This is a genomic window from Nostoc sp., assembly GCF_036919495.1.
GTDB lineage: Bacteria > Cyanobacteriota > Cyanobacteriia > Cyanobacteriales > Nostocaceae > Nostoc.
This window is the reverse complement of the sequence record NZ_JBALBZ010000206.1, coordinates 115,343-230,685: the sequence shown is the minus strand read 5'-3', so window position 1 is coordinate 230,685 and position 115,343 is coordinate 115,343. Positions and strand designations below refer to the sequence as shown.

At 42.1% G+C, this 115,343-nt stretch carries 98 protein-coding genes and 25 tRNA genes (1 of these 123 cut by a window edge); 44 read left to right on the top strand and 79 right to left on the bottom strand.

All coding sequences use genetic code 11. The features are described 5' to 3' along the window. Positions 1–134 precede the first annotated feature (134 nt). The 4 genes from V7K25_RS29500 to V7K25_RS29485 all read left to right on the top strand — a co-directional run bounded on the left by V7K25_RS29500 (position 135) and on the right by V7K25_RS29485 (position 9,606). The gene (locus V7K25_RS29500; RefSeq protein WP_335163118.1) at positions 135–4,907 is read left to right on the top strand and encodes a PfaB family protein; all 4,773 of its coding nucleotides are present in this window, start codon (positions 135–137) and stop codon (positions 4,905–4,907) included. Between the two features lie 135 nt (positions 4,908–5,042). Then, positions 5,043–6,719, top strand: coding sequence for a PfaD family polyunsaturated fatty acid/polyketide biosynthesis protein (locus V7K25_RS29495; protein ID WP_335163116.1), 1,677 nt, complete (start codon positions 5,043–5,045; stop codon positions 6,717–6,719). 2 nt (positions 6,720–6,721) lie between these two features. Further along, positions 6,722–8,236, top strand: a complete 1,515-nt coding sequence (locus V7K25_RS29490; protein WP_335163114.1) for a thioester reductase domain-containing protein — start codon at positions 6,722–6,724, stop codon at positions 8,234–8,236. Positions 8,237–8,802: 566 nt separating this feature from the next. Next, positions 8,803–9,606, top strand: a complete 804-nt coding sequence (locus tag V7K25_RS29485; protein ID WP_335163113.1) for an SDR family NAD(P)-dependent oxidoreductase — start codon at positions 8,803–8,805, stop codon at positions 9,604–9,606. 69 nt (positions 9,607–9,675) lie between these two features. On the opposite strand, the gene hetI is transcribed toward V7K25_RS29485, so the two are convergent. Beyond that, complete coding sequence (hetI, locus tag V7K25_RS29480) at positions 9,676–10,395, bottom strand: 4'-phosphopantetheinyl transferase HetI (protein ID WP_335163111.1); 720 nt, start codon at positions 10,393–10,395, stop codon at positions 9,676–9,678. 319 nt (positions 10,396–10,714) lie between these two features. Here hetI and V7K25_RS29475 point away from each other — a divergent pair, with 319 nt between their 5' ends. Continuing rightward, positions 10,715–10,984, top strand: coding sequence for a hypothetical protein (locus V7K25_RS29475; protein ID WP_335163109.1), 270 nt, complete (start codon positions 10,715–10,717; stop codon positions 10,982–10,984). Between the two features lie 43 nt (positions 10,985–11,027). Continuing rightward, entirely contained in the window at positions 11,028–11,195 is a 168-nt protein-coding gene (locus V7K25_RS29470; RefSeq protein ID WP_335163107.1) for a hypothetical protein, read from the top strand. 149 nt (positions 11,196–11,344) lie between these two features. On the opposite strand, the gene V7K25_RS29465 is transcribed toward V7K25_RS29470, so the two are convergent. Then, the gene (locus V7K25_RS29465) at positions 11,345–12,409 is read right to left on the bottom strand and encodes a YheT family hydrolase (protein ID WP_335163106.1); all 1,065 of its coding nucleotides are present in this window, start codon (positions 12,407–12,409) and stop codon (positions 11,345–11,347) included. 156 nt (positions 12,410–12,565) lie between these two features. Between V7K25_RS29465 and V7K25_RS29460 the strand changes: the two genes are divergently transcribed. Continuing rightward, complete coding sequence (locus V7K25_RS29460; protein WP_335163104.1) at positions 12,566–13,309, top strand: response regulator transcription factor; 744 nt, start codon at positions 12,566–12,568, stop codon at positions 13,307–13,309. 434 nt (positions 13,310–13,743) lie between these two features. On the opposite strand, the gene V7K25_RS29455 is transcribed toward V7K25_RS29460, so the two are convergent. Beyond that, entirely contained in the window at positions 13,744–14,535 is a 792-nt protein-coding gene (locus V7K25_RS29455; RefSeq protein ID WP_335163102.1) for an SAM hydrolase/SAM-dependent halogenase family protein, read from the bottom strand. Positions 14,536–14,979: 444 nt separating this feature from the next. On the opposite strand from V7K25_RS29455, the gene V7K25_RS29450 reads away from it, so the two are divergent. From V7K25_RS29450 to V7K25_RS29430, 5 genes are all read left to right on the top strand, one after another. Then, entirely contained in the window at positions 14,980–15,882 is a 903-nt protein-coding gene (locus V7K25_RS29450) for a hypothetical protein (protein ID WP_335163100.1), read from the top strand. A 14-nt stretch (positions 15,883–15,896) separates the two neighbouring features. After that, entirely contained in the window at positions 15,897–17,819 is a 1,923-nt protein-coding gene (locus tag V7K25_RS29445; RefSeq protein ID WP_335163098.1) for an Hsp70 family protein, read from the top strand. 631 nt (positions 17,820–18,450) lie between these two features. Next, positions 18,451–20,592, top strand: coding sequence for a calcium-binding protein (locus V7K25_RS29440; RefSeq protein ID WP_335163096.1), 2,142 nt, complete (start codon positions 18,451–18,453; stop codon positions 20,590–20,592). Positions 20,593–20,830: 238 nt separating this feature from the next. Beyond that, on the top strand, positions 20,831–21,655 hold the full coding sequence (locus V7K25_RS29435; RefSeq protein ID WP_335163094.1) for a zinc-dependent peptidase: 825 nt from the start codon (positions 20,831–20,833) through the stop codon (positions 21,653–21,655). A gap of 175 nt (positions 21,656–21,830) precedes the next feature. After that, positions 21,831–21,995, top strand: a complete 165-nt coding sequence (locus tag V7K25_RS29430) for a hypothetical protein (RefSeq protein ID WP_335163092.1) — start codon at positions 21,831–21,833, stop codon at positions 21,993–21,995. A 123-nt stretch (positions 21,996–22,118) separates the two neighbouring features. Here V7K25_RS29430 and V7K25_RS29425 read toward each other — a convergent pair whose 3' ends face one another. After that, positions 22,119–23,579, bottom strand: a complete 1,461-nt coding sequence (locus V7K25_RS29425) for an RNA-guided endonuclease InsQ/TnpB family protein (RefSeq protein WP_335163090.1) — start codon at positions 23,577–23,579, stop codon at positions 22,119–22,121. A gap of 67 nt (positions 23,580–23,646) precedes the next feature. Between V7K25_RS29425 and tnpA the strand changes: the two genes are divergently transcribed. Further along, positions 23,647–24,057: an IS200/IS605 family transposase gene (tnpA, locus tag V7K25_RS29420; RefSeq protein ID WP_335163088.1), complete on the top strand. Its 411-nt coding sequence runs from the start codon at positions 23,647–23,649 to the stop codon at positions 24,055–24,057. A 131-nt stretch (positions 24,058–24,188) separates the two neighbouring features. Here tnpA and V7K25_RS29415 read toward each other — a convergent pair whose 3' ends face one another. Both V7K25_RS29415 and V7K25_RS29410 read right to left on the bottom strand, forming a co-directional pair. After that, complete coding sequence (locus V7K25_RS29415) at positions 24,189–24,644, bottom strand: EVE domain-containing protein (protein WP_335163086.1); 456 nt, start codon at positions 24,642–24,644, stop codon at positions 24,189–24,191. 151 nt (positions 24,645–24,795) lie between these two features. Beyond that, positions 24,796–25,440, bottom strand: a complete 645-nt coding sequence (locus V7K25_RS29410) for a class I SAM-dependent methyltransferase (RefSeq protein ID WP_335163084.1) — start codon at positions 25,438–25,440, stop codon at positions 24,796–24,798. Positions 25,441–25,577: 137 nt separating this feature from the next. On the opposite strand from V7K25_RS29410, the gene V7K25_RS29405 reads away from it, so the two are divergent. Next, entirely contained in the window at positions 25,578–27,236 is a 1,659-nt protein-coding gene (locus tag V7K25_RS29405) for an ArnT family glycosyltransferase (RefSeq protein ID WP_335163082.1), read from the top strand. Between the two features lie 40 nt (positions 27,237–27,276). Here V7K25_RS29405 and V7K25_RS29400 read toward each other — a convergent pair whose 3' ends face one another. After that, positions 27,277–29,013, bottom strand: a complete 1,737-nt coding sequence (locus V7K25_RS29400) for a hypothetical protein (RefSeq protein ID WP_335163080.1) — start codon at positions 29,011–29,013, stop codon at positions 27,277–27,279. Between the two features lie 545 nt (positions 29,014–29,558). Between V7K25_RS29400 and V7K25_RS29395 the strand changes: the two genes are divergently transcribed. The 4 genes from V7K25_RS29395 (at position 29,559) to V7K25_RS29380 (ending at position 34,706) form a co-directional block, all read left to right on the top strand. After that, positions 29,559–30,026: a MarR family winged helix-turn-helix transcriptional regulator gene (locus V7K25_RS29395; protein WP_335163079.1), complete on the top strand. Its 468-nt coding sequence runs from the start codon at positions 29,559–29,561 to the stop codon at positions 30,024–30,026. A 162-nt stretch (positions 30,027–30,188) separates the two neighbouring features. Beyond that, the gene (locus V7K25_RS29390; protein WP_335163078.1) at positions 30,189–31,643 is read left to right on the top strand and encodes an HlyD family secretion protein; all 1,455 of its coding nucleotides are present in this window, start codon (positions 30,189–30,191) and stop codon (positions 31,641–31,643) included. Between the two features lie 130 nt (positions 31,644–31,773). Next, positions 31,774–33,024, top strand: coding sequence for an MFS transporter (locus V7K25_RS29385; protein WP_335163076.1), 1,251 nt, complete (start codon positions 31,774–31,776; stop codon positions 33,022–33,024). 101 nt (positions 33,025–33,125) lie between these two features. Further along, a complete protein-coding gene (locus V7K25_RS29380; protein WP_335163074.1) occupies positions 33,126–34,706 on the top strand; it encodes a DHA2 family efflux MFS transporter permease subunit in 1,581 nt (526 codons plus the stop codon). Positions 34,707–34,733: 27 nt separating this feature from the next. Here V7K25_RS29380 and mnmE read toward each other — a convergent pair whose 3' ends face one another. Further along, positions 34,734–36,128, bottom strand: a complete 1,395-nt coding sequence (gene mnmE / locus V7K25_RS29375; protein ID WP_335163072.1) for a tRNA uridine-5-carboxymethylaminomethyl(34) synthesis GTPase MnmE — start codon at positions 36,126–36,128, stop codon at positions 34,734–34,736. A 224-nt stretch (positions 36,129–36,352) separates the two neighbouring features. Between mnmE and V7K25_RS29370 the strand changes: the two genes are divergently transcribed. Beyond that, on the top strand, positions 36,353–36,553 hold the full coding sequence (locus tag V7K25_RS29370) for a hypothetical protein (RefSeq protein ID WP_335163070.1): 201 nt from the start codon (positions 36,353–36,355) through the stop codon (positions 36,551–36,553). Between the two features lie 123 nt (positions 36,554–36,676). On the opposite strand, the gene V7K25_RS29365 is transcribed toward V7K25_RS29370, so the two are convergent. The 11 genes from V7K25_RS29365 to V7K25_RS29310 form a co-directional block, all read right to left on the bottom strand. Further along, the gene (locus V7K25_RS29365) at positions 36,677–36,805 is read right to left on the bottom strand and encodes a hypothetical protein (protein WP_335163068.1); all 129 of its coding nucleotides are present in this window, start codon (positions 36,803–36,805) and stop codon (positions 36,677–36,679) included. A gap of 10 nt (positions 36,806–36,815) precedes the next feature. Beyond that, positions 36,816–37,076, bottom strand: a complete 261-nt coding sequence (locus V7K25_RS29360; RefSeq protein WP_335163066.1) for a hypothetical protein — start codon at positions 37,074–37,076, stop codon at positions 36,816–36,818. Positions 37,077–37,092: 16 nt separating this feature from the next. Beyond that, a complete protein-coding gene (locus tag V7K25_RS29355) occupies positions 37,093–37,278 on the bottom strand; it encodes a hypothetical protein (RefSeq protein WP_335163064.1) in 186 nt (61 codons plus the stop codon). Between the two features lie 180 nt (positions 37,279–37,458). Further along, the gene (locus tag V7K25_RS29350) at positions 37,459–39,084 is read right to left on the bottom strand and encodes a mucoidy inhibitor MuiA family protein (RefSeq protein ID WP_335163062.1); all 1,626 of its coding nucleotides are present in this window, start codon (positions 39,082–39,084) and stop codon (positions 37,459–37,461) included. 114 nt (positions 39,085–39,198) lie between these two features. Continuing rightward, positions 39,199–40,140 (bottom strand): LysR family transcriptional regulator, encoded by a 942-nt coding sequence (locus V7K25_RS29345; RefSeq protein WP_335163061.1) that lies wholly within the window; start codon positions 40,138–40,140, stop codon positions 39,199–39,201. 243 nt (positions 40,141–40,383) lie between these two features. After that, positions 40,384–41,172 (bottom strand): BMC domain-containing protein, encoded by a 789-nt coding sequence (locus tag V7K25_RS29340; protein ID WP_335163059.1) that lies wholly within the window; start codon positions 41,170–41,172, stop codon positions 40,384–40,386. Between the two features lie 57 nt (positions 41,173–41,229). Beyond that, entirely contained in the window at positions 41,230–42,009 is a 780-nt protein-coding gene (locus V7K25_RS29335; RefSeq protein WP_335163057.1) for a transferase, read from the bottom strand. A 142-nt stretch (positions 42,010–42,151) separates the two neighbouring features. After that, a complete protein-coding gene (locus V7K25_RS29325) occupies positions 42,152–44,176 on the bottom strand; it encodes a ribulose bisphosphate carboxylase small subunit (RefSeq protein WP_442948131.1) in 2,025 nt (674 codons plus the stop codon). Between the two features lie 98 nt (positions 44,177–44,274). After that, positions 44,275–44,577, bottom strand: a complete 303-nt coding sequence (locus V7K25_RS29320) for a EutN/CcmL family microcompartment protein (protein ID WP_100899927.1) — start codon at positions 44,575–44,577, stop codon at positions 44,275–44,277. A 6-nt stretch (positions 44,578–44,583) separates the two neighbouring features. Further along, complete coding sequence (locus V7K25_RS29315; RefSeq protein WP_039748664.1) at positions 44,584–44,928, bottom strand: carbon dioxide-concentrating mechanism protein CcmK; 345 nt, start codon at positions 44,926–44,928, stop codon at positions 44,584–44,586. A 95-nt stretch (positions 44,929–45,023) separates the two neighbouring features. Then, positions 45,024–45,332 carry a carbon dioxide-concentrating mechanism protein CcmK gene (locus tag V7K25_RS29310; RefSeq protein WP_190891121.1) on the bottom strand — a complete coding sequence of 103 codons (309 nt, stop codon included), beginning with the start codon at positions 45,330–45,332 and terminating at the stop codon, positions 45,024–45,026. A 628-nt stretch (positions 45,333–45,960) separates the two neighbouring features. Between V7K25_RS29310 and V7K25_RS29305 the strand changes: the two genes are divergently transcribed. The 3 genes from V7K25_RS29305 (at position 45,961) to V7K25_RS29295 (ending at position 50,748) form a co-directional block, all read left to right on the top strand. Then, complete coding sequence (locus tag V7K25_RS29305) at positions 45,961–47,817, top strand: NAD(P)H-quinone oxidoreductase subunit F (protein ID WP_335163055.1); 1,857 nt, start codon at positions 45,961–45,963, stop codon at positions 47,815–47,817. A gap of 113 nt (positions 47,818–47,930) precedes the next feature. Beyond that, positions 47,931–49,433: an NADH-quinone oxidoreductase subunit M gene (locus V7K25_RS29300; RefSeq protein ID WP_335163053.1), complete on the top strand. Its 1,503-nt coding sequence runs from the start codon at positions 47,931–47,933 to the stop codon at positions 49,431–49,433. 184 nt (positions 49,434–49,617) lie between these two features. Next, entirely contained in the window at positions 49,618–50,748 is a 1,131-nt protein-coding gene (locus V7K25_RS29295) for a CO2 hydration protein (protein WP_335163051.1), read from the top strand. A gap of 7 nt (positions 50,749–50,755) precedes the next feature. On the opposite strand, the gene V7K25_RS29290 is transcribed toward V7K25_RS29295, so the two are convergent. From V7K25_RS29290 to petH, 7 genes are all read right to left on the bottom strand, one after another. Next, positions 50,756–51,457: a Uma2 family endonuclease gene (locus tag V7K25_RS29290; protein WP_335163049.1), complete on the bottom strand. Its 702-nt coding sequence runs from the start codon at positions 51,455–51,457 to the stop codon at positions 50,756–50,758. Positions 51,458–51,537: 80 nt separating this feature from the next. After that, positions 51,538–52,476 carry a hypothetical protein gene (locus V7K25_RS29285; RefSeq protein ID WP_335163047.1) on the bottom strand — a complete coding sequence of 313 codons (939 nt, stop codon included), beginning with the start codon at positions 52,474–52,476 and terminating at the stop codon, positions 51,538–51,540. A 3-nt stretch (positions 52,477–52,479) separates the two neighbouring features. Then, on the bottom strand, positions 52,480–53,595 hold the full coding sequence (locus tag V7K25_RS29280) for a DUF3696 domain-containing protein (RefSeq protein WP_335163045.1): 1,116 nt from the start codon (positions 53,593–53,595) through the stop codon (positions 52,480–52,482). Beyond that, positions 53,592–54,710, bottom strand: coding sequence for a DUF262 domain-containing protein (locus V7K25_RS29275; RefSeq protein ID WP_335163043.1), 1,119 nt, complete (start codon positions 54,708–54,710; stop codon positions 53,592–53,594). Before V7K25_RS29275 ends, V7K25_RS29280 begins: the two co-directional genes overlap by 4 nt. A gap of 226 nt (positions 54,711–54,936) precedes the next feature. Beyond that, positions 54,937–55,680, bottom strand: coding sequence for a Uma2 family endonuclease (locus tag V7K25_RS29270; RefSeq protein WP_335163041.1), 744 nt, complete (start codon positions 55,678–55,680; stop codon positions 54,937–54,939). Positions 55,681–55,821: 141 nt separating this feature from the next. Continuing rightward, positions 55,822–57,108 (bottom strand): homoserine dehydrogenase, encoded by a 1,287-nt coding sequence (locus V7K25_RS29265; RefSeq protein ID WP_335163039.1) that lies wholly within the window; start codon positions 57,106–57,108, stop codon positions 55,822–55,824. 241 nt (positions 57,109–57,349) lie between these two features. Beyond that, positions 57,350–58,660, bottom strand: a complete 1,311-nt coding sequence (gene petH, locus V7K25_RS29260) for a ferredoxin--NADP reductase (RefSeq protein ID WP_335163037.1) — start codon at positions 58,658–58,660, stop codon at positions 57,350–57,352. Between the two features lie 1,200 nt (positions 58,661–59,860). Here petH and V7K25_RS29255 point away from each other — a divergent pair. The 3 genes from V7K25_RS29255 (at position 59,861) to V7K25_RS29245 (ending at position 64,292) form a co-directional block, all read left to right on the top strand. Next, the gene (locus V7K25_RS29255; RefSeq protein WP_229460473.1) at positions 59,861–60,865 is read left to right on the top strand and encodes a phosphoribulokinase; all 1,005 of its coding nucleotides are present in this window, start codon (positions 59,861–59,863) and stop codon (positions 60,863–60,865) included. A gap of 419 nt (positions 60,866–61,284) precedes the next feature. Next, on the top strand, positions 61,285–62,559 hold the full coding sequence (gene metK / locus V7K25_RS29250; protein WP_335163035.1) for a methionine adenosyltransferase: 1,275 nt from the start codon (positions 61,285–61,287) through the stop codon (positions 62,557–62,559). Between the two features lie 563 nt (positions 62,560–63,122). Further along, positions 63,123–64,292, top strand: a complete 1,170-nt coding sequence (locus tag V7K25_RS29245) for a homocysteine biosynthesis protein (protein ID WP_335163033.1) — start codon at positions 63,123–63,125, stop codon at positions 64,290–64,292. 61 nt (positions 64,293–64,353) lie between these two features. Here the strand turns inward: V7K25_RS29245 and V7K25_RS29240 are convergent, their stop codons facing one another. After that, a complete protein-coding gene (locus V7K25_RS29240; RefSeq protein WP_335163031.1) occupies positions 64,354–65,379 on the bottom strand; it encodes a hypothetical protein in 1,026 nt (341 codons plus the stop codon). Between the two features lie 378 nt (positions 65,380–65,757). Between V7K25_RS29240 and V7K25_RS29235 the strand changes: the two genes are divergently transcribed. Continuing rightward, positions 65,758–66,651: a tetratricopeptide repeat protein gene (locus V7K25_RS29235; RefSeq protein ID WP_335163029.1), complete on the top strand. Its 894-nt coding sequence runs from the start codon at positions 65,758–65,760 to the stop codon at positions 66,649–66,651. Between the two features lie 96 nt (positions 66,652–66,747). Here the strand turns inward: V7K25_RS29235 and V7K25_RS29230 are convergent, their stop codons facing one another. The 3 genes from V7K25_RS29230 to V7K25_RS29220 all read right to left on the bottom strand — a co-directional run bounded on the left by V7K25_RS29230 (position 66,748) and on the right by V7K25_RS29220 (position 69,381). Then, a complete protein-coding gene (locus V7K25_RS29230) occupies positions 66,748–67,368 on the bottom strand; it encodes a TMEM165/GDT1 family protein (protein ID WP_335163027.1) in 621 nt (206 codons plus the stop codon). 312 nt (positions 67,369–67,680) lie between these two features. Further along, positions 67,681–68,133 carry a DUF29 domain-containing protein gene (locus tag V7K25_RS29225; RefSeq protein ID WP_335163025.1) on the bottom strand — a complete coding sequence of 151 codons (453 nt, stop codon included), beginning with the start codon at positions 68,131–68,133 and terminating at the stop codon, positions 67,681–67,683. A 285-nt stretch (positions 68,134–68,418) separates the two neighbouring features. Continuing rightward, positions 68,419–69,381 (bottom strand): protochlorophyllide reductase, encoded by a 963-nt coding sequence (locus tag V7K25_RS29220; RefSeq protein WP_335163023.1) that lies wholly within the window; start codon positions 69,379–69,381, stop codon positions 68,419–68,421. Between the two features lie 199 nt (positions 69,382–69,580). On the opposite strand from V7K25_RS29220, the gene V7K25_RS29215 reads away from it, so the two are divergent. Next, the gene (locus V7K25_RS29215; protein WP_335163021.1) at positions 69,581–69,880 is read left to right on the top strand and encodes a type II toxin-antitoxin system HigB family toxin; all 300 of its coding nucleotides are present in this window, start codon (positions 69,581–69,583) and stop codon (positions 69,878–69,880) included. Continuing rightward, positions 69,864–70,262, top strand: coding sequence for a helix-turn-helix domain-containing protein (locus V7K25_RS29210; protein WP_335163019.1), 399 nt, complete (start codon positions 69,864–69,866; stop codon positions 70,260–70,262). The genes V7K25_RS29215 and V7K25_RS29210 overlap by 17 nt, the downstream gene beginning before the upstream one ends. Before the next feature lie 129 nt (positions 70,263–70,391). Here the strand turns inward: V7K25_RS29210 and V7K25_RS29205 are convergent, their stop codons facing one another. The 4 genes from V7K25_RS29205 to V7K25_RS29190 form a co-directional block, all read right to left on the bottom strand. Beyond that, positions 70,392–70,640 (bottom strand): hypothetical protein, encoded by a 249-nt coding sequence (locus V7K25_RS29205; protein WP_335163017.1) that lies wholly within the window; start codon positions 70,638–70,640, stop codon positions 70,392–70,394. Positions 70,641–70,734: 94 nt separating this feature from the next. After that, entirely contained in the window at positions 70,735–71,211 is a 477-nt protein-coding gene (locus V7K25_RS29200; protein WP_335163015.1) for a hypothetical protein, read from the bottom strand. Between the two features lie 412 nt (positions 71,212–71,623). Further along, complete coding sequence (locus V7K25_RS29195) at positions 71,624–73,351, bottom strand: succinate dehydrogenase/fumarate reductase flavoprotein subunit (RefSeq protein WP_335163013.1); 1,728 nt, start codon at positions 73,349–73,351, stop codon at positions 71,624–71,626. 242 nt (positions 73,352–73,593) lie between these two features. Further along, positions 73,594–73,911: a hypothetical protein gene (locus V7K25_RS29190; protein WP_109011795.1), complete on the bottom strand. Its 318-nt coding sequence runs from the start codon at positions 73,909–73,911 to the stop codon at positions 73,594–73,596. Between the two features lie 862 nt (positions 73,912–74,773). Between V7K25_RS29190 and V7K25_RS29185 the strand changes: the two genes are divergently transcribed. Then, positions 74,774–75,628 carry a hypothetical protein gene (locus tag V7K25_RS29185; protein ID WP_335163011.1) on the top strand — a complete coding sequence of 285 codons (855 nt, stop codon included), beginning with the start codon at positions 74,774–74,776 and terminating at the stop codon, positions 75,626–75,628. Between the two features lie 63 nt (positions 75,629–75,691). Here V7K25_RS29185 and V7K25_RS29180 read toward each other — a convergent pair whose 3' ends face one another. The 4 genes from V7K25_RS29180 to pds form a co-directional block, all read right to left on the bottom strand. Continuing rightward, entirely contained in the window at positions 75,692–77,011 is a 1,320-nt protein-coding gene (locus tag V7K25_RS29180; RefSeq protein WP_335163009.1) for an ABC transporter substrate-binding protein, read from the bottom strand. A 203-nt stretch (positions 77,012–77,214) separates the two neighbouring features. Further along, positions 77,215–77,306 (bottom strand) — tRNA-Ser (locus tag V7K25_RS29175). Between the two features lie 134 nt (positions 77,307–77,440). After that, entirely contained in the window at positions 77,441–78,373 is a 933-nt protein-coding gene (gene crtB, locus V7K25_RS29170) for a 15-cis-phytoene synthase CrtB (RefSeq protein WP_335163007.1), read from the bottom strand. Then, the gene (gene pds, locus V7K25_RS29165) at positions 78,357–79,796 is read right to left on the bottom strand and encodes a 15-cis-phytoene desaturase (RefSeq protein WP_335163006.1); all 1,440 of its coding nucleotides are present in this window, start codon (positions 79,794–79,796) and stop codon (positions 78,357–78,359) included. Before pds ends, crtB begins: the two co-directional genes overlap by 17 nt. Before the next feature lie 549 nt (positions 79,797–80,345). Between pds and V7K25_RS29160 the strand changes: the two genes are divergently transcribed. After that, positions 80,346–81,434: a glycoside hydrolase family 3 protein gene (locus V7K25_RS29160; RefSeq protein WP_335163004.1), complete on the top strand. Its 1,089-nt coding sequence runs from the start codon at positions 80,346–80,348 to the stop codon at positions 81,432–81,434. 340 nt (positions 81,435–81,774) lie between these two features. Here the strand turns inward: V7K25_RS29160 and V7K25_RS29155 are convergent. The 24 genes from V7K25_RS29155 to V7K25_RS29040 form a co-directional block, all read right to left on the bottom strand. After that, a tRNA-His gene (locus V7K25_RS29155) sits at positions 81,775–81,848 on the bottom strand. A 6-nt stretch (positions 81,849–81,854) separates the two neighbouring features. After that, positions 81,855–81,928: transfer RNA gene (locus tag V7K25_RS29150), tRNA-Ala, on the bottom strand. Positions 81,929–82,014: 86 nt separating this feature from the next. Then, positions 82,015–82,088, bottom strand: a tRNA-Arg gene (locus V7K25_RS29145). A 6-nt stretch (positions 82,089–82,094) separates the two neighbouring features. Next, positions 82,095–82,170, bottom strand: a tRNA-Ile gene (locus V7K25_RS29140). 5 nt (positions 82,171–82,175) lie between these two features. After that, positions 82,176–82,247, bottom strand: a tRNA-Gly gene (locus V7K25_RS29135). 4 nt (positions 82,248–82,251) lie between these two features. Further along, positions 82,252–82,324 (bottom strand) — tRNA-Thr (locus V7K25_RS29130). A gap of 97 nt (positions 82,325–82,421) precedes the next feature. Next, positions 82,422–82,494 (bottom strand) — tRNA-Leu (locus V7K25_RS29125). A gap of 4 nt (positions 82,495–82,498) precedes the next feature. Further along, positions 82,499–82,571: transfer RNA gene (locus V7K25_RS29120), tRNA-Pro, on the bottom strand. Positions 82,572–82,732: 161 nt separating this feature from the next. Beyond that, positions 82,733–82,810: transfer RNA gene (locus V7K25_RS29115), tRNA-Leu, on the bottom strand. A 6-nt stretch (positions 82,811–82,816) separates the two neighbouring features. Next, positions 82,817–82,893: transfer RNA gene (locus V7K25_RS29110), tRNA-Leu, on the bottom strand. Between the two features lie 6 nt (positions 82,894–82,899). Continuing rightward, positions 82,900–82,975, bottom strand: a tRNA-Gln gene (locus V7K25_RS29105). 3 nt (positions 82,976–82,978) lie between these two features. Continuing rightward, positions 82,979–83,051, bottom strand: a tRNA-Gln gene (locus tag V7K25_RS29100). Between the two features lie 5 nt (positions 83,052–83,056). Then, positions 83,057–83,131 (bottom strand) — tRNA-Asn (locus tag V7K25_RS29095). Positions 83,132–83,137: 6 nt separating this feature from the next. After that, a tRNA-Phe gene (locus V7K25_RS29090) sits at positions 83,138–83,212 on the bottom strand. A gap of 21 nt (positions 83,213–83,233) precedes the next feature. After that, positions 83,234–83,308, bottom strand: a tRNA-Arg gene (locus tag V7K25_RS29085). 4 nt (positions 83,309–83,312) lie between these two features. Further along, positions 83,313–83,400: transfer RNA gene (locus tag V7K25_RS29080), tRNA-Ser, on the bottom strand. Positions 83,401–83,404: 4 nt separating this feature from the next. Continuing rightward, a tRNA-Tyr gene (locus tag V7K25_RS29075) sits at positions 83,405–83,487 on the bottom strand. Between the two features lie 7 nt (positions 83,488–83,494). Beyond that, positions 83,495–83,565, bottom strand: a tRNA-Glu gene (locus V7K25_RS29070). Positions 83,566–83,635: 70 nt separating this feature from the next. Beyond that, a tRNA-Trp gene (locus tag V7K25_RS29065) sits at positions 83,636–83,707 on the bottom strand. Positions 83,708–83,710: 3 nt separating this feature from the next. Then, positions 83,711–83,786 (bottom strand) — tRNA-Met (locus tag V7K25_RS29060). 4 nt (positions 83,787–83,790) lie between these two features. Continuing rightward, positions 83,791–83,863, bottom strand: a tRNA-Cys gene (locus V7K25_RS29055). A gap of 3 nt (positions 83,864–83,866) precedes the next feature. After that, a tRNA-Glu gene (locus tag V7K25_RS29050) sits at positions 83,867–83,943 on the bottom strand. Between the two features lie 4 nt (positions 83,944–83,947). Further along, positions 83,948–84,040 (bottom strand) — tRNA-Asp (locus tag V7K25_RS29045). A 111-nt stretch (positions 84,041–84,151) separates the two neighbouring features. Next, a complete protein-coding gene (locus tag V7K25_RS29040; protein ID WP_335163002.1) occupies positions 84,152–84,346 on the bottom strand; it encodes a hypothetical protein in 195 nt (64 codons plus the stop codon). A 195-nt stretch (positions 84,347–84,541) separates the two neighbouring features. Here V7K25_RS29040 and V7K25_RS29035 point away from each other — a divergent pair, with 195 nt between their 5' ends. After that, positions 84,542–85,378: a polysaccharide deacetylase family protein gene (locus V7K25_RS29035; protein ID WP_442948130.1), complete on the top strand. Its 837-nt coding sequence runs from the start codon at positions 84,542–84,544 to the stop codon at positions 85,376–85,378. A 176-nt stretch (positions 85,379–85,554) separates the two neighbouring features. On the opposite strand, the gene V7K25_RS29030 is transcribed toward V7K25_RS29035, so the two are convergent. The 3 genes from V7K25_RS29030 to V7K25_RS29020 form a co-directional block, all read right to left on the bottom strand. Then, the gene (locus V7K25_RS29030; RefSeq protein ID WP_335163000.1) at positions 85,555–85,938 is read right to left on the bottom strand and encodes an alr0857 family protein; all 384 of its coding nucleotides are present in this window, start codon (positions 85,936–85,938) and stop codon (positions 85,555–85,557) included. Between the two features lie 16 nt (positions 85,939–85,954). Beyond that, a complete protein-coding gene (locus V7K25_RS29025; RefSeq protein ID WP_335163189.1) occupies positions 85,955–86,461 on the bottom strand; it encodes an HNH endonuclease in 507 nt (168 codons plus the stop codon). A 114-nt stretch (positions 86,462–86,575) separates the two neighbouring features. Further along, positions 86,576–86,815 (bottom strand): hypothetical protein, encoded by a 240-nt coding sequence (locus tag V7K25_RS29020; RefSeq protein WP_442948129.1) that lies wholly within the window; start codon positions 86,813–86,815, stop codon positions 86,576–86,578. An 83-nt stretch (positions 86,816–86,898) separates the two neighbouring features. Here V7K25_RS29020 and V7K25_RS29015 point away from each other — a divergent pair, with 83 nt between their 5' ends. The 3 genes from V7K25_RS29015 to V7K25_RS29005 all read left to right on the top strand — a co-directional run bounded on the left by V7K25_RS29015 (position 86,899) and on the right by V7K25_RS29005 (position 90,395). After that, a complete protein-coding gene (locus V7K25_RS29015) occupies positions 86,899–87,234 on the top strand; it encodes a hypothetical protein (RefSeq protein ID WP_335162996.1) in 336 nt (111 codons plus the stop codon). Positions 87,235–87,759: 525 nt separating this feature from the next. Beyond that, entirely contained in the window at positions 87,760–89,781 is a 2,022-nt protein-coding gene (locus tag V7K25_RS29010; RefSeq protein WP_335162995.1) for a sensor histidine kinase, read from the top strand. Positions 89,782–89,789: 8 nt separating this feature from the next. Beyond that, the gene (locus V7K25_RS29005) at positions 89,790–90,395 is read left to right on the top strand and encodes an SRPBCC family protein (protein ID WP_335162993.1); all 606 of its coding nucleotides are present in this window, start codon (positions 89,790–89,792) and stop codon (positions 90,393–90,395) included. 90 nt (positions 90,396–90,485) lie between these two features. Here V7K25_RS29005 and V7K25_RS29000 read toward each other — a convergent pair. Further along, a tRNA-Glu gene (locus V7K25_RS29000) sits at positions 90,486–90,558 on the bottom strand. Between the two features lie 23 nt (positions 90,559–90,581). Next, on the bottom strand, positions 90,582–90,791 hold the full coding sequence (locus V7K25_RS28995; protein ID WP_335162991.1) for a hypothetical protein: 210 nt from the start codon (positions 90,789–90,791) through the stop codon (positions 90,582–90,584). Between the two features lie 90 nt (positions 90,792–90,881). Between V7K25_RS28995 and V7K25_RS28990 the strand changes: the two genes are divergently transcribed. Then, positions 90,882–92,801: a cation:proton antiporter gene (locus V7K25_RS28990; protein ID WP_335162989.1), complete on the top strand. Its 1,920-nt coding sequence runs from the start codon at positions 90,882–90,884 to the stop codon at positions 92,799–92,801. A 171-nt stretch (positions 92,802–92,972) separates the two neighbouring features. Here the strand turns inward: V7K25_RS28990 and V7K25_RS28985 are convergent, their stop codons facing one another. Continuing rightward, a complete protein-coding gene (locus tag V7K25_RS28985) occupies positions 92,973–93,632 on the bottom strand; it encodes a cytochrome b N-terminal domain-containing protein (RefSeq protein ID WP_335162987.1) in 660 nt (219 codons plus the stop codon). Between the two features lie 520 nt (positions 93,633–94,152). Then, on the bottom strand, positions 94,153–94,848 hold the full coding sequence (locus V7K25_RS28980) for an esterase/lipase family protein (RefSeq protein WP_335163187.1): 696 nt from the start codon (positions 94,846–94,848) through the stop codon (positions 94,153–94,155). 636 nt (positions 94,849–95,484) lie between these two features. Between V7K25_RS28980 and V7K25_RS28975 the strand changes: the two genes are divergently transcribed. Next, a complete protein-coding gene (locus V7K25_RS28975; RefSeq protein WP_335162985.1) occupies positions 95,485–97,056 on the top strand; it encodes a hypothetical protein in 1,572 nt (523 codons plus the stop codon). A 254-nt stretch (positions 97,057–97,310) separates the two neighbouring features. Here V7K25_RS28975 and petJ read toward each other — a convergent pair whose 3' ends face one another. From petJ to V7K25_RS28955, 4 genes are all read right to left on the bottom strand, one after another. Continuing rightward, positions 97,311–97,655 carry a cytochrome c6 PetJ gene (gene petJ, locus V7K25_RS28970; protein WP_335162983.1) on the bottom strand — a complete coding sequence of 115 codons (345 nt, stop codon included), beginning with the start codon at positions 97,653–97,655 and terminating at the stop codon, positions 97,311–97,313. Positions 97,656–97,907: 252 nt separating this feature from the next. Further along, positions 97,908–98,327: a plastocyanin gene (gene petE, locus V7K25_RS28965; protein WP_335162981.1), complete on the bottom strand. Its 420-nt coding sequence runs from the start codon at positions 98,325–98,327 to the stop codon at positions 97,908–97,910. Between the two features lie 385 nt (positions 98,328–98,712). Beyond that, a complete protein-coding gene (gene psbV / locus V7K25_RS28960; protein ID WP_335162979.1) occupies positions 98,713–99,204 on the bottom strand; it encodes a photosystem II cytochrome c-550 in 492 nt (163 codons plus the stop codon). A 132-nt stretch (positions 99,205–99,336) separates the two neighbouring features. Beyond that, on the bottom strand, positions 99,337–99,555 hold the full coding sequence (locus V7K25_RS28955) for a hypothetical protein (RefSeq protein WP_100899960.1): 219 nt from the start codon (positions 99,553–99,555) through the stop codon (positions 99,337–99,339). A 591-nt stretch (positions 99,556–100,146) separates the two neighbouring features. Here V7K25_RS28955 and V7K25_RS28950 point away from each other — a divergent pair. After that, a complete protein-coding gene (locus V7K25_RS28950) occupies positions 100,147–101,577 on the top strand; it encodes an MFS transporter (RefSeq protein ID WP_335162976.1) in 1,431 nt (476 codons plus the stop codon). Between the two features lie 90 nt (positions 101,578–101,667). On the opposite strand, the gene accD is transcribed toward V7K25_RS28950, so the two are convergent. The 4 genes from accD to leuB all read right to left on the bottom strand — a co-directional run bounded on the left by accD (position 101,668) and on the right by leuB (position 105,967). Further along, positions 101,668–102,618 carry an acetyl-CoA carboxylase, carboxyltransferase subunit beta gene (gene accD, locus V7K25_RS28945; RefSeq protein ID WP_335162974.1) on the bottom strand — a complete coding sequence of 317 codons (951 nt, stop codon included), beginning with the start codon at positions 102,616–102,618 and terminating at the stop codon, positions 101,668–101,670. Positions 102,619–103,578: 960 nt separating this feature from the next. Continuing rightward, on the bottom strand, positions 103,579–104,427 hold the full coding sequence (locus V7K25_RS28940; RefSeq protein WP_335162972.1) for a prepilin peptidase: 849 nt from the start codon (positions 104,425–104,427) through the stop codon (positions 103,579–103,581). Between the two features lie 102 nt (positions 104,428–104,529). Beyond that, the gene (locus tag V7K25_RS28935) at positions 104,530–104,790 is read right to left on the bottom strand and encodes a hypothetical protein (RefSeq protein WP_229453967.1); all 261 of its coding nucleotides are present in this window, start codon (positions 104,788–104,790) and stop codon (positions 104,530–104,532) included. An 88-nt stretch (positions 104,791–104,878) separates the two neighbouring features. Further along, positions 104,879–105,967, bottom strand: coding sequence for a 3-isopropylmalate dehydrogenase (leuB, locus tag V7K25_RS28930; protein WP_335162968.1), 1,089 nt, complete (start codon positions 105,965–105,967; stop codon positions 104,879–104,881). 362 nt (positions 105,968–106,329) lie between these two features. Between leuB and V7K25_RS28925 the strand changes: the two genes are divergently transcribed. From V7K25_RS28925 to purT, 3 genes are all read left to right on the top strand, one after another. Continuing rightward, positions 106,330–107,184 (top strand): mechanosensitive ion channel family protein, encoded by an 855-nt coding sequence (locus V7K25_RS28925; protein WP_335162966.1) that lies wholly within the window; start codon positions 106,330–106,332, stop codon positions 107,182–107,184. Positions 107,185–107,475: 291 nt separating this feature from the next. Further along, positions 107,476–107,958: a pentapeptide repeat-containing protein gene (locus V7K25_RS28920; protein ID WP_335162964.1), complete on the top strand. Its 483-nt coding sequence runs from the start codon at positions 107,476–107,478 to the stop codon at positions 107,956–107,958. A gap of 64 nt (positions 107,959–108,022) precedes the next feature. Continuing rightward, a complete protein-coding gene (purT, locus tag V7K25_RS28915; RefSeq protein WP_335162962.1) occupies positions 108,023–109,186 on the top strand; it encodes a formate-dependent phosphoribosylglycinamide formyltransferase in 1,164 nt (387 codons plus the stop codon). A gap of 658 nt (positions 109,187–109,844) precedes the next feature. Here the strand turns inward: purT and crtH are convergent. Continuing rightward, a complete protein-coding gene (crtH, locus tag V7K25_RS28910; protein ID WP_335162960.1) occupies positions 109,845–111,338 on the bottom strand; it encodes a carotenoid isomerase in 1,494 nt (497 codons plus the stop codon). A 307-nt stretch (positions 111,339–111,645) separates the two neighbouring features. Here crtH and upp point away from each other — a divergent pair, with 307 nt between their 5' ends. The 3 genes from upp to V7K25_RS28895 all read left to right on the top strand — a co-directional run bounded on the left by upp (position 111,646) and on the right by V7K25_RS28895 (position 113,107). Then, positions 111,646–112,296: a uracil phosphoribosyltransferase gene (upp, locus tag V7K25_RS28905; protein WP_335163185.1), complete on the top strand. Its 651-nt coding sequence runs from the start codon at positions 111,646–111,648 to the stop codon at positions 112,294–112,296. 72 nt (positions 112,297–112,368) lie between these two features. Further along, complete coding sequence (locus tag V7K25_RS28900) at positions 112,369–112,722, top strand: hypothetical protein (RefSeq protein WP_335163182.1); 354 nt, start codon at positions 112,369–112,371, stop codon at positions 112,720–112,722. Positions 112,723–112,849: 127 nt separating this feature from the next. Then, a complete protein-coding gene (locus V7K25_RS28895; protein WP_100899972.1) occupies positions 112,850–113,107 on the top strand; it encodes a YggT family protein in 258 nt (85 codons plus the stop codon). A gap of 120 nt (positions 113,108–113,227) precedes the next feature. Here the strand turns inward: V7K25_RS28895 and V7K25_RS28890 are convergent, their stop codons facing one another. After that, positions 113,228–114,589: a cytochrome P450 gene (locus V7K25_RS28890; RefSeq protein WP_335163180.1), complete on the bottom strand. Its 1,362-nt coding sequence runs from the start codon at positions 114,587–114,589 to the stop codon at positions 113,228–113,230. Positions 114,590–114,785: 196 nt separating this feature from the next. On the opposite strand from V7K25_RS28890, the gene V7K25_RS28885 reads away from it, so the two are divergent. Further along, positions 114,786–115,343 carry the 5' portion of a ParA family protein gene (locus V7K25_RS28885; RefSeq protein WP_229467979.1) on the top strand. It continues 75 nt past the right edge of the window, so 558 of the gene's 633 nt are visible here — the first part of the coding sequence; it begins with the start codon at positions 114,786–114,788; its stop codon lies off the right edge, out of view.

Below are 115,343 nucleotides of genomic sequence, written 5' to 3'. Positions count from 1 at the left end.
CGTCTTGGCGGTTCGTTAATTTTCACAACTCACATAGGATTGCTATAACTTGCCACTTCAAAGTTTGGGGAACAGCGTAAATCCTGGCTTTTAATTATCTCTTGCTAAATACCCAAACTCGGAGCATATAAATCGTGGAAAAAATAGCCATCATCGCATTATCATGCCTATTCCCCGATGCAAAAAATCCTGAAGAATACTGGCAAAACATCGTTAATCAAAAAGATTCGACATCCTCTGCAACCGTCGAAGAAATCGGAGTAGATCCGACAATCTTTCACAATCCAGTTAAAGGTACACCAGACAAAACCTATTCTCTCAAAGGTGGATACATCCGCGACTTCCAGTTTAATCCATCTGAATACAATCTACCATCAGATTTTGTTGCTGGTTTAGATAACACTTTCAAATGGTCATTATATGCCGCTAAACAAGCAATAGTACAAAGTGGTTATTGGGGTAATAAAACTGTCTTGGCAAAATGCGGCGTAATTTTAGGTAATTTGTCATTCCCAACAAAATTATCTAATCAATTATTATCTCCAATTTACCAGAAAGCTATTACTCCTGCGGTTAGAGAACTTTTGCAATATGAAGACTTTGATTTAGCTGTCTCAAGTACAACTAAAGCATCTTTATATAATGCGATGATATCTGGTTTACCAGCATCTATCGTAGCTCAAGCTCTCTCTCTCTCCCAGATTAACTTATGTCTGGATGCTGCTTGTTCGTCGTCATTTTATGCGATTAAACTAGCGTCTCATTACTTATGGTCACACAAAGCTGATGTTATGTTAGCTGGAGCCATCAGTTGTGCAGATTCCCTATTCGTGCGAATGTTATTTTCTGGTGTTCAAGGGTATGCAGAAAACGGCATCAGCCGCCCCTTAGATAAGTCCTCTAGAGGGCTAATTCCCGCCGATGGTGTTGGGATGGTGATGCTGAAGAGATATTCTGATGCCGTTAGGGATGGCGACAATATTCTTGCTACCATCTGCGGTAATGGACTTTCAAATGACGGCAAAGGTAAGCACTTACTGAGTCCGAATCCTAAAGGACAAGTCCTAGCTTTTGAACGAGCCTATAACGAGGCAAAAGTTAGCCCCAAAACCATCGATTATCTAGAGTGTCATGCCACCGGCACATTACTAGGAGATACAACCGAATTCAATTCCATCGAAACATTCTTTGGTCAAAATCAAGCTGCACCTCTGGTGGGTTCTGCTAAGGCAAATACAGGTCACTTGCTAACTGCTGCCGGCATGGTTGGCTTGACTAAAGTGATTTTGAGTATGTCTCATGGTGTAATTCCAGCAACCATGAACGTTTCGGAACCTTTAACATCAGAAAATGGTACAATTTCCGCCGATAAAATTGTTAGAACAGCTACGGCATGGCCTAATAATAACGCATCAATTAAACGGGCAGCTATTAGCGCTTTTGGTTTTGGCGGCACTAATTCTCATCTGATTTTAGAACAAGGAAATACAACAGAATCAGTTGAATCAACTTTGCCTGTTCCACCTACCAAAGTCGCTATTGTCGGCATGGATGCCTTTTTTGGTAACTGCAATGGTTTAGATGCTTTTGAACGCAGTATTTATGATGGAACACAGCATTTTACTTCCCTACCGCCTCAAAGATGGCACGGTATAGAAAATCAAGAAAATGTCCTGAAAGAGTACGGTTTAACAGACGGGAAAGCACCATTAGGGGCATATATCAAGGATTTTGAAATCGATACTTTATCGTGCAAAATCCCACCGAATGAAATCGAGAAGTTAAACCCACAACAATTGTTGCTTCTGAAAGTTAGCGATCGCGCCGTAAAAGATGCGAAACTACAGGAGGGTGGCAATGTCGCAGTGATTGTCGCTGCCGAAACAGAATTTTCTGTGCATCAGCTACAGCAAAGATGGAATTTATCTTGGCAAGTTAAGGACGGTTTACTCAACCAAGGAATTTCTTTACCTGCTGAACAGCTTTCCCAACTGGAAACCATTGTTAAAGATAGCATTCATCAACCAGTAGAAATCGGCGAATATGTGAGCCACATCGCCAACATTATGGCGAGTCGGATTTCGGCTTTGTGGAATTTCACTGGCCCTGCATTCACTGTCAGCGCTGGCGAAAATTCTGCCCTCAAAGCGTTGGAAGTTGCCCAAATGCTACTCGCTACGGGAGAAGTAGACGCGGTGGTTGTGGGCGCAGTAGATTTAGCGGGTGGTGTGGAAAATGTCTTATTCCGCAGCCAATTTGCCCCAATTAATACGGGTGTAAATACCTTGGGTTACGACCAGCAAGCCAATGGTTGGACGGTTGGCGAAGGTGCGGGTGCAGTTGTTCTCAAGCGCTACGAAGCTGCTAAAGAAAATAATGAACGCATCTATGCAGTAATTGATGCTATGAGTTTCGCACAAGGTAATTCTACTTTGAGTGACGCTCTGGTAAAACCTGATGCCTCAGCTATCAGCAATGTCTGCAAACAAGCTTTCCAGATGGCGGAGATTCAACCCACAGAGGTTAACTATGTAGAAGTCTTTGGTAGTGGCGTTCCCCAGGAGGATGAAGCCGAAATCACAGGTTTACTGCAAGCTTATCCGAAAGTGGGCAATGGTTTGCATTGTGCGTTAGGTAGCGTTAAATCCAATATCGGCCACACCTATACAGCATCGGGAATTGCTAGCTTAATCAAAACCGCTCTCTGTCTTTATTACAGGTATATTCCCGCCACACCAAAATGGTCTGGTGTCAAAACACCGCAAGTATGGGAAGGTAGTCCTTTCTATGTGGCAATGGAATCAAGACCTTGGTTTGTCGATAAAGGCGGCACACGCAGAATAGCAGCAATTAATAGTATGGGTATAGATGGCAGTTACGCCCATTTAATCTTATCGGAAGAACCCAGCCAAGAGGAACGCGACAACAGATATTTGCAACAAATGCCTTTTCATCTGTTCCCTATCGCAGTTAGCGATCGCTCCACTATACCCGATATCCTAAACCATCTCCAAAAATCCATCGAAGCTAGTTCTTCTTTATCAGCTACCGCCAGCGAGACATTTGCTACCTTTGAGCAGCAATCTAATGCAAAATACGTCTTATCAATCGCAGGACGTAACATAAAAGAACTACTCAAAGAAATTGAATCTGCCCGCAAAGGTGTAAAAAATGCCTTTGAAAATGGCACAGATTGGCAAACACCAATAGGAAGTTATTTCACAGCGAAACCATTGGGCAAAACTGGAGCAGTTGCTTACGTTTACCCCGCAGCAGTCAATTCTTATATTGGCATTGGTCGCACCGTCTTCCGCTTATTTCCGAAAGTTTTTGAGGACTTAAAAAGTAACAATCTCTACAACCGGGCTGCTGATGTCGAAAAGTTAGTTTATCCCAGAAGCTTACCTAAATTGACAACTAGACAATTAGAAACTCTCGAAAAGCAATTGTTAGATGATTCGCTAGCAATGTTTGAAAGCGAAATCGCCTTTGCTAGATACATGACAGCAATTTTCCGAGATGATTTTAAAGTCAAGCCGCAATCTGTATTTGGGTATAGCTTGGGTGAAACTAGTATGATGGTTGCCCAAGGAGTTTGGAGTGATTTTGAGGGCGGAAGTAACACCTTAAACTCATCACCTCTATTTGGCGATAAGTTATCTGGGCCGAAAAATGCTGTGCGTGAATATTGGGGATTAACAGATTCACCAAACAACAATTTTTGGAATACCTATGTTCTCATGGCTACTCCATCGCAAGTTAGAGAATGCCTGAAACATGAGAATCACGTCTACTTAACTCAAATCAACACACCAGAAGAAGTATTAATTGCTGGTGAAGATGCAGCCTGTAAGCGAGTGATTCAAACTTTAGGTTGCAATTCCTTCCCCGCTCCCTTCGACCATGTGATACATTGTGAAGCGATGCGATCGCAGTTCGAGGAAATCAAGAAGGTAAACAGCTTACCATCACAAAACCTTCCTGGGATTGTGTTTTATTCTGCCGCCGACTATCAACCGATCGTACTTGAAAGTGATGCGTTCGCCGGAGGCGTTGGCGAAGCCATCGCGCATAACATTGCCAAAGGATTGTGCCAAGAGCTTGATTTTCCGCAATTGGTAAATCGTGTCTACGATGATGGTGTGAAAATATTTTTAGAAGCAGGCGCCGGTAGTGTTTGTTCGCGATGGATTGATAAAATTCTTGGCAGCAAAGAACATATCACAGTCTCTCTGAATCGTAGAGGGATGGATGACCATGCTTCGATGGTCAAAGCATTAGCAAAATTACTCAGTCATCAGGTGAACGTGGATTTATCACCGTTGTACAGCAAAGCCCAAGAAACCGCTAATTCAAGTAAAGCAACATTGAGAACAGTTACCTTGGGTGGGAAAGCGATCGCTGCTACAATTTTGAGCGAAGAAAATCGTAAACTTGTTGAAGATTTTGCTGGGGATCTTAGGAGCGATCGCTTCAAAATACAGCATCCAAACATACCTAATCTCCAACAATCTGAAATCACAGATTTTCTTAACACTTCCAACCACATAACTCAACAAGAAAGTCGTTTCCCTAACATCTTGCCTCAGGCAGAAGAAGTAAAACTGAAAAATATCATTGATAACGTTTTTGAACCGAGAGAACAATTACAATCTTCTGAGTCAAGCACAATTAAACAGCAAATTCCTCCTTCTTCGCCACCTGTCATAACTCGAAAAATTAGTAGCATCATCAGCATGTTCGATTTAAATAAGACACAGTATCAAAAGCTCAATGCTAATAATTCAAAGATAACTAAAGCACATACTGCTTTTTTACAAGCTAGACAAGATTACAGTCAGCAAATGAGCGAAATCATTCAATTGCAACTAGCTTGCGCCCAAAACTTGCTTAACGACGAATCTTGACATAAGTCTACATACTTCAACCGTCAATAACCTTGGGAAAGGGGAAAGGTGAACTGATAAAAGGAAAATATTTTTTCCTCATTCCCTATTCCCCACTCCCCTTATTTAATAATTGTAATCCGAGGGATAACTGCCGTGACAACCGTAGATACGGTACTAAGTAAACACGATAATGGCCTTAATTTCTCTTCCTGGTCTTATAACAAAAACCAGGTTTGGAAAGGTTCTTTAGAAACTGTATCTTTTGAGAAACAAACCATCAAAGATAAATTGATGGTGTTAAATAAACCCTGCTACATCGTGAAAGTTGCCGGAAAAATCGGTGTCACTAATGAGGGTTATTTATCCCCTGGTGATAATGGCACAACAGCACAAGTCGAACTACTGACATTTGCAGCACCAATCCGCATTCAACAATTTGGAGATCCAAATTTTCTCTCCTCTTATGGAGTGAAATATGCCTACGTTACTGGCGCAATGGCTGGCGGAATTGCTTCCGAAGAAATGGTCATTGCACTCGGAAAAGAGCAACTTTTGAGTTCCTTTGGTGCAGGTGGTTTAACTCCAGAACGTTTGGAAGCAGCCATAAATCGCATTCAACAAGCTTTACCTCAAGGGCCTTACGCATTTAATCTAATCCACAGCCCTAATGAACCTGCGATTGAACGCCGGGCTGTGGATTTATACCTCAAATATCAAGTCAGAACAGTAGAAGCTTCTGCATTTCTCGACTTGACCCCCAACATTGTTTATTATCGTGTTGCTGGATTGGGATTGAATAGCGCCAATCAAATTGAAATCAAAAATAAAATCATTGCCAAAATTTCTCGCCGAGAAGTTGCTACTAAATTTTTGCAACCAGCACCAGCCAGAATTATCAAAGAACTTCTTGAACAAGGATTAATTACTGAGTTACAAGCAACTCTTGCAGCCAAAGTTCCAATGGCTGATGATATTACCGTCGAGGCTGATTCTGGAGGACATACAGATAATCGTCCCCTGGTTTGTGTGTTACCTTCTATTATTGCCTTGCGGGATGAAATTCAAGCACAATATCATTACCAAACACTCATTAGAATCGGAGTAGCAGGGGGAATTGGGACACCACAATCAGCACTAGCAGCCTTTATGATGGGTGCTGCTTATATAATGACTGGTTCCATTAATCAATCATGTGTTGAATCTGGGGCTTGCGAACATACTAAAAAGTTACTAGCCCAAGCTGAAATGGCTGATATGATTATGGCCCCAGCAGCAGATATGTTTGAAATGGGAGTCAAACTGCAAGTTCTCAAACGGGGTACAATGTTCCCCATGCGAGCGCAGAAATTATTTGAACTCTATCGCGCTTATGATTCCATTGAAAGCATCCCCCTTGCAGAAAGAGAGAAATTAGAAAAACAAGTTTTTCGCAAAACTATTGCTGAAGTATGGGAAGGAACCGCGGCTTATCTGTCCCAAAAGAATCCTGAGAAGCTTGGGAAAGCAGTCAATAATCCTAAACTGAAAATGGCGTTGATTTTCCGCTGGTATCTAGGATTATCTTCTCGCTGGTCTAGTTCTGGTGAAAAAGGTAGAGAAGTCGATTATCAAATTTGGTGTGGCCCGGCAATGGGCGGTTTCAATGACTGGGTACGTGGTTCTTATCTATCTGAACCAAATAATCGTCGGGTAGTTGATGTAGCTAATCAAATTATGACTGGTGCAGCCTTTTTGTATCGCGTTCAAAATTTGAAAATTCAAGGGCTACAAGCTTCCAATTATTACAGTCAGTATCACCCTATTCGTTCTACATCATTGTTGGAGATTTAAAAATGACTATAAAACAGTCTTTCACCGCAGACGATATTCAAATATTTTTGGTATCTAACTTAGCTAAATTGCTAGGAGTCGCAACTGATGAAATAGATATCAAAGAACATTTAGAAAACTATGGGTTGGATTCAGCCCAAGCAATGATTCTAGTAAGTAACTTAGAAAAATTGCTAGGATTTCAACCATCTCCATTGCTATTGTGGCATTACCCAAATATTGAAGCTCTTTCACAGCGTTTAGCTGAAGAAGTGCAAGAAGGTTCACCAGTTCAAGATACAAAGCTAACAGCCTCTAATGCCAACGCTGCACCCTCTGTTCTAGATTTAGCTGCCGAGGCTGTTCTTGACCCTACCATCCATCCTGGCGCTGCATCTAATGTAGCTATAGGTGAACCCAAAAACATCTTTTTAACTGGAGGAACAGGCTTTTTAGGAGCTTTTATCATTCGGGAATTGCTACAAGAAACCAATGCGGATATCTATTGCTTAGTGCGTGCTGCTAATGCTGAAGAAGGTAAAAGCAAACTCCAAAAGAATCTGGAACAGTATGCAATTTGGCAGGAAGAATTTACCTTCAGAATTATTCCTATTGTCGGCGATTTATCTCAGCCTTTGTTAGGCATTGGTTCGGAACAGTTTCAAATCTTAGCTGCAAATATTGATACCATCTATCATAGTGCTGCTTTGTTGAATTATGTTTTCCCATACTCTGCACTGAAAGCAGCCAATGTTTTAGGAACACAAGAAGTTTTGAGATTGGCTTGTCAAGTTAAAGTCAAGCCTGTACATTACGTTTCTAGTGTTGCTGTTTTTGAATCCACTGCTTATGCTGGCAAGGTTGTCAAAGAGCAGGATGAATTCAATCATTGGGAAGGTATTTATCTTGGTTACTCACAAACTAAATGGGTAGCCGAAAAGTTAGTTAAAATTGCTCGTGACCGTGGTCTGCCTGTAACTATCCATAGACCACCACTGATTTCAGGTGATAGCAAAACAGGCATTTGTAACACACACGACTTTATCAATTTGATGACCAAGGGTTGTCTACAAATGGGATATTTTCCTGATGTAGATTATATGTTGGATATGTCACCTGTGGATTATGTAAGTAAAGCCATTGTTTATCTATCACGGCAAAAAGAATCTATAGGTAAGGCTTTCAATTTACAACATCCCCAACCCGCTGCTTTAAAAATGCTAGTTGAGTGGATACGCTCTTTTGGTTATTCCGTTGAGATGATTCCTTATGAAAAATGGCAATCAGAGTTAATCAATAATGTCACTTCTGCTGACAATCCTTTGTACACTCTGCGACCATTTTTACTGGAACGCTGGTCTGATGAACAACTGACTATTCCTGATTTGTATTTACAAGCTAGAAGACCCCATATTAGCTGCCAAGATACTCTCCATGCACTAGCAGGTAGCTCTATTGCTTGTCCGCCAATTGACTCTCAATTGTTTATGACTTACACCGCCTACTTGATTCAAACCGGTTTTTTAAATATCGCTTAGTAATTCGCAAATTGCGTAGGATGTGTTATGAGCGTAATGCACCGTCCCAGGTATTTTCGGAACGGTGCGTTACGAAAGCTGTAATACACCTTACAAAATAATTTTATTTAGTCCATGTTTTTTAAAACTCAGTACTACTGAATAGCCAATATTTCAGATGCCAGCAACAACTCATACACTAACAGCGGCAATAAAATTGCCCTGTTTTTTTATGCCCAATCATGTAAATTTTTAGGATTCACCCTTTGACAGAAGCAATTGAGGATAGAATGGTTAGTGTTGGGCATAAAAGTTTGATTTTTCCTGCTGGCTGCTGTGATTAATCAAAAGTCAGTGCTAGTAGTTTGAAATAACCGAACTTCTTTAATGCTCCACTTATTCGATGTACATGTCCTAAATTTACGTTTGGATTGCTACATCTATCCAACCCATCACCCAAGCATTTGAAAGGGTAATAACTCAAGACATTTCTTGTCGGTTGAGATATTACGTGTACTTAATTGTAGAACGAGAACCACTGTAAATACAACGCAGCTTCATCAAGTTGAATTCACCAATATTCTTACATGAACACAACACATCAAACTCAGAGCAAAAAAACTGCTCTTATTACTGGAGCAGCCGGTGGTATTGGCTACGAATTAGCATGTATTTTTGCTGCTCATGATTACAATCTGGTCTTAGTAGACAGAAACGGATTAAAGCTTGTAGAAATTGCAGCTAAATTCCAAGAAGAATTCGGAAATTTTGCCAAAACTATTGTTAAGGATTTATCTATATCAACAGCTCCTGAAGAAATTTTCACGGAGTTGCAACTCGCCGATATTAATGTTGATGTGCTAGTCAATAATGCTGGATTTGGTATCTATGGATTATTTCACCAAACAGACCTGGCTACTGAATTGGAAATGCTACAGGTAAATTTGGTGTGCCTTACCCATTTAACCAAGCTATTTGTGAAGCACATGGTAAAGCAAGGTGAAGGTAAAATATTAAATGTTGCCTCGGCTGCTGCTTTTCAACCAGGGCCTTTGATGGCGGTTTATTTTGCTACTAAAGCTTATATCTTATCTTTTTCTGAAGCGATCGCTAATGAATTAGAAGGTACAGGTGTCACTGTGACAGTTCTTTGCCCAGGCTCAACTGCATCTGCCTTTCATGAAAGAACCGGAATGGCTGACTCTAAGTTGCTTAAGGGTAAGAGGATGATGGATGCACAAACAGTAGCCGAAATTGGTTTTCGCGCCTTAATGAAGGGCAAAACTATTGCAATTCCTGGGTTTATGAATAAACTACTTGCAAAAAGCGTCAGATTTGTACCTAGAAATCTGGTAACAAAAATTGTGCGAAATATGCAGGAAGATAAGTAAGCAGATTGTCATTGGTCATTAGTCGGCAAAATCTCTCTTGTTTCAGCCAAGAGATGAGCTTAATCAACATCAATACTGCCAACACTTCAAATCCCAGCCTAAATTCGCTACTGCAACAGCAGCAACATAATTGTTAGCAGGTACTAGTTCAAAAAGACTCCAGTCTTCAGTTATCCGTAACTTGGCTGGTTCTGTGGGAGTCAGCGATACTTCAATTTGCTCTAACTGAGCTAGCCCGTCTCCAGTTGCTTTTAAATAAGCTTCCTTACAAGTCCAGTAACGGAAAAATACCTCTTGCTGTTGGTTTGCACATAGCGATCGCAACATCTCATATTCTCTCGGTAAAAAGAACCGTTTGGCAAGAGCTTCCAGATCAGACATCGGGCGAATATATTCTAGGTCTACACCAATTTCCTTAGTACAATTCACCGCACACAAACCCAACCCTTGGGAATGAGACAAGTTAAACGCCAGTCCACTATCGGCAAAGGTATCTGTTAATACTGGTTTACCACGGTGTTGATAATTAAACTGCACTTGTCGGGGCTGGATACCCAAATAGCGACCTAATATAGTTCGGAGAATACCACGACCAGCGATAAAACGCTGGCGATGTTCCTGAAAATAAAACCGTTCAGCACGAGCTATTTCGTCATTGGAAAGAGTCGCTGCTAAATTTTGCAGCTGTACTTCTGGTTGGTCAAGGTCTATACGCCAGACATGAATCTCATCCAGTTGCAAAGTTAAATCTGTCGGTGCAGTTAGCCAAATATCATTAGAAGCGGTCATTGAGTCAAAAAATCAAGGGAGTTGTACTCTAGTACTTTGTTTAATTACGACGATTATTATCGGTGGCTCTAGTTTGACGCTTTAGCGCTACTATACTATGCGCCAGACCAACGCGATCGCTTTTGCTGACTAATATCATGATTTATTGCTCTATATTTACGTGATTTCCGTGCCATTTTTCTTACTTTAGATGTACAGGCTTTAACTCAAGGCTAAACCCTCTGAAAGAGAATACGTTAAAACCCTTGACAGAGAATAAGAAATTTTCTTTTGGCTACAACATTAGCTATTACAGTATTACTCCAAGGAATTACGAGAAATGTCTGCAAGTGTTTTACCAGTACCTAACTTTTGTAAAGGTCAGATAGTAAGGTTTATGGGTGGGGAAGGAATCATCAAAAATTACCGATTTGAGTCACGTCGCTGGGAATATTTGGTGGAGATGCCTATGGGGCCAAAACCAGAAATGGGTCGAGTTGGTTATGAAACCATGATTTGGCTATCTGAAGTAGATATTTGTTCACTGGTAAATCATTTTTCTGGCAAAATGTTAAATCTGGAACAAAAACACCTTGCCAAAGCTTGTTAAAAACCTATTAGAGCTACTTTTTTCTAGAACATAGCGAGGATGAATGATTATTAATTTGGAATATTTTGCCTTCTTTGTGCTGCTACTGGCAGCGCTGTTATTATCAATTAAGGAAATGAGCATTGCTTTGGATGAAGTAGATGTTGAGCGCTTTACTCTTTGGACAGGTGTTGCTTCTGTCATTGCTGGTTTACCAATAATATTGTGGTAGCTTCTCAGTCAATGCCATCCTCTCTATTGCAATAGTTTATTTAGGGCAATAATTAGTAAAAACAAGCTAATATGTTCCATATTTTAGACTTTCAAACAATACGACTCCATCTGTGGAGTATCCTAGCTGCTAGAACATTTTCTCGCCTATTACCCTATTCGTTTTTCCTCCAACCATTGTAAAACCCGATTCCATGCCCACCAAGGATCAGAATCTTGTACTTGACGTTGACACTCTTTGCTGCTCAAATAACCAACATGGCCACCGTATTTAGTGAGTAATAAATCTATTACGGGATTGCGATCGCACGCTTCTTCCAATTCCGGTATGATAGCTGGGTCAAAAAGTGGATCATCAGCAGCATACAAAATCAAAGTCGGTTTTGAGATTTGCGGCAATATTTGTAAAGCACTACTAGCTTGGTAATATGCTTCCACAGAAAGAAAACCTAGCCGCTTAATTACCAGTTCATTGTCAAAAGCCCAAATACTGTTCGCCCGTTCAATCGCCGCCGGGTCAATACTTCCAGGATGGGCAGCATGTATCCGCCATGCTAGTTTTTTTAAATTCTGGGCAATTCCCGCTTCCAAATATCTGCCGAAGGGTTTTGTAACTAGGTAAGATAGCGATCGCTCCGAATCCAAACTCGGACATATTACCATACCACCGCCAATATCGCTATCTTCTAATCCTAAATCTTCATCCTCTCTAATCACCTCACCAGCAACCTTCACCGCCCATAACGCCAATTGCCCTCCTAAAGAATACCCTGTAAACCAAAATTTCCCAGGACATCCCATTGCCTTAGCAGCAGCAGCGATACGAACAAAATCTTCCCCCTCATACAAACCATCAGAAGTTAGAGTTGGCGACAAAACGGCCGTTTTGCCGTGGGCCCGCCAATCAAATAACACCACAGCGTAGCCTTGAGCGTAAGCTTTACGTCCTAGCACCCTCAAAAACCATTCCGTCTCTAACTCTCCAGTAATGCCATAAGTACCGATAATCGTGCTATGAGCATTTTCCGGGATGGCAACCAAGCCAAAAATTGGCACACCTTGGCCACCAATAAAGATTTTCTCGTGATAAGACGGTTCTGGGTCTTTAGTAGTACTTTGCCAGTAACGTTTTCCCCACAAAGCGGTGTATACAGTCATCATCACACCGTTTTGTAAAAACCAAGACGGATTGTAGGGGGGAGTATAACACATCATAGACTATAAGATTTCATGTAATTGAGTCTTGATTTCACAGTCATTTAATCTTAATATTTATGTAAGATTTAAAAACTTTTTTAGAATCGATTCAAAAATCTTTGTATCTATCAAAGGTTGTTAATTATCCTTAATAAGTAGTAATAATTTTAAAGAATGCCGAGGATTCTTGTCATAGACGATGACCCAGCGATTTCAGAACTAGTTGCCGTCAACTTGGAAATGGCTGGCTACGATGTTAGTCAAGCTGAAGACGGCATCAAAGGTCAAGCACTGGCTCTCCAGCTGCAACCAGACTTGATCATGCTCGATTTAATGTTGCCCAGGGTAGATGGGTTTACCGTTTGCCAACGCCTACGCCGCGACGATCGCACCTCTGAGATTCCCGTGTTAATGTTGACGGCTATGAGCCAGACTCAGAACAAGGTGGAAGGCTTCAATGCTGGCGCAGATGACTACCTCACCAAGCCTTTTGAAGTTGAAGAACTGCTGGCGCGGGTGCGGGCACTTTTGCGGCGGACTGACCGCATTCCCCAAGCCGCAAAGCACAGTGAAATTCTCAACTATGGCTCACTCACCCTAGTTCCCGAAAGATTTGAGGCAATATGGTTCAATGAGACGGTGAAATTGACTCACTTGGAATTTGAGCTACTTCACTGCTTGCTGCAACGCCACGGTCAAACAGTTTCTCCCAGCGAAATCCTTAGAGAAGTTTGGGGCTACGATCCTGATGATGACATAGAAACGATTCGAGTGCATATTCGCCACTTGAGAACCAAGCTAGAACCAGATCCCCGCCACCCCCGCTATATAAAAACAGTATATGGTGCTGGATACTGTCTTGAATTACCCGGTGTACCTCCAGCAAGTGAAGGCGCTTCGGTAACAGTAGTTGAATAAAATTACGGTAAATTCCCTTAACTTAGCCATCACTTAGGCAAGAACTCTCATAAACTCTTATTCCTTACCGCTTAGTTAAGGTTATTAGTGGTATTTACTGGTGTGTAGAGACGTTGCAATGCAATGTCTCTACAAGCGCATCGTTGAGAGTTTAAAATAAAGCATATTTTATCAATGAGTTAAAATACTCAAAATCATGTAATTAGAAATTACAAATTACAAATTACGAATTATTTTAATACCTTGCAATACACCTGACTTTTCACGCCATTTGGAAAAGCTCACGAAAACCTAACTCCTTAACCTCCTTCTCGACGCTGGAAGGGGGAAAATTTAAAATCTCTCTTGTAAAAGGAGAGAGATGAAGAAGAGAGGTTTTCCAGATACCGTGAAAAGTCAGGTTTATCTGTAGGCTATGAACGAGTGGATTTGATTTAGGCAATTTGAGTTACTTGCTGATTTACACGGGGACGGCCAAAGCGTTCCCAAGCACTCCCTCCTCGAAGAAATAGCTCTAAAAAGCGCAATGGTTCTCCTGAATCGCCTCTTGACCAACCGGAACTACCAGGAGCAAAGGCTAAAGTTCCTTCAGACACCTTGAAGCTGCCATCAGAATACACTGCATCACTCACCACATCTCCAATTCGGATCACGATCTTGCTTTGAGGCTCCAAATTCAGTGTATGCGCCCCAATAGTTGTTTTAATGTTGCCGTAGCCATCAATCCAGGCAATTCGATCTGGTGGAACATCTGGGATTTGCTCACTCTTAAGACTATCTCCCAGAAGGCTAAAATCTTCATTCATAATGGCAGCCGCAGCTGGAGGAAAGACATCCCGTGAGCGAAACTGCGAACCACCACGAGCAACGTTGACCACTCGCAATTCCTTTGTATAGTCTTTGATAAAGGAGAGTGTGTAGCCTGCATTCACACCTACTACTTTTACACCATTGGATAAAAGAGCATAAGTTAGCCCTTCACCTTCATTGTCTCGACGGGCTTCAGGATCATCCTGACGAGGCGCACAGTTATGATAAATTAGGCGATCGCTAGGGCCTGGGTTGAGTCCTAGTTGGGCAATCCAGAATCCCGTTGCCAAGGTACTGAATGCTGGAACCGAAAGCAAATGAATTTGGGCATGAGGAAAAGCCATCAGCAGCCGTTGTGTGACTTCTGTAAATGCCGGATCTCCTGTACCGTAGTCTGCAATGACGCAGATAAACATTCTGCTCCTCCTTCTAATGGGTGTAATTTGCAATCAATGGTTAGACAATGGTTGACCTTCAAAGGCTCCAGTCAAAAGAGGCAGGGGAGCAGGGGGCAGGGAGCAAGGGGGAGAGACTGGGAAGAAGCTTGTACTCCGCCCAAGTCAAGCGCCCTTCATGATGGGGCTTCTTACCCATGCTTCGCTCCGCTTCGCGCAAAGGGGAAGGGACTGTTCCCCTTGCCCCTCTGCTTCTTCAGTGAACATGCCTCATCAGCAGTCTACGTGCGATCTCAAGTATATGCAAGATTTCTAGATAACATTGAGCGCAATTTTCCAGCCAAAAAATACTGGAACTACACAACTTAGATTAATTACATCAGTCATGATGTGATTACAGGTTTAAATAAGCAGTTGTCTGCTCATTTCACTCCTATTAATAACGTTAAAGTCTTAGTCAACGCAATGAAAACAATTACTTTACTTTTTAGCGAAGAACGCAACCAACTTCAGACAGATATTGATAACACAACTAACATTGAGGAGATAGTTAAGTTGGTTCAGAATCGACTTGATAATCTCGAAAGAATTTACATTGAAAAGCTTAATTTGGCTCAAATTCGTCTAGCTTCCTTTTTCCTAGATACCCTGCGGCAGTCCATCGCTACTCTTGCTGCGGCTAACTATTCTCAAATTGCTCCAACAGAGCAAAAGCAATTTACTAACCCGACAAAGTTGTTTTCCAGCAGATTAATCCTAAAACTGCTAAAGGGGCTAATTTATATAGGCATCTTAGGTTCGTTGTTCTCTTTAACTAAAACTACCCCAGGTGCATGGATGGCTATTTTATTAACCTCTATACTTCTAGGGGTAGAAGTTGTGCTTCAACTTGAGTTAAAGAGCCAGCAAAATTCTATGTCTTCAGAGCTATTGGAATTACCTAAACCTATGCTCAGAGTTGATAGCAAAGTCTTTTTAGATCATCTTGGCGATGCTCTCAACACTATCGACCTAGCAGTAGCTAGAGTAGAAGAATGGAATAAACATGAAGGCGACTTAGCAATAGAAGAACTGCCAGAGTTATTAAATTTTCTGCAAAGGCTAATGGGCGCATCAAAACTTGATAAACCCCAAATGGCTTATGAACTTGCAAAACTTCTGCCACAGATTTTAATGTCTCAGGGAATTAATGCTCAAATTTACCGACCAAATGACCCTCACAGCGATCGCAATTATTTTGACTTTGAGCCAAGTATCGACCCCGATACCAAAGATCACGTAACTCTAACTCCGGCTTTATTAAAAGGCGATCGCTTGATTCGGCGCGGTAGGGTAATTGAACCAGCATATTCCTCTGCTAGAGAATAATAGACAATAAGGGTATGGAAATTTTAGAAACAATCGGTTTTGATTTGGGACACGGTGAAACGGCTGTAGCTAAAGCGATCGTGGAAAGCATCGACCCCCCCCAGATGCTGGAGATTAACAACAAGAAGAACCAAATTACAGCCCTTGGTTGGCATCCTAAACTCGGTTATCTTGTCGGCGAACAAGCATTAATTCAAGCTGGCGTTACCCAACTAACAATTTCTTTCAAGCAAAAACCCAACAACGATCCTAAATATCGGGAAACAATTAGCACTTTTGTAGCAACCTACTACCGACTTTTAAAAGAAAGCAAACAACTCGAAGGTGGCGAAGGTAGCTATTTTTACATAGGTTGCCCTTCAGGATGGTCAATTAGCGATCGCACCGAATACCAAAAGCTACTTCAAGAAGCTGGTATTCCCCAACTAAATGTTGTACCCGAATCGCGGGCTGCTTTCATGCAAGCCAAAGAAGCCGGGAAGTTGGAGTATGACAAACTTGTAGCATCGGTGTTAATTGTCGATATTGGTTCTTCAACCACAGATTTTACTCTGGTTAAAAGTTTAGAAGAAATCCCGATAGATTTCGGGAGTAATACTTTAGGTGCATCTCTAATTGACAAAGCTATTTTTGCCCGGACTCTCGCCAACCACGAACAAAAAGCATTACTCGAAAAAGTATTTAAGGAATATCCCCATCACCAAGCTCGTTGTGAACTTGCTTGTCGCAAAGCTAAAGAAGATTACTTTTCTAATGAACAGCTATACAGCGATCCTGAATCCTTTGCGCGTGGCTTCGAGTCGATTAACGAACAGATTTATTTCATTCCCCAAGTAAATAAATTGATGATGGAGGAAATTTTAAACCAGCCCTTACCTGAATTGGAGCAGCATAGTTGGGTGCGATCGTTTAGCGATTCTTTAACCGAGGCGAAAGAAAAGCTAGAAAAACTTGGAATCGTGCCGAAACTTCTGCTGATGACTGGCGGTGCATCTCGCATGAAGTTTACGCACTTGCTTTGTCAGGAAATGTTTCCCGAACCAGAAACGCTGCTTCGCCCCGATCCGGAACCGGAACGGTGTATTGCACTAGGATTAGCACGAGTAGGACGATGGGATCTGCGTGCTGCTGCTTTTAAGGAAGAAGTCAACAAACTATTTACCTCAAATAAGCTCAAAGGTTTGATTGAAAGGCATATCCCGGAGTTAATCGAATCACTAACTAAGCCTTTGACAGATGGCTTGATTGTCAACGCAGTTAAACCAGGTTTAAAAGATTGGCAAAAAAACAAAATACGGACTTTAGCAGATTTGGAAACAGCTTTGATCGGTCGGGCAGAACAGTGGCTCAAAAGCGATCGCGCTGTGCAGATAATTAATAATCAATGCGCTTCTTGGTTTAGCAATAAAATCCAACCAGATTTAGCCGCACAAACCGATCCAATCTGTCGAAAGTTTCAGATACCTAGAAGCAGCTTAAGGTTCCAGGATAGTATTGACCCAAATTTTGTTAACCCAGAGTTACGAATTGGAGATGCTATTCTGGCTGAGACAGTGGGCTTTATTGTCAATGTAGTAATTGGTGGAGGCACTGTAGCTAGTATCATCACTCTCATACTGACTGGACATTTAACCTGGCCTATTGCACTAGTATATGGGGCTTCGGTGATAGCGGCAGGAATGGAGCTAAATCGCAAGAGTGTTCAAGAAGTAATCAAGACAAATGTGGATGTACCTAGTTGGGTTCGTTCTAGTTTTTTGAGCGATAAAAAAATCGATGAGATGTGTGAGCAAATAAAGCCTGAGTTAGAGAAAGTTCTTCAAGAACAATTGACAGCAGATCAAGAGGCTTTTGATAAACTGATTAGCAAAGTTGAGCAAGGGCTGCAAAAAACCCTTTCTACCAAAGTTCAATCTTGCATAATTCTGATTCAATAACGGTGATATGTACCACCAAATCTATTTTTTATAAATTGTTATCGCATCGCCTAAGTGTAACCGTTCACGGGGGGTAGAATATTCGCCTAAAAGCTAAATCTCTTGCAGAGCAATAGTTTGGGCGATTTATGCTCGGAACTAATAGTACCTAAAATATCTAAAAAAAAATTTGCATACCAATGTAGGACTTTTAACTAATCAAAATTAACCGGAAAAAATGAAATCTAGCCTAGTTTTTGTATTGATTCCGTGTGATTTCATATCGGACATTTTTTTGACCCCCCGGTGAACGGTTACGCCTAAGTATTTTAAAATTGTGGTGAGAATCAGAGCGCTGGTAATGATAAATAAAGATAAATATAAATAGCTGTAACTGTAGAGTGTGTTACGGAAGCCGTAACAGACGATTTTGTTTTTTCGGTGCATTATTTACACTATATTGCAATAGGCTTGGTGTTAACGCCAAAAACCTTAAACTGTGTAGGTTGGTCTGAACCAAAAAATTTATAAATTTGGTTACAGGTGAATCAAAAACCGCAGCAGTGAAAACAACTTGAGCGGCGTTCTAAAATTATTTTTATGAATGTAATCTGGATGAGATAATTTTTATAATAAATCAAGGAAATGTAAAATGGCTCCTACAATTTTGACAGTCAATACCACAGCCGATCAAAATGATGGCAGTGCTGCTAATGGGTTATCTCTGCGGGATGCGATTTTAATTGCCAATGCAAACCCAAATACTGGCTATGAAATCCACTTAACAGGAGGAGCAACTTACAACCTAACATCGAATGGGATTAATGAAGATAATGCCCTCACCGGAGATTTAGATATTAAAAGTCGCAAGAATATAGTTTATATTGTGGCAGTTGGTGGACAAAAAGCAACTATTGATGCTTCCGGTTTAATAAATAGCGATCGCGTCTTTGATGTACTTACTGGAGGACAATTAAGCTTACAGAATGTAGTGGTTACAGGCGGCAATATCTCTACTCATGGTGGAGGTATTAGGCTTGATTCTAATAGCTTTCTCGATTTGTCTAATTCGACCGTTACAGGCAACCAATCGTCCAGTTATGACGGCGGAGGCGGCATCTACAACGATGGTACAGTCTACTTGCGAAATGGTTCTACTATCAGTAACAATCAAGCTAACGTCGACGGTGGCGGTATCCTTAACTCTGGGACTGTGGTTGCGATTGACTCCACAATAAGTAATAATAGCTCAGATGATGGAGGTGGAATCTACAACTTTGATACATTGACGCTGATAAACACTACAGTTAGTGATAATAATGCAGACAGCGCTGGCGGTGGTATCGAAAATAACGGCGGATCTAGTGCTTTAGTTAACACAACAATTAGTAGAAACAGTGCCGCAACAGCTGGCGGTGGTATAGATTCTGATGGTACGGGTGTGACAAATATACTTAACAGCACCATTACCAATAATACGGCGGGTACCAATAATACGGCGGTCAGTTTAGGAGGAGGTGGAATTTACGGCAGTGCCAATTTAAAGAACACAATTGTTGCCGGAAATTTTGGTAATTATGATAACCAGGGTACAGGCAAAGATATTCAAGGGACAGTTAACGGCAATAATTATAATCTAATTGGCTCTCTAGCTGGAGCCAGTGGCACTGTAGGCACTGGTACAGATATCGTCAACCCTTACCCCGGACTCAGCCCCCTACAAAATAACGGCGGAATCACCCTTACCCATGCCCTCCTGACTGGTAGCCCAGCCATTAACGCCGGCAACAACAACTTGATTCCTGCTGATACACAAGACATTGACGGTGATGGCAACACTTCAGAACCCATTCCCTACGACCAACGAGGCTTGGCGCGGCTTGTTGGCGCTAAAGTTGATATTGGCGCATTTGAAGTACAAGTAGCCACTGTCCCCATCACTAACAGCTTACAAGCTAGTACCACAACAACCTTAGCTAATGGTGTCGATAATTTAACTCTGATTGGAACCAGCAATATTAACGGCACTGGCAATAGTCGCAATAATATATTGACGGGTAATAGTGGCAATAATATTCTCACTGGTGGTCTGGGGAATGATACTTACGCATTCAATGCTTCTACCCCATTAGGTAGCGATCGCATTCAAGAAACTACCACAGGCGGCAATGATTCTTTAAATTTTAGTGATACTAGTACAGATATACGAGTGAATTTAGGCATCATTACCACCCAGACAGTCAATAGTAACTTGAAATTGACCCTATCAGCGAATAATGTAATTGAAAATGTGGTTGGTGGTAATGGTAGCGATCGCTTGATTGGCAATAGCCTCAATAATACCCTGAATGGGGGCGCTGGTAATGATGTGTTGACAGGTGGAAGTGGGGCTGATACTTTAATCGGTGGGTCTGGAAATGATATTCTTACAGGTGGAGCAGATAGCGATCGCTTTTTGTATAGTAGCGGACGAGCTTTTACTAGTAGCGATTTCGGTAGCGATATCCTGACTGATTTTACCTCTGGAAGCGATAAGTTGCTGTTGAGTAAAAAGACTTTTACTGCTTTGACTAGTATTGTGGGTAATGGGTTGAGTCAAGCTTCTAATTTTACGATTGTAGACGATGATGATTTAGCTGCAACCAGCAATGCTTTCCTGGTTTACAGTCGCAGTAGTGGCAGTCTCTACTATAACCAAAATGGCAATGCAGCAGGCTTAGGAACTGGAGCCGAATTTATCAATCTGCTTAATATTCCCACCTTGACAACGGCTGACTTCACAATTGTTGCCTGAGGTTCATTAAATGGTAAAACAACAGTTAAAACTCGTTATTTTATCAGTAGCCTTGAAGGAAATATCATTTTAAAATCTTGCTTAGTTTTTATTACGAAATAAGATGCGTTTGCCCTGGTTGGGTTGCGCTTTGCTTAACCCAATCGACAATTTTTCTTAACTTAAGCGGATTGCACTATATTGTAATTATTTGCGGCTGTTTGCCAATGACTTAAATATGTAAAATTATCAAAAATCAATGATTCAAACAATAGTTGTATTTATCATCATTGGGCTGATTATCACGGGAATTTTAATCAATCCCATTCTAGTAAAAAGGCGAAGAAACCACCTAAAGCACCGTCCTTTTCCCCCACTGTGGAATGCAATTATTGAAAATAATCTTCCCATTTATCTGTGTCTCTCTCCCAATGAAATCAGACGACTTCAGGGACATATTCAAGTATTTTTAGCAGAAAAGCAATTTATTGGCTGTAGAGGATTACAGGTAACGGAGGAAATGAAACTGACCCTTGCTGCGATCGCCTGTTTGCTCTTATTAAATGAACGTGGGCAATACTTCCCTAGACTTCGTTCAATTCTAGTCTATCCTAATGCTTATTTTGTTCAGGAAACGAATTCCGTCGGAAAATATGTTGTTGAGGAAAGGCGTGTGGCAAGACTGGGTGAATCTTGGACAAATGACCAATTAGTACTGTCTTGGGAACAGGTGAGACAAGACATTAATAACTGGGAAGACGGACGTAACGTTGTGCTTCACGAATTCGCCCATCAGTTGGATCAAGAAGATGGTAAAGCTGAAGGAGTTCCTATACTGCAAAGCAACTCAGACTATACTATATGGGCGAAGGTGATGACAGAAGAATATCAGCAACTTTGTAATGATGTTCTACAAGGCGTAAAGACGGTAATGGATAGCTATGGTGCAACGAATCCCGCAGAATTTTTTGCCGTAGCAACTGAGACATTCTTTGAGAAACCACACCAATTGCTGTCTAAGCATCCGGCAATTTATGAGCAACTGCAACGTTACTATCAATTAGATCCTGTGCAATGGTTTTAAACGCACCATTTACGGCCATAAGCTACCAGATATAACCTCAGCTTCCGATTGCATGAATCTGAATAGTAATAAAAACATAAATCCTTGAATTATACATAAAAAATAAGTTTAAAAACCTTGAATTACTAGATTTAATTTCAGAATATTGAAGGGGAAGTAAAATTGGTGTACAGCGATGCCTCGTACTCGAATTAAGATCATTCCTCACCTGGATTACGCAGAATTAACCCAACGCTACCGACGTTGTAGAGAAGTAAAAGAACGCACGCGATGGTTAGTGATTCGTCTGTTGAGCCGACCTGGAAAACCAATGAAAGTAGAGCAAGTAAATGACTGTTAAGGGAGAAGTCGGATTTTCTTGGCTGTGTTCTATATAACCGAATGTAACAATACTATCTATCGCAACTTAGTATTAGTCCTAGATTTTTAAGCACGCTTTGTGCTTACTACAAATTCATCAAAATTAATGGGACAGACCATTAGTACTCTGCCATTGACTTTGGAATGCACTAGTGACATCTCCTACACTGCAACCGAGACGGTTGCAGTGTAGGCTTCCAACAGCCCGATGAAGGGTATGAAGGATTTCCTTCGTGGTACTATCGTCCATAGTTCCAACTATGTCCAGATTCCCACTACGGCGTTTTATACTGGGGAAAATGCCCAACCCCAGTCTTTTCAAGTTGACTGCTGCGTTAATATCACGGTCAACCATCAAAGTATTTTGCTCATCCCAATATTCTCTGATACTGCAATCAGTAAAAATAATTTCATTGCGGTAACTGAGAATCATTGAACTATATTGTGGATTCTGCGAAATCGCTACAGCGCCAGCTTTTGCGGCTATGCACTCCAGAATTTCAAAGAATTGCCCAAAAGCACCATCAGCCCATGACTTATTCAGTCCTGACTTAGCGGATTGTTCATTGGGAAGATAGCTTCCATTCTCATCCTGTTTGGTTTTATTGCGTCGGGTTAATCCTTTGAGATTCAAATCCTCGTAGAAGAAAAACTTGTTTGCAGTTCTGACAAGCTTGTGGGCTGTTTTGTACTGGAAATCTTTACGACTTCTGGCAATTTTTTGATGCTGTTTAGCTTCACGTTTTGCCAACTTATGCCGAGATTTAAACCCGCGCTTGCGTCTATTTCGCTTAACAGAAAGACGATCTAGCTTGGCTTGATTCTTGCGTAATGGCTTTAAAGATGGGAGTTTTTCACCCTCTGAAGTCGCAAGATAGTCATCACCTTGCAATACAGCATCAATGCCCATTGAGTTGTCCCAACTGGGGATAAAATCGATGGTTTGACTTGGAATGGTTACATCTTCCAATACCATCTGGATGTACCAGCCATCAGCCTTTTTTGTAACGCTGACTTGCTGTATAGTAAATCCATCAGGTATAGGTCGGTGCATCCGAACCTTAAACATCCCTAGCTTGGGCAAACGAATATATAGCCAGTTTATACGTTTTAACTTTATCCATTCATTGTTAGCTGTTGCAAACGTCATGGTTTTGAAACTTGCCTCAGTTTTGAAGCGTGGTTTTCCAGAACGAAAACCCTTAGAATCCCCGATTACAAAACGCTCAAAAGCTTTATCAACTCGCTTACAAACATCTTGTAGAACGGTTGAGTCTACGCTTTTGAAGTCAAGTAACTCACCCGACCATTGCACAATGCTTAAGTCTTTTTTGATGATTGGTAACTGGAGCTTCTGTGTAAAATAGTTAGGTCGGTCTAGCAACTCAGGGAGCCTGGTTACAAAGATTGGACAGCTATTTACAGCATGGCGGTTGTTTTCCCACCAAGAAAAGCGTTCACCCAATTGGCGGTTATACCAGTACCGACAAACCCTCAACCATTCGTTAAGAATTAGTTTCTGATTTGATTCTGGCTCTAATCGGTACTGGTAGGTTGCTTTCATCCTATTAGTTGAATGGGTGTTATGATTTAAGGCTACACCAATCATACCATGATGTCCCTTATTTTTAATGAGAAACGATTTTGTATCCAAAGGTCGGTCAGTGAGTGATTTAAAAGCTCACTTAGTTCTGACAACCAAATATAGACGTAAAGCTTTTACCCTAGAAATGTTGAAACGACTGGAGGATATTTTGATTGACTTGCTTCAAAAGTGGGATTGCAAGTTAGTCGAATTCAACGGAGAAGAGGATCATGTACACCTGCTGTTTCAGTACCATCCAGATTTACAGCTTAGTAAACTTGTAAACAACATTAAATCTGTTACCTCGCGCAGATTACGCCAAGAATATGCCGAGCATCTAGAAAAGTTTTTCTGGAAAGATGCTTTTTGGAACGGATCTTATTTCGTAGCTAGCTGTGGTGGAGTGACAATTTCAAAGCTTAAAGAATATATTGAAAATCAAAACAGCCCAGAATGAATATCGGTCATGACTCGACATAGTAATTAATTGTTTCGGCTACGCCAAAAAGCCTTAATCACTATCTCTCCCCACTCCCGCGCATTCATCTCACACCCACTCTTAGGGGTATGAGGCTTCTGCTGATCTAGCTAAAAGGTTTTCATCGCCAGAATCTTCAAAGCTATTGCTTCAGGGACGGGCATCACTGATAACCGATTTCCTTGTTTCACCAACATTAACTCTTCGGCGCTAAACTCTTCTTTGAGTATTGATAGCAAGATAGGGTTAGAAAAAGCCTCAACAAATTCTACTACAACTGTTTGCCACCGAGGGGATTCGGAACTTGATTTCGGGTCGTAGTATTTACTTTCTGGCTCAAACTGGGTCGGGTCAGCAATATCTTTTTTCACTACACGCATTAACCCAGCAATATTAGGAGGATTAGCATTGGAGTGATAGAAAAAAGCTAAGTCTCCTTCATCCATTTGGCGCAAAAAGTTGCGAGCTTGATAATTGCGAACACCGTCCCAGATAGTCTCGTTCTGCTGTTGAAGGTCAGCAATACTATAGGCTTCTGGTTCTGATTTCATTAGCCAATAATTCATTTACACAAATTATCTATATACAAAAGCATTTTAATTTTGAGCAGGTGAATAAGTTTCTAGTAAGGACTAAAGTCCTTATTTTTTAAGTACTAAAGTCCTTACTATAAGCCTTCTTGCACTAGCTTAGACATTGTACTAGTAAATATTTGGCTTAACTACGATAAGCTATAACGGCATAAAACGGATCTCCTCCAGCTGCACCCAACCACTGTAATAAACTCGGTAATGTTGACTTATGAACTATAACTTCTGCGGTTGTAAATCCTGGAACTGAGGCGAAATACTCTTTGACTAATTCTACTCGCTGCGCTTCTGAAGCCTCCCGCCAAGCTTGAATCGCCTTTTCAAAAAACATCCGGTTAGAAAAGCTGATAATTGCAAGACCACCGGGTTTCAAGATGCGGTAAATTTCAGAAAATACTGCTTCTGGATATTGCACATACTGCACAGATACGCAATTGAGAACAGCATCAAAATCTTCATCTGATAAAGGTAGCTGCGGATTTTCGTTAAGATTTTGCACAAAGTAATGATTTAAGTGAGGATTTCGTGCTAATTCCTCAGCGTTGAGTCCGTGTCCTTCTACATGGGCAAACTGCATCTCTTCTGGTAGATGAGACACCCAACTGCTCATCATATCAAAAATGCGGGTGTTGGGTTTGAGGCGATCGCGATATAAATCCGTTAGCTGTTGAATAAATCCTTCATCGACATGGGTAACAAAGCGGGGATAGGCATAGAACAGCTTATCGTCTTTGTCGTCTAATTTCTGGCGTTGATTTGGTCTTAATTGCATAAATCTCTGTTTTGGAGTACTTTTTTCAAAAAATGCGGCAATTTCAGGTATTGTTCAAAAAACATTATGTAACATATTTTAATAACAGCAAGACACATAGACGAGTCTAAATAGCAGCATTCAATTTTATCAATTCAATGTTTTATAAATTACATATCTTGTGGCATATTTGGCGACAAACCCGCCTAGTGGGATTATTACCATATTTGAGCTTGTTACTTTGGATACTTCCCTTATTATTATTTACTTCTGGGCATAATAGCCTGATGGCACATGATGAAGCGCTTTACGCCTCGCGTGCGCGTCTGATGTTTGATTCTGGTAATTGGATAACTCCTTGGGAAAAAGCACATCATAAAACTCCTGGCCCTTATTGGATAATTGCCAGTTTCTACAAGTTGTTTGGGATGAGTGATACTAGTGCGCGTATTCCTAGTATGATTGCTAGCATTTTTAGCTTATGGCTAGTGTATGAAATCGGCAAAATTATGCTAGGCAAAAAATTAGGTTGGCTAGCTGCGGCAATTTTAAGTGTGGAATTTTTCTGGCTGCAATACTCTCGCTTAAGTACACCTGATGTACCGATGGTTTTATTAGTACTTTTAGCTATTTTATCTTTAATAAAAACAGAGTTATATCCTCAATATCGTTATTTTTGGAGTTTTATAGCTGGTTTAAGTTTAGGTTTAGGTTTCTTAGTCAGAAGCTTTATGATTTTTTTGCCAATCATCGCTTTATTCCCTTATTTAATTTGGGAACATCGCCGTCATCATCATCTTACTAACCCATTTTTGTATTTAGGCTTTTTTGTAGGTTTAATCCCTACCTGTGTTTGGCTGTGGTTAAGTTGGCTGCACTACGGAAATCAGAGTTTTGAAGAGTTGCTTAAGTTTGTTGTGCAGCTAGGTTCTGAAAATAATTATAGAAATGATCGGCTGTTTTATTTATGGAATATTCTTTTAAAAGCATTTCCTTGGTCTTTTTTCGGATTTTTAGGTTTATTTTTGACTGTACGTCGTCCTATTAATCGTTATCAGTTAATATTAGTTGGCTTTCCATTTATCTTATTTTGTGAACTTAGCCTTTTTAGTACTCGTCTTCCTCACTATAGTCTTTGCCTTTATCCGTTTATATCTTTGCTTGCATCTGCGGGTTTAAATTGGTTAGGTAGTATTTACGAAACAGGAATTACGCCGCAACTACCTCTTGAAAAACGTAAAATAAATATATTAAGCCTTTTTGCAAAAAAGAATCTTCCTCGAAATCTCAGTTATGGCTTTGGTGGGTTTGGTATTTTACTTGTAATAGTGAGTATTGGTGTTCTTAGTTGGGGTAGTTTTGACATCCGCAAGTATGCATCTATTGGCTTGGCTATGGGTTTAGGTTGGTTAATTTTACCTGTAGTCTGGATTAGTCGTTACCATTTTGGCAAGAAGTTTCTCACAGCGCGTTATTGGATTGCAGGCTGGTTAATTCCTTGTTGGTTAGCTTTGGCGGTGACAGGTAGCATAGGGCTTTTAAGTGATTATAACCCTGTTTTGAAATCTTTCTTACAACAAAGTGCGATCGCCGCAATTATCCAATATCATCCTACTTACTATGTGCAAATAGACGCTAAAACCAAAGTACTGCTTAATTTCTATCTTTCTATTCACCCTCAACAAGTAGCCTCTATTTCTCAAATACCAGCTTTGAGCTATGCTTGGATCTACACTGAGCAGTCCCCTAAATTATCTAGACCTCACCGCATTCTGGGTACAGTCAAAGAATACCAGTTAATTCAAATTCTTCCCTAAGACAGATGGGAAAACCTTTGATTATAATTAAGTATTATGTTCAAGTCTTCGTTACTACTTTGATACATTCTGCTTTGAGAAGGACTAAATTATCAGTCTCAAAAACAGCACAAGAGTTCATTAATGTCGCTAAAACAGGTAAAGCCTTCTGTAAATTTGCGTTCGCTTGTTGTGCTGCTGGCTGATATTGTTGTAACCAAGTGTTTTTAGTTATATATTCTGGACGGAATGCAGAACGTTCTAATAACCAAAAAGTTACATGGTATTTTTGGATAAAGTCTTTAACCTGATTAATATCTTCAGTATATTGAGCATTAATAAGGTCAATCATCCGCTTACGAAATTGAGCGTAATATTTTGTATGGAAAGGTAAAGCATATTCTTTACCCACTAAAATTGTTCTTTGAGCAAAGATAGGTATGTTATCTGCTTCTCCAGAAGTAGAGGCTATAACAATATTTTGCGGTTGCTTTTGCAAAAAATTATATAATGTTGTGACTTTACCCTCTACATAAACGGTTTTAGGAAAAACTTTTAAGCTGAAGCTGCTAGGGTACAAAATGAGTCCTACACCAAGGATTATAATAGTTCCCAAGATGAAAATTTGTTTCCCATTTTCTCTCGACCATCGAAATGTAGCATCTAAAATCAAGATCAGAGAAATCGCTGCTGCAATAGCAAGTACCATCCTAAAAGTATGATGGGTGTAACGGCTAGGCCAGTGCAGTTTAAAAGCTAAGGCATGGGCAGTAAAAAACATTATTAAACTAGCTATTACTGCTTGTAGTAATAGTTTTACTTCATCCTTTAATTCCTTGGTTAGGAGAAAGCGAGATTTAAATTTCAGGATTATTGGTAATAATAAACCTAATAGTAATTGAGGAGGTGCAATTAAAGCCATAAACCCGCTATCTCTACCAAAAAACCAATAATTAATAATATTATTGCTAAAATAGCTGACTCTTCCTCCAGGCCAGTAATCCGGCATGTTTCTGGCAACAGCAGCAGTAATTGGCGGGCCAAATTGTGATGATTGAATGACATAAGGTAAAATTACAATCGCAGTAATCATAATGGCTGCTGCAAATAAAATAAAATCTTTTCGGTTCTGAGAAATAGTTATCTGCCCATTCTGCCAGCGAAATAATCTCAGGGCTAAAATTAATAAATCCACAAAACCTATTAAAGGGTACATCAAACATTGGAGTGCAAGTACAATTAAGATACCTAACCCAGAAGCTCGTATTGAATAATATAGAAAAGCTAAAAATAGGGGATAAATAAAATCTCTAGGAGTAGCAGAAAATAAGTCATCATGCATACAAAGACTTTGATTTAAAAGTAAAGATGCGAGAAACCCCACCATTGGTACTGGTAATATCTGCATACAGACTGCAAAGCAATAGCTAGTAGTAACTAGTCCCAGTACTATTGGAAAAATTTTGCTAAAAAAAGTTAGATCGATTCCTAAAGCTGCAATTACTTTATAAAGAATCCCATATCCAATTGGTGTCACCGACTGAAAATAATCAGCGATTAAATCGCCAGGAAATAAATCTGGGTTAAAGTAACGATACATCCAAGAAATATATTCCCGTGCATCGTCGCTGACTATATATTTACTGCTGAAAGCTTTTTGCAGCCCCATAAGAATATAGCCAACAGCAAAAGTTAGACTTAGACTGTACCAAAAGATAATAGTCAATTTAGATTTATATTGTCTGCCTTTTTGAGTAATAGGCGTTGTGAAAACTTTTTGTAATTGTGGAATTAGCATTATGCACGTCCATGTCTAAATAAATTGCGTTAATTAGGAAAATCAAAAGCTTTTTTCCATTTTTATGATTCTAAAATATTCAAGTATTGTGGAATCATTTATAGAGTTAATAATTCTAGCAGCACTGTGTTTTCTACCCACAACAAAAAGTAATCAAAGCCGAACTGTCTGGGTTAAGTTAATGAGATGGGTAAGCTGTTGAGGCAGGGGGAGAGAAAGAAATAAGTGTATTCAGGAATATTCAGGTAATAAAAATTACGAAAACTTTCTATTTGCTCCCTCTGCTCAAGAAAGCTCATTTCATGATGATCTCACTTTTTCGCGTTGCTCCCCCCAACAAGTAGCCTCTATTTCCCAAATACCAGCTTTGAGCTATGCTTGAATATATACTGAGCAGTGCCCTAAATTATCTCGACACCGCATTCTCCGCACTGTCTAAGAGTATCAGTTGATTAAATTTATTCCCTAACACAGATGTCAAGCAACTATTGCTAAAAGAATAAATCTAGTTATAATAATAGTACGCATACTAAGTATTTTGCTTAATGGTTTCTACATCTAATCACTCCCCACCTTTAGATTCGTGGCAGCAAAATCTGGCACCATACAATTTGGGCTACAGAATCAAATTAGTATCACAACTGCTCGGGCGCAAGTTTACAGACAGACTAGAACCCTTTGGTCTTACGCCATTTCACTGGCTGGTGTTGTGCTGTTTATGGCAAGAGGATGGTTTACCTACTTCTAGTATTGGGGACAAACTCAAACAAGTAGGGGGGACTTTAACAGGCGTACTAGATCGGATGGAAGAACGCGGCTTGGTGCGCCGAGAACGCGACACCCACGATCGCCGCATCTGGCGAATCTGGCTAACGGATGCAGGTAAGGAACTAGAAACTGTTTTACCCCCAGTTGCCGCAGCCGTGCGTGATGAAGCGATGGATGGCATTTCCTTTGCTGACCGAGAACTATTTTCCCAAATCTTGAACCGGGTGATCGCTAACCTCTCCTAATGATGATCCCATAATCACCCGACCGGGGGAGGTGCTGTGAAGATTTGTTTTGAGATAATAATACGCATACTAAGGAAATAAGAATTTTTTTCAGGAAATACTACGCATTCTAAATAAAAGCCTATCAATCAAATTACTGCACGAAGAAACAAGTTAAGAATCATGAAAACTAATACTTTTAACGGACGCAACGGACACAAAACCCCAGTTATCGAAAAACAATTGATTCCTGATTCCGAGACTTTAGAAACTGTGACAGCAGAATCACCTGTCGTAACACCTGAGATAGAGAAAGAAAAAGAAGCTCCACCGAAGCGGAAAAGACCGAATAGTTTAATTTTGGCAGCATTAGGTGTGGGTGCGATCGCCGCAGGTGGTTTTGGTTATCACTATTGGCAGTACGCCTCCATCCACCAAGAAACGGATAACGCTACCGTTGTCGGAAACATTCACCAAGTTAGCAGCCGCATTCCAGGAACTGTAAGTGAAGTGCTGGTGAATGATAACCAACTGGTGCAACCAGGACAATTGTTGGTGAAGTTAGATCCACGGGACTATCAAAGTCAGGTACAACAAGCACAAGCCGCCCTAGAAAATGCTCGTGGACAGGCACAAGCTGCCCAAGCAAATATTGCCTTAACTTCACAAACCACTACGGGTAAGACAACTCAAGCGCAGGGTGATGTTAGCAGTGCGGTAGCAGCAATTTCTACAGCCCAAGCAGCAGTACAAGAAGCCCAAGCTGGGATTCCCGCCGCCCAAGCAGCAGTACAAGAAGCTCAAGCTGGGATTCCTGCGGCCCAAGCGCAGGTAGCGCAAACAAATGCGAATTTGGAAAAAGCCCAAGCAGATTACAATCGTTACAACCAATTGTATAAAACAGGTGCGATTCCTCGCCAGCAGCTAGATACAGCCAAGGCAGCTTATGATGTGGCTACCGCCCAGAAAAGCGCCGCGATTCAGGGAGTACAACAAGCCCAAGCCAAGTTAGCCTCTGCCAAAGTTGGTGTAGCTCAAGCCCAGTCTCAATTAGCACAGGCGCAAGAAAATGTTACCAATGCCCAAGCTAAATTGGCAGCATCTAAGGGAGGATTGCAACAAGCTACGGCAGGTGGACAAGATACCACAGTGAAACGTAGCCAATATGAAGCGGCAAAAGCGGCGATCGCACAATCGGAGGCATCGCTCAAAAACGCACAATTGCAACTATCTTATGTTAATATTACCGCTCCTAGTGCCGGACGAGTCGGTAGAAAAACTGTGGAAATTGGCAACCGAGTCCAAGCGGGAACACCATTAATGGCGATCGTGGATAACAACTATTGGGTAGTTGCGAACTTCAAAGAAACTCAATTAGAAAAAATGCGCCCAGGAGAACCAGTAGAAATTAAGCTCGATAGTTTCCCTCATCACACCTTTGTTGGTCGTCTTGACAGTATTTCGCCAGCTTCCGGCGCTCAGTTTGCTTTATTACCACCGGATAATGCTACAGGGAACTTTACCAAAGTTGTGCAGCGCATTCCAGTAAAAGTAGTTTTTGACCAAAAGAGCATTCAAGGATACGAATCGCGGATTACTCCGGGGATGTCTGCGGAAGTTGCTGTGGAAGTCAAGTAATAGCAAGTTGGCTGCAAACGGATGAAAAACCTCTTTCTGCTTACGACATTCTCATACATCTAAAGAGAGGGGTATAGAGATAGGGTGAGATGATATTTATGAAAGCAGATTGGTATAAAGCAAGCCTGACATGAAAAAACCGCTACTACCTGCTTTAAGGTCAAGAAACTACCAGTTGTTTTTTGCCGGACAAGGTATTTCCCTAATTGGGACGTGGATGACGCAACTTGCCACGATTTGGCTAGTTTATGACTTGACAAATTCCCCATTAATGCTAGGAGTTGTGGGATTTTCGAGCCAAATTCCTAGCTTTTTTTTAGCTCCCTTCGGCGGAGTATTTGTAGATCGCTTTTCTCGGTATCGTACCTTAATTAGTACGCAAGTCTTGGCGATGATTCAATCGTTAACATTAGCAGCGCTGGCGCTAACTGGTACGATTCAGGTATGGCAGATCATCGCCTTGAGTTTGCTTCAAGGATTTATTAACGCCTTAGATGCGCCAGCCCGCCAAGCATTTGTGCCAGAATTGGTTGAACGTAGAGAAGATTTAGGCAATGCGATCGCTATCAACTCTACGATGATCAACGGTGCTAGATTAATTGGCCCTGCGATCGGGGGTTTACTAATTGCCAGGGTTGGAACTGCTTATTGTTTTTTATTTGATGGTTTGAGCTACATTGCTGTAATTGCCGCTTTATTGGCAATGAAAGTTAAACCTTGGAAAAATGTAGTAACCGAAGGTAATCCCTTACAAAAAGTCAAAGAGGGATTTGTATATGCGTTTAGCTTTCCACCGATTCGGGCAATCTTATTACTATCAGCTTTAGTTAGCCTCATGGGGCTGCAAAACACTATTCTCGTACCAGTTATTGCAGAACAAGTTCTCAAAGGTGGTGCAGAAAGTTTGGGTTTTTTGATGGCAGCTTCTGGAGTTGGAGCCTTAACTGGTGGTATTTATCTGACTACGCGCCAAACAATCTTAGGAATTGGTAAATTGATTGCTTTAGCACCAGCAATTTTAGGAATTGGTCTAATTGCCTTTTCATTGTCTCGATTTTTACCACTCTCTTTATTTACAATGTTATTTGTTGGCTTAGGTACAATTCTCCAAATTGCTGCTAGCAATACCTTTTTACAAACAATTGTTGAAGATGACAAACGTGGGCGATTGATGAGCTTATACACAATGTCATTTTTGGGGATGATTCCCGTGGGTAATTTATTGGGAGGCTTTTTAGCCAGTCATATCGGCGCTCCCAACACTTTAATAATTGATGGTATAGTTTGCATTTTAGGGTCAATCATTTTTACCAGAGAGTTGCCTGCTTTAAGGAAAATGATGCGTCCAATTTATGAGCAAAAGGGTATTATCAAAGCTTAGAAATTTTAAATAGGAACCAATTTTAATTTTGCTGTGCAGAGAGAAGGATAAAATTTAATAAGAGATTTTTTACAACTTAAGTTTGAAACAGGAAAAACACTATGGCTAATACAGGAGTAATTCGTCAGCAAGCACCACCAGAGAGTGTACCGCTAAGAACCTGGATTGGTGTATTAGCCAGTATGCTTGGTGCATTTATGGCGGTATTGGATATTCAAATAACTAATGCTTCGCTGCAAGATATTCAAGCAAGTTTAGGAGCAACCCTAGAAGAAGGTTCTTGGATTTCTACAGCGTATCTTGTAGCAGAAATTGTGGTAATTCCTCTAACAGGATGGTTATCACGGGTATTTTCTTTACGCCGTTATTTAGTAGTAAATACTGCACTATTTATTTTCTTTTCTATATGCTGTGCTTGGTCGTGGGATCTCAATTCCATGATTTTCTTTCGCGCCTTACAAGGTTTGAGCGGAGGAGTATTAATTCCCACCGCTATGACAGTTGTATTAACGACTTTACCCCAATCTAAGCAATCAGTGGGACTAGCTGCATTTGGCTTTAGTGCAGTTTTTGCACCTTCAATTGGCCCAACATTAGGAGGTTGGTTAACAGAAAACTTTGGTTGGGAATACAACTTTTACATAAATGTAATTCCAGGAGCATTAATGCTAGCTGGTGTTTGGTATGGAATTAAGCAAGAAAAACCCCAAATTAATTTACTGAAACAAGGTGACTGGTGGGGAATTATTGCGATGGCTATTGGGTTAGGTTCCCTGCAAGTTGTTTTAGAAGAAGGTAGCCGCAAAGATTGGTTTGGTTCAGCGTTGATTGTCCGCTTAACTGTAATTGCAGTAATTTTTTTGGCGATATTTTTCTATATTGAATTAACTCGAAAGCAACCATTTATTAATCTACGGCTTTTGTCTAGACGTAACTTTGGTTTAGCCAGTATTGTCAATGTGTCGTTAGGGATAGGATTGTATGGTTCAATTTATATTTTACCGTTGTATCTTGCCCAAATTCAACAATACAATGCCCTGCAAATTGGTGAAGTGTTAATTTGGGCTGGTATTCCTCAACTGTTTATTATTCCCCTTATTCCCAAATTGATGCAACGCATTGATGTGCGGTTAATGGTAGCCGTTGGTGTAGCTTTATTTTCCATCAGTGCATTTATGAACTCTGGAATGACTAATGAAACAGGATTAGATCAATTACGGTGGTCACAATTCGTGCGTGCAATGGGACAACCCCTAATTATGGTACCGCTTAGTTCTATTGCCACTGGTGGATTAAGTCCAAAAGAAGCAGGTTCGGCAAGTGGTTTATTTAATATGATGCGAAATATGGGCGGTTCTATCGGAATTGCTTCTTTAGCAACTTTATTAGCAAACAGAGAGCAATTTCACTCGAATAGATTGGGTGATGGAATATCTTTATATAACCCAGAAACTCAACAGCGAATTGACCAAATGACGCAGTATTTTGTCAGTAAGGGAACAGATTTAAGTACAGCACAAAATCAAGCGATCGCATCTATATCTAATATAGTTCGCCGGGAAGCATTTGTAATGGCTTTTAACGATTGTTTTTATTTTATTGGCATTGCTTTGTTAGTCAGTGGACTTGCCGTTTTATTTTTCAAAAAGGTGAAGCCAACTGGTGGCACTGTCGCTCATTAAATTTGTTCTATGTCTATTATAGATAGATTACTTTCCAATACAAAATTTGCTAAAAATCTTATCTAAAACTGATTCTGTAACCTCTTCGCCAGTAATTTCTCCTAGTGCTTGAATCGCACCCCGTAAGTCAATTGTCCAGAAATCAAGAGGTAACTGCTGGGCAATTGTTGCTTGTACTTGTTCTAAAGAAATTTTCGCTTGAGTTAAGGCTGCTGCTTGCCTTTGATTGATGGCTAAATCCATATCAGCAGCTTGGACTTTTCCCGATTTAACTATCTCTAAAATTGCTGTTTCTAAAGCATCAATGCCTTGGTTTTGGGCTGCGGCTGTGAAAATTTTAGATTTTGGATTTGGAATTTTGGATTGAAGATATTTGCTTTCGTCTTTTTCTAATAAATCGATTTTGTTAATAACTAGAATTAATGGACGGTGTTGCACCTGTTCGTAAATTTCTTGATCGCCTTCCGTCCAACCGGCTGAAGCGTCAATGGTAAGCAAGACTAAATCAGCTGCATTGGCAGCCCGACGCGATCGCTCGACGCCAATTTTTTCTACTTGGTCTGTTGTTTCCCGAATCCCTGCTGTATCTAGCACTTGTACGGGAATTCCCCCGACAACTAATTGCGATTCCACCACATCGCGGGTTGTACCGGGTAAGTCAGTTACAATAGCGCGATCGCTCTGGCTCCAAGCGTTCAATAAGCTCGACTTACCCACATTCGGACGCCCCACAATTGCCACTTTTAAACCTGTGCGTAGCAACTCACCTTTGTCTTTGGTTGCCAATAACCTAGTTATTTCTGCGGCAATTTTCTCAATTTCTGATATTATGACTTTATCATCCAAGGGAGGTAAGTCTTCCTCAAAATCAATTCGAGCTTCGATTTCTGCCAAAATATCTAAACAGTTGGCGCGTAACTGCCGGATCGGATGAGCTAATTTTCCCTGCAAACCAGCTAAGGCAGTTTGGGCAGCTTGAGGCGATTTAGCTCCCACTAAATCAGCAATACCTTCGGCTTGAGTTAGATCCAATCGCCCATTCAAAAAGGCGCGGAGAGTAAATTCTCCCGGTTGGGCTAGTCTAGCGCCGTTTTCCAAACACAGTTGTAATACCTGCTGCACTGCCATAATTCCCCCGTGGCAATGGAATTCCACCACATCTTCACGGGTGTAAGAACGGGGTGCTTTCATAATCAACAATAGGGCTTCATCTACCAGTTGTTGCGTCTGGGGATGGCGAATGTAACCGTAGAGAATCTGGTGACTTTCCCAAACTTGTCGCCCTGGTGCATGAAAGAGAGTTTGGGCTAGAGCCATTGCTTGGGAACCGGACACCCGCACAATACCAACACTACCCTGCTGGGGGACAACAGCAGTAGCGATCGCAGCGATAGTTCCAGTAGTAGCAAAAACTTCTGACATGAGCGCCCTTCATAAGAGTGAAAACTTAGGAGTCAAAATCATAACTCATAACTGATAACTTTCTAAATGGTAAGTATTTAGACTAATGGGATGGCAACTGCCAAGGTAAAATTTACCTGGAAGGTAATGCCTGATAGTAAAGAGTTAGGAGTGAAAATTATAACTCCTGTACAGACGCGATTAATCGCGTTTCTGCTCATAACTTTTAGAGAGAGGAATTTATTGTGGAGCAAAAAATTAACTGCGCTGTAGCCTGTGTTAACGGGTGTGTTTTAGGGAATAAATGCCCCAATATCGAGTTTAGAGAGGCCGCTACAAAATTTATTGAAGAGACTCCCCTAGATCAAATGTTGGAGTTGGCACAAGAACGCCTGCGTAAAAAAATGACAGAACCGCCAAAATGGGTTCTTCCTGAAGATATATAGCATTTGCGCCAACAGGCTCAAGCAATATAGCGCAAAGGTTAAATAGTATCTGGATCTATATTTAATTCTCGCAGTTTTGCTGCCAAGCGATCGCTACTTTGATGACAACCTTATAACCAAGTCTCAACTTAAGGATTTATGCCTTTGCGATCGCTTCTGGCCGCTATTCTGGTAACTAGGCTTCACAGATAGGTTTTGCAACTTATCTAAGATATTGACCAATAATTGTGGTGCAGTTGTTGACTGTGCCACACTAACACATTTAGTATTTTGCCTGAACTGCAAGGTCATCCATTTGTTTGATTGCATTCCAATCAATCACAGCAACCCATAACTTTTCTTCAGTGGAATACTGTAACACTCCCTCTACTTCTAAATCCTCACTATATAATGTGAGCAATTTTCCGTCTTGCAATTTAATGTTCTGACGAGCTAGGTCTTCAACTGTGCCAATACAGTTTAAACGTAGGCGACCCTGAATATCAGCATTATGAAAATCAGCAAAGATTCTAGGCGTATTCATAAGCTTTCTCTAATGACTATTGTTGTCGTGCTGGATTTGGATATGTGGGCGTAAGAAGATTGCTAATTTTTTCAGGGGTTAAGCCACTCAAAGTAGCATGATGTGGGCTTTTTCCTGATGTTCGGATTACATCTCCTCCTGCTTTGCGAACCTCACTTACTGTTCTAACACCAACCTGCCCATGAGGAATATCTATTGCCAAGTTCAGAAGTAGAGATTTCTAGGAACAGAAGATATGCTTTAATTTTATTCTGAATAGATGCTTCAATCTAATTCTTTAACTGAATAGATGCTTCAATCTGATTCTTTAAATTCTCCCAATTCTCCATCATGCTTGTTGATATTTAGTTTTTTAGATAAAAACTATTGTTATTGATATTGTTTAAATATCTAACCCAACAACCATTAACTCAGGCGGATGTTCAACAATGAACTGGTAAGATATCTCTCGTCGCTCCTGGGGTGGAAGAGTTAACTGCCATTCTAAAATCCCCATTTCACCAAGTTGAATTTGCGGATTGCTACGGCTCAGACGTACTTTAATTTGCTCGTTGCGACTAACTGGTAATTGTTCAGTTAGTTTTAGATTTACTTCTTTCTCTAATAAGTTAGTAATGAATAACCGATAAATATAAGTAATCCGGCGCTGGTTACCAATCAATCTTTTATCTACCAGACGTTCAACCAAATCGCGCTCAATTTTAAAACCTTCATCAATCCCTAAGTTCAGTTTGAATTCTTGCCCAGGTGCAATATTTTCTAACTGAGTTGTCCCAATAAAAACATTGTCGCGGAAAATATTTGCTTTGCCTGGTAACAGAGTCGCACCGTTGGGATTATTCTTTACATTAGCTTGTAGATAAGCAAAACTTACCAAACGCGGCATTGCCACATAATCGAAGTTACAAGGATAATCATCATTGAAAATTGTAGTTTTATGAGGTGCGCCATCACTGGGAATGTTACCGCCACCATTTAATTTAAAGGTAACTACACTCCCTTCTTTGGATAGTTCTGCTGTAACTGTTTCTGCTGGGATAAGACTATCCTCTATAACTTCGTCTTGTTCTTGCCAATCTGCTCTAGCAGCAGAAGCAGGCGGTTCTGCTATGGGAGGTAGCAATGGTGGTTGGGCAGAAAATCGTCGCTGTCGCAACATTTGGGGACGTGGAGCATCAATATACCAGGGTTCAAGTTTGGGTGGGAGTGTACCTAATCCTGGTTTCGCGGTAGAAAGGGTGAGATTTGCACCAATCCAATCTTCGCCAGTGCTTTGAGTGATTTCTGCAAGGTAGCTCAGATGGACAATATCGCTGGTGGTGCTAAAGCGCAAGTCATATAGCGGAGTCCAACTGGCGCGATTCACCAAATATGATATTTCTAGCTCAAACTCGCCTTCACCTGTAACTTCAACTCCTACAACTAAGCTAAAACTCTCTTTAGCATGGGGTGTTTGGATTATTTGCAGTGAGGTGTGGACTGCTTGCAGTTGTTTGTCTAATTCCTGCTGTTGAGTTTTGCACTCTCCAGATGCGATCGCATACTCACTATACTGGCTTCCGAGAAAGTTCAAAAAATCTAAAGTTTCGCTAAGGCTGAGATTTTTCCGAGACAAACTCTGTGCAAAGGGTTCCTCTGTTTTTTCACGCAACCCATCGATAAAACTAGACTGCAATGCTAAAGCATCGACTTGGGCTTGCAGGTGACGTTTTTCTGCTTCTAACTGCTGAATTTGCCTTGTAAAATCTGCAATCTCCGCCACAGGTTCAGTAGTGTAGATGCGATCGCTACTTACTCCCACTAAACGCACCCCTACCGTACCAGTACCACTAACCCTGACAGACTCAGTTTCCATCTCTGGCACTGGGGTAATTACTAGTTCCTGTTCAATTCCTGTTAAATCAACTACACCCCGCCGTGTAACCAATGCTCTGTCAGCATATACGGTAACAGCTACAATCTCGCTTTGTACTGTTTTGCGCCAAGACGGTATTTCCGGGTTAACCACTGCCAGTTTTCCCCCATTTTTAATGGTTCTGCTGGTTAATTGTCAATGCTTCCCGGTCTAGCCGTCAACCCCTTGAGGTAATTCGTAATTTGTAATTCCTAATTAGGAATTATTTTACTCGTGATTTAGCTCAAATGTACTAGAAGCAGTATCAGCGTTTTGCTCTACAAAGTTCTTTGCCGCAGCTAGGAGATATTCATAATAGGCACGAGCGACGATCGATAGCTGCTTGCCAGATGGGTAAACCATGTACCAATTTCGGTGAATGGGGAAATGTTGTACATCTAAAATGCTAAACTCTGAGGCGTCTAATAGTAAGGTATGACGGGATAAAACAGAAATTCCTAAACCACCTGCGATCGCTTGTTTAATTGCTTCGTTACTTCCCAATTCCAGCTTGACTTTTACTGTCACCCCTTGTTCTTCAAATAGACTTTGGACGGCCCGACGAGTTCCTGAACCTGGTTCCCGCATAATAAAAGGTTCGTTAGACAGGCGTTGAATCGGAATATTTTTTTCTTTGGATAACGGATGATTAACTGGTGCAAAGACTATCAAAGGGTTTTCTAAAAATGGTTCACAAGTCACATCCATATTGTCTGGAACTTGGCTCATAATATATAAGTCGTCCAGATTGTTACTCATCCGTTCCAAGATTTGCTCGTGATTCGTTACTTGCAGAGAGATATCAATCCCTGGATAAAGTTTGCAAAACGGCCCTAATAAACGTGGGATAAAATATTTTGCTGTTGTAATAACTGCCAAACGTAATTGTCCTTGTTTTAGCCCTTTTAAATCTGCTACCTTCATTTCATACTGGGCTATATTTTCAAAAATCTGCCGACAAGTAGTAAATAATTCTCGTCCTGCCTCGGTGAGATACAACCGCTTCCCCACTTGCTCAAATAATGGCAACCCTACCGATTTTGTGAGTTGCTTAATCTGCATCGAAACGGTAGGTTGGGTGAGAAACAATTCCTCAGCAGCGCGAGTAAAGCTACTGTGCCGTGCCGCCGCCTCGAATACCTTTAACTGGTGCAGCGTCGCTTGCTTCAAAGGTGGTTCTCCTGTAAATAGCTATTCATCGATATAAAACTAGATTACTAAACACTTGCAAATGTTATAGCAATGCTCATAGAAAATTATGAGTTTTATATATTATAGATAAAACTCTATCACTTCTATTAAAACAAAGGTATTTTATTTATAGATTTAAGAAGCTATTATCAGAACAACAAGAAAAGCGTAAGATTCCTTCCACTTCCCGATGAATGATGATTTTCCCAAATTCATCTATCATCATTCATCATTCCATAATTCTTCGGCAATTTTTGTCGGGAGCTTGGTTAAATCTGGTAATCTTAGTACTTCAATTTCGGCAACTTGTTCTTTAATATTCACTGGTAAGTTTAACGGTTCGCGTTCTTCTATCCAGCAACTTGCTAATGGTAAGGTTTGCTCCATTTCGTCTAGCGGCCGGGGAATTACCATCACTGCATTTAATTCTCCAATGCGTTCTGCCTCAAACATTCCCGCTTCCACAGCTACTGCTACATTTGCTACGGAACCCCGAATAATAGCTGTACACAAACCCCCACCAATTTTTTCATAAGCTGCCAAATGAACATCAGCAGCTTTGAGCATGGCATCACATGCTCCTACCATCGCCGGAAATCCTCGCGTTTCTACCAAACCAATTGCTTGATTACTGAGACGACTGTAATTCCCCTCTTCCATCAATTTAGTAAAACGAGTTGTGATGGGAAGTACTATATCTAGGTTTGGATAAGGTCGGGGAATCACCAAGCTAGAAACCAACTGACCAAACTGTTCAGCCGTTTGGACACCAGATTCTACCGCAAGACGCACGTCAGCAATTCCACCCCGGACGATCGCAGTACAATATCCACCACCTATTTTTTCATACCCAACTAGATGAACTCCTGCTGATTTCAGCATCATATCCGCCGTCCCAACTATTGCTGGAAAGCTGCGGGTAGAAACTAAACCTAAAGCAGTGTCCTGGAAGGTTTCTTGACTACTCGCTCCCTGTCTGGTAATCATAGACCGTTGATTAGATGTTTCCATTATGAACTTTCCCAGATAATCACAAAGCCGACAACTTACAATTAACACTTACTCGGACTAATCGTCATTTGGGTCGCTCAAGGATTGTCTATGGGGAAACAATGTAGTCAACAGCCGGTGTATGCTCCCTTGCCCATAAATTTGAGTCCCGAAACCGTTAGAGGGTTCTGTAGCTAGCTGATTGGGGTCTGAGTCATATTCTGTAGACTCTTGGGCAGATTGTTGCAAGGTGGAGTCAGGATCATTGGCGGGTTCCTCTACGGGAGGAGGCTGGCTTTCTGGAGTGGCGGGAGATTTAAAGTAAGAAATCGACTTATTTTGTTTAAAATCCAAAAAAGCCGAAGCTGAGAATTTAGTTGAGGAAACTTCTTTTTCCTTACCTCCCCCTAAGCCATTTTCCTCTTCCTTCTGCGGTGCCGCACTTGTAGCCGTAGGGTTATTCGTGGATAATTCTGGTTGCTTTGTTTGGGCTGTTTGGGCAATTTGCCGACTGGTGTCTCCTAAAATCGAACCAGGTGCAATTACTTGTCCAGGTTCAACTGAACAGTTAAAAACTGTTGTCGCTGCACCGATGCAAGCATTTGCTCCAATTTTGCCTTTGCCAACCATCAAAAAACCGGCTCCCAAGTTTGCGCCTGTTTCTACCTCTAGGGTTCCTTCATGGACTTGGAGAATTGCTCCCATCCCAATACAGACCCCTGGCCCAATGATGATCTTGCTGTTTACAGCCGCTTGGAGGATCACCCCAGGTGCAAGTACTGCGCTTGGATGAATAGTCACCTCACCACTAATGAAAGAATCAAAGTTATTGCTGAGGCGCAGTAGCGGCACAGACATGGAAATTTTAACCTCGGAAGCCGGAATGGGGAAGAGGGGGAAGAGGGCAGGGCGCAGGGGGAGCAGGGGAGGAAGAATTATTTATTGATTAATCTACCAATGACCAATGCCCCACTCCCTACTCTCCACTCTCCACTCCCTACTATGGTCTTTGAATAATCGTTTCTAATACCCGACGCTTGGCTTTGGGGTCAATACCAATTAGGCGCACATATTCCCCTTGGTATTCGCCAAGGTGTCCTTCTACGGCTGCGATCGCTTCTCTTTCTGAGGAGGCTTGAATCTGACCGGTACTAGTCCAGGAACCTGTACGGAACCGCCGTTGGTCTACGTGTTCAAGGCTAATTTTAGAGCCGCCAGCCAATAATTGTCGGAGTTGGTCTACAACTTCACTACTCAAGCGGGTACTGGTAGCTGTTGCTGTTGCTGTTGCTGTTGCCTTAGCAGAAGGCGCACTGCTAGTAAATGATTTCTGACTGCCAGAGGAGGCTACTTGACCATTTGGACGTTGGATTATGGTCTCTAATACCCGCCGTTTGGCTTTGGGGTCAATACCAATTAAGCGTACATATTCCCCTTGGTATTCGCCAAGGTGTCCTTCTATAGCTGCGATAGCTTCTCTTTCTGAGGAGGCTTGAATTTGACCAGTACTAGTCCAGGAACCTGTACGGAACCGCCGTTGGTCTACGTGTTCAAGGCTAATTTTATACCCGCTAGCCAATAATTGCCGGAGTTGGTCTACAACTTCTCTACTTAAATGGTTACTGCTAGCTGTTGCCGTAGCATTACCAGAGGTTCTACTACTAGTAAATGATTTCTGACTACCAGAGGAGGCTACTTGACCATTTGGACGTTGGATAATCGTTTCTAATACCCGCCGTTTGGCTTTGGTATCAATACCGATTAAACGCACATACTCGCCTTGATGGCTTTCTATACATTCTTCCAAGCCGGAAATTACTTGATTTATGGAAGTTGCTTCAATTGGCTTGCAGCTAGTCCAAGAACCAGTGCGGAAACGGCGCTCGTCTACGTGTTCCATGCCAATTTTGTAACCACCTGCCAAAAGTTGGCGGATTTGCTCTACAGTTTCGCCATTGACTTTGCCACTGTTAGAGCCGTTACTATTACCATTACTGCTATAGCTGCCATTGCTATGACTACTGTTATAACTACTAGCCGGAGCCTTAAAATTGCTAGCTGGTTTAACATCACCATCCGGGCGTTGGATGATGCTTTCTAACACACGTCGTCTATCTTTGTCAATACCAAACAGGCGGACATACTCGCCGCTATGCTCGCTGACACAGCTTTCTAATGCTGCGATCGCTTCACCAATGGATCTCGGTTCAATTGGTTGGCAACTAGTCCAAGAACCCGTGCGGAACCGTCTTTGATCTACGTGTTCTGTACCAATCTTATACCCTTGTTCCAATAGATAGCGCACCTGCTCTATTGTTTCTGTACCCAAGCTATTGCTCGCCACTTCACTACTCCTTTCTAGCTCTAAAACAGTAACACCATTACCCTTATAAGATTTAGTGTTTTCATCCCGAATTGGTGCAATACATTTGCTATCCGCAGCACAAAGATAACCAGCTCGCAGCGCCTGATTAATTCCAACCACATGATGAGCAAAGTCCTTATCCTGATCTTGCACATCTGGCAAGCGGTCAGCTTGCTGCTGATTGGTAATGATCGCTCCCGAAGGTACATACTTACCTGCGGGAATTTCTACATCTTGAATCAAAGTGTGCATCATTACGATGCAACCTGCACCCACCCTGGCATTAAACACCGTAGAGCGGAAGCCAATGAAGGAATTATCCCCTACATAAGCTGGGCCGTGAATTAGAGCCATGTGGGTAATGCAACTGTTTTTACCTACCCACACCGAGTATTGATTTTGATCGTCGCCAATTACTCGACCTTGCTCCAACCCATGAATCACAACACCATCTTGAATATTAGTGTTTTCACCAATATAAAAAGGTGTGCCTTCATCCGCTCTAATCGTAGTCCCTGGAGCAACGATTACATTTGCACCTATCCGTACATCTCCAATCAGATTGGAAAATGAATGCACAAAGGCTGTTTCATGGATTTTGGCTTCAGCTAAATTCCTCGACCACGGGGTTGGAGGTGCCGCCGTGCTGCGGACTGCCATTTCGAGATTCCTCCTGTATTGTCATTTGTCATTTGTCATTTGTCCTTTGTCATTTGCCTTTTGTCGAGAGCTAATGACTAATGACTAATGACTAATGACTATCGATATTGATCTTTTTTGCTGTAAATGAGGCGATCTTCAACGTGAATAGTATCTATGATTGCTACTACCACTGCATCTAATGGTCGCTGTTCATTGCCAATAACTTGACGAGCGGCACTGCCACGACTGACAAGTACCCACTCATCCACTCCTGCTCCCACACTATCTGCTGCTACCTCGTATTGTGGCAGGATGTTTCCGTCTTCATCCACTAATTGTAACAACAGTAGTTTTACACCTCGAAGACTTGGATCTTTTTGCGTACTAACTACTGTGCCGCGAACTTTGGCGACTTGCATTACAAATTACGGTCTTCTACCGAAAGGACGAATTGCATTCACATTTTCCCGGAATTGCTCTACATCTTCGGTATAACGAATTGGTAGGACGTATTCTAAGTTTTCGTGAGGACGAGCAATGATGTGAGTAGACAACACTTGTCCGCCGTTGACTCGCTTCACTGATTCAACACCAGCGCCTACGGAAGCTTGCACTTCCGACACATCACCCCGAACAATTACGGTAACTCGACCACTGCCGATTTTTTCATAGCCTACTAGAGTAACACGGGCAGCTTTCACCATTGCATCAGCAGCTTCCACTACTGCTGGAAAGCCTAGCGTTTCAACCATTCCCACTGCAATTGACATTAGATTTTAATCCCTATTTAAAGTTTTTAGCCTTGGACAAAAGAAAGCGATGCTCAAAAAGGTAAAGAGTGTTAATTACTTTATTTAAACAGCTTTTAGGTACGGAACTGTTCCACAGCTTCTGTGTAACGTATCGGCAATACGTATTCTAGGTTTTCGTGAGGACGAGCAATGATGTGAGTAGATAACACTTCACCACCATTTACTCTTTTCGCCGCTTCAACCCCAGCAGCTACGGAAGCTTGTACTTCCGATACATCTCCCCTAACTATCACGGTGACGCGAGCGCTACCAATTTTTTCATACCCTACTAAAGTCACACGGGCGGCTTTCACCATCGCATCAGCAGCTTCCACTACTGCTGGAAAGCCCTTCGTTTCAATCATCCCAACTGCAATTGGCATCGCAGAACTCCTACAATATTAATCCAATCTGTACTGTCGCTTGAAATTTTTGACGGGGAGAGCTTTATCTTAATAGCTAAGAAAACACTTCCAAATTAAGCATATGAAAGGTTGGCCTTCCTGGCAATATAAATTACTATAATAGTTTATGATAAGAAAGTTTTAAAAAACTTAACAAAAATTTATCTGTCCTCCTGAGCAATTAAAGTTCACTGATTCCTAGAGGAGGCACTTATGCTTTATAATTTCTTTATCACATTTACAAAATCGACATTCATAACCAAGGGTAATTTTATCTGGGGAGGGAAGACAAGCTGCTATATCTTATGCTCTGTCTAGGTTATGCCAATTTTTGGTATATGTACAAGGACTAAGTAAAAAATATATAATTTTTTCAAATATATCGTATAAATTACTTTGTTCAAAGTAGAAATAAAAATGTAAAAACAAAGGTTACTTTAAAGCAAGTAAATGCTTTAACCTATGTGAAGTTATATTTTATTGAAGTTTAATAGGGGAAAGTAAAGTAAAAATACTTAATGATATTTTACTTCAAATTAAGAAATAAATAAAATAATAGTATAAAAGCTTTTTTAAAATCAAGGCTGAGTCGTCAAGGTGAATTTAAATGGATCAATATCTATTTTCAACAAGTTGGTTTGTGCCTTTATATAGCTTATTAGGTGCAATTTTGACATTGCCGTGGGGAATAGGAATAATTCGGCGAACCGGGCCAAGACCTGCGGCATACATAAACTTGTTGATGACAGTTTTGGCTTTTACCCATAGTCTGTTTGTATTTAACATTATCTGGGATAGAGAGCCAGAAAAGTTACTAGTGACGTGGTTTAAAGCTGCTGATTTAGACTTATCTTTTGCCTTGGAACTTTCGGCAGTCAGTATTGGGGCAACAGTTTTAATTACGGGGTTAAGCTTACTTGCACAAGTTTATGCTCTGGGTTACATGGAAAAAGATTGGTCGTTGGCACGTTTTTTTGGGCTGCTGGGATTTTTTGAAGCAGCCCTGAGTGCTTTAGCAATCAGTGATTCTTTGCTTTTCAGCTATGCCCTTTTGGAAGTACTAACGCTTTCGACTTACTTACTGGTGGGATTCTGGTATGCTCAACCGCTAGTAGTGACGGCAGCGCGGGATGCGTTTTTAACTAAACGGGTGGGAGACTTGTTGCTGCTGATGGGAGTGGTAACGCTTTCCACCTTAGCCGGTAGCTTGAACTTTTCGGATTTATATGAGTGGGCGCAAACGGCTAATTTAAGCCCAGTGACATCAACATTGCTGGGGTTGGCGTTAATTGCTGGGCCTGCTGGGAAATGCGCCCAATTTCCCCTGCATCTTTGGTTGGATGAAGCAATGGAAGGGCCCAACCCCGCCTCGGTAATGAGAAACTCACTAGTCGTAGCTGGTGGTGCTTATTTACTGTATAAACTACAACCATTGTTAGCTCTGTCGCCAGTTGCCTTAAATGTATTAGTAGTCATGGGAACGGTGACAGCGATTGGAGCAACATTAGTATCCATAGCTCAAATTGATATTAAGCGATCGCTATCTCATTCAACTAGTGCATACATGGGCTTAGTGTTTTTGGCAGTGGGGTTGCAGCAAGGAGGTGTAGCCTTGATGTTGCTGTTAACTCATGCGATCGCTAAAGCATTATTATTCATGAGTTCCGGTTCAGTAATTTTGACCACCCAAAGCCAAGACCTAACAGAAATGGGCGGTCTATGGTCAAGGATGCCAGCCACAACTACTGCCTTTGTTGTCGGTTCAGCCGGGATGGTAACACTGCTACCATTAGGAAGCTTTTGGGCAATGTTAGCATGGGCTGACGGTTTTGTGAATATTAGCCCTTGGGTAATTGGGGTTTTATTATTGGTCAATGGCTTAACAGCATTGAACTTAACCAGAGTATTCAGATTAGTATTTTGGGGTAAACCACAACAGAAGACCCGTCGCACCCCAGAAGTTGGTTGGCAGATGGCCTTACCAATGGTGATTCTCACAGTCTTCACTCTGCTTGTGCCTCTGATGCTACAGCAATGGTACTTGCTACCAGATTGGGAAAGTATTAATTGGTATGTAGCGTTAGCGTTGTTTACTTCTACCGTCGTTGGGGTAGGTGTAGGGGCTACAGTTCATCTACACAAAGCTTGGTCAAGATCCAGAATATTGGCGTGGAGATTTGTGCAGGACTTGTTAGGTTATGATTTTTATATTGACCGAGTTTATCGGGTAACGGTAGTGGGTGCAGTCGCACTGCTATCTAAAATATCTGCTTGGAGCGATCGCTATTTAGTCGATGGTCTAGTAAACTTGGTTGGCTTTGCGACAATTCTTGGCGGACAAACTTTAAAATACAGCATTTCTGGGCAATCTCAGGGCTATATGTTGACCATCTTAGCGGTCGTCAGCGTTCTGGGTTTATTCATCAGCTGGTCATCTGGTTTACTAGATAAATTACCTTTTTAAGCGAGTTAGGAGACGCGATTTATCGCGTCTGTACAGGAGTTAGAAGTTAAAAGTTTTTACTCTCCCCCTGCGCTCCCCCTGCTCCCCCTGCTCCCCTAACCTGAATTCCGTCTATGCTTAGTGTTTTAATTCTAGTGCTGTTAATCGGCGCAGCTTTAATTGGTTTCTCGCCGTCTGGCATCAATGGTAAATTTGCCCGTGGGGTGGCTTTAGTCTTTGCCAGTATCGCTTTCTTGTGGACAATCATACTAGCAATTCAGTTCCATCCAGGAGAAATTACTCAACAGTTTGCCGAGTCTGTCCCTTGGATAGATGTTTTAGGCTTGAACTATAACCTGGGAATAGATGGTTTATCTTTGCCACTACTGGTTTTGAATGGACTGTTAACTTGCATTGCCATCTACAGCAGCGATGAATCTCTTCAGCGTCCTAAATTTTATTACTGTTTAATACTACTATTAAGCGCTGGGGTAACTGGAGCTTTTCTGGCACAGGATTTACTGCTATTTTTCTTGTTTTACGAATTGGAACTAATCCCGCTATATCTGTTGATAGCCATTTGGGGTGGGGAAAAGCGGGGTTATGCTGCAACAAAATTTCTCATTTATACCGCAGTTTCGGGAATCTTGATTTTGGCAAGTTTCCTCGGCATGGTTTGGCTGAGTGGTTCCTCTAGCTTTGCACTAGCAACCTTGAACCCTACCACTCTACCTTTAGCTACACAGCTTTTACTGCTAGGGGGAATTTTGGTAGGTTTCGGGATTAAGATTCCCTTGGTTCCTTTCCATACTTGGTTACCAGATGCTCACGTTGAAGCTTCCACACCAATTTCTGTGCTATTGGCTGGAGTGTTGTTGAAGTTAGGAACTTATGGCTTACTGCGGTTTGGCATGAACTTGTTACCAGAAGCTTGGGCTTATGTGGCTCCTTGGTTAGCGACTTGGGCAGTAGTCAGTGTACTGTATGGTGCATCCTGCGCCATCGCCCAAACCGATATGAAAAAGATGGTGGCATACAGTTCTATTGGACACATGGGCTACGTACTTTTAGCTGTGGCGGCTTCCACACCATTAAGTGTGTTGGGTGCTGTTATGCAGATGATTAGTCACGGCTTGATTTCTGCCATGCTGTTTTTGCTGGTGGGGGTTGTGTATAAAAAAGCCGGAAGCCGGGATTTAGAAGTTCTCCAAGGACTGCTGAACCCAGAACGAGGTATGCCCGTAATTGGTAGCTTGATTGTTGTGGGAGTCATGGCCAGCGCTGGTATACCAGGAATGCTGGGGTTTATTTCCGAATTCATCATTTTTCGGGGTAGTTTTCCAGTTTTTCCAGTGCAAACGCTGCTATCAATGATTGGCACAGGCTTAACTGCGGTTTACTTCCTAATACTTCTCAACCGCGCCTTTTTTGGACGTTTGTCTGCACAAGTTACTAACTTACCACGAGTGTATTGGAGCGATCGCGCCCCTGCTGCGATTTTAGCTGTGCTGATTGTAATTTTCGGCATTCAACCTGGTTGGTTAGCACGCTGGACAGAACCAACAATTACAGCAATGGTGAATAGCCAAAACGTAGTAGTAGCAGTGTCCTTGGATAAAGTGGGGAATGGGGAGTAGGGAATGGGGAATGGGGATTAGGGATTGGTAACTAGGGACTAGGAACGGGAAAGAGTTTTCCCAATACCCAATGACGGCAGTTGCTCCACTTGGGGAGACCCCAAGACCGCACTGCCTCCCCAATGCCCAATGCCCAGTACCCAGTACCCAATCCCCAATCCCTAAAGTTTTTGGAGAGATAGCAATGGTAACTATTAAAAAGAAAGCAGTTCACAATCCCTTAGCTGAGTATATTCAACGTTTGCAAAAAGGAGACGCATTACTCCCCGATAGTCCAGAAAATGTCCTGGAAGTTGTTGGTATTCTTAAAAGCTATGGCGTAGTTTTAGATGCCTACTCAAAAAATCTTAACTATATTGCCGAGCATCAGTTTTTAATATTTTTCCCATTTTTTAAATACTTTAATGGAGAGGTTTCTTTTGAGAAATTACTCCGTCACTGGTGGCATGACCGAATTAATTTTGAATATGCCGAGTATTGCATGAAAGGCATGATGTGGCACGGTGGCGGTGGACTAGATACGTATTTAGATACAAATGAATTTAAAGAAAGAGCGCAAGCCGTTATCACCGCAAAGTTTAAAAATAATCCCTTAATTCTGGGTATTAACCAACTGTTTCCAGATTTTTTAACAGAACAATTGCGCGTTTCTGCTTACTACACCGGTTTAGGTCAATTCTGGCGAGTCATGGCTGATATGTTCCTCAACTTATCAGATCGCTACGATCGAGGCGAAATCAAATCGATTCCCCAAGTTGTAGAACACATTAAAGCACGGTTAGTGGCAAATGCATCAAACCCAATTACTTACACCGTCAAAATTCGGGGTGAAGTCTATGAAATCATTCCCAAAAGCGTTGGTTTGACCTTTTTAGCAGATACAGCAATACCTTATGTAGAAGCAGTATTTTTCCGGGGAACTCCTTTCCACGGTACAGTTTCATACAACGCCCAAGGATATCAAATTCCCCCAGATCAAACTCGATTTCAATATGGCGCATTGTATGCCGATCCTTTGCCCATAGGCGGTGCGGGTATTCCTCCCACCTTGTTGATGCAGGATATGCGTCATTATCTTCCAGAGTATTTGCACGAAATTTATCGTCGCAGTCTTCGGGGTGAAGATGATTTGCGGGTACAAATTTGCATGAGTTTCCAAAAATCGATGTTTTGCGTGACGACAGCAACGATTTTGGGACTGATGCCTTATCCTTTGGATACTAAAGATCCAAATGAGGAGAAAGATAATCGAGTTTATTTAGAGAAGTGGATGAGTCGGTTAGAAACTTCGCGGTTGCTGGATGTGAATAAATAGGTAAAGATTAGACTTCTGGTTCGATGCCTAAAGAGTGCAATTGAGCAGTTAAGCGATCGGCTCTTTCTTGACCAGTTAATAAAAAATTACCTTGCAAATCCCACCAGCGTAGCCAAGGTAATTCCATATTATAATATTGTCCCTGCCAAATCCCTAACTCAACCCCTAAAGGATGTATGGGATAATGTCCGCGTTCATTTGCGGTTAATAACTGATATTGTCCACCAATTAATTCATAAACTTCTACGCTGGCTTTATTCACTTCATAAATGCCGTAGAAGGGAGGACGAATCACCTGCTCATAAATCCAAAATTTCCCCTTCCAAGGAGTTTTATCTCGCTCCTCGCTACCATCGCCAGAAACAAATTCCAATGCAATCAATGGGGCAATAAATTCTCGCCATAATACATAAGACCTGCGCGTTTGTCCATTCAAAGTAGGTGGTACATTCCCTACATAAAACCAGTCTGGTGCTTCTGCGCCTTTTTCTGGGGGGTCAGTTATCCGCCAATAGATACCGCTATCTTGACCAATACAGTATTGCCCATCAGGATGACGTTTTTGCAATATCGGTTTAATCGAGTCTGTTAGTAGAATGCTTTGGGGATGTTCCTGAAAGTTTTTCACGAATGTACCATCAGACTCTGGTAGCTGCGTATGGTCTGGGAACGGGGTGAGGGCGGTGGATGGATCGGTTGCAGAGGTCATAAAACTACCTTTGCAGTAGTAAGGTTTGTTTTTTAGTTTAGCAAGCGTAGACGATCGCTTTTCATGATTAGGCTTTAAGATTATTGGATTTTTGGCCCGATGTACCCAATGATGATTTTGCCAAGCCCTAATTCTGTAGAAAAATGAAGCCGCCAAGCCCCTGCACCAGTCATTCTTAGGTGCAAACTGAATATACGATACACATCATCAGGACACTTAAAGGTTAGCTTATCCTCTAAACTTTGAAGCCTAGAGTCACTTTCTGGAGTAACTTTACTGGCAACAAGGTCTAAATCAAAATCTCCATCTCTCCAAGTCTTACAACAGTTTTCGAGTTCAAACAACTTTCTGACAATTTGTCGTAACATAGGGCTACCATTGCCAAGGCTTTGTATTTGTTGACCGACACTTTCACAAAAGCTGAGAGAGGGAAATAAATCTGTTTTACGTTGCCATAAATTGCAACCATCACGAACCCCTGTTTTCAGCCGTTCCTGTATCCAAAAAAGATTTTCCTTTACGTTCTTTATGGTACTAGCATGAGTAACTGTGACTGTATCTAAATTCAAATTATCATCTTCAAGCCAAGTATATTCCAGTGAAATGCTATTAAATTGCCATTTTTGATCTGAGTTTATGCTTAATGCTAACGATTCAAGTAGATACGCAATTCCCAAGCCTTCGCTTTTTTCTCCTTCATAGAGAAAATCTGAGAGTATATTTTTATTTTCAATATCTGAATCTTGAATATCTGTGAGATAAGGTGTCTTTGCTGCTGTCAGAATAAATCGTATATCGTCTCTATTTACAGTTTTATCTATTAACCAGTTAGATAACGAGTAATTATCTGCTAATACGGTATTGTAAAACTCATGATGAGTGCGAATTATTGGCTTAACACCTAGCTCTGCTGCTTCACGTGCGGTCAGAATTAATTCTGACATTCTTTGTTTAGCCATCTTAATATCATTAGCAACAGATCGCAAAGATAACTCATTCAATACCATTTCCAAGTCCATCTGCTACGCATCCCTTGGCTTAAGTAAAGTTATTAAATCTTTTTCCCATTCATCAAAAAATCCATCAGGCCAATAATCAATTCTGCCATTACGATCAATTTTTGGTGATATTACCTCTGTCAAAGCTTGTCCTTGTTTTTCTTGTTGCTGAAAGTAATGTAACTGGACATAATGTGGGGGAATCATACCGCCATGAACAGCAAGACGAATCCCGTTTAAAACATGATCGCTATGAGTTTCTATCACAACCTGAATATCACAACTAGCTGCTAGTGCTACTAATTCTCCCATTTTGGCTTGTCCTCTAGGATGAAGATGAGCCTCTGGGTTTTCAACTAGGATTAGTGTACGAGGAGGAGATGAAAGTATAGCTACAATAATTGATAAAGTGTAGGTAATTCCAAAACCAACGTTGGTTGCACGGTAACGATTACTATCTCCATAAAAATATTTAATAGTTACCAAACCCATCGCTGAGTTAGCTTCTATTTCTATACGTATACCAGGACTCACCTCTCTCATCCATGCTTCCACTTGATCTATCAGATTCATTGACTTTGCTTGTGGATAGCTGAGATTTGGTATAGGTATTGCTTCACGTCCATAAATATAGAGGAAATGCGCTGTATATTCTCCTCTAGTACCAATTTGTCTAAGTCTTCGGACTTGATAATCAGATATTTCATTAAATGAACGGGGGCCTATTCGTTCCGCTTGAAGGTAGTGAAAATATTTGCTAAAAATATATGATTTACGGATTTCAGATTCATTTGGTTCTGAAATTACATTTAAAACATCTTCTTCTTTCTTATCTGGGTTGTAATTAAAATCCCATATACCTTCATACTTTTCCCAGATAATCTCAAAGCTTATATGGTTATCTTTTGCACCCTCATAAAGGGCATCTTGTGCTGTACCAATACTGACTAATTCACCATTTAGTGCCAAGCCAATTTTTGGCAATAAATCCTGTTGATAAGATTGGCGTAGTAGTAGAAATGATTGAAGTACAGAAGATTTTCCAGTGCTGTTAAGTCCAGATATTAGTGTTAAAGGTCTAAATTCAAGCAACTGATTATCAAAACGTTTGAAGTTGATCAAGCGAAGAGAAGTAATCATGAAAGCAGTTCCTGAATTATTTTTTCTATAGTACTAAATCTATATTGTACTTTCTCAGTCGCCTGAGATATAGATTCTAAAAAATATTTATCGTTGTCTATATATGTCTTGAATAAATTGATTAATTTTTCTTTTCTATCTATCAAAACTTGGATTTGCTCATTACTCAATTTATTCAGAAGTACTGACCAAGATTCAAATAGAGCTTTATTTACAGGAAACTGTTTTTTCTGATAATTAGATATTTTACGAAATGCATCTTTACCAAAGATATTCTTGCTAGCTATCATTGTTCTTTTAAAACCATTTTCAATTTCATTTAACTCTATCTCCGAAAGTTTATTTGCTTTAGATAATGCTTTGGATAAAAAAGTATCTCGTTTGTCTATATATTCTTGGTAAGAAGTTAAACTAAAAGCTATAAACCCTAGTATAAATTCCCTATCATCCATACGCATTTTGCGATTATTACCAAGTTTAACCACTTGCTGAAATTCTGGAGATGCTGCAAGTTTAGTTAAAAACTTCGTTCCCTTACCAGGATTAAGAGCATGGCGTAATTCTTGAGGATATAAAGGAAGTCCTCCTGTATTAATGCGTTTAAAAATATTATATTTAATTTCTAGGGGTGTCCCTTTTTCGATCAAATATACTGTTAGTTGAGTTTCTTCAAGGCGACGTTGGTATCTGCGATCGATTTCATCGTAGGTTTTACCTTCTAGATTTGTAAGATATTCTAATCCAGATAGTTTGAGTTCTTTGTCGAGAATAAAGCGCCTTAGTGCAAATAGGCGCTGTAATCCATCGACTACTACCCATTTATCTTCATTAGTGGCATCTATATAAAGTGCTGGTATGGGAATACGGATAATAATAGATTCTATTAGCCTACTCTGAGCATCTTCTTTCCATATATTCGCATGACGTTGGAAATCAGGTGCTAAATCAAGTCCTTCTTCATTTATTCTTTTCAGCAATAACTCTATTGTAGGTTCTCTAGTTATAATATTAATTTTATCAGGATCATACAGGAAAGTAACTTCTTCCTCTTGATATTCCTCTTCTAAAGTTTCTTCATCAGCTAATTCTGGATTGTAGTTACTCAAATCCGTCACAGCGCTTACTCCTTAGTATTAACATTTGTTTGTTCACTCAGTTATTAGCAATGCTTGGTGTTACTACATCAGCAAATTGGACTTTTTAACTGGCGTATTTCAATCCTACTATTTCCCCAAATAATAGAGATGCGAAAGTTCGCGTCTCTACGTACCTAGTCTATTACTTGTTTACCTTCGCCAGGCAAATCCCAAATTGGCGCGATCGCACCCTTAAACCAAATACTTAAACTTCTGGTTCAACGCCGAGCGATCGCAATTGAGCAGTTAAGCGATCGGCTCTTTGTGTTTCCTGTTCAGCCCGTTGGGATTCTTGTTCAGCTCTTTCATCACCAGTCAATAACAAATTACCCTGCAAATCCCACCAACGCAACCAGGGCAATTCGGCGTTTTGATAAACTCCATGCCATAAGCCTAACTCAACTCCCAAGTGCGTAATCGGATAATGTCCGCGCTCATTTGCTGCTAATAACTGATATTGTCCACCAATTAGTTTATAAACTTCTACACTGGCTTTCTTCACTTCATAAATGCCATAATAAGCCGGATGAATTACTTGCTCATAAATCCAAAATTTGCCTTGCCAAGGGGTTTTATCTCGTTCTTCACTACCATCCCCAGAGACAAATTCCAAGGCAATCAAGGGGGCAATAAATTCTCGCCACAGTACATAAGACCTCCGCGTTTGTCCATCGAGCAAGGGCGGTACATTTCCTACATAAAACCAATCTGGTGCTTCTGCACCTCGTTCTGGCGGATCTGTCAAGCGCCAGTAAATACCTAAGTCCTGACCTATACAATATTCACCTTCAGGATGTAATTGTTTCAGGACAGGTGTAATCGAGTCAGTGAGTAAAATGCTTTGGGGATGCTCTTGCCAATTTTTCACGAAAGTACCATCTGACTCTGGTAGCTGCGTATGGTCGGGGAAATGAGTGAGGGCGCTGGATGGATCGATTGCAGAGGTCATAGGGCTGTCCTCGCGCTGGAGTGAAGTTTATTTTTTAGTTTAGCTTGCGTAGTTAACCAAGTTTTACTCACAGCTAAGAATCCTTTGGGGTAATTAAAAATTGGAGCAAAGCAAGTTGACAAGCTTCACTCCCGACTAATCTCAAAGTACACGCAGTAAGCTGGGAATACTTTCGATCGCTGACAAATCCCGAATTTCTGCCAAAGCTTGCCGAAAATTGCCTTCTGGCACATCATGGGTAACAACCACAATCTCTGCGAGTTCCCCTTGAAAGCCAGTTTGGACAATTGACTCTAAGCTAACGCCATAGTTACCAAAGCAAGTCCCCAATTTACCAATAACTCCCGGTTGGTCATTGGTGAGGAAACGGGCATAAAACCGAGTTATCAATTCTGCCATCGGTGCAATTTGGCAGTATTCCTGATGTCCACAAGTTAATAAGGGATTTGCAACTGCTGTATTGGTTTTGAGGACAGCAACTAAATTCAAAATATCTGATGTGACAGCACTGGCGGTTGCACCAGCACCAGCACCGGGGCCAAAAAACATTACTTGTCCGATGGGTTCTCCTTCGACAAGAATGGCATTGTAAACGCCGTTGATGCTAGCCAAAGGGTGGGCTTGGGGCACTAATGTAGGGTGAACTCTAAGAGATAGGGCAGATGAGGGAGTATCACGTTTAGCGATCGCTAACAATTTAATCACAAATCCCAATTTTTCGGCGTAGGCAATATCTGTTTTGCTGACTTGCCGAATCCCCTCAGTATAAACATCTTGTAAGTTGATGCGTCCACCAAAGCCTAATGATGCCAGGATAGCAATTTTATCTGCTGCGTCTAAGCCATCAACATCGGCTGTGGGGTCAGCCTCAGCATAACCCAAGCGCTGGGCATCAGCTAAGACATCGTTGAAGTTGCTGCCTTCTGTTTGCATCCGGGTCAGGATGTAGTTAGTTGTACCGTTCACGATACCAGTTATAGTATGAATACGGTTAACACTTAAAGACTGCTTTAGGGGTTGAATCACCGGAATCCCACCACCCACGGCGGCTTCTAGCATGACGTATACGCCGGTTTGATTGGCGGTTGTAAAAATTTCCGCTCCAAAGCGGGCGATCGCTGCTTTATTGGCGGTGACTACATGCTTACCATTACTCAAAGCTTTCAGGATTAGCGATCGCGCCGGCTCCAGTCCGCCCATCACCTCGACAACTATATCTACCGCCGGATCGTTGACAATTGATTCTAAATCTGTAGTTAATACTTCCGTAGACAATTCTACTGCACGGGGTTTATCTAGCGATCGCACTCCCACCCGATAGATTTCTATCTCTTGCAACAATGGGTGACGCCCAGCGCTATCTTGCAACAACTGCACTGTTCCCGTTCCCACGGTGCCTAATCCCAGTATTCCTAGTTTCACACCCATTTTGCACCCAATTTCACCAATAACAATTGTAGGTAGAGCGTTTGCCCTACCTACTGATTATCCTGCTTCCTTTGTCATTTGTCCTTCGCCCTTCGTCCTTTGTCTAAAACTAATGACTAATGACCCTTCGGGTGACGCTCGTGCCTCGCTAACGCCAGTTACTCATGGGGGAAATCCCCTTGGCGCTAGCCTCTCCCTTTGGGAGAAGACCGCACTGGCTCACCAATGACTAATGACTAATTTAGTATGTTTCTACGTGCCAGCGACCGGCTTTCTTGATTTCCTTCTGGTAAACACTCCAGGTTACGCCTTCCTTAGCAGCAGCAGCAGTTAAGGCTGCATCAATACCTTCTTCCATACCGCGCAAACCGCAGATGTAGGTGTGGGTTTTTTCATTTTTAATCAGCTGCCACAATTCATCAGCATGTTCTGCTACGCGGTCTTGAATATACATCCTACCGCCTTGGGGATTTTTCTGTTCGCGGCTGATAGCAGCAGTGAGGCGGAAGTTATCAGGATATTTTTGTTGAATTTCTTCCAGTTCTTCCTTATATAAGAGGTTTGGAGTTGTTGGTACGCCAAATATTAACCAAGAGAATCCTTTAAATTGGTATTCTGGGTTAGCTGCTCTTTCTGCATCTTTAAACTGACGCCACAGATAAGCCCGCATCGGCGCAATACCTGTTCCGGTTGCCATCATGATGACATTAGCATCAGGATCATTGGGTAACAACATTTCCTTACCCACAGGCCCGGTAATTTTTACCTCTTCCCCTGGCTTGAGGAAACACAGGTGTGTAGAGCAAACACCGTAGACTGTTTCGCTAGTTTCTGGGTGCTTGTACTCCAACTGGCGAACGCACAGTGATACTGTTTTATCATCGACATCATCGCCATGACGAGTCGAGGCGATGGAATATAGTCTAAGTTTTTCCGGCTTGCCGTTCTTGTCTAATCCTGGTGGAATAATCCCAATACTTTGACCTTCTATATACTTTAAATCACTGCCAGATAGGTCAAATTTAAGGTGTTGAACAATACCAATACCGTCTTCTTTGACTAGCGGTTCGTTAGATATTACCTTGCCAATAAACGGAGCATTGGGACGGTAAGTGTTAACAGGAACGTCACCGTGGTCTTTTTTGGCTTTCGCTTGAGTCATGGTGTTGCCTTTCTTGTCCTTGTTCTCTTCAGCACTATGAGCATTTACAGGTGTGGCTTTACCATTCCCTTCACTGTTAGCAGTTTTCTCAGATGTAGCTAACTCGCTGACTTCGCTTGTAGCATTCCCAAATGAGGCTTTACCATTAACTGGTTCTAAAGCAGTTACAGGTTGGATGCTAACAATTGTGCCGCCTAGACGAGTGATACGTCGCATTTCTTGATTCATCCGGTTGTAAGGCACTTTGATGAACACACTGCCACTTTTCCGAATTGGGTAGTTAGTTTGATCGGTTTCTTCGCTCTGACGCAAACCCACTACTTCATAAAGGAAGATGCGGCTACCTAATTCTATGTTGGCAGCACCCTCAACAGCACCTTGATTGTACATTCGTTCTACCACTCCGATAATTTACTTAACCGTTTTTCAAAAAAAAACTATTCCCCTACCTTGCCAGCTTTAGTTTAGCGGATTTTCGTTTCACAAAACTGGCCCTGAAGGAAAAACGGCATCATTAAATTAATGCCTTGCTAAGTACACTCACCAAAGACATGCAGGCATAGCAAAAAACACACCTGTTCACCTTCTAAGGTAAAGGATAAGTCTTGTGGAGAATGTTAATAATGAGTCAATTTAATCTTTTTTTCGTTAACTACCACCCTCATCAGGGAGATAGTTTTTTACCTGATTACCCAACGAGCAACTCAAAAGGACAGGTATTGTAAGAAGCCTGCTTTGATTACTGGAAGCTACTGCTCAGTTGACTTCCAAAAATTGTGGTTGCGCTTGCCTACTCCAAGAGTTTAAATCGGAAATGCCAATTCTAGAAGGTTTTCTTCCAATTGGTTTTACTTCTTTAAATCTACTCTCTAGGAATATTGTTAGCTATATTCATGACCTGTCTATGGATAATGACATGACTCTGACAATTCAAGCTACAAATATAACGATATAGAGAACCGCGATTTTAGCAACTGTAATCAGTTTCACTTGATGTGAAAAATCTGTCAACCTTTACCAGTACTTGGCCATAACGTCAACGCTTCTATCTGAGCATATTTATAAATTTACAGCCAAGAATTTGATTATTGCAAGTTCTTTGCTCATTCGTTGGATAGATTTTTGCTTTGAATATATTAAGTATTGTCGAGCAGGAATTACAATTTAGGAATATCAAAAAATTCGCGGCAATAATAAATTATACCTTATACTCTTGTTTATAGTCACAAGTGGCAGACTGATAAAGGCGCAACGCTGATGGGCAGTGCTGATCCCCATTTTTAAATTAACAACTAAATTAACAAAAAAATGATTGATGATCTACCCTAATTCTTCTTGACAGTAATATTGTATGGGATACCCCCTTCTGTTAAAATCAAATATACCACTAGGATTAAATACTTACCGGCACCAAAATTCAGGCTAGTCCGACGAGTAGCAACTTAATTACTTTTGTTGCTTGCTTGCTTGGTGTCTTATAGATGTGCTAGGTAGCAAGAACGCAGGATAAACCAAAGGGGTAAACTCCTGGCTTCAGAATCTGCTGTGTGAAAAAATATTGAGACAATTTTAGTATTTTAGAGGAGATTTATGACAAATAAGCCGGAACGCGTGGTACTGATTGGAGTAGCCGGAGACTCTGGGTGTGGGAAATCTACGTTTTTGCGTCGTTTGATAGATTTGTTTGGTGAAGATTTAATGACAGTCATTTGCTTGGATGACTATCATTCCCTAGATCGCAAACAGCGTAAAGAAACGGGGATAACGGCACTAGACCCTAGAGCAAACAATTTTGACCTGATGTATGAGCAAATTAAAGCGCTCAAAAGTGGTCAAGCGATTGATAAGCCGATTTATAACCACGAAACTGGCTTGATTGATCCGCCAGAGCGGATAGAGCCGAATCACATTATAGTTGTTGAAGGGCTGCATCCTTTATATGATGAGCGGGTGCGATCGCTAATCGACTTCAGTGTTTATTTTGACATTAGCGATGAAGTCAAGATTGCCTGGAAAATCCAGCGAGATATGGCTGAACGTGGCCATCGCTACGAAGATGTCTTAGCGCAAATCAATTCCCGCAAACCTGACTTTGATAAGTTTATCGAACCACAAAGAGAATTTGCTGATGTGGTTCTGCAAGTATTACCGACGAACTTGATCAAAAACGACACGGAGCGCAGAGTCTTGCGAGTACGTATGCTCCAGCGCGAAGGTAAGGAAGGCTTTGACCCAACCTACCTATTTGATGAAGGGTCAACAATTAATTGGACTCCTTGTGGACGCAAGCTGACCTGTTCCTACCCTGGTATGCAACTGTACTATGGTTCAGATGTTTACTATGGCCGCTATGTCTCAGTACTAGAGGTCGATGGTCAATTTGACAATTTGGAAGAAGTAATTTATATCGAAACCCATCTCAGCAATACATCCACTAAATATCAGGGTGAATTGACTCACTTGTTACTCCAGCACCGCGAGTATCCAGGTTCCAATAATGGTACTGGTTTCTTCCAAGTGCTTACAGGTTTAAAAATGCGTGCTGCCTATGAGCGCTTAACAGCTACGGAAGCAAAGTTAGCAGTTCAAGTTTAAAAGCAGCAGTGTTTTTGTCAAAGTTTGTGGGGGCGCTTCTGAGTGTCCCCTTTTTTTTGTGTTATTAAATACTTTTAACTACAAAATAATTAGCATAAATTGATCTTCTTTACAGATACTTACCTGATAGCTAGTGGTTTTTATCGATATTAATAAGATACTAACTACTGAAGTATAAATATTGTTATGATTTCATAAATTAATGTGAGTTCGACTGCTTATATGGTGTTCACCTAACGAGCCGAATCAAAAGACCTTTAAGAGGTTTTACTACCCAAAACCATGTCTCTCTGAGTCAGAGAGGGGCAGGCTTGAACTAAAGTTCAAGTTAGGATTCATCTAACTCACGTTAAATTAGGTAGTTGAACTAAATATTACATTTAGTTCAGCCAAAACGCTCAAGTCAGGAGGAATTTCCTTTGTCTCGTCGATATCTATTTACCTCGGAGTCAGTCACCGAAGGTCATCCAGATAAAATCTGCGATCAGATTTCTGATACCATTTTGGATGCCCTACTGACACAAGACCCCAGCAGCCGTGTCGCAGCTGAAGTAGTAGTTAATACTGGTTTGGTGCTAATCACTGGTGAAATAACCACCAAAGCCAATGTGAATTTCGTCAATATCGCCCGTCAGAAAATTGCCGAGATTGGCTATACCAATGCCGATAATGGGTTTTCTGCTAACAGCACCAGCGTTCTGCTGGCTTTAGACGAACAGTCACCCGATATTGCCCAAGGCGTTAACACCGCCCAAGAAACCCGCGAACAAGATAGTGATGAACAATTTGACAAAATTGGTGCGGGCGATCAAGGTATAATGTTCGGTTTTGCCAGTAACGAAACACCAGAACTGATGCCCTTACCCATCAGTCTTGCTCACCGCATTGCTCGCCGATTGGCAGCAGTCCGCAAAACAGGTGAATTGTCATATCTGCGTCCTGACGGTAAAACCCAAGTAACTGTGGTCTACGAAGATGGACGCCCAGTAGGGATTGATACTATTCTAATTTCCACCCAGCATACAGCCAGTATTGGGGAAATCACGGATGAGGCGGCTGTACAAGCCAAAATTAAACAAGACCTCTGGTCAGCAGTGGTGGAACCTGTTTTTGGTGACATTGAAATTAAGCCTAATCAGGAAACACGTTTTTTAGTTAACCCCACTGGCAAATTTGTCGTTGGTGGCCCTCAGGGAGACTCTGGTCTGACAGGACGGAAAATAATTGTTGACACCTACGGTGGTTATTCACGGCATGGTGGCGGCGCTTTTTCTGGCAAAGATCCCACTAAGGTAGACCGCTCTGCTGCTTATGCTGCTCGTTATGTGGCGAAAAATATTGTCGCTGCTGGGTTGGCAGAAAAAGTTGAAATTCAGCTATCCTATGCCATTGGCGTAGCGCGACCAACAAGCATTCTGGTTGATACCTTTGGCACCGGTAAAGTGGATGAAGAAACCTTGCTGGAATTAATCAATCAGCACTTTGAACTCCGTCCAGCGGGGATAATTCATGCCTTCAACTTACGTAACCTACCAAGTGAACGAGGCGGACGTTTTTATCAGGACGTCGCGGCTTACGGTCATTTTGGGCGGGCTGATTTAGACTTACCTTGGGAACAGACTGATAAAGCTGAATTGTTGAAGCAAGCAGCAAACGAATCACTTTCGGCAGTAGTTGCTCAGGCACTAACTTAGACTTATACCCTACTGCAAAAATTTAGCATATTTATTTGAGGGTCTTGGCAAGTTGTTAAGTTGCCTATGCCCTCATTTTTTTGTAGACACAAGAATATTAACTAGTTGGCTTATAATGCGTACAAAAGCTAGAAATGTTTCTTTCGGTTGACGTAAAATCATTTTTGCCAAGCTGTACTAAGCTGATGAGCATTTAAGTTGCATAACACCAGGGCTGAAGCCCTTACTACAAGCGAATCAGTCTGGAAAAATGAATGACGATTAGCTTAGTCAATCCTAACCATACATACATTTGATTGATAATGCAAGACTTTCTTTATAGTAATTTTACGTAGGCATAAAAAATATTTTGGACATAGCTAGTGTGCAAGTCCGAAAAAATATATGATTTGGACTTCGCAATACTTGAATTGTTTTTTTGGGCATTTTAACCCTATCTGGGGTGTTAAGCTGTCGCGCAGAGATTGGCGACAACTATTTTGAAAAGAAATTATGCAAGAGTCGGTGATTTATCAAGATATCCTTCAAAAAGGAAGACAGCAAAAAGCGCTAGCACTGATAAGATGCGAACAATTGCAGAAATTAACGAGAAAATCAGCCGTCAACGTGCGGTAGTGTTGACAACTGAAGAATTAAAAGCACGAGTTGTAGAAATCGGTGTTACTAAAGCAGCTAAAGAAGTTGATGTAATTACCACTGGCACATTTGAGCCGATGGAATCAAGTGGTGCAATTATCAATCTCGGACACACTGACCCCCCGATAAAAATTCGTCGGTGCTGGTTAGATGGCGTTCCAGCATACTCTGGTTTTGGGGCAGTAGATTTATATTTGGGTGCAAGTTCTGCTGTAGAGACGATGGACGGGGAAGAAGTCAGAGAACGTGGCGGGGGTCATGTAATTGAAGATTTGATCGCTGGTAAACCTATACACGTAAAAGCGCAAGGACAAGTAACAGATTGTTATCCCAGAGCAGCTTTTGAAACTACAATTACCAATGAAACGATTAATCAGTTTTATTTATTCAATCCGCGCAATCTTTATCAAAATTTTATTGTTGGTGTAAATGGTGGCGATCGCCCCCTCTTCACCTATCTCGGCCCTTTACAACCGCGTTTAGGGAATGCCGTTTACTCTAACCCCGGTGCTATTTCCCCCTTACTCAACGATCCCGATTTACAACTCGTTGGTATAGGTACTCGAATTTTTTTAGGCGGTGGTATTGGCTATGTCGCTTGGGAAGGCACTCAGCACTTTCCTTTACAAAAGCGTTTAGCTAATCGTACACCGATTGGGCCTTCCGCCACTTTAGCTTTAATTGGTGATGCCAAGCAAATGGATGCTCACTGGGTGCGGGGATGTTACTTCAAAAGTTATGGCCCTTCATTGATGTTAGGCGTTGGTGTACCACTACCTGTGTTAAATGAACAAGTAGTTGAACACTGCGCCGTCCAAGATCAAGACTTAGTAGCCCCAATAGTGGATTTTTCCATTCCCCGGCGCGTCCGTCCCACCTTTGGTTTAGTGAGTTACGCCCAACTCAAATCTGGGAGGATCACCATTGAGGGCAAAGCTATACGCTCTGCCCCCTTAGCGAGTTTGTTTTTTTCTAGGCAAGTCGCCCTAGAGTTGAAAAAGTGGATCGAAGCAGGTACGTTTACCCTGACAGAACCAGTTTCCCCAATTCCGATGGAGCGATCTTTTCTACCCCAAGACCGGCGGACGGATTTTTAAGGGGATGAGGGGGAGTTTATTTACTTCCCCTGCTCCCTCATCTCCCCTTACTCCCCATAGCTTATTCTTGAGTTGGTTTCGGTCGCTTGATGGGCTTAGGAGCGGGCGTTTTAGGTATAGGTTTTGACACCACAGAGGTGTCGCCGCCTGCGCCTGTTTTCTTGATAGGACGTGGGGTTTCGCCACTACTGCGTCTGGGGGGGAATGGTTTTCTCCCACCAGCACCACCGCCACCGCCAGCACGAGGTCCACCCTTGAATGGTGGTTTGCGTTTTTTGGGCAAGTCAGCGATCGCCTCAGCTTTTTCTACTATCAAAACGTCAGCTTCTCGCTTGGCTTGGAAGTCCCAAAACTTTCCTACTGCTTTAGTAGTCAGCACACCCCTCAATTTCAACTTAAAATACTTGGGTTTCTCAGTTGGTTTGCGTGCAGCCTGCCTAATTTTGACTACCAAGCTCTTAGCGTCAAAAGATTGGTATACTACCTCACCACGAACAGAAAAACCACCATCTGTAACTTCTGATGAGGGAATTACGGGAATTGTACTTAGTTCAGAGTTTTCGGATAAGCCATTATCGGGTGTCTGTAATTGCAACTCCAAGTCTGACTCGTCTTCATCTGTTGAGTTTTTTGCCAGATTTTCTGGTTCCCAAACTCCGACGATTTGGATGTGCAAGGTGTCATTCTCTTGTCTTGTCCGTGGATATACTACCCACAAGTGTTCTTTTTCTAAGTCTAGATGATTCTTGACTAAGCTCATAATTCGCCCTAGGAGGACGGCATTGAGTTCTACACCATCTGTGGTTAGCAGCGTACCTTGAGTAAATTGTTCGCTGCTAGCATGATAGCGACCCCTAACTAACCCGATCGCTCGATATTGCATCGGCTCACTAGGAGGCGGAATCGGTTGCTGTCGATTGATTAAGTTCCCATTTGAGTCAGTCTCAATGGGGTTAACAGGCGGATTTTCAGGTTTAGAGGACTTGGCTGCTATATGAACATTAGCGGCTGCCCCTATGTTAGTTGGGCCCTGGTTAGAGGCAGAAGAATTGGAAGATTCAGGCAACGGCATCAGGTCGGAATTCATAAAAACTCCTTGCGGCGGAGACACATCCCATTGTGGGATTTTACAAAGGCAGCTGAAAAGAGCATTTGTGCGACTGATGAAAGTATATTTGCTTTTCACAAAGTCACACTAGGGTACTCTATACAATACTAAAGGCGCTAAATTGAGTGTATAAACACTAAATGTGTAATTTAGCGCCTTTACACTAGTTTCGGAAGCATATCATAGCTACAATTCTGACGGCTCCTCCTAAAGTCATCACTTACTTTAGCAGTGTAAATAGTTAATTGTTATAAAATTCACAGGCAATTGGCGGTATTCCGCAAAGTTTTGGAAATTTTTAACTTTACGATTTGTGTAAATGATAATGTCATTAAAATTTAGGAGAAAGACAAAACTGTGTCTCAACCGCGCAATCGTTGGATAGTTCAAATCGTCTTGGCGGTGGCAATTCTTGCTTTTGTGGGTGTTTCGGTGATTCCCATAATTGGAGCATTTAATAATACGCCACCCTCAAACCAGAATGCCGCTAGTACCAGAGGCAGTTTGACCTCTGCTGACCAAAAATCAAAACTGGAAGACGAAGTACGGGGTTATGAACTGGTTTTGCAAAGGGAACCAGAAAATCAGACTGCGCTTAAAGGCTTATTACAGGCGCGGCTACAATTACTGAGTCAAAAAGAAAAAAGTGAGGTTAAACCAGCTGATATCCAAGTCGTCATTGAACCTTTAGAAAAGCTAGCCAAGCTGAATCCCGAACAGTCAGAATATTCAGTGCTACTGGCTCAAGCCAAACAACAAATTGGCGATCGCGAAGGAGCCGCTCAAGCTTATCGCTCGATTTTGGAGACTAAACCAGGCGATTTGAAGGCTTTGCAAGGAATGGTGGCTCTGTTAATCAGTCAGCAACGCCCGGAAGCAGCCATTGGTTTGCTGCAAGAAACCCTCTCTAAGGCAGCCCAAGCAAATACAATTCAGCCAGGAAGTGTAGATACAGTAGCCGTACAGGTGCTGTTAGGTTCTGTTCATGCTTCCCAGAAACGCTACGATCAAGCTAGCTCTGTATATGACCAAGCAATTAAGAAAGATCCCAAGGATTTTCGCCCCGTTGTCGCCAAAGCGATGCTATTGAAACAACAGGGCAAAGACGCAGATGCAAAACTTTTATTTGATAGCGCCGCAGCTTTAGCACCTGCTCAGTACAAAGATGAAATCAAGAACGCAGCAACGGTTTCCCCCATTCCTAATGGTGCTGCATCTCCCGCGCCTTCATTGAAAAGTACTCCGAAGTAATGGGCATTGGGCATGGGAAAGAGGCAGAGGGGCAGGGTGCGGGGGGCAGAGGAGAAAACTCTCCTCCCTTTCTCCCTGCTCCCTTGCTTCTTCCCCTCACGCTCCCTCAATGGCAGCAACGACACCAAAGACTAGAAACAGGCATCCACCAATCAGGGTGAGTTGACGCTCAGAAATGCGTCCGGCAATCATTTTGCCGCCGATAACTGCGATCGCAGCACAAATGGCATGTCCTAGAATTGCACCTATTGTGACTCCAATGGGATTATTACCAGCGGCTAGGGCAAAGGTGGCAATTTGGGTGCGATCGCCCCACTCTGCCATAAATGTCAACACAAAGGCTTCTATAATAATTGCCAAGGAAGTTTTTTGCTTTGGCAACTGCAAATCTGCTTTTTTTACCGCAGCCTCGGCCTCTTCTACAACTTCTGTATCACAAGTAGCAGAAGACATCTTACTAGCGTCATATAACAGCTTGATACCAAAGGCAATAAATAAAGCTATTTCGGCGTAATGAATATAACTTTTTGGTAAAAAAGATATCGCTTGTCCAAATAGCACCGAAAGGATTGTCATCGCGGCTAAAGCGGCACTCACACCTATAAATACCAGCCGCCGTGGGTGGTGCATTGCCAAAATCACAGCAATAAAAAATGTTTTATCGCCTAGTTCTGAAACTGTAATTAGTAATAAAGCTGCGGTAAAAGCAGTTAACACTCTCTCAAGCTCCTGAAAAATCGTTTACCGATGTGAAGCTTGATGAGAACCAAAAGACCTCACCAAGTTTACACATTTTCGGTGTGAACTTAGTGAAGGTCTCGCTTTCAAATATTGATTACTTGCCATCTGAACCAGGCTCATCGCCAGTATGTTGATTCAGATGTACTGGCTTTTATGTTTTTTGCCAGCAGCTACTCCCCTTCTATGCGCCTTTAATTATACATCTATTACAGGTAGAAGTCAAGAGTAGGAAATAGAAAGGTGTAACTGTAGAGAGAACGAAGCGACACATACAGCCCGATCGAGTGCTTATTCAGGTAAAAACTCATCGTCTGTAACTTCTGGTAGCTGATATGGACACACCAGAGGAAAGGATTCCACTAATAAACCAGTTTCAGCTTTTGCTTGCTTAACCGCTTGTGGATAACATTCCCCAAAGACGCTCTCAAGATAGGATTTGAGACTAGGCGAATCATCTAGAGCTTCTTTAACACGTCTACGATGTTCAATGATGCTTCCTTCCCAGCTACCACTTCTCTTTTCTGGCTGAAATTGCCATTTGAGCAAATGCACCAGAATTACAATCAGATTACTCTTGAGGCTCCGACGCTCACTCCTTCCCATGTCGGAAATTTCTTCGATGAGGTTTTCCCAGTCCACGTTCACGTAGTCGTGACTTTGCAATTTTTCCACAGTCGTTTCTATCCATTGCAAGTAATCCGTGTCATATAGCGTTTGGGAATGCGCCTTTAAGGAAGACATGGCAGTTTCCATCGGAAATGGTTAGATAATTTCTCGCATATCTTTACGATTAACATCGGTGCGTTAACAGAGTGTAACGCACCTTAAGGACTCTAGGAATTGGGAGGCATTAATTTTGTCAGAGGTGTGTCTCGCGTTCTAGTATGTAAATTTTGCGATGTTCTGTTGACTCATCAGCATTTAGTGGAACGGTGAACCAAAACCTTCTCCAACGCTGCATTTTACCCTCACCTCACCTTTAGAGGTCATTATCAAGTAAAAATCAAATTATTGCATTCTGTTTGTTCATGCTAGTCCAACCAACTTGGCGCTTAGTTCCCACATGCGATCGCCTTTTTCATCATCGCGGGCTTGAGGAGAGACTTTTTGAACAAAGGATTTGCCATCTTTCTTCTGACGATTTCCCCAACTCCAATAAGCACCAGATTGATTGTACTCAGGATCGGTAACTACCTCAGCAACCCGTTCTCCTGCCAACTCTTGAGACACATATCCCCCAGTGATGTACTTCTGAAATAATGGGAAGATTTTCTGAAATAGGGGATAGTGGTTTCTAAATAGCGGTGTTTCTGCGACACATCCTGGATAGAGAGAACTGAAGGCGATACCGGTTGACTCGTGATAGCGCCGATGCAGTTCGCGCATAGTCAGCACGTTGCAAACCTTGCTGTCTTTGTAAGCTTTGACGGGTTCAAACTTCTTGCCGTCAATCATCGAGATTGGCTCTTTAAATCCTTCTGCAAAGCCTTGCAAATCGCCCAAGTCAGGACGCGGCGGAATCTTCCCACCCAGTTCATCTGGATTGTGGGTAACAGTTCCCAAAATTACGAGCCTTGGCTCTGAAGATGATTTCTTTAGATCCTCAAGCATTAGGTTGCACAAGAGGAAATGTCCCAGGTGATTTGTGGTGACAGTTAACTCGTAACCTTCTGGACTGCGTAAAGGCTCCTTTATTAAGGGCATATAAATTGCAGCATTGCACACCAAAGCGTCTAGGGAGTTACCGCTTGCTCGGAAGTTCTTCACAAATTGTCGAACACTTTCCAAAGAACCAAGATCGATATGCATGATGGTGTAGCTACCCTGATGCGGGATTCCCACAGATTGGGCTGCCAGTTGAGCCTTCGCTACATCCCTACAAGCCATCACTACATACCATCCCCTTTCTGCAAGAGCCTTGGCAGCGTACAAACCGACCCCTGAAGAAGCACCTGTGATTATAACCGTTGGCTTGTGATGTTGTTCCATTATGTTCAGCCTCCATTGACTGTCTCTAGGATCTCACACCAGTGAGCCATCATTGTCACCAGCTTTTTCAATACTGGATTAGGCTGAACTAACCTGCACTCCAAATAATAACTACTCTTGACTTTTTACTCTCATTTTGAGAGGGTTTAAAAGTAATTAATTCTTCATTGAAAATATATGACAAAAAAGTTAGAAACAAATGCATCTAATTGCAATTCGCAACCTTCGTACTGATACCGCTCAGTATCCCGATGTCAATCTGCTTCTTGACAACTGGTATGCAACTGTGAAAAAAACGGAATGGCAGAACTTAGAGGACGTTCGTAAGATTTACAAGGATGCTGAAGCAGTTGGAAACTTTACTGTTTTCAATGTCAAGGGTAATGATTATCGCCTAATTGTCGGTATTGATTATGAAGACCAGGTAGTTTATTACAAATACTTTCTTACACATACTGAATACGATAAAGGCAAATGGAAAAATGACTTTTACCTTTGACGAAACTGCTTATCGCAATCTGATAGCTGAAGTTGCTCCCAAGGTAATTGAGACGGAAGACGAATATGAACGTCTGTTGACAGTGGTAGAGCGTCTAACCTTTGCGAAAAATCGCACTCCAGAGGAGCGAGTTTTACATAAATTGCTGGTGAAGCTGATTGAAGTATATGAAGCACAGAACTACCCGATGGATTTATCTGTGCCTCATGAGATACTTCAACACATCATGCAAGCAAGTGGAACCCGTCAAGCTGACTTGGTAGGCGTTATTGGATCGAGCGGTGTGGTGTCTGAGGTTGTTAATGGTAAGCGTTCGATTAGCAAGGCACAAGCCAAAATGCTTGGTGATTACTTCAAGGTTTCACCTAGCCTATTTATCTAAGCCTCAATCTTGAGTAGGGGCATTTTTTGGTACTGTAATTGTAGTTTGTGGAAGTGTGCCTCATAAATAACCCAACTTTGTATCTTAAGAGAAGTGGTCAACTATTATACCAATAAATACTTTAGTTAATCAAATTTCAGGATCTTCAATTGTAGCTTCAGATGCTTGATCCGCGTATTCTATCCAAGATGAAAGTAGCCAAGAAGGTAATTGGTCATGACGCTTGATAGCTATACGAGCCTTGGCATATGGCATATGTGGCTGCAAAACAGTGCGTACTAGCAAACTATTCAGGTTAACCTGTACTGGTGCAACCGCATCAGGCGCACGAGTAATATCTTCGCGAGTTTGAAGATAAAGGGGTACTAGATAATGCATTTTCCCGTAGTACCAATATGAAAAATGTAAATTTCGATTGATAGACCATTGTATTGCTCCAGCGATTGCACACATTTGAGCGACCCTTGGAGTACTAGCAAGAAACGGAATGCGCTCTGGGATCAGTGAGGATGTGATCGTGCATCATCACGATTTCTGCTCCCGGTTGAACCTGCGGCTGTTCTGGAATTTTTGGGGGAACAGGTAATTCAGGAGCAGATATTTGAGATCCAGAAGTTACCAAGTACCACGGTGCCTGATTCGCCCTGTTTTTGTTTTGCTCGAAAACCAAATATATGGGAGTACCATACCTTGTTTGCAAATGACCTGCTGTTAGATATAGCTGGTTAGTACTATGGGTAAAGCAACCTTGCTCGATACTCCATGAAATATGAGCCGAAAGGTAATATTTCAAAACAAAGTTATCTTTACCCCAAGCCTCATTCAGGGCACTAGTTGCAATGTTCTGGAGCAACTCATCACGGATGAAAGTAAAACGCCCGAATCGTGCTACCACGGCGTTAGTGTATGGATCTCCTAACTGTTCAATTAATGTGTTGTGATCAAACATCAAATTTATATTCAACTAAGCTAGCTAAACTTAGTTTTCCCTCCCAAGACATAAAATAACGTGTCTTCAGTACTGACTATGGTAATTATTAGCTTTTCACGTCTCAAAGTCTTTCCTATGAAGATTTTAGTTGTCTTTGATGTCCAATTGATATAGAATATCGCTTGTAAACTATTGGTTAAAAAGGCTTTTCGCCGGTATTCAAACAAACTAATATAGCCTTCTTTAATCACTCTCTCAAGAGGAAAAGCAATAATCGTTGCTACACAAAACTTTCAGGCAAAATAGATGATTAAAGCCATAAGTTAGAAAATAAAGCTTAAAACGCGATTTTTATCTGAGGTTTCAAAGTTGCCTTCGATTTTTTTTCCAGAGTGATTAAAGAAAGGTATGTACTAAAAAGCCAAAATAACTAATACTTTCGCTCTTTTGGCTCAAACATAGTAATCGCCACCGGTCGATATTGAATGTCAATTCCGGCTGGTGAATAGTAAGCCATTGTGTGTTTCAAAAAGTTAGCATCATCTCGCTCGGAATAATCTTCGCGGAAATGAGCGCCACGACTCTCTTGGCGATTTAAAGCTGATGCCAAAATAGTCTGTCCCACTACCATCAAACTTCGCAGTTCCAAGGCTTCCACAAGTTCTGTATTCCAGCAACTACCTTTGTCATCTAAATAAATTTGTGGATATTTTTGTTGTATTTCTTCTAATTTGTGTAACCCTTCACTCATTAAAGCTTCAGTGCGGAAAACGCCGCAGTACTCAGTCATACAATCCTGGAAGGCTTCACGAACTTGGTTAATCCGATACTGTCCTGGTTGTTCTAGTAAAGCTTGGATTTGTTGCTGGGCTTCCGTTACATATCGTTGCTCATCCACTGAGGGCAACTTACGTTTTTGGACAAATTGCGCGATCGCAGCCCCAGTTCTCTTGCCATAAACGACACATTCCAGCAGAGAATTACTCCCCAAACGATTAGCACCATGTACGGAAACACAAGATGTTTCGCCAGAAGCAAAAAAAGCATCAACTAAACCATCACCACTACTGCGGACTTGCCCATCAGTATTAACTGGGATACCACCCATACAATAATGAATTGTCGGACGAACTGGCATAGGTTGAGTTACCGCATCAACGCCTACCAATCGGTGTGCTTCTTCCCAACAAAAGGGGACGCGACTCATAATTTTTTCTTTGCCCATGTGGCGTAGATCCAGATAGACAAAGGGGCCCCCAGCACTACCATTGAGATGAACACCACGACCGGCGCGAATTTCATAAGCGATCGCTCGTGAGGTAATATCACGAGGAGCCAGTTCCATGCGACTGGGTGCATAGTTCGCCATAAAGCGATCGCCTTCACTATTAATCAGATACGCCCCTTCACCCCGTACCGCTTCTGAAATCAGCACCCCTACGGGATATAAGCCAGTGGGATGAAATTGGACAAATTCCATATCTTCCAGGGGCAAACCTGCGATCGCAGTCATTGCCAAACCATCACCTGAAGACGCGTAATCATTAGAGGTAGTGTTATAAACGCGACCATAGCCCCCTGTGGCAAACATCACCGCCTTGGCTCGCACCACCTCTATACGTCCATCCAAAAGATGGAACATCACTACACCCTTTGCCTCATTTTCTTCCAAAATGAGACGCATCACATACCATTCTTCATAAACTTGCACCCCATAACGCCGCAGGTTGTTAACCAATTCGTGCAAAATCGCATGACCGGTCTTGTCAGCCGCGTAGCAAGTGCGGTTGTGGGAATGTCCGCCAAAAGCCCGTTGGGCAATGCGCCCATCGGGTAAGCGAGAGAACAAAACGCCCATGTGTTCCAAGTCAATTACCACATCTGGCGCTTCTTGGGCGAGAATTGCCACAGCATCTTGGTCTGCCAAGTAATCAGAACCCTTGACAGTATCAAAAGCATGTGCTTTCCAACTATCTTCGGAATCAACATTTTTCAACGATGCAGCCATACCACCTTGAGCCGCCACCGAGTGCGATCGAATTGGATGGGTTTTAGCAACCACAGCAATATTTAAATTAGGGTCAGTGCGGGCAATTTCTACAGCAGCGCGACATCCTGCCAATCCACCCCCGACAATAATCACATCATGTTCCAGCATAATTAGCCCCTGATTGCAAACCCCTGCTGTTCTATTGTAGAGAGGTGATTAATTAGGTAGTACGTTACATCTCTACAAAAAAATCCCTGCCTATAGACAGGGATGCTATTACAAATTTTGACATTAGGAGTGAAAAGTTAAAAATGAAGATATAGGTCTTCATTCATAACAGACGCGATTAATCGCGTCTCTACTCCTAACTTTTTTTTGTACAGACGCGATTAATCGCGTCTCCTAACTCTTCAGCTAGTCGCTTGTACAGGTTGTTGCTGAGACACATTACCTGGTATGGGTTCCATTTTTGTTTCAGGCCCTACAGGAGTGACTTCAATATGATTTAACAAGGTAGTGACAAACGCAAACAACAAGAAAGGTAGCGATAGCAGAACGACAAGGCCAGCTGTTGCTAAAGCGTACACGGGCCGCTTGGCACCCATAAGCGCCAAGGCTGATGCCAAACTTAGGGTAATTGTAATCAACCAAACAATTATTTGACCGTAGATATCACCGAAAGTCAGGGTACAGACAAACCGATATTTTTGAGTATTATTTCCGCTCATCACATTTGCCTCAAGTCTCTCCTAATAGGTTCTACGTTAGAACTATGTTTGCCTTGTAGACAATTTCTAAATATTTTTGCAAGCTTCGTAATATAACTTCATAATCGGCTTTTTTTGTTACAAAGCGTAATTTATAGTGCAGTATGACGGAAATACACCAACCATACGCTACGGGAAGCCCTTCTTTTGTAGTCGTCGCTACCTGTAATTCTCTCCTTCTCTTGTAGTACGAAATAATTTCACTGTTAGTTTCCTAACCCGCCTGAAACAAAAGTTAAAGGCTAATAGATAAAGTCTACTGAAAATAGATTAAAGATTTTTGGATATATCTTAGTCATAAAGAGATAAATTTTGCTATTAGCAAGTAACTGAAGTGCCTTGCAGGATATGACTTTTAGGTTAAGTTAACACTATGCACTGTGTTGCGCTCTACCACGTTGTACTCCTTTGGAGAACCCGTAGAGTAGTAGATGGCGTTGTATTATGCCGTAGCTTAATACACCATCCCAATAACGCTCCCTAGCAGACTGAAGCCAATGTGCTTAACAGTCAGCACAAAGACTAAGGAGCTAGGTGTTGATATAGGCTAAGTTTTTTGTTAAAAGTTTTCGCAATCCGAATGAACTCCTTAACAAATAGGCTCTTTGCCTAAAGCAAAAATTATTTTTGTCATCTGCCAAATTCCAGATATTTAGAATATGGTATTTAATTTTTTGATAGTAAATATTAACTAGATAAATCCAGTAAAGCCAGAATGGAAAAACCAATTTTTTGATGTTAAATTTTGAGTATTGCCCGAATTTGTTGACTTTAATCAACAAAACCATTTATTTTTCGTGGCAATATTGTTTTAGGAGTGAACGTGAATACTATTTTTTTTCGTAAAGGTGTTTTTTGGTTGCCAAGTATAGCTGCTCTTACAGTCCTGAGTAGCGGCTTATCTGCAAGTGCCCAGACAGTTGAGAAGGTGAATAGCCAAACATTAACCGACCCTTCCGCAACCGTAGCGTCTCCCAACGAGTTTAGTACAGAACTAGACACTGTAAGCCAAAATCTCTCTACAGAAACAATTGAAACATTTACAGCAACAAATTTAGCTAAGGTACAGCAGTCCCCAAACCCTGCGATACAGGAAAACGCCAATGTAACGCCTACACCCATTCCAGGCACAGTGGCAACCTCATCTGCAACACTTACCTCTGAGTTTGTAGAACCGACTTCTCAAACTACTTCTCAAACTACTGTTCAACCATCTGCTCCCAAAGTAGCGCAATCGGATATTGATTTAGGTAGAACTACCCGTGGCGGCAGCAGCTATATTGGTGTGGCTGCTAACATTGGTTTGAGTGGTGGTGACACGTCTTTGGGCGATGGTAACTTCGCGGTAGTCAGCAAAATCGGACTGACAAATTCTATATCGGTGCGACCCTCAGCCGTATTTGGGGACAACACCACAATTTTACTTCCTATCACCTATGATTTTACCTTTAAGTCAGCAGATGCTTTTAGCGAACCGTTAGCGATCGCACCTTACATTGGAGTGGGTGGAGCTTACAAAACTGGTGATGATTCGCAATTTGCCTTTTTGGTAACTGGTGGCATTGATGTGCCTCTAACTCCTCAATTCACTGCAACGGCTGCTGTGAATGCTGGGTTTTTTGATCAAACTGATGTAGGTTTATTGGTAGGAGTTGGTTACAACTTCACTGGCTTTTAAGAGTTAGGAGTTAAGAGTTAGTAATGTTTTACTGATAACTCTTAACTCCTAACTCCTAACTTTCTATTTGGGGGTAACTTTATCAATTACCTTGATTTGGCCATCGTCTCCTACTGTCCAAACATCGTAAACACCGACGACATCGCCGTTAGCATCAACATCTACGTTGCCACTGGCTCCTTGATAGTTAATCTTTTTACCAGCTTTAAGTAACTTCAATCCCTCGCAGACATCGGTAACTTCCGTACCAGGCCCATCAGCCACTTCACGGATTTTGCTAGCTATACCAACACCTGTATTTTGTTTAGCAGATTGTGCCGCCAATGTCAATAAGGCAGCCGCATCCCAAGCTTGAGGAGCGTATTCGCCTGGCGCACCGCCCTTTTTATCCTTCCACAATTTGTTAAAAGCTTCTAGTGCTTTACCATCAGAACCGGGTACTGTACCGATCGCTCCAGTTAAAATGAATTTATCACCATCTTTGCCAACTTGTTCGGGAAAAGTCGGTGATTTAACTCCATCTGTCAGTAAAATTTGTACTCCCTTTGTCACACCTTGCTGATAGGCGGCTTTTAAGAACAGACTACCAGTTTCAGCATATAGTACAGCTAAGACTGCATCTGGTTTACCAGCAAAAGCAGCAGCCGCTTCTGTATCAAATGTCTGGGCTTTTGGATCGTAGCGAACAGGCTTATCCTTATTAACTATAGTTCCACCCAATTTTTCAAAAGTTTGCACAAATGCTTTTTCAAACCCAACGCCATAGTCGTTATTAATCACAACTGTAGAAACTCGCTTGAAACCTTTTTTTCTGGCAAGTTGGGCTAAAGCTAGTGCTTGGTAGGTATCAGGGGGAGCAGTACGCGCCCAAAAGCCTTTATAGTCGCCTTTTTGAGCTTTTTCAGTAAAGACAGGACTGGTACTACCAGGGGAAACCAGCATAACTTTATTTGGTGTGGCAATAGAGACTGCTGCACTAGAGACGCTACTGGCAAAGGAACCAACTACACCTGCTACTTTATCTAAAGTTGCTAGCTTGGTCATACCGGCTGCACCCGCTCTGGGGTCGGTTTGGTCGTCTACTTGCACTAAGGTAACTGGTTCGCCATTCACCCCACCGCAGGCGTTGACGGTATCAACGAGTAAAGGAACAGAACCTAACATCTGCTGTCCAACAGAAGCTAAGTCGCCTGTTGTCGGTAGCAGGGAACCAATTTTTAGCCCTTTATCACTGCTTGTAGTAGTTGAGTTTGCTGCTGGGGTAGCGGTATTTCCGGTGTTAGCTGTGCCATTGGGGGTACTATTATCACCACAAGCCGCAACTAGGAACCCAATTGCTAGGGTAGCTATACTGAAGGTTAAGGCGGCGCTAATTTTTCTCATAAGTAACTTTGACTCCTCAGATATTTAGGAGCCTAAAAGTAAGATTCAAACTAGATTTTTAAATTAGCTGTATCTTATCAAGACTCCAAAAGATAAATCATATCATCCATCTTTGGGAGTAGAAATATTTACACTAGATTAGTATTATTGTTCCACACAGAACATATTCTGTGTATCAAAGGTGTCTATTAAAGGCTGGAAAACGGAGAGGGAGGGATTCGAACCCTCGGTACGGAGTTGCCTGCCGTACAACAGATTAGCAATCTGCCGCTTTCGACCACTCAGCCACCTCTCCATGACTCACGAATATCAATGTTATCAGACTTGCTCTTAAGAGTCAATAGTCATTTGTCATTGGTCATTTGTCATTTGTCATTAGCCGTTGGTTATTTATAAAACACTAAGGACTAGGGACAAATGACTAATTTTTTAAAGGACTTGCGATCGCATCCAAGCCAGGGGCAAGGTGCGTAATTTTTTCCACTGGGGAACGTAAGCCCGTTGACTGAACACATCATAATCGTTGCGTTCAATCACCTCTAGAATCTGACCGTACAGCATTGATGCTGCCCACACAGGCCAACGCGCATCGGATGCTAAATAACTAATTCCTCGATCGGATGTGGTATAAAATTGGCGGGCACGGTCAATTTGAAAGCGCATGAGTGAGCGCCAACGATCATCTACTACACCTTTGAAGAAGTCTTGCTCGGTGTAGTTGAATTTTGCCAAGTCCTCAAGGGGAATGTAGATTCGTCCCCGTTTGGCATCTTCTCCCACATCCCGCAGGATGTTGGTGAGTTGATTGGCAATTCCCAGAGCGATCGCTTCTTCTATGGGAACATAAGGTTGTTTGTTCTGCTGCCACGGAGCCGTGTATATGGTGCTATCTACACCCATAACTGCTGTTGACATTAAGCCGACAGTACCAGCAACGCGGTAACAGTAGAGGTATAAATCCTCAAAGGTTTCATAACGACTGCGATATAAGTCCATGCGCTGACCGGCAATCATATCCCGAAAGGGCTGAATGTCCATCGGAAAGCGCTGGAGGGTATCAACTAAAGCGACATCGTAATTTTCTAATGGCTGTCCCGCAAAAATCGATTCCAGCTGCTGTTCCCATAGGTCTAGGGTTTCTGGCGTGGTAATAGCAGATGCGGGCCCATCCACCAATTCATCTGTACGGCGACACCAAGCGTAAATTGACCAAATAGATTGACGTTTTACCGGACTCATGAGCAAAGTACCCAGGTAAAAAGTCTTGGCATACTTTGCTGTGAGATGTCGGCAAAGTTTGTATGACTCGTCTACAGAGACCAGCGTTTTCATGCGCGGGGGGGAATCAGGCAGTTGCAGCATTCGTTGCGGGCGGTCGGGTGAGCGTTTGCAGGTTTGAGGAATTTGCTACCGGGAGAGCCTCAGAAATGGCCTGCGCTGTCAGCTTACCAGAAAGTACGGCACCTTCCATACTGCCTAAGTAGCGTTGCATGGTATAACTTCCGGCGAGATAGAAGTTGGCAATGGGCGTAACTTGTGCGGGACGGTACTGTTGGCGGCCAGGGGTCGCTTTGTAAACTGAACGCGGCGTTTTCACCACATGAGATTTCAGCAATGTTGCTGGATTGTCTCCCCCAAAGTGGTCGGGGAAAAGTTTTTCCAATTCAGCAAGCGTTGCAGCCACAATCTCCTCATCAGATTTGGCAATCCAATCTTTTGCCGGAGCTAGAACTAATTCCAGCATTGAGCGATTGGGGTTGGCGTATTCACGGCAGGTATTGCTCATATCAGCATAAACGCTTAGGAGGGGCGATCGCGAAAAAAGCAAGTGATCAATTTCTGTAAGTTTCCGGTCAAACCACAGATGCAGGTTAATCACTGGTACTCCTTCTAAACCGTCTAGCTTCTTGAAAAACTCCATCAGCTTCCAAGGTTTAGGCAACATGACCTTCAGAGGATCAACCGACATGGCAGATACATAAGAATCTGCTGTGATAACTTCATCTTCTGCCCCATTTAAGCCTCGAATCAAATATCCTTTTACCGTGCCATCGGCGTTGAGCAAAATCTCTTTCAAGGGGGCATTCAACCGCACTTCTCCACCGCGTTCTGTGATGTAATCTACGATCGGGCTGCATAGACGTTCTGTGGGAGAACCATCCAAAAATGCAATCTTGGAGCCATATCGTTCTTGCAGGAAGCGATTCAGTGCAGTTAACAGAATCGTTGCTGAAACTTCATCAGGATTGATAAAGGTGAGTGCTTTACATGCGGCGATAAAAACGTCACTAGTTACTCGCTCGTCAACACCTTGCCTTTTCAACCACTCTAAGAAGCTGTATTTATCCATCTCTTCAACATACTTTTGACCTCGAACCACTGCTGGAAGTAGGCCAACTGCAAACCGAATCTTTTGCTCCCAAGTCAACATGTCTTTGTTGCGAAGAATCGATGCAATCACGTTGAAAGGAGATGGAATATCTGGAACATCAAAACGTGAGAGTGTCCCAGGCTTGTCTGGTTGATTAAAAATCAACGTATGATCTTTCCACTGGAGTCTGTCTTCAATGCCCAACTCCTTGAGCAATTGGAGCATATTCGGATATGCCCCAAAGAAGGCGTGTAACCCGGTTTCGTACCAGTCGCCGTCAGAGTCTTTCCACGCCGCAACAAGACCACCCAATACGTCCCGGCTTTCCAAGACAATGGGAGTGTGACCTGCGTCCGTGAGATATTTCGCGCAGGAAAGTCCTGCTAGACCAGCACCCGCGATCGCTACTCGCATTTAACCCTAATGCCCTTCAATATTTCTTAATGGTTTTGTCGATTCTCATTATACGTTGCAAACTGTAACATTTGGCAGTTATTGTGCGATCGCTTCCCCAAAAAACTTTTCCTAAAGGGAATTTTGCCTACGCACACCTACCCAAAAAAATTGCTAATACCATTGTTGGTAATAGGTTTTGGCAAACGTTTCTTCTAGATTTATTACAAGAAATTTAGATAAACAAAAGTAATTCCTTTGACTGAAAATAAGTAATCTCAAACGTGGTATTAAACTAATTGATTTCTTTGGGAATCAGTGTATCTACTCTGAAAAAATATCTAGGGCAGTGCTTAAAGACTACTAGTTGATCCCCTCTCTATTTTCCTTCGATGGATATATTGACAATGTAAAAATCAAGACTAATTTAGGACTTACGCACTTTCCACAACGAGACTCAAAACCTTTCTTTTAAAGCTTCTCACTCCCCATAAAGATGTAGGATAAAAGTTTATACCCTCTAGGTTGAACAACTCAGTTGTTTACCGCAGAACTTATAGGTAAAAGATTATGAGTGTATCGCAAGAGCTAAAACGCTTTGGACATCACCTGATTCTGGGTATTTCCGGCACTACATTAAGCGATGACGATAAACGCGCACTCAGTCAGTTAAAGCCGATTGGGGCGATCTTTTTTGCTAAAAACTTTTTGGATAGCACCCCATATCAGGTTTGGCTAGAAAGCTTCAAATATTTACAAAACCAGATACGAGAATATACTGAACGTGATTTGATGTTTATGACTTTGGATCATGAAGGAGGTCGTGTGATTCGTACACCACTGCCGATTACGCGGTTTCCTCATGCGTTGTTGCTGCGATCGCACGCCCGCGAAGTAGCAAAAGCCACAGCAGTAGAACTTAAATCACTAGGAATAAATTTATCTTGGGCACCTGTAGCAGATGTTTTTTCCCATCCTCACAATCCCGTGATTGGATCTCGTGCCTTTGGTAACACTCCCGAAATTGCTGCAAAAGATGCTCGTGAGTACTATTTTGGACTTCAAGAGTCAGGAATTTTAGGATGCGCCAAACACTTCCCCGGACATGGAGACACCAGCAAAGACTCTCACATTGAGCTACCAATACTAAATCTAACTTTAGAAGACCTGCGACTTCGAGAACTTATACCTTTCAAAGCCTTAATCGAAGTACAGATTCCTTTAATCATGACTGCTCATATTTTATTTACTAAGATGGATGCTGATGTACCAGCAACGCTTTCTCAAGCTATCCTCAAAACCATACTTAGAGAGGAACTTGGTTTTGAGGGAGTAGTTGTATCTGACGACTTAGATATGAAAGCGATCTCAGATATGTTTATTAAAGCTGGTACTGTGGCGCGGTCATTTCATGCAGGCTGCGACCTGTTTATTGTTTCGCGCAATATCAACTCATCATCTATTGAAAGAACTTATCATATTGCCGAAGATTTTGTTGATTCCCTCAGCAAGGGTAGCTTGGATGAATCAGTAGTGGAAGCAGCCAAAGAAAGAATCGATAAACTACTGGCAGTAACACCGCAATATCCCGTAAATGCTCTGGATAAAGATATATTATTGCAACATGCTCAATTAGCGATCGCTAGTTCCTATTCATAATGGGTGGTATAGGGGTCGAACCTATTTCTGCGAGTTAAGAGCTATCTGCACAGCCGTTAGTTATGCCAACCACCCTAGTGTAATTTAAATAAGAAATAAGCAAGTGCGATCGTATTACATCGCGAATCTCGTAACACAAAACTTAGATATAAATCCACCAGGGAGGTACTGCCCCTCCTATTTCTGTGTTATCAGCACAGCGCCTCGCTTTTCGGCTTCAGGTGGAAAAAGAGGAAGATGGAGGAATCGTAGCTTGCTTACCGTAGGGTACCCGTACAGTTTGCTGTACCCTGGTTTTCAAGACCAGTTGCCGACCATTCAGCAGCATCTTCCATTGAGGGGTATCTGACGGGGCTTGAACCCGCTATGACTGGTTCCACAAACCAGCGCCTCGACCACTTTGGCTTCAGACACCATCAGTGGAATCAATGGGAATTGAACCCATAACCTCCTGCTTGCAAAACAGGCGCTCTATCCATTTGAGCTATGACCCCATCAAACAAGTGAAAAACTACAAGTAAAAAATAATAAAGAAAGACAAATAATTAAATTCTTTTTTTTGACTTTTGACTTGTTTAGGCGGGAGTGGTAGGACTTGAACCCACAACTTTCGAGGTAGAAGCTCGAAGCTCTATTCCATTGAGCTACACTCCCAAAATTTGGTAGTCCTGGCATGGAATTTAACCTGCAACCCTTTGCTTATAGGACAACTGCTCTACCGTTGAGCTACAGGACTACGCAAGCGAGTGGAGGGACTTGAACCCACGCACTGAGTATGGCGCACTCAGATGCTACCGATTACATCACACCCGCATCAAGCTGGTAACAGGAATTGAACCTGCAACCTACTGATTACAAATCAGTTGCTCTGCCAATTGAGCTACACCAGCATTAATTTTGGTGACGCAGGCAGGAGTCGAACCTGCTGATGTTCAGGTTATGCAGCCCCACGAGCCACCGTTGCTCTATCCCCGCATATTCACCAAATACCCCTGACTGGATTTGAACCAGCAACCTCTTCGTTCTAAGCGAAGCGCCTCTTCCGTTGGGCTACAAGGGCAAAATCTGAGTGGCAGGGATTGAACCTGCGACCTGGAGTTCCCAAAACTCCCGCGCTCCCAACTGCGCCACACCCAGATATTTTGGTACAGGATTTGAACCTGCAAAAAACAAGATCCTCGGTAAGCGTGCGTTTTCCATTCCGCCACGAGAGCTTGTACCAATTCTCTAAAATCTGGTAACAGATTCAAACTTAGAAACCCAGATTAAATCTGACTTTCTTAATTACGAATTAGTATTGGTACTCCTGGTGGGAGTCGAACCCACAACGAAACAGATTTTAAGTCTGCCACCTCTTCCAATTGGGCTACAGGAGCAAGTTTTGGTACTGTTGGTAGGAATCGAACCCACAACTTACCGTTTTTGAGACGGCAGCCTCTTCCAGTTGGGCTACAAGAGCAAAGTTTGGCAGCCCCACCAGGACTCGAACCTGGAATCTTCGCCTTCAAAGGGCGCTATGTTGCCAATTACACCACAGAGCTTTATTGCCAGGGCAGGGTTTGAACCTGCAACCTCATCGTTCAGAGCGATGCGACTTACCAATTCGTCCACCCGGCAATGATTGGCTGCCTCAGTAGGACTCGAACCTACAACCGCGCGGTTAACAGCCGCTTGCTCTACCATTGAGCTATGAGGCAACGAAGCCCCCCAGGCCGGAATCGAACCGACGACCTCCTGTTCTTCAGACAGGCGCTAACTACCAACTGAGCTACCGGGGGATAGGAGAAAAGATCATGTAACGAGAGCGGAGGGACTTGAACCCTCAAATCTTCAGTTTCGTAGACTGAGATGTTATCCGATTACACCACACTCTCAAAGCGGAGAGGACAGGATTTGAACCTGCGACGGGTAAAACACCCGTTTCCTCTTAGCAGGAGGACGCTTTGGGCCACTCAGCCACCTCTCCATAGTGGGTCGAGCAGGATTTGAACCTGCGTGCAAAAAAGAACAGTTTTACAGACTGTCGCCTTCAGCCAGACTCGGCCACCGACCCATAATCATTCCCTCGACGAGAATTGAACTCGCATCTGTGTTTTGAAAGAACACTGACTTAACCATTCGTCCACGAGGGCATAATTGAGCCAATTTTAAATTTTAAATTTTAGATTTTGGATTAAATTTTTTAATCTAAAATTGTCTGACACAGGGACTAGGATTTGAACCTAGAACATCGGATTTGGAGTCACGAGGTGTTGCCGTTACACCATCCCTGCATTTGGTGGCAGAGGCGGGATTTGCACCCGCATATACCAGGGTATGAACCTGGGGCTTTGCTGATTAAGCTACGCTGCAACAGAGGTCAGGACGGGATTTGAACCCGCACTAATCGGTTTTGCAGACCAACGCCTTACCAACTTGGCTACCTGACCATTTGGGAGTCCCGACGAGATTCGCACTCGCAATCTTCAGTTTGAGAAACTGACGGCTTAAACTATTCGCCTACAGGACTGCAACCAGGGTGACGGGAATTGTAGCTTGCTTCCCGCAGGGTACCCGCAACATTTCCGCAGACAACGGAATGCTCTAGCCAGTTGAGCTACACCCCGATTTTTTTGGAATCTGTGCCTAATGTTTTAGGTTTTTAGGCACAGATTTTTTTGGTGAACTTGCCCATTTATTATTTAGTTTTCAAGGTTCAGACAAATTACTTTTAACTGTTAGAAAAACAACCGAAACTCTAGATAGCAAATCTGTTTTGTATTACGGATGTATTCTGTAGTTTTATTGAGTGCAAACTCAAAACTTTTTTGGTTGATTGCTTCTACTTCCGATGGTTTGCAAGTAGGAACAGCTTGATTGACTGGGGACGTTGGTTTATTCCAACGCCTGTTTTTTAGTTGTATGTAGAACATGACTTTGACCCTTGAGAAGCTTTGTCTTTCGCTTCACTACATTTATACTACAAAATACTACAAGAGGTGTCAAGGGGTTTCGGAAAAATTTTTTGAAATTGTCTATAAAAGCTTCTGCACTTATATTTGAGGTTGCTAAACCCTCTGAAAAGTCAAACTACAGCTTATGATTGGGTGAATCTTTAAAAGCCTGACGTGACAAACAACTCCCTCAAGCGACAACAGATAATTAGTTTTGTCGCGATCGCCTCTACGATTACAGCTTGTAGTATGGCCCCACAATTGGGGTTGAACAAGCCTTTAAGCAAAATCCATATTGGACAAGTTCAAGCTCATCCAGCAAAGAGCCAAATTAATGCCCAACTACCGCCAGCCAAAGTAGAAAACCCTACCTTTACAGTCCCAGCTAAATTTCAAGGAAAAACAGTTTATCAGGTGCATCCTAGAAATAACGAGAAGGTTATTGCTCTAGGCATTGATGATGGGCCCTGGCCGAAGACAACCCTAGAAATGCTGGATATCCTGAAGCAAAATGATGTTAAGGTGACATTCTTTTGGGTAGGACAAGCTTTGCAAGTAAATCCTGACCTAGCAAAGCAAGAGGTAGCTGAGGGACACGCCATTGGCAACCATACTTGGCATCATTGGTATCGACGAATGGATGAAGCCACAGCCAAGAGTGAAATTGATCGCACAGCCGACCTGATATACAAAACTACAGGAGTCAAAACTGCTCTGTTTCGTCCTCCTGGAGGCTTTTTAAACAATGGACTAGCCGCTTACGCCAAAAGCCAGAAAGACGCTGTAATTATGTGGTCGCTAACTTCAGCCGATACTGATCCTCACGCCAAACCGCAAGCATTTGTCAATAATGTATTGAAAGGTGCGAAACCAGGTTCTATTGTTTTGATGCATGATGGTGGTGGCGATCGCCAAAGAACTGTACAAGCATTGCCACAAATCATCAGTGGACTCAAACAGCAAGGCTACCGATTTGTGACAATTCCCGAACTGCTAAAAATGGCGCAATAAACGGCGAGAAATATTACTCCCCGAATTTTAGATTTTAAATTTTGGATAATGGAATTGAAGAATCCAAAATCCAAAAAGGTCTGTTCTGGCAGTGTCTCCAAGAGTTATCCCCGAACTTCAACGCCAGAACAAATCTAAAATCTAAAATCCAAAATTGAGTCCCCCTACTATTTTGTTTATTCGCTCATGACAGAAGCACAAGCTTGAGATTCTTGCCAGAGTTTGTGCAAAAAGAACTCAGCGCGATCGCTCATAGTGGTGAAAAATACACCTACAGCATCCTTAGAACTATCTAATAGCCAAGAACCCCGCAGGGTGACTTCCATATATTCAGCATCGCAAGCAGAGAGGGCAATGATTTCTCCGTCATCCCTTTTTACCTCAGCCTTAAGCACTCCTGCTAAATCAACAGGAAGCAAAAAGGAAGCGGTACTGGGTTCAATGCATAAACTTTGCCCAACTCGCAGGGCTAAAATCACTCGCTGCGCTACCCATTCTTCTAGCGACAGAGTGAGACATTCCAAATAAAAGCTGCTTTCAGTGTAAGTTAATTTCAGCATTCCTTATGCTCTCCTGTTATTCCAGGCTTCCTTGCATATCTATCCAAAACTGTTCGGCAAAAGAAATCGCGGGGTGGATTGGTGCTTTTGGTTTGGTACGCAGTTGCATACCAACCTGAAACAGGGTGCGATGACCTTTACGGGAGTTACATCTCTCACAAGCTGTGACTACGTTATCCCAAGTGTGAGAACCGCCTCTTGATCGCGGCATCACATGATCTAGCGTTAGATGTTTGCCGCTACCGCAGTATTGGCAAGTGTGATTATCTCGTCGCAACACTTCCCGCCGATTCACTGGCGGAACTTTCCACATCCGCTCATTAGAAGTAACTGTTAAGCGAATGTGTTTTGGCACATCAATTACCAAACTGGGTGAGTGAACTCGCCATCCGCCTTCTGTGGTAAAACCTAGCGGTTGAGCTTTGTCTGTTAATAACAGCACAATCGCCCGCTTGATATTGATCCGACACAGTGGCAAGTAATTTTGAGAAAACACCACCACAGATTGCTCTAACACTTGCATTGCGTTCGCGCCGCGCATTGAAGATATCGTCACAGCTTAACTCCTTATAAAAAAACCCCCGCTTCAAGTTTTTAGTGAAGCGGGGGTTAGAATTGACCGGAAAATTTTCTGGTCTCATATTGGTACAGTATTCCTTTCTCTGTACCCCCCTGTTTCTTCATCTAGTTCTGGTTTTGCAATCAGCGCACTAATGCTGAGATGTCTAAAGTCATAATTACCCTCTGTGATTTGCCCATAATTTCGGCTACCATCGCCCATAAATAAATACTCCACTTCCATAGCAGCCGATTCCCAACCGGTTCGGCAATTGGTGGCACACAAAATTGAAATAGAGATGGGGTAAATGGATTTCACAGAAAATTTCACCTATTGAATATCGCTTTAAACATACTACACTTGTATTACTATCTTGTCTATACCTTTAAGGAGAAATAGTGATGCATACGATCGCTCGCACCCCAACCACCGATATGGAAGTTACCAGCATCCGTCTAGAGCGAGAACTGAAAGATAAGCTTAAAGAAATAGCTGGCAATCAGGGATATCAAGCTTTGATCCGAGATATCCTTTGGAATTATGTCCAGCAAAAATCAGGTGAATGGAAGCCTCGATTTTCCCGAACCGACATTCGAGCTAGCATCGCTGCCACAGCTCAACAAGAAGAACGCTGTGTACTCACAGGTGAACTAATTCAACCCCAAGAACCGATGTTGTTAGGGCTGACCAGGAATGGCGATATGGTTCCTCTAAGTGTCGAGAGTTTGGCTGGATAATCTTATATTCAGGCAATGCAGCTCAGTTATTTTTGCTAAATAATTGGGCTGCATTCAGAATTTAGCTTTATTTTATCTAATGAATAAAACTTATTGTTAAGAATTTTAAGACTAAAATAATAACAAAATTTTACAAGATTTTTAAAATAGATTCAGTGCTTTTACGGTTAGGGCTGGGGGATTTTCCCTGAGATTCTAGAGAAATTACGGTTTATGTATACTTACAGACAGGATATTCTAAGTCAAAGTTAGTTAATTATCTCAATATTAATAAGATAAAGCAGCCAAAAATAATCAGGCTAGGACATTTTAGAATATCCTAAGTATCTCACTACCTATGTAGCAATTTGCTTAATATAACGGGAACTTGGCCATCTCCCATAGAAAAGGGCTATAACAGGTGAGAGAAAGTATTCATACAAGAATTGTCAATTATCAAGGTGGAGCAACACAACTAACGGTGAAGAATATACCAAGAGGTTGGGTGCAAAAACAATGGAGTTATTATCCGAGGGCGTGCCAAGAATGAAAAAGCCTTTATCGTCGCCGCCACATTATGTAGATGACATAGATCGACTACAACCTTACCAAGTCAAGCTGATGCAGCATCAGGAAGAACCTGCCCACAAGTTGGTAGAAAAGATTAACCAAATCATTGCCAATAGCTCTGCTACGGCCTTGATGCTGCAAGATATTGCCAAATTACTAGGAGTTGTCTTTCAAGTAGATTGCTGCTGCTTGGTTTCAATAACGGGTGAGGCATCCGACGAAGTCACTACTAGTAATTGGTGTGCTGATGAGTATCTAGCGTTACCATATCCAGAAGAAATGTTTTCGATGGAACAGTTGCTTATGCACTCGCCAGTGCTGCAATGTGCTGCTGAACCATTGACTATTGAAGATATTTCCATAATTCAGAACAGTCTGGTAATTGGGTGTCAATATTTGCCACTACCGATAAAAGCAGTTTTGGCAATTCCAACCCGGCTTGGTGGCAATAATAATGGCGTGATTAATCTGATTAAATTCCAACCCTATGATTGGAGTGAATCTGAAAAACAACTGCTAAAACAGGTGGAATCGGCTTGCGCGATCGCTTTTTCTCGCGTAGCACAAGCCCAGCTAATTGCTCATCAACAACAGTATCTGCAAAAGAGCAATCAGTATCAAAGCTTGATCAAGCAACTAACATTACTGAGCCGTAGCAACTTGGAGCTTAATCAAATGCTCCAGTTAGTTATCGCCTCTACTGCCGAATCTCTACAGGCAGATCGGGGTTTGCTCATATTACTAAAATATACAGACCCACTATTTAGGACTCAGGCTAAAAAACAAATTCCTAAAGCGAAAGCTAGAGTGGTTGGTGAATGGGCTAAAGAAACACAAATTTCTCGCACTACTAAACCAGATACCCTAGAAGATAAGTCTTTCTTGCTTTCAGAGTGTGGTTTATGCCAGCGTGCTTTCATAGATTCTGCAAAATCGGTAATCTTTGATGATTACACAGAGCAAAATGATACTTCTTCAGCTGCTCCATTATTTGCAATAGAGCAATTGCCTGCGGTTTTATTAGTGCCATTAGAGAGTCAAGGTAAAATCTTAGGATTCTTAGTGCTACAGCAATCTTTCACTCGCAATTGGCAAGCAGCAGAATTAAACCTTGTGGAACTGGTTTGTGCTCAAGTAAGTAACGCCATAATTCAGTCACAGACATTGCGCCAAGTGCAAACTTTGGTAGATGAGCGGACGGCGAAACTACAGAGTAGTCTAGAACTCCAGGCAAAGTTGCATGAAAGAACCCGGCAGTATGTTGAGCAACTGCGGAAACTCAATGAACTCAAAGATGAATTTTTGAGCAACATGAGCGATCGCTTGCGCTATCCTTTGACAAACATGCTGATGTCAATTCGGAACTTACGTTTGCCAGGAATCGCTCCAGAGCGTCAGGTTCGATACATGGATATTCTAGAGCAGGAATGTACAAAAGAAATCAACTTGATTAATGACTTGTTGACACTCCAGAAACTAGAGTCGCCTCACGAAGCCCCGCAATTAGAATCTATAGATTTAAATACTAGAATTCAGAATATAGCAGCATCTTTCGAGAAAAAACTCGCAGAGAAAGGATTAAAGATTTCTGTAGATTTACCAGAAGAATCACTAAAACTGCAAACTGAAGTGGAGAGTTTTGACCGCATCCTGCAAGAGTTGTTAACAAATGCTTGTAAATACTCAGAGCATGATACGACTGTCCACCTTGAAGCCTTTCACCAAGTTGATCAACAAATTGATCGAGTTATCATAAAGGTGAAGAATACAGGACACGCCATATCTCAAGAAGAAGCGACCTACATCTTTGACAAGTTCCGTCGCGGAAAAGGGCGCTGGACTCCAGGGACTGGCTTAGGACTTGCTTTAGTCAAGTCTTTAGTGCAGCATCTGAATGGAGCGATCGCAGTTGAAAGTCTCCCAATTTCGGATTCTGAACAGAGCGAAATTTGCTTCACCCTGACTCTGCCCCAATTTTCTGACGAAAGCAAACCATAATTCTGAAAGTGACTAAACAACAGAACACAACAGAGAACCTTGATTCCCAGTCTCCTAGTGATGACATTAACCTCGAAGGGGATTTGATTGTTGATGCAGTCGAGGCAGCTAATGTAGAAGTTCAAATTGAGAAAATAGCAGAGCGACAGCGACAAATCACCGCCAAAGTCCAAATTCCCCAACCAGTAGAACAAATCTGGAAGGTTCTGACAGATTATGAAGCCTTGCCTGACTTTCTCCCTAACCTCGCCAAAAGTCGTCTAATCGAGCATCCCAATGGTGGAATTAGACTAGAGCAAGTAGGCTCCCAACGCTTACTGAGTTTTAACTTTAGTGCGCGGGTAGTTCTAGACTTGGAAGAATACTTCCCTAAAGAAATTAACTTCCGCATGGTGGAGGGAGATTTTAAAGGCTTTTCTGGTAGCTGGTGCTTAGAGCCTTATTCTTTCGGTGAGTATGTAGGAACAAATCTTTGCTACACAATTCAAGTTTGGCCTAAACTCACTATGCCAGTGGGAATCATTGAAAACCGCCTGAGCAAAGACCTGCGGTCAAATCTCCTGGCTATTCACCAACGTGTCGAAGAGTTAGCCAACAAAGAACCTTATGTATAGTTAAACTATCATTCAGGAATAAACCTGAATGATAGTTTAATTTCGTATATTTTTAGCAAAAAATAATTTTGCTTTTTTCATTTTTTTCAGTACCCCCAGGGGAATTCGAATCCCCGTTACCTCCGTGAAAGGGAGGTGTCCTAGGCCTCTAGACGATGGGGGCATCGGACTCAGACCTTTTATAAGTTAACCAATTTCCTGGTCTTTGTCAACAGCTTTTGCCAAAAAAAGTTTGTGGCGGCTAAACTGGGTGGAGGCAAAAGCTTGAAGAGGATACAAAGACATGGAGACACCAAAAGAATTCTCTAGATGCTTCTGCGGCTTACCGCAGAATTTATCAGCGTCCGCCGCTGGGGATTTAAAGGGACACTCAGATAGAAAAGCTAAATTCAGCAATGGACAGAGGGTATGATGTTGTACCGTGTAAAGTTAATATCTACGGTTTTTTATAAAAGATTTTGAAATAAATCGCTCAAAATCTACAACATGGAAGCATCTTTTGAAATTACCCTACAGATGGCGATCGCCGTCCTTGCAGGCATTAGCGCCCAAGTGCTGGCTGCATACTTTCGGATACCTAGCATCGTTTTGTTATTGCTGTTAGGCATTCTCTTTGGCTCTGATGGCGTCGGGCTGTTGCATCCCCATTTGCTAGGCACTGGATTGGAAGTTATTGTTGCCCTAGCAACGGCAATCATTTTGTTTGAAGGCGGACTTAACTTGGATCTGCGCGAGTTAGGTAGAGTTTCAGTCAGCTTACAATTGCTCGTCACTCTAGGAACGCTGATCACATTGCTTGGTGGGAGTATGGCTGCTCACTGGCTGGGTGAATTCCCCTGGAAGATAGCTTTTCTCTATGCTTCCATTGTTGTGGTAACAGGCCCAACCGTCGTTGGCCCTTTGCTCAAACAAATCAATGTAGATCGGCAAGTAGCAACACTCTTGGAAGGAGAAGGGGTTTTAATTGACCCTGTAGGGGCTATCCTCGCCTTCGTTGTCCTTGATACGATTTTAAACGGCGATGCTGACCCCATTAATGCGATCGTTGGTTTGCTGATGCGCCTGGCTGTTGGTGCGGCAATTGGTGGTGCTGGCGGTTATCTGATGAGTTTGATTTTCAAACGCGCCAGTTTTCTGTCATTCGAGCTAAAAAACTTAGTGGTATTGGCGATACTTTGGAGCCTGTTCACCTTATCCCAAATCATCCGCAGTGAATCGGGAGTAATGACAACGGTAGTTGCAGGAGCAGTTTTTGCTAACTCCTCAGTCCCAGAAGAACGCCTGTTAAGGAGCTTTAAGGGTCAGCTGACAATTCTCAGCGTCTCGGTGCTGTTCATCTTATTAGCTGCTGATTTATCCATTGCCAGTGTGTTTGCTTTGGGTTGGGGTAGTTTATTCACAGTTTTGGTATTAATGTTTGTCGTTCGCCCAATTAATATCCTCTTGTGTACCTGGAACAGTGACTTAAACTGGCGACAAAAACTGTTTTTAAGCTGGGTTGCTCCTAGAGGAATTGTTGCTGCCTCTGTCGCTTCTTTTTTTGCGATTTCGCTGACACAGCGCGGCATTAACGGCGGTGATTCTATTAAAGCTTTAGTTTTCCTGACAATTATCATGACTGTTGTCTGCCAAGGGCTAACAGCTGGCTGGGTTGCTAAATGGCTGCAAATCACCTCCAAAGACGTAACTGGAGTAGTGATTGTAGGTTGTAATCCGTTAAGTCTTTTGATTGCCCGCTTCTTTCAAGAACGAGGAGAAAACGTGGTCATGATTGATACTGACCCCGAATGTCTTGTGCAAGCTGAGGCGCAAAATCTGCGGGTGATTGCTAGTAGTGGGCTAGATGCTGCTGTTTTGGAAGAGGCAGGGCTTGGCTCTATGGGTACGTTTTTGGCTATGACTAGTAATGGCGAGGTGAATTTTGTTTTGGCTCAACGAGCAGCTGAGGAATTTAAGCCACCGCGCGTCTTAGCTGTTTTCCCTCGCGATCCGCAAGCGAATATTTCGGTTAGTAATAAAGTTAATCAAGCTTTTATCCCAGATTTAGCGATTAAAACTTGGAATGAATATTTGAATGATGGGCGCGTCAAGCTAGGGACAACTACGCTAGATGAGTTGGAGTTTTCTATTCAATGCGATCGCATCCAAGAAAAGATTCGGACTGGGGTGTTGATACCGCTATTGATAGAACGAGAAGAACGTTTACAGGTAATGCCAGCTAACCAAGAGTGGGAAATTGGCGATCGCATTATTTACCTGTTGCATGACCCCAGACCTAGCCTTTTAAAACGTTTATCTGGTGCTACCCAATCCACTCCCCTCTCTCTAGAAAAGTTACCAGAGGTTGAAGACCTATCCCTCGCCCAATTACCTCAATTTTCAGCTAGTGAGGCTCCTGGGGGATGAGGTAGAGGGGCAGGGGAGAAGATGCTGTAATTTCCCACCAATAGAGGATTTCAGAGCAAATAAATTCATTTATTTCAAGATGCATAGCACAAGAAATAATGCGTCCAAGATCAGGCCAATAAATCAATTTAGGGACTTCTGCTCCTTGCCCCCTGCCCCCTTTCCTCTTTATTAGCTTTGGGAAGGAATAAATTCGCCTTCTGGCGGTTGTTGCGAATTATCAATTTCTGGTCTTGGCGTTTCTTGATATATTTCCCATTCTTGCCACAGTAAAGCAGATAAATGAACTATGGCAAGAATTAGGGTTGCTACGGAAATCAGATAACTGTGAATTGTGTAAAGGTGTTGGATAGTAACTGTGTTAATAGCTCCACCCCCAGTTAGGATCTCGCGCAGTTGTCCACCAATAAAAGGAATAGCTTCGATAGTTCCTAGTTCAATGTTAAAACGCCAGTATCCTTCCTGAGTCCAATCTAGGATCATCGCTGTCCAATTAAGTGCGATCGCACTTAGGATCAATAAAATCCCACTAATCCAAGCAGCCAGCCAACTCTTACGAAATTGCCGACCTAAAAACATCACTACAATTTGAATCAGAGCGATCGCAATTACCGCGTTACCAGCAATATCATGCGCTCTCCAAAACAACCAGCCGTATGGCAGTTGTGTATTAATCATCTTCAATGAGTTATAAGCTCCGCCTGCTGTCGGTTCATAGTAAAAAGAAAGCATTACTCCGCTAGAGATATAAATTAAGCACAAAGTCAGAATCACGACCGATATTATCGTCGCTACTCGTTGCAAAATCCTGTCGAACTGGGTGCTTTGCATAGCTCACCCCTCCTGTTCTTAACTAGGTATTTATTACTATTATGATTTTAGCTAAGAAATTTTAATAAATGTTGCATTACTCAAATAAAAATATAGTTTTTTAAATAAAATACATAACACCATTCTCAATGAGCTAATAGCGCGGAAATAAACATACCATTTAAAATGACGCAAGAACTTGAAATACAATACTTTTGACTTTCGCCTTGCGCTACTGGCCCGCCTCAGACTTAAGGGACTTCCAAATAAAAAAATGTTCCAAAACTGAGGCAAAAACTCTCTCTATTTCTTCTCTGTGCGTTCTCTGCGCGGCAGTCGCTCATGGGGGAAACCCCCAAGACCGCGCTGCCTTGTCTCTGTGGTTCGTTTCTTGGAATAATTTATTTCTTGGAAGTCCCTTAAGTCTGAGGCTAATAGCCCAATTCCACTCAAGTGGACTGAAATTGTTTAATAGTCGTTTTTAGACGATAGCCTAGCAATGAATTACTAGACGATTGTTAGGACTAGTATCAGATATCAGTTAAATCAAATATTGCACCCAAGCTTTTAAGGGTTCTGCTGAACCATACCAAATCCCAGGACTTCTCGGAGAATGCCTTACACCTTCAATCACTATATTTTCTGCCCCTTCCAGGTGAGCAGCTTCAATGGGTGTGATTCCATCTCCCCAAGTGTTGCCTTTACCACAGGTTAATTGGTAACTACTGTAAGCTAACCAACTACCGCGTCGCCTTTGGCCAAAGATAGTTTTGCCAGCCACACAAACGTAATTAACGTTTTTGTAAAAAGCTCCTGGGTAGTTATTGGTCACAAAATCTAGATTGGAGCGCGTCCAGCGTTCTTGACTAATATGAGGTGTACCCAAGGTGATGAGAGTAGCAATCAGGGGATGCCCTTCCCAGAGTGATGGTTTGACATTACCGCGTCCTAAATAAGGCTTTTCTCCCATGTAGATGCGGGATATCCAACCTCCTGCTGAGTGAGCAATCAAGTTAATTTGAGTAGCATTATGTTGCTCTAATGTATGCTTGATTGTAAGATCAAGTTGTTGCAGAATTGGCGTTACAGGTCTTCCTCCAATAGTGGGTAGCCAGTCACGCAGTTGTAATGGTACTGTAACGGTTGGAAAATCTAACTGTTCTAAGGATTGTTCTAGTTGGCGGTAAGCGATCGCGCTTTCTAGATATCCAGGTACAATAACTGTCGGTAACGGCATTTTAAATTTTGGATGCAAAGTATTGATGAGGATTTGAACTTTTTTGACGAAGAAGTAGTCAGAAGTCAAAAGTTAGAATTGCGATCGTATGACTAACTCCTTTTATAAAAACCCAAATAGAAATAGCTTTGGTAGGGTTTAAGGCTAGAATTTCAAGAAAATTGTACAATTTGCAACAGATTTAGGGGCTGCTGATGTGGTAGTATTTTCACATAGGGGCTAGTCTTGGATAAATAAGTGTGCCATCTGTTACAGAAGCGTAGTTGATTGGAAAACAGGAGAAAAAACGAGGCAACTTCAAGAGATGTTGTTATCTGCTCAAACTTGCGCTTTCAGTTAAGCTTTAATTAATATCTCGGATATTTATTTTAATTGTGTGCGTCATAACAATAAGAAAAGAAATCCAAAGTAGTCGTTTTTAAAATATCTCTTTAGCAAGCTCAAATTGGAACACATGATACAGCGTCATTAGATCAATTAAAAACTTGAATAAATGGCAATTTTGGCGTTTTTATTGCCAGGATATGAAGTTATTATTTCCTTAGTAGGATGCATATCTCGCAATATCTTGCAAGATAATCAAAAAAGAGAAAAACGCTAGTCAACTGCAACTGAGCCGAGTGAACGATAACAGCTATGTCTTACGTCTCCCTGTTTAGAAATATACCAGAACTTTTAAGCCAGCCAATTGGGATAGCAGCTATAGCTTCTATTGGCATCCACGGTGCGATCGCGATGATTGTGCCATTGATGCCTATGGATTCTAACAAACCCAAAGATACAGCATCATCAAAAACAGTTGGACTTTTGGAATTGAGCCAAGCCGACCAAAGCCGTTTGCCGCAAAGCACGCCCCAAGTTGGTTTACAACAACTTCCTCCAATAGCGCCACTTTCTGCTCCCAACTTTAGTGCCCAAACTCTATTACCTCCAGTGGCGCCAGCGCCATCCAGTCAGTTAGTACTGCCTCCGCTACCCGCATCATCAAATAACTATCGAGTTTCGTCTTTGCCTACAAGGCAGTCTTTGCGGATGATTCCTAGTAATAATTTGCGATTTGATGCCTCTAAATTCGATAGTTCTAAATTCAATAACAGCCCTAAATTTAATACCAGCCCTAAATTCTCTCCAGCAACTTCTCCTGTGAATGTCAGTGAGAGCAAATACGAAGCACCTCAGCCTCTTGCTGTAAATAGATTACCAGAATTGCAATCGCAGAAAATACCTGATGATATTCTGCAAAATACCCAATCTCCAAACCTACCTGGCACTAGCCCCATTACAACAGCACAGGTAAATACGATACCACAGATGGCGCAATCGGTTAATAATGGGTCTAGAATTGCTCAAAACCCGTTGATAACTTCTCTAAAACAAGCTCCAAGGGCTGGGGATAGCTTAACTTTAATTAGAGGAACTGCGTCACAAGCACCCGATTTATCTGCCAAAGGAACTCAACTGGCTATAGCACAGCTAGACTCTTACGCAAACCTGAGAAAAGAAGTCCAGCAACAATACCCCAACGCCGAACAAAAACCAGTTATTCGCCAAACGTTACCTACGAAAAAGCCGAATCTTGAAGGTGCTGTTTTGGGTGTATTAGTGGTAGATGCTGATGGTAAAGTCTTAGATATCAAGTTTCAAGATAAGTTAGTTTCCCCGGAATTGAAATCAGAAGCAAGGGAATACTTCAACAAGCAATCCCCCAAGGGAGATAAACGGATTAGTTCCTATCCATTTAACCTAAGTTTCCAAAACAACATTAGCAACACCACTGGGACTACTCAATTATCTGCACCAGGAATCAATAACAATCAGCTTACCCCCAAACCATTTCCTGAACTGCGAATCAGAAATAATCAGCCTGCTTTCTCACCAACAGCTGCTCCCAGACCATTATCTGAACTACCAATCAGAAATAACCAGCCTGCATCCTTTTCACCAGGTACTCTTAAACCATTATCTGCAACGGGAGTCAATAGCAATCAACCTACGACTTCACCAGCAGTTACTTCTGAACCATTCCCTGAACTGCACATCAGAAATAACAAGTTCATGCCTTCATCGGCGGTTACTACTTCCGAATCATTATTGTTGCCAAGAGTCAATAAGAATCAGCTAACACCCTCTACTGAATCGGATGGAAAATTAATAGAACAGTTGCGTGAATTGAAGGAAAACAGACAAATGTCTAATCCAGACAAATAATTACCAGATGGTTATTTTGGATTAAGATACAAGCTCAATGGCACAGCAATTTGAAAGCTAGTACTTTCTGAGCATTGGCATAGTTGCCTTTTATTCAGCCCACCCCAGGTTATAAAGTACGGGATGGGCTGATTTTTATTGGCAAGTGCCTAAACTGTTAGTTGTTTAGGTGTTAGTGTTAAGCCAACACCTAAGCAGCAAAGGATAGTAAATATAAAACTAAAGCGTAAAGCAGGTTAGGGAACACTCTTTCTTTACCAGCCTTGTTCTGCATTCTGAAAAACGTAACCAGCTACCTCCAGAATCTCCTCAGAACTTAACTTACCTTTAAAGGCAGGCATGGCATTTTTACCATTTTGTACTTGGTGGATAATCGCCTCGATTGAGTCGCGATCATAATTTTCTAAGTACTTTAACAATGCTTCCTTTTTCAAGGTTTTCTGGCTAATAAGGATATTACCGCCACCTATATGGCAAGAAGCACAGTTAGCCTCGAAAATTTTAGCACCGTTAGATATTTCGGCAGCTAGTGCTGGACTAATGAATGTCAATTTGAATAGAGCGATCGCCAACAGTAGAATTAATAAAAGTATTCTCAACAGAATTTCCTCGCAACAAGCCTCCAGCAAGAGTATAAACGCGATTAATGCCTGATTAAGTCAAGTTTGATCAAAATTGGCGGTAACGAGTTTACTCCTCTATTGCCACAGGTTACTTAGCGTCTTAGGGGAGGATAAGACTCGTTACCGCCATTTATCCATTGTATGCGTCACTCTAGGAGTGTGATGTGTTGCTATGAGATAATTTCAGAGAATAAAAGCTCAGAAAATCATCTCGTGTGAATGAGGACTCTAGCCTTGGACAGTGATTGTACCAACCATGCCAGCACCACGGTGGGGTTCGCAGTAGAAGGTGTAGTCACCAGCAGGTGCCTCTGCGGGGAAGGTGGTTGTTTCCTTTTGACCAGCACTCATCAGCAAATTCTTATGAGACAGAGATTTGGCTAAAGCGGCATCCTTGGCGGGGTTTTTGGCAGCATCAAACACAACATTATGGGGAGGAACTTTATTGTTGACCCATTCAATTGTGTCACCTGCTTTAATTGTCAACTTTTTCGGTTCAAATGCCAGCATTCCTTTATCGCTACCCAATTTCACCTTGTAGGTTTCAGCCGAAGCACTGGGAGTAAAAACAGCAAAGCTGCTAACAACTAAAAGGATTGTCAACACAGCTAAACTAAGACGTCTCCAGCTTGCCGAAATCAATTTCATGGCTCTCTCCTAACAAACAATTTTTTTTCCTTTCTCATTTTAAATAAAATCAACACCAAAGTATGACAATCTGTCATAGATACATTTTTTTTTTAACAATAGGGAGAAATTTATTGCAAAAAGCTGTGTAATCAGTAATAAATACTAGACTGCGATAGCCCAAAAAGGTTGTGAATAAAGGCAAACGGTAAAATGAGAGATTTTTATTTTTCTTTAGGAATATTTTGACTTTTGAAAAATTTTTGTGCTGCTGTAAGAATGAAAGCAGCAAAACTTTAGTGAAAACTGGGGAATGGGGAATGGGGAATGGGGAATAAGGAATGCCATACCCTATGCCCTATGCCCTATGCCCTATGCCCCAATGACTCAGCACTAATTTCAGGATTTAGTAATAGATTTTTCCGCCTCCCCACTTAGTGCCAACAATTTTGGGTTGTAAGAGAATATGACCGGCGACCGCCTCCAAGTCATCATCTGTCAGATTTCGCATTTCTGTGAAAATATCTGCGCTTTTGATACTAGGGTGGATTTCGGAAATCTCTTCTTCCCCGTCGTAAGTAGTGGGATTTTTCAGATAATCCACCAAGCCTTCAATGTTATTACGGTCGGGTGTTGCCAGTGCCAGGTCTTCTGGAGTGAGTCCTACGTTCTGATTTGTTTTGGTAACTCCCCCAGCATGACATTGGGCGCAAGCGTAATTAAATAAACGTTTGCCTTCTTTGACTTGTTTAAGGCTAAGTACGACAGTATCACCCTGAGTATTTAATGGCACTGTCCGGGTAGCTTTGTCGAGTTCCACTGCTGTCGCGCTACCAACAAGCAACTGAAACGAGAGTAAAACAGTAACCACAACAACGCCAATTAGTCTTCTAAACATGTTTCCCCTTAAAAATTTTAACGCTCGACACAGCTAAGAAAGCGATTCTCAATCTCCAAGCTGCTAATTGCTAATGACTGATTGTTTTTTATCATTAGCTATCAATGATTAGCCAAAGCCTGAGATAACCCTTCAGGTGACCTCGCGATCATCGCCCATCGAGTCGCTAGTACCTTTTGGGCGTATTTCAGACGATATTTGGGAAATAATTGCCTTTGCATCTTCTAACGCCAAACGAGTCTTTTGGTGTTTGTAAGGAATTCCCAGTTGGTTGCACAGAGAAAACACTTTTTCTACAGGAATGCTGTAGTCGGCTGCTATCTCTGCGATTGATAGGTCTGCAAAACCCATAATGCTTGTTAACTGATAGATAGAGATTGAGTCGCTGTAATACCAATATCACGTTAGGAGTGCAATTTGTTGCCCAAAATACTGTTTGGGAATCGGGAGGGGGAGTGGGGAGAGCAGAGGGAGCAGGGGAAGAACTTTTAACTTTTAATTAATTACATTTAGGAAAATTAACGAAAAACTGCCGCATCATGAAGATGAAAGTGGCATTAACCATGCTATGGACAATCATCCTTTGGTCAAATCCGTTCGTCTCCAAAAAGTCGCTGCTGAATTAAGGTGATGGCAACAATCGCTGCTGCTAACAAAAATGCGTACCTAGCACGGTGTAGCGTAGTTAACTACCGCCAATAATGACGATCGCGATCGCCAATCCCAAAAAATTAAGTAATCTTTTCTTGACCACAGACAAATAACAGTCTCTCTTATTACTTGTACCTTGTGTTATTAAGGAGTGAGATTTTACTTATTTGAAATTTTGGTTGAAAATTGCAAGCTAAAATAACGAAAACTTATCAAGAATGCTGATGAAAGCATACTGAGTTTCTCAACAACCGGATTTATGTCAGGATGTTTTACTCATAAACATACATTATGGATTTTGTTCAGGTTGAAACAACTGCACCACGGACTCTAGAAATTCCCCAGATTGCCTTACCGCCCACAGCACTTTCTCCAACCTCTCGAATTCCCAAGGATGCGATTCGCACTAGTTTAAAAGCCTCCACTACAGATTCTGTCTTAGCAGCGGTTTACTCTCTTGGAACTGGCGGGATTTTACTCAGCAATTTTTTGGTGGAATTGGGTGCTAGTCCAGTGGTATTTGGGATGCTGTGCTCTATCCCCATGTTGGTCAATCTTATTCAGCCGTTGGGTGCTTACTTGTCTGAACGTAGCACCAGCCGCTTTCAATATTCTCTTCGGACACACGGAATTGGTCGGCTGCTATGGCTGGTTCTAGTAATCGGTATTGTCGGCATCACCTTGGGCGTGATTAATACTCACCAGTTAGTCATGTTGACACTCTTGATTGTTCTATTCAGCAATCTTTTGGGAGGATTAGGAGCGGCATCGTGGCTAAGTTGGGTAGCAATGATAGTTCCCCGGCAATTGCGAGGCAGGTATTTTGGGATACGCAATAGTGCTGCTAGCCTCGCCAATTTGATTTGCGTACCAATAGCCGGTCTAGTTGTATCACATTGGTATGGTGGAAGTATTCAAGGCTATGGGGTGGTTCTGCTGGTAGGTATAGTGTTTGGGATTGTGGGATTGGGGTGTCAATATTTTCAGGTAGATATGAATCCGCAATCGCAAAACACTTCTTATGGCAAGTTACCTCAAACAAATGAGATTCAACAAGAGGCAAGAGACCTCTTAGCTGGGAACAAGGGGGATAGTTCAGATGGGGATTCGACCCCACCTGTTGCGCCAGCTTCCAGTATCTGGAAAAACTCTAACTTTTTGAGATTTCTGCTGTATTTCAGCTTCTGGGCCCTTGCTGTTAACCTCAGTAGTCCTTTTTTTAACCTCTATATGCTCGACACGCTCGATTTAGACGTGAGCTATGTGACTATCTACAACAGCCTTCAGGCGGCGGCAACTTTGCTGATGCTCATCGTGTGGGGCAAATTAGCAGACAAGATAGGTAATCGTCCCATCCTGATCTGTATAGGGATTTTGGTTGCAGCCACACCACTGCTTTGGGTGGGGATTGGTGCTGATCGCCTTGACATTTGGTTGTGGTTACCCCTGTTACACATCTTGGCTGGAGGTACTTGGGCGGCGATTGACTTGTGTAACAACAATATACAATTAGCGATCGCACCAATTAAAAATCAGTCTATCTATTTTGCGATCGCAGCTGCCGTTGCTGGAGTGAGTGGTGCTTTAGGCACAACTATAGGCAGCCTCATCGTCCAATTTGCTCAGTTTGGAGGCTTACTGGGGTTGTTCGCCGTCTCTAGTCTATTTCGACTAGCAGCGCTTATCCCACTACTTTTTGTCAAAGAGCCAGAGAGAGCATGAAGGAAGCAAAACATTAGAAGTTAGGAGTGAGGAGTTATGAATTTTACACTCATGACTCTTCACTCCTAGCTCATCACTTTTGACTTTTGACTATTCTGCGGCGGAAGAAGTCAAGGACATTGTTTCCCACAGCACCATCTGAGGTGTTGTTAGTACAGGCTGGTGTAGGGCAATCAGCTGGGTTAGGGTGTTCTTTAATTGGGTACGGGGTACGATATCATCAACAAAACCGTGCAGGAGTAAATCTTCAGCAGTCTGGAAATTCTCGGGTAATTTTTCTCGCAAGGTTTGCTCAATTACTCGCCGACCGGCAAAACCAATGGTTGCCTTGGGTTCTGCCAAAATGATATCACCCAACATCGCAAAGCTAGCGGTAACGCCGCCCGTTGTGGGATTGGTTAATACAGGAATATATAATAATCGCGCATCTTTATGGCGCTGTAGGGCTGCGGAGATTTTCGCCATCTGCATCAAGGAGAGCATTCCTTCTTGCATTCTCGCGCCACCAGAGGTGCAGACGATCACAACAGGATAGCGCCGTTGAGTGGCTTGCTCAATCATGCGGGTGAGTCTTTCTCCCACAACGGAACCCATGCTACCACCCATGAAGCGGAAGTCCATAACCCCAAGGGCAATGGGCAAACTATTGATTTGACCTAAACCAGTTTTAACCGCGTCTATTAAGCCAATTTTCTCTTGCATTTCCCGCAAGCGATCGCTGTAGGGTTTGCGATCGCGAAATTCCAACGGATCGCTTGGACGTAAATGCTCGTCTAGCGGTTTCCAGGTATTATGATCTATCAATTGACGGATGCGCTCATCGCTGTCTACCCGATTGTGATGACCACATTCAGTACAAACCATCTGGTTGGCTTTCAGGTCTTTTGTATATGCCAACACACTGCATTTAGAACATTTATGCCATAGCCCATCAGCAATTTCACGCTCTTGGCGCTCGAGGCTGGTAGATCCTGACTTCCGTCGATTTGCAAACCAATCAAATAGAGACTTTAAACCGCGTGATTCTTCGTTGTTAGCCATTTTTTATTTTATTTTAAGTGGGTATGAGGTCGAAAACATGTCAAGCCGTATCGGATTATCCTTAGCCTTTCGTCATTTGTCTTTACTAATGACTAATAGCTACATCGTCAAACTACGCTTTTAAGCAATTCAGACCTTAATTTTCATCTTTGGTTGCCAGCTTAACGAAAATACTTATGCCAATACAAGTCTCTTGCTCTTTTTTCAGCAGACTTAATTATATGGACATACTGACAAAGCCATGAGAATATCAACCTCCAAATAAGATGCTTTCCCCCTCCTACCCAAATCAATGATTTGTATTGCTAGGTTATGATCAATCAGCATCTGTTGCACTAGTTGTGATTGCCAACGATAATCGTCGTTAACGGATTACGGAAGTCCCCACCTTCTCTGCAAGACCTAACTTGAACAATGTATTCATAAGGTGGGGATTGTGAGCAGCTGATGACGATTGCATCCAGGATATATAAGGAATACCGATTTCTCGGATATTATAGTTAGTGTCTTGACCATCAATGCCACAAGCGAAAACCAAGCTTATAGGTATATGTTGCAAGAAAACCCTTCCCTACGGGACGCTACGCGTAGCTTGCTTCTCCGTTCGCGCAGCGTCCCGCAGGGAAGGAGTAAGGCAGAGCTATGGGTAAAAAATTTGGGTCTTGGGAATCAGGATTTCTGCCCTTGGAGGGATGTTAGTAGAATGGAACTACGGAGTTCTCTTGATATTCCTGATGAATTGGGAGAGCTACATCCGTTTAGACGGCAGGGTAGTTCACAAGGGTAATACAAGTCACAAGCTGAATATTATCAAAATATCAAGGGTAGATGGGGTAATGCTGGTTACAGTCACGAACTATAAATATTTATTATGAATGGGCATTGGGCATGGAGAAGAGGCAGAGGGGCAGGAGGAAGGGTGCAGAGGAGAGGAATTTTCCCCCTGCTCCCCACTCCAGTTCAAGATGCTGGAAAGAATAACCGCAGGTAGCTAGACAAAAGGGCTTCGCCGCTAAATAGAGTAATCACAGATCCTAAAGCCAGAAAAGGGCCAAAAGGCATCTTTTGTCCTAACCTTGGTAGCGATGTCTCTTGACTTGCAGTTTTGCGTCTACCCATAATTACACTGCTGCCAATTAACGCTCCTAGTACACAAGCAATAAAACTAGCTAAGAGCAAATATTTCCAGCCTAACCAGCCTCCCATCATGGCTGCTAACTTGGCATCACCTGCACCCATTACAGTTTTACCAAAAGCAATTGAACCCAATAGAGCGATCGCATCAAATAGCCATAAGCCCAATACTGCACCTACTATTGCCATCATCAGGTGATTTACCAATGCCACGAAACTAGCCTCTGGTAAAAAACCAACCACCATTTGAAACAAAATTCCCACCACCAAACCCGACTGAGTAAGTGGATTGGGTAAAGTCATTGTATCTAGGTCGATAAGCGATAGCGCCAATAACCAACTACAAAAAGCCCAATAGCCTATTGTTAAAGTCGAAACTTGGAATACCAAAAAAACTAGTAAAAAAATTATGCCCGTTACCCCTTCTACCACAGGATAACGGACAGAAATTTTGCTTTTGCAATATCGACAGCGTCCTCTTAACGAAATCCAGCCAAATACTGGTACATTGTCGTAAGCTTTTAGCTGGTTTAAGCATTTAGGACAACGAGAGGGCGGCCAAAGAATTGACAACCCAGCAGGTAGCCGATAAACAATAACGTTGATAAAACTGCCAATAGATGCACCTAAAGCAAAGACCATTACACTCGCCAAAATGGCGAACAAAATGTCCATACAATCATTTGTCCTTTGTCATTTGTCCTGTGTCATTTGTCGTTTATCTTTTGTCCTTTGTCGAGAACTAATGACCAATGACTAATGACCAATGACCAATAACTAATACATGTGCGATTCTATTTGACTCAAGGGCACAAAACATTCTTGAGGTAAAAGAACTGGTTGGTTAGTAAAAATAACTTTACCTCGATGAGTCACACGATTAATTGCTACACCGGAAGGTTGCCCAGCTATTTCGGGATGTACTTCACAGTGAGTATAGTATATCTGCCCGGCGGCTCTGATTAGGGCGGGATCAATCAAAGGCGATTGGTTCTTTGGGGCGGTAAAATTTACTTGACCTTGTCGTAATGCGTACACTATCGACTGTTATTTGATTGCTAGATTTCCCTTTAGTCTACCCGAAACTTATAGCAAAGGTTGCCAAATTGCCCAAGTGGCATTTTAATTATTTTTTTTCGAGAGCTAAAATCAGTGCATCGCCCATAGCGCGGCAACCTAAAAGGTTTTTTCCTGGAGAGATTATATCTCCGGTGCGATCGCCTTGTTCTAAAACTTGCAATACGGCTTGTTCGATGTGATCTGCCGCTTTTGGTTGGTCTAAACCGTAGCGTAACATCATTGCCACACTCAAAACCTGTGCTAAAGGATTTGCCTTATCAAGTCCGGCAATATCTGGGGCGGAACCGTGGACTGGTTCAAATACACCAGGCCCAGAAGCGCCTAAACTAGCTGAGGGTAACATCCCAATACTACCTGTGAGCATGGCAGCAGCATCAGAAAGAATATCACCAAACAAATTGCCTGTGACAATAGTATCGAACTGCTTGGGAGCGCGTACCAACTGCATAGCAGCATTATCTACATATAAATGAGAGAGTTCGATATCTGGATATTCTTGTGAAAGTTGGGTGATGCGATCGCGCCATAACTGAGATACTTCTAATACGTTCGCCTTATCCACCGAACAAAGTTTTCCGCCACGTTTGCGGGCTGCTTCAAACGCGACTCGTCCAATGCGTTCGATTTCCGATTCGCTGTAAACCATTGTATTTACACCGCGTTTCTCACCAGTTTCTGTGGCAAAAATCCCTTTAGGTTTACCGAAGTAAATCCCGCCAGTGAGTTCACGCACCACCATAATATCCACGCCTTCCACAATTTCGCGTTTCAAAGTTGAGGCGTCGATTAACTGGGGCAAAATTTTCGCTGGGCGCAAATTGGCAAATAATCCCAAACCTGCACGTAGCCCTAACAAACCTGCTTCTGGGCGTAAATTTGATGGCAGAGAATCCCACTTATAACCACCAATGGCAGCGAGTAATACAGCATCACTGTTACGGCAGGTATCTAGAGTAGCAGATGGTAGGGGTTCCCCTGTGGCATCAATTGCTGCACCACCAATAAGGGCTTCTTGGAATTCAAACTTCAGATCAAATTGCTTCCCTACGACTTTCAGCACATCTACCGCCACTGCCATAATTTCAGGGCCAATGCCATCGCCGGGTAGTAGAGTAATGCGGTAGTTCTGGGTCATAGCTGATTATTACTAGGTAAATGCTTATAGATTAAATATCATACCTAGCAAAATGTACCGATGGAGTTTTTAATTTATTTACTATGATGTCTCTTGAATTTTTAGGGCAGGCAAGACTTCGGCGTGAGTGCTACTTCTCTAGGAGAGGCTCGCCAACGATAACGCTCAGTACAAATCAGTCTAATGCTGTCTACCGCAAAAGAAAGCATTTATATTCATTCAAAAATTTTCAGACATTCTCTGAGAACCCTTTGTTTTTTGACTGCATAGCATACCAAAAATTAAAAAAAAGTATTTATAGGAGATTTTTATTTAATTCATTGTATGTTTATTGTGTTTAATAATTCACAAACAAAAAAATTATGGATTTCAGGCAAATTAGCGTAGTTGCTAGTCAACTATTAACTCTGTTTGGGCTGAAAATTTTAGGTGCGATCGCTCTGTGGCTGATTGCTCAACGCTTGATTGATTTTGCATTAAAGCTGGCGCGACGTGCTTTTCGAAGCCAACAGGTTGATCCAACACTCATTAACTATTTTCTGAATATCATTGGCGTTACGTTGAGAATTATTCTAGTTGTGGCAATTCTCGGCTTCTTTGGGGTTGAAACAACTTCCTTTGCTGCATTGTTAGCAGGAGCTGGTATTGCAATTGGTGCAGCATGGGGGGGACTATTGGCGAACTTTGCAGCCGGAGCTTTTTTAATCGTTTTTCGACCATTCAAAGTTGGTGATTTCATCACAACAGCAGGTGTCATAGGCACTGTTACAGAACTTGGACTGTTCACAACTAGTATTAATACACCTGATAACGTATTGACGATTATTGCCAATAATAAAATCTTTGCTGATAATATCCAGAATTTTTCTGCCAATCCTTACCGCCGGGTTGATCTAGTGGCGCAACTCCATCATGATGTCAAACATAACGAAGCGATCGCACTTTTAAAAGCGAAAATTAGCCAAATTCCTAATGTTCTTCAAAATCCAGCACCGGATGTTGAAATTCAGAATTTCAACTTTGCAGGGCCTGTACTAGCAGTACGTCCTTATTGCAATAATGACCACTACTGGCAGGTTTACTTCGACACTAATAAAGCTATCCGTGAAACCTTTAACGAAGCTGGATATCCAGTTCCCGAATACCGTTATGCAATTAATGGTTCGTCTGGTAATGGGATTAATAACGTTATCCCACCACTATCAGAAATAACTTGATACTAGAGGAAAAAATGAAGGTTTAATTTGCAAGGTTTTCCTAAGTAGCAGAATAAGAATTAATAAGTAGGTAGAGCGTATGCTTTACCTACTTTTGCTAAATTATGACCTATTCCAAACCTTGATGAAGGCAATCACCGAATGTCCGCAAGCATTCATCATTACTCCATTTGCTGTACCACCGACCGCAGACGCTATAAAAGGTATCATTATCGGTATTATTATCTATTATTTGCTTACATTATCTGTTAATTTTTTTATTGACACAAGTATCACGAAAATCTGAAAATCATGTTAAATATCCCTACTCAAGACCTACGCCATACAGCTATTCAGTTTTTAGAACAAAGTCCCCCACAGCGTCTACAAATTCTTAAGCAACTGGGCATAGCTCGTTATGACTTTTTAACTAAAATACGACTAAATGAAGCAAATATCATTTGTATGATGCGATTTTTAAAATATCCGAGTCAGCTAAAGTTTCCTAATCTTATTGGAGCAGATTTATCTGGGTTAATTTTAGATGGTATAAACTTCATTCGAGGAAACTTATCAGAAGCAAATCTGCAAAATATTAGTTTAGTAAATGCAGACCTATTATTCGTAAATTTTACAAAAGCTGACTTGAGAAATGCTGATTTACGAGGTGCAACTCTGAATGAGACTATTTGGTTAGAGACTTTAGTAGATAAGTGTCAGCTTGGCGAAGGTATTGGTCTAAATGAACTGCAACGTCAAGATTTACAACTACGCGGAGCTAGATTTAATTCTTGAAAAAATGGTAATGAAAACACAAAAAATTATAAGATGATTAAATTGAAATTGGCTGGATAAGTTAATGAGTATTAAGTTACCCCAAAAATTGATGTTGCTGGGTTCAGGAGAACTAGGCAAAGAATTTGCGATCGCTGCTCAACGTCTTGGTAATTATGTGATTGCCGTTGACCGCTACGCTAATGCTCCAGCGATGCAAGTTGCTGATGCTTATGAAGTTATTTCTATGCTCAGTGCTGATGATTTAGAAGCTGTAGTAAAAAAACATCAGCCAGATTTTATTATACCAGAAATTGAAGCAATCAGAACAGAAAAACTGATTGAATTTGAGCAGCAAGGGATTACAGTTATACCGACTGCGGCTGCCACTAACTATACAATGAACCGCGATAGAATTCGGGAACTGGCGCATCAACAATTAGGCATCAGAACGGCTAAATATGGGTATGCAACAACTCTAAAAGAATCGATTGCAGTTTCTGATGAAATTGGGTTTAGTAATGTTGTTAAACCTGTGATGTCATCCTCTGGTAAGGGTCAGTCTGTAGTGCAGGAGAAGAGTGAAGTTGAGAAGGCTTGGAATTATGCGATCGCTAATTCTAGAGGGGACAGTCAAAAGGTCATCGTAGAAGAATTTATTAACTTTGAAATTGAGATAACTTTACTAACAATTAAACAGTGGAATGCACCCACTCTTTTCTGTTCTCCTATTGGTCATCGCCAAGAACGAGGAGATTATCAAGAATCGTGGCAACCCGCAGAAATTTCTGAAGACAAAATATTAAAAGCTCAAGAAATAGCCATCAAAGTTACTGATGCTTTAGGAGGAGCCGGAATTTTTGGCGTTGAGTTTTTCATTACCAAAGATGAAGTGATTTTTTCTGAACTTTCTCCCAGACCTCACGATACGGGAATGGTGACATTAATCTCACAAAATCTCAATGAATTTGAACTACATCTGCGAGCAATTTTAGGCTTGCCAATTCCTCATATAGAACTGCTAGGAGCATCAGCCAGTGCGGTAATTTTAGCCTCAGAAAAATCTGATTCTATTGCTTTTAATGGAGTAGCCGATGCTTTGTCAGAAAAAGATGTAGATATTAGATTATTTGGCAAACCTAATGCTCATCCATATCGGCGAATGGGCGTAGCTTTAGCGAAGGGTGTGAATGTTCAAGAGGCAAGGGAAAAGGCTACTAAAGCTGCAAGTAAAATCACAATTATCTAATTCCCCTAGAGGCGCATGTGGTCATTAGTGTCAAATTAAGCTTATAACTTAACACCATAAATCTTTGGGGTTCGCTCTAATAGCGCCCTTAAAAAGCTTGTCGTTAACCACATTTGTGTAACAGTCAAAGTTTCGCGCTTACCCAATATCCCGCCCAGAACTTAAGTTCTGGGCTGATAGCTAAAGTCCACTCAAGTGGACTGAAATTTTCCATTTTACATGGCTGAAAATTTTGTATTTAGTCCTCTTGAGAGGACTTTAACTATTAGCCTTGGAATTTATTCCGAGGCGGGAATGGTAATAAGCTGTTGCGCCTTTAATTTGCACTAATATTTTTTCAAGATGATTGTGGGGTGGGCATCCTGCCCGCCCTGATAATGCAAGTTATATACGTAACAGCTTACCGTTTCTTTATAAAGCTGCGCCAAATCTCTTAATTTCTTATTTCTTCTCTTCGAGACGCTTCTCTACGAGAGGCTTCGCCAACGCGAAGGCGTACTTGGCGCTCTTGGCGGTTCGTTCTTTATTTCTTGCACCATAAGCGCTTCTTCTATACAGAATTGGTATAACGAACCCAAGATTTAAAAAATGTTAGTCATGACAACGATTGCTATCAAAATGCTAATTAGCGATCGCAGCAGCTTTGACACTGGAGCCTTCACAATCCTAAATCTACAGCAATGCGGTGGGCGCAAGCAAACCCAGAAAAAGCTACTGCATTCAACCCTTGACCCGGAAAAGTACTATCGCCTACACAATAAAGCCCTGGAATAGCTGTGCGATTAAAGGGCATATTCAATAACCCCCACAACTTGCGCCGGGGAATTGGCCCATAAGTGCCATCCTGACGACCCAAAAAGCGGCGATGGGTGCGAGGTGTCCCCAATTCTAAATAATCCAATCCAGCATCTAAGCCGGGAAAAATCTTCTCTAGGCGAGCAATAATTCGCCAAGCCGTCTCTTCTTTCTTCGCTTCGTACTCACTTGGAGAGAGTTTTTTCCAATCATCTATCCAGTGAGGTGTAAAGGCATGAATGATGTGATATCCATTTGGTGCTAAATCTGGGTCAAGCAATGTGGGAATCGAAACAAAAACAGTGCCTTCTGCTGCTGTCATCTTTTCCCAATCTTCCAGCAAAATATGGTGACACTCTGTCCCCACAGCTAAAACTGACTCCTTTACTCCGATGTGCAAACTCAAGAAGCTTGGAGATTTTTGATAATTTTGTTGCCACTTTTTCTCATTATGTGGCATTTCTTCTGCTGGTAGTAATTGTTCAAATGTATCCCAGCGTGTAGCATTAGAAACTATGCGTTTACCCCGATATACTTTACCATTAGCCAGTTGTACACCTACCGCTTTTCCCTGTTCTGTGAGAATTTTCGTAACTCTAGCTTGGTACTGAATCTTACCTCCAGCCTTCTCTAGACCTTCCACCAGTTTTTGGGCAATTTGTCCCACCCCGCCTTTAGGATAATTAACTCCGCCATAATGCCTGTCAGAAAAGACCATCCCAGCATTAATCATTGGTGTCATGTCTGATGGAACTACCGACCAGCAATAACACTCCATATCGATAAATCTCAATAATTGCGGGTCTTTAATGTAGCGCCGCGCCACATCCCCGGCATTTTGGGGCAGATACTTAGCTAAACCGAGACACGCTAAAGGATGTTGGAAAAATACCCGCAGTAAATACCGAGGTTCTTCCAGCGACAGCAAATCCATGCGATTGAGGCACTTGAATACTTTTTGGCATTCGTCATAAAAGCGACGAATCCCCTGGTTTTCATGGGGAAAATGAGCAATAAGATTTTGCAAAAATTTTTCATAAACCCGGTCAACCTTCAGGTCTAAACCTTGGGGTAAATGATAGTGAATCTGCACCGGATCTGCGATCGCTTCTTGGCTAACATTCACAGCTGACAAAGCGCGGGTGAGTAAATTAGTAGTGCCATTCTGTCCCAGCCCAAAAATCATTGATGCGCCAACATCAAATCGATAGCCTTGGCGTTCAAAATAACCAGCGCTCCCACCTGGAATCAAATAACGTTCCAGTACCAGCACTTTCGCTCCCTTAGCTGCTAACTGGGTTGCTGTTACTAATCCGCCAATCCCAGACCCTATCACGATCACATCAATATCTTGCATTTGAGTTATTAGTCATTAGTCATTAGTTATTCTCCCCCATGCCTAATGCCTAATCCCCAATCCCCAATCCTCAACAAAAAAAAGAGGGACGAGCCTGCTGCTGCTGGCTAATCCCGTCTGCCGATCCTTAAAAGAGAGGAGAACACTGTATAACAATATAGCCTTGATTGAGAATTAATGTCAACTACTAATGAAAAAATTTATCAATAAAATTGATAGTGTTAATTATCATCTGTCAGCCGGATGCAGGAAAGAGTATTATGGTGTTTTCAGTTCTTATACAATAAAAAAGCCTTTATTTCTGGCTATGACGCTACAATTGCGGGTTTATGTTCCACCCCATCCCCTGATCAAACACTGGCTGGCAGTTGCCCGTGATGCAGGCACACCTTCAGTATTATTTCGCAGTGCCATGACTGAGTTGGGAAGATGGCTGACTTATGAAGCTGCGCGAGACTGGTTGCCAACCCAAGAAACGACGGTGCAGAGTCCCTTGGATACCTGTTTGGCAACCGTGATTGATCCGCAAATACCAGTGGCAGTAGTGCCGATTCTGCGGGCTGGACTAGGATTACTTGAGGGAGCGCAGACTTTACTGCCTTTAGCTTCTATTTACCATCTTGGTTTGGCGCGAGACGAAGAAACACTGCAACCTCATTGTTATCTGAACAAGTTACCAGAAAAATTTAACCCCGAAACACGAGTGTTAATTACCGATCCTATGTTGGCAACAGGAGGGTCGATCATGGCGGCAATGGCAGAATTAACACAACGGGGTGCCGATCCGACCTTGACCCGGATTGTTTGCGTAGTGGCAGCTGCACCAGCTTTGCAAAAACTGAGTGCAGCTTATCCAGGTTTAATAATTTACACGGCGACTATTGACGAAAAACTTAACAACAAGGGGTATATTGTACCGGGATTGGGAGATGCAGGCGATCGCATCTTTGGGACTTAAGCTAGTATGCAGCTAGGGCAGGAAAATAGCATAACTACTGTAAAAGTTGCAAGGTTTGTTGAAGGCGGTAATATGAGTCAACGAGATGGTTTTGGCAGTGGTTTTATAGCAGGGGCATTTGTCGGTGGCGTATTTGGCGGTGTTATCGGGGCACTTATTGCTTCTCGACGTAATCCAGAGTTGCTAGCAGAGGAGGAGACAGAACTAACGGATAGCCAAGCCGAAGCCAAGAAAATAGCAGCAAAGCGGCGTCAGATGAAAGCCTCAGAAAGCGAGAGTATTGGTATAGAAACGGCTAGGCGATCGCTAGAAGATAAAATTGCCCAGCTAAATGCCACAATTGATGATGTGCGGAAGCAACTAGGAAATGTTAATAGCGGTTCACCCCAAGCAACTAATGACCGCTCCCTCACTAAAGACTCTTGAAGTTTGTTCAAGCGTGGTGAAAATGTCAAGTGTGGTAAGTGCTAAATCCGCAAACATCATGACATAGACTAAATTAAAATTAAAAGATAAGACCGCGTTTGACACTTAGTAGGAAACAAAGCTATCCATGAGTTTACTGATTACGACACTAGTTACCTTTGTCACCTTTTATAGCTATTTGCTAATTATCCGGGTTTTGTTGACCTGGTTTCCACAAATCAACTGGTATAATCAGCCATTTGCTGCTTTAGCCCAGATAACCGACCCTTATTTGAATCTCTTCCGCTCAATTATTCCCCCATTAGGTGGTATGGATTTTTCTCCGATCTTAGCTTTCTTTGCGCTCAACTTAGCTGGTGGCTTTCTGAGAGCTATTCCTTATTAATTAGCCTGCTATTTATTCGTACAGGGATTTTGATTAGTACCCGAATAAAAAAATTGTAGAGACGCCAATTGTGAAAACGTCTCTACAATTTTTTTATATGGAGAAATTCATCTATCGCAATCAGAAACTCGCCTGATGTGTAGCAACCATCCGCATTCCGGCAGGTGCAGCTATAGTTAACCCACGCCGCACAGGATGCACAGGACGTTTGTTCACTAGGGATACTTGAAATTCTGACAAAATAGTTGCCAAGACAATTTTCATTTCATACTGAGCAAATGCCATTCCAATACAGCGACGATTCCCGCCACCAAAGGGGAAATATTCATAAGGTGAATATTGTCTTTCTAAAAAGCGTTCTGGTTTGAACTGCTTGGATTGTGGGTAAACTTCTTCTCGATGATGCGCTAAATAAATACTGGGGACTATTGCTGTCCCTTGTGGCAGTTCGTAGCCCATAATTTTAATTGGGATCTTCACAACCCGCACGAAAGCAGTCATGGCAATTGGGTAAATTCGCAATGTTTCTTGGCACACTGCTGTCAAATAGGGCAATTTAGCTACACTACTCAAATCGGGGTTAACTCCAATCGTATTGAGTTCCTCTAGTAATTTTCCACGCACCTCTGGGAAATGGTCAATCCAGTAAAAAGCCCATGTCAATGCAGAAGCGGTAGTTTCATGTCCTGCAACTAGCAGTGTCATCAACTCATCGTGTAATTCTTCATCTGACATCCCTTGACCATCGTCGTAACGGGCTGCCATCATCAAACTCAGGATATCTTGGCGATTTTGCTCGGATTCAGCCCGACGTTCTCGAAGTAAAGCATAAATAAGTTGATCAATTTTTTGCCGTTGTTGTAGAATCCGGCCCCACGGACTCCACGCACCGAAATCTTTTTGGATGAAGCTGAAAAAGAAGGCGCTAGACATTACGGGCGAACTAATGAAGTCTAGTAAGTCACTTAGCGATCGCCTCAGTGATTCAAAAAGCTCTCCCTCATTTAAACCAAATACAACCCGCAGAATAACACGCAAGGTGATTTCTTGCATCGACTCGCGGATCTTAAAAGGCTTGCCAACTTGCCATTCATTACTCACTCGTCGGGTTATTTTTTGGATATCCTGACCATAAGCCCGCATCCTTTCGCCATGAAAAGGAGGAGTTAGTAGTTGCCTTTGGCGCTGGTGGCTCACGCCATCCGCTAACATAAAGGAGCGATCGCCAAGCAAAAATTTTAGTCCTATGTTCCCCCTGCCAACCTCAAAATGGCTGGAATCAGCAGTAAAAATCTGCTCAAGTGCTTGTGGTTGACTAAAGTACACAATATGGTTGTTAGAGCGACTACTCCTGATGGTAAAAGTGTCACCATAAATTTTGGCAAAATCATCCACATATTTTATAGGCTGACCAATAAACTTGATCATCCGCAGCCAGCGCGGCATTTGAGGCCCATCAGGCAAATTGGAAGTTGCTGTCATCGGAGTTTGGGGAATTGATGGCTGATGAATTTTATTGTTACGAGTTTTCATGTTCTTGAGGCCCACATAAAGCGGTATATTCTTGTAATAGCAATTTAAAAAATGATTTCGACAAATGGAGCGCCTAAAGCGATTACCACTAGCTCTTTGAAAATCCAAAATCTAAAATGGTATAAGGCCGCATCGGAAGCAAGCAGTGCCAAAAATCATCGCTATTCTCAACGGTAAAGGAGGAGTCGGTAAAACGACCACCGCAGTCAATCTGGCTGCAAACTTTGCGAAGAAAAAAAAGGTACTGTTGATTGACGCAGATATTCAAGGTTCTGCCAGCTGGTGGTTTGGGCGCAGTCAGCAGGGAATGGGATTTGATTTATCTCAAGAAACAGATCCGACACTTTTAGGTAATTTAGGTAAGATAACAGGTTACGATTTAGTAGTGGTGGATACGCCTCCCGCCTTGCGCTCTGAAGCATTAGTGGCGGTAGTTGCGATCGCAGATTATCTAGTTTTGCCTACACCCCCAGCCGCAATGGATTTAGCTATCCTAGTGGAAACAGTTAAGGAAGCCGTCATCCCCGTGGGAACTCCCCATCGGGTACTGCTTACCAAAGTGGATACACGCAGTATAGGGGAAGCACTAGAAGCAAAAAACACTCTCACTAGATTAGGTATTCCTGCTTGTAATACCTTTATCCGTGCTTATAAGGCTCATGAACGAGCGGCACTTGAGGGTGTAGCGATTAGTCAATGGCGA

What these genes read in the sequence shown, in the direction of transcription:
- V7K25_RS29490 (WP_335163114.1), top strand. Translation starts at nt 6,722, where the DNA reads ATGACTATAAAACAGTCTTTCACCGCAGACGATATTCAAATATTTTTG.
- V7K25_RS29485 (WP_335163113.1), top strand. Translation starts at nt 8,803, where the DNA reads ATGAACACAACACATCAAACTCAGAGCAAAAAAACTGCTCTTATTACT.
- hetI (WP_335163111.1), bottom strand. Translation starts at nt 10,395, where the DNA reads ATGACCGCTTCTAATGATATTTGGCTAACTGCACCGACAGATTTAACT.
- V7K25_RS29475 (WP_335163109.1), top strand. Translation starts at nt 10,715, where the DNA reads ATGTCTGCAAGTGTTTTACCAGTACCTAACTTTTGTAAAGGTCAGATA.
- V7K25_RS29470 (WP_335163107.1), top strand. Translation starts at nt 11,028, where the DNA reads ATGATTATTAATTTGGAATATTTTGCCTTCTTTGTGCTGCTACTGGCA.
- V7K25_RS29465 (WP_335163106.1), bottom strand. Translation starts at nt 12,409, where the DNA reads ATGATGTGTTATACTCCCCCCTACAATCCGTCTTGGTTTTTACAAAAC.
- V7K25_RS29460 (WP_335163104.1), top strand. Translation starts at nt 12,566, where the DNA reads ATGCCGAGGATTCTTGTCATAGACGATGACCCAGCGATTTCAGAACTA.
- V7K25_RS29455 (WP_335163102.1), bottom strand. Translation starts at nt 14,535, where the DNA reads ATGTTTATCTGCGTCATTGCAGACTACGGTACAGGAGATCCGGCATTT.
- V7K25_RS29450 (WP_335163100.1), top strand. Translation starts at nt 14,980, where the DNA reads ATGAAAACAATTACTTTACTTTTTAGCGAAGAACGCAACCAACTTCAG.
- V7K25_RS29445 (WP_335163098.1), top strand. Translation starts at nt 15,897, where the DNA reads ATGGAAATTTTAGAAACAATCGGTTTTGATTTGGGACACGGTGAAACG.
- V7K25_RS29440 (WP_335163096.1), top strand. Translation starts at nt 18,451, where the DNA reads ATGGCTCCTACAATTTTGACAGTCAATACCACAGCCGATCAAAATGAT.
- V7K25_RS29435 (WP_335163094.1), top strand. Translation starts at nt 20,831, where the DNA reads ATGATTCAAACAATAGTTGTATTTATCATCATTGGGCTGATTATCACG.
- V7K25_RS29430 (WP_335163092.1), top strand. Translation starts at nt 21,831, where the DNA reads ATGCCTCGTACTCGAATTAAGATCATTCCTCACCTGGATTACGCAGAA.
- V7K25_RS29425 (WP_335163090.1), bottom strand. Translation starts at nt 23,579, where the DNA reads ATGAAAGCAACCTACCAGTACCGATTAGAGCCAGAATCAAATCAGAAA.
- tnpA (WP_335163088.1), top strand. Translation starts at nt 23,647, where the DNA reads ATGAGAAACGATTTTGTATCCAAAGGTCGGTCAGTGAGTGATTTAAAA.
- V7K25_RS29415 (WP_335163086.1), bottom strand. Translation starts at nt 24,644, where the DNA reads ATGAATTATTGGCTAATGAAATCAGAACCAGAAGCCTATAGTATTGCT.
- V7K25_RS29410 (WP_335163084.1), bottom strand. Translation starts at nt 25,440, where the DNA reads ATGCAATTAAGACCAAATCAACGCCAGAAATTAGACGACAAAGACGAT.
- V7K25_RS29405 (WP_335163082.1), top strand. Translation starts at nt 25,578, where the DNA reads ATGTTTTATAAATTACATATCTTGTGGCATATTTGGCGACAAACCCGC.
- V7K25_RS29400 (WP_335163080.1), bottom strand. Translation starts at nt 29,013, where the DNA reads ATGCTAATTCCACAATTACAAAAAGTTTTCACAACGCCTATTACTCAA.
- V7K25_RS29395 (WP_335163079.1), top strand. Translation starts at nt 29,559, where the DNA reads ATGGTTTCTACATCTAATCACTCCCCACCTTTAGATTCGTGGCAGCAA.
- V7K25_RS29390 (WP_335163078.1), top strand. Translation starts at nt 30,189, where the DNA reads ATGAAAACTAATACTTTTAACGGACGCAACGGACACAAAACCCCAGTT.
- V7K25_RS29385 (WP_335163076.1), top strand. Translation starts at nt 31,774, where the DNA reads ATGAAAAAACCGCTACTACCTGCTTTAAGGTCAAGAAACTACCAGTTG.
- V7K25_RS29380 (WP_335163074.1), top strand. Translation starts at nt 33,126, where the DNA reads ATGGCTAATACAGGAGTAATTCGTCAGCAAGCACCACCAGAGAGTGTA.
- mnmE (WP_335163072.1), bottom strand. Translation starts at nt 36,128, where the DNA reads ATGTCAGAAGTTTTTGCTACTACTGGAACTATCGCTGCGATCGCTACT.
- V7K25_RS29360 (WP_335163066.1), bottom strand. Translation starts at nt 37,076, where the DNA reads ATGAATACGCCTAGAATCTTTGCTGATTTTCATAATGCTGATATTCAG.
- V7K25_RS29340 (WP_335163059.1), bottom strand. Translation starts at nt 41,172, where the DNA reads ATGGAAACATCTAATCAACGGTCTATGATTACCAGACAGGGAGCGAGT.
- V7K25_RS29335 (WP_335163057.1), bottom strand. Translation starts at nt 42,009, where the DNA reads ATGTCTGTGCCGCTACTGCGCCTCAGCAATAACTTTGATTCTTTCATT.
- V7K25_RS29325 (WP_442948131.1), bottom strand. Translation starts at nt 44,176, where the DNA reads ATGGCAGTCCGCAGCACGGCGGCACCTCCAACCCCGTGGTCGAGGAAT.
- V7K25_RS29320 (WP_100899927.1), bottom strand. Translation starts at nt 44,577, where the DNA reads ATGCAAGTCGCCAAAGTTCGCGGCACAGTAGTTAGTACGCAAAAAGAT.
- V7K25_RS29315 (WP_039748664.1), bottom strand. Translation starts at nt 44,928, where the DNA reads ATGTCAATTGCAGTGGGAATGGTTGAAACGCTAGGCTTTCCAGCAGTA.
- V7K25_RS29310 (WP_190891121.1), bottom strand. Translation starts at nt 45,332, where the DNA reads ATGCCAATTGCAGTTGGGATGATTGAAACGAAGGGCTTTCCAGCAGTA.
- V7K25_RS29305 (WP_335163055.1), top strand. Translation starts at nt 45,961, where the DNA reads ATGGATCAATATCTATTTTCAACAAGTTGGTTTGTGCCTTTATATAGC.
- V7K25_RS29300 (WP_335163053.1), top strand. Translation starts at nt 47,931, where the DNA reads ATGCTTAGTGTTTTAATTCTAGTGCTGTTAATCGGCGCAGCTTTAATT.
- V7K25_RS29295 (WP_335163051.1), top strand. Translation starts at nt 49,618, where the DNA reads ATGGTAACTATTAAAAAGAAAGCAGTTCACAATCCCTTAGCTGAGTAT.
- V7K25_RS29290 (WP_335163049.1), bottom strand. Translation starts at nt 51,457, where the DNA reads ATGACCTCTGCAACCGATCCATCCACCGCCCTCACCCCGTTCCCAGAC.
- V7K25_RS29285 (WP_335163047.1), bottom strand. Translation starts at nt 52,476, where the DNA reads ATGGACTTGGAAATGGTATTGAATGAGTTATCTTTGCGATCTGTTGCT.
- V7K25_RS29280 (WP_335163045.1), bottom strand. Translation starts at nt 53,595, where the DNA reads ATGATTACTTCTCTTCGCTTGATCAACTTCAAACGTTTTGATAATCAG.
- V7K25_RS29270 (WP_335163041.1), bottom strand. Translation starts at nt 55,680, where the DNA reads ATGACCTCTGCAATCGATCCATCCAGCGCCCTCACTCATTTCCCCGAC.
- V7K25_RS29265 (WP_335163039.1), bottom strand. Translation starts at nt 57,108, where the DNA reads ATGGGTGTGAAACTAGGAATACTGGGATTAGGCACCGTGGGAACGGGA.
- petH (WP_335163037.1), bottom strand. Translation starts at nt 58,660, where the DNA reads ATGTACAATCAAGGTGCTGTTGAGGGTGCTGCCAACATAGAATTAGGT.
- V7K25_RS29255 (WP_229460473.1), top strand. Translation starts at nt 59,861, where the DNA reads ATGACAAATAAGCCGGAACGCGTGGTACTGATTGGAGTAGCCGGAGAC.
- V7K25_RS29245 (WP_335163033.1), top strand. Translation starts at nt 63,123, where the DNA reads ATGCGAACAATTGCAGAAATTAACGAGAAAATCAGCCGTCAACGTGCG.
- V7K25_RS29240 (WP_335163031.1), bottom strand. Translation starts at nt 65,379, where the DNA reads ATGAATTCCGACCTGATGCCGTTGCCTGAATCTTCCAATTCTTCTGCC.
- V7K25_RS29225 (WP_335163025.1), bottom strand. Translation starts at nt 68,133, where the DNA reads ATGTCTTCCTTAAAGGCGCATTCCCAAACGCTATATGACACGGATTAC.
- V7K25_RS29220 (WP_335163023.1), bottom strand. Translation starts at nt 69,381, where the DNA reads ATGGAACAACATCACAAGCCAACGGTTATAATCACAGGTGCTTCTTCA.
- V7K25_RS29215 (WP_335163021.1), top strand. Translation starts at nt 69,581, where the DNA reads ATGCATCTAATTGCAATTCGCAACCTTCGTACTGATACCGCTCAGTAT.
- V7K25_RS29210 (WP_335163019.1), top strand. Translation starts at nt 69,864, where the DNA reads ATGACTTTTACCTTTGACGAAACTGCTTATCGCAATCTGATAGCTGAA.
- V7K25_RS29205 (WP_335163017.1), bottom strand. Translation starts at nt 70,640, where the DNA reads ATGCATTATCTAGTACCCCTTTATCTTCAAACTCGCGAAGATATTACT.
- V7K25_RS29200 (WP_335163015.1), bottom strand. Translation starts at nt 71,211, where the DNA reads ATGTTTGATCACAACACATTAATTGAACAGTTAGGAGATCCATACACT.
- V7K25_RS29195 (WP_335163013.1), bottom strand. Translation starts at nt 73,351, where the DNA reads ATGCTGGAACATGATGTGATTATTGTCGGGGGTGGATTGGCAGGATGT.
- V7K25_RS29190 (WP_109011795.1), bottom strand. Translation starts at nt 73,911, where the DNA reads ATGAGCGGAAATAATACTCAAAAATATCGGTTTGTCTGTACCCTGACT.
- V7K25_RS29180 (WP_335163009.1), bottom strand. Translation starts at nt 77,011, where the DNA reads ATGAGAAAAATTAGCGCCGCCTTAACCTTCAGTATAGCTACCCTAGCA.
- crtB (WP_335163007.1), bottom strand. Translation starts at nt 78,373, where the DNA reads ATGCTGCAACTGCCTGATTCCCCCCCGCGCATGAAAACGCTGGTCTCT.
- pds (WP_335163006.1), bottom strand. Translation starts at nt 79,796, where the DNA reads ATGCGAGTAGCGATCGCGGGTGCTGGTCTAGCAGGACTTTCCTGCGCG.
- V7K25_RS29160 (WP_335163004.1), top strand. Translation starts at nt 80,346, where the DNA reads ATGAGTGTATCGCAAGAGCTAAAACGCTTTGGACATCACCTGATTCTG.
- V7K25_RS29040 (WP_335163002.1), bottom strand. Translation starts at nt 84,346, where the DNA reads ATGTTCTACATACAACTAAAAAACAGGCGTTGGAATAAACCAACGTCC.
- V7K25_RS29030 (WP_335163000.1), bottom strand. Translation starts at nt 85,938, where the DNA reads ATGCTGAAATTAACTTACACTGAAAGCAGCTTTTATTTGGAATGTCTC.
- V7K25_RS29025 (WP_335163189.1), bottom strand. Translation starts at nt 86,461, where the DNA reads ATGCAAGTGTTAGAGCAATCTGTGGTGGTGTTTTCTCAAAATTACTTG.
- V7K25_RS29015 (WP_335162996.1), top strand. Translation starts at nt 86,899, where the DNA reads ATGCATACGATCGCTCGCACCCCAACCACCGATATGGAAGTTACCAGC.
- V7K25_RS29010 (WP_335162995.1), top strand. Translation starts at nt 87,760, where the DNA reads ATGAAAAAGCCTTTATCGTCGCCGCCACATTATGTAGATGACATAGAT.
- V7K25_RS28990 (WP_335162989.1), top strand. Translation starts at nt 90,882, where the DNA reads ATGGAAGCATCTTTTGAAATTACCCTACAGATGGCGATCGCCGTCCTT.
- V7K25_RS28985 (WP_335162987.1), bottom strand. Translation starts at nt 93,632, where the DNA reads ATGCAAAGCACCCAGTTCGACAGGATTTTGCAACGAGTAGCGACGATA.
- V7K25_RS28980 (WP_335163187.1), bottom strand. Translation starts at nt 94,848, where the DNA reads ATGCCGTTACCGACAGTTATTGTACCTGGATATCTAGAAAGCGCGATC.
- V7K25_RS28975 (WP_335162985.1), top strand. Translation starts at nt 95,485, where the DNA reads ATGTCTTACGTCTCCCTGTTTAGAAATATACCAGAACTTTTAAGCCAG.
- petE (WP_335162981.1), bottom strand. Translation starts at nt 98,327, where the DNA reads ATGAAATTGATTTCGGCAAGCTGGAGACGTCTTAGTTTAGCTGTGTTG.
- psbV (WP_335162979.1), bottom strand. Translation starts at nt 99,204, where the DNA reads ATGTTTAGAAGACTAATTGGCGTTGTTGTGGTTACTGTTTTACTCTCG.
- V7K25_RS28955 (WP_100899960.1), bottom strand. Translation starts at nt 99,555, where the DNA reads ATGGGTTTTGCAGACCTATCAATCGCAGAGATAGCAGCCGACTACAGC.
- V7K25_RS28950 (WP_335162976.1), top strand. Translation starts at nt 100,147, where the DNA reads ATGGATTTTGTTCAGGTTGAAACAACTGCACCACGGACTCTAGAAATT.
- accD (WP_335162974.1), bottom strand. Translation starts at nt 102,618, where the DNA reads ATGGCTAACAACGAAGAATCACGCGGTTTAAAGTCTCTATTTGATTGG.
- V7K25_RS28940 (WP_335162972.1), bottom strand. Translation starts at nt 104,427, where the DNA reads ATGGACATTTTGTTCGCCATTTTGGCGAGTGTAATGGTCTTTGCTTTA.
- leuB (WP_335162968.1), bottom strand. Translation starts at nt 105,967, where the DNA reads ATGACCCAGAACTACCGCATTACTCTACTACCCGGCGATGGCATTGGC.
- V7K25_RS28925 (WP_335162966.1), top strand. Translation starts at nt 106,330, where the DNA reads ATGGATTTCAGGCAAATTAGCGTAGTTGCTAGTCAACTATTAACTCTG.
- V7K25_RS28920 (WP_335162964.1), top strand. Translation starts at nt 107,476, where the DNA reads ATGTTAAATATCCCTACTCAAGACCTACGCCATACAGCTATTCAGTTT.
- purT (WP_335162962.1), top strand. Translation starts at nt 108,023, where the DNA reads ATGAGTATTAAGTTACCCCAAAAATTGATGTTGCTGGGTTCAGGAGAA.
- crtH (WP_335162960.1), bottom strand. Translation starts at nt 111,338, where the DNA reads ATGCAAGATATTGATGTGATCGTGATAGGGTCTGGGATTGGCGGATTA.
- upp (WP_335163185.1), top strand. Translation starts at nt 111,646, where the DNA reads ATGACGCTACAATTGCGGGTTTATGTTCCACCCCATCCCCTGATCAAA.
- V7K25_RS28900 (WP_335163182.1), top strand. Translation starts at nt 112,369, where the DNA reads ATGAGTCAACGAGATGGTTTTGGCAGTGGTTTTATAGCAGGGGCATTT.
- V7K25_RS28895 (WP_100899972.1), top strand. Translation starts at nt 112,850, where the DNA reads ATGAGTTTACTGATTACGACACTAGTTACCTTTGTCACCTTTTATAGC.
- V7K25_RS28890 (WP_335163180.1), bottom strand. Translation starts at nt 114,589, where the DNA reads ATGACAGCAACTTCCAATTTGCCTGATGGGCCTCAAATGCCGCGCTGG.